This is a genomic window from Flavobacterium sp. HNIBRBA15423, assembly GCF_052655965.1.
In genome coordinates this window covers 2,249,188-2,364,530 of the sequence record NZ_CP199751.1, presented here as the reverse complement: position 1 = coordinate 2,364,530, position 115,343 = coordinate 2,249,188, and the positions used below count along the sequence as shown (strand labels likewise).

General features: G+C 30.5%; 91 protein-coding genes (2 of these 91 only partly in view). 44 read left to right on the top strand and 47 right to left on the bottom strand.

All coding sequences use genetic code 11. The annotated features are described in order from the left end of the window. From ACULEV_RS10615 to ACULEV_RS10575, 9 genes are all read left to right on the top strand, one after another. Positions 1-1,294, top strand: partial view of a TonB-dependent receptor gene (locus ACULEV_RS10615; RefSeq protein ID WP_445455030.1) — the end only. Its footprint begins 1,568 nt before the window's first position; 1,294 of the gene's 2,862 nt are visible here — the last part of the coding sequence; the start codon falls outside the window, past its left edge; it ends in the stop codon at positions 1,292-1,294. Between the two features lie 173 nt (positions 1,295-1,467). Next, complete coding sequence (locus ACULEV_RS10610; protein ID WP_445455029.1) at positions 1,468-2,505, top strand: phytase; 1,038 nt, start codon at positions 1,468-1,470, stop codon at positions 2,503-2,505. 397 nt (positions 2,506-2,902) lie between these two features. After that, positions 2,903-4,516, top strand: a complete 1,614-nt coding sequence (locus ACULEV_RS10605) for a hypothetical protein (protein ID WP_445455028.1) — start codon at positions 2,903-2,905, stop codon at positions 4,514-4,516. 20 nt (positions 4,517-4,536) lie between these two features. Beyond that, positions 4,537-5,190, top strand: a complete 654-nt coding sequence (locus ACULEV_RS10600) for a DUF6705 family protein (protein ID WP_445455027.1) — start codon at positions 4,537-4,539, stop codon at positions 5,188-5,190. A gap of 180 nt (positions 5,191-5,370) precedes the next feature. Further along, the gene (locus ACULEV_RS10595; RefSeq protein WP_445455026.1) at positions 5,371-6,024 is read left to right on the top strand and encodes a DUF6705 family protein; all 654 of its coding nucleotides are present in this window, start codon (positions 5,371-5,373) and stop codon (positions 6,022-6,024) included. 392 nt (positions 6,025-6,416) lie between these two features. Beyond that, positions 6,417-6,980: a Crp/Fnr family transcriptional regulator gene (locus ACULEV_RS10590; protein WP_445455025.1), complete on the top strand. Its 564-nt coding sequence runs from the start codon at positions 6,417-6,419 to the stop codon at positions 6,978-6,980. An 87-nt stretch (positions 6,981-7,067) separates the two neighbouring features. Then, positions 7,068-7,508, top strand: coding sequence for a carboxymuconolactone decarboxylase family protein (locus ACULEV_RS10585; RefSeq protein ID WP_445455024.1), 441 nt, complete (start codon positions 7,068-7,070; stop codon positions 7,506-7,508). Between the two features lie 241 nt (positions 7,509-7,749). Next, complete coding sequence (locus tag ACULEV_RS10580) at positions 7,750-8,745, top strand: hypothetical protein (RefSeq protein ID WP_445455023.1); 996 nt, start codon at positions 7,750-7,752, stop codon at positions 8,743-8,745. A 260-nt stretch (positions 8,746-9,005) separates the two neighbouring features. Continuing rightward, entirely contained in the window at positions 9,006-9,722 is a 717-nt protein-coding gene (locus ACULEV_RS10575; RefSeq protein ID WP_445455022.1) for a DsbA family oxidoreductase, read from the top strand. Between the two features lie 264 nt (positions 9,723-9,986). Here ACULEV_RS10575 and prfB read toward each other — a convergent pair. After that, positions 9,987-11,085 (bottom strand): peptide chain release factor 2 gene (gene prfB, locus ACULEV_RS10570; RefSeq protein WP_445455021.1). Its coding sequence is split into 2 segments (ribosomal slippage): positions 9,987-11,021 and positions 11,023-11,085, totalling 1,098 coding nucleotides; the frame shifts between segments, so codons are not numbered across the junction. A 48-nt stretch (positions 11,086-11,133) separates the two neighbouring features. On the opposite strand from prfB, the gene ACULEV_RS10565 reads away from it, so the two are divergent. Both ACULEV_RS10565 and ACULEV_RS10560 read left to right on the top strand, forming a co-directional pair. Next, on the top strand, positions 11,134-12,159 hold the full coding sequence (locus ACULEV_RS10565; RefSeq protein WP_445455020.1) for a threonine aldolase family protein: 1,026 nt from the start codon (positions 11,134-11,136) through the stop codon (positions 12,157-12,159). Between the two features lie 162 nt (positions 12,160-12,321). Next, a complete protein-coding gene (locus tag ACULEV_RS10560) occupies positions 12,322-12,525 on the top strand; it encodes a hypothetical protein (RefSeq protein WP_140964022.1) in 204 nt (67 codons plus the stop codon). Positions 12,526-12,651: 126 nt separating this feature from the next. On the opposite strand, the gene lgt is transcribed toward ACULEV_RS10560, so the two are convergent. Next, the gene (gene lgt / locus ACULEV_RS10555) at positions 12,652-13,599 is read right to left on the bottom strand and encodes a prolipoprotein diacylglyceryl transferase (RefSeq protein WP_445455019.1); all 948 of its coding nucleotides are present in this window, start codon (positions 13,597-13,599) and stop codon (positions 12,652-12,654) included. A 232-nt stretch (positions 13,600-13,831) separates the two neighbouring features. Continuing rightward, complete coding sequence (gene yidD, locus ACULEV_RS10550) at positions 13,832-14,089, bottom strand: membrane protein insertion efficiency factor YidD (RefSeq protein ID WP_445455018.1); 258 nt, start codon at positions 14,087-14,089, stop codon at positions 13,832-13,834. A 152-nt stretch (positions 14,090-14,241) separates the two neighbouring features. Between yidD and ACULEV_RS10545 the strand changes: the two genes are divergently transcribed. Beyond that, on the top strand, positions 14,242-14,847 hold the full coding sequence (locus ACULEV_RS10545) for a hypothetical protein (protein WP_445455017.1): 606 nt from the start codon (positions 14,242-14,244) through the stop codon (positions 14,845-14,847). A gap of 137 nt (positions 14,848-14,984) precedes the next feature. On the opposite strand, the gene cysS is transcribed toward ACULEV_RS10545, so the two are convergent. Continuing rightward, entirely contained in the window at positions 14,985-16,469 is a 1,485-nt protein-coding gene (gene cysS / locus ACULEV_RS10540; RefSeq protein WP_445455016.1) for a cysteine--tRNA ligase, read from the bottom strand. Positions 16,470-16,754: 285 nt separating this feature from the next. Then, the gene (gene folE, locus ACULEV_RS10535) at positions 16,755-17,426 is read right to left on the bottom strand and encodes a GTP cyclohydrolase I FolE (RefSeq protein ID WP_445455015.1); all 672 of its coding nucleotides are present in this window, start codon (positions 17,424-17,426) and stop codon (positions 16,755-16,757) included. Between the two features lie 165 nt (positions 17,427-17,591). Here folE and ACULEV_RS10530 point away from each other — a divergent pair, with 165 nt between their 5' ends. Further along, positions 17,592-24,419 (top strand): T9SS type B sorting domain-containing protein, encoded by a 6,828-nt coding sequence (locus ACULEV_RS10530; RefSeq protein ID WP_445455014.1) that lies wholly within the window; start codon positions 17,592-17,594, stop codon positions 24,417-24,419. A 79-nt stretch (positions 24,420-24,498) separates the two neighbouring features. On the opposite strand, the gene ACULEV_RS10525 is transcribed toward ACULEV_RS10530, so the two are convergent. Continuing rightward, positions 24,499-25,689: a pyridoxal phosphate-dependent aminotransferase gene (locus ACULEV_RS10525; RefSeq protein WP_445455013.1), complete on the bottom strand. Its 1,191-nt coding sequence runs from the start codon at positions 25,687-25,689 to the stop codon at positions 24,499-24,501. A 126-nt stretch (positions 25,690-25,815) separates the two neighbouring features. On the opposite strand from ACULEV_RS10525, the gene ACULEV_RS10520 reads away from it, so the two are divergent. Next, positions 25,816-27,156, top strand: a complete 1,341-nt coding sequence (locus tag ACULEV_RS10520) for a PDZ domain-containing protein (protein ID WP_445455012.1) — start codon at positions 25,816-25,818, stop codon at positions 27,154-27,156. 45 nt (positions 27,157-27,201) lie between these two features. On the opposite strand, the gene ACULEV_RS10515 is transcribed toward ACULEV_RS10520, so the two are convergent. Then, positions 27,202-27,585 (bottom strand): DUF1573 domain-containing protein, encoded by a 384-nt coding sequence (locus ACULEV_RS10515; protein WP_445458539.1) that lies wholly within the window; start codon positions 27,583-27,585, stop codon positions 27,202-27,204. Between the two features lie 288 nt (positions 27,586-27,873). Between ACULEV_RS10515 and ACULEV_RS10510 the strand changes: the two genes are divergently transcribed. From ACULEV_RS10510 to ACULEV_RS10495, 4 genes are all read left to right on the top strand, one after another. Next, on the top strand, positions 27,874-30,504 hold the full coding sequence (locus ACULEV_RS10510; protein WP_445455011.1) for a valine--tRNA ligase: 2,631 nt from the start codon (positions 27,874-27,876) through the stop codon (positions 30,502-30,504). A gap of 158 nt (positions 30,505-30,662) precedes the next feature. Continuing rightward, positions 30,663-34,559 (top strand): fibronectin type III domain-containing protein, encoded by a 3,897-nt coding sequence (locus ACULEV_RS10505; protein WP_445455010.1) that lies wholly within the window; start codon positions 30,663-30,665, stop codon positions 34,557-34,559. A 113-nt stretch (positions 34,560-34,672) separates the two neighbouring features. Continuing rightward, a complete protein-coding gene (locus ACULEV_RS10500) occupies positions 34,673-36,160 on the top strand; it encodes an aminotransferase class V-fold PLP-dependent enzyme (RefSeq protein WP_445455009.1) in 1,488 nt (495 codons plus the stop codon). A gap of 249 nt (positions 36,161-36,409) precedes the next feature. Beyond that, on the top strand, positions 36,410-37,669 hold the full coding sequence (locus ACULEV_RS10495; RefSeq protein ID WP_445458538.1) for an aminotransferase class I/II-fold pyridoxal phosphate-dependent enzyme: 1,260 nt from the start codon (positions 36,410-36,412) through the stop codon (positions 37,667-37,669). Between the two features lie 65 nt (positions 37,670-37,734). Here the strand turns inward: ACULEV_RS10495 and ACULEV_RS10490 are convergent, their stop codons facing one another. Both ACULEV_RS10490 and ACULEV_RS10485 read right to left on the bottom strand, forming a co-directional pair. After that, positions 37,735-38,145: a hypothetical protein gene (locus tag ACULEV_RS10490; protein WP_445455008.1), complete on the bottom strand. Its 411-nt coding sequence runs from the start codon at positions 38,143-38,145 to the stop codon at positions 37,735-37,737. Between the two features lie 427 nt (positions 38,146-38,572). Then, a complete protein-coding gene (locus ACULEV_RS10485; protein ID WP_445455007.1) occupies positions 38,573-38,983 on the bottom strand; it encodes a hypothetical protein in 411 nt (136 codons plus the stop codon). A gap of 335 nt (positions 38,984-39,318) precedes the next feature. On the opposite strand from ACULEV_RS10485, the gene ACULEV_RS10480 reads away from it, so the two are divergent. Next, the gene (locus ACULEV_RS10480) at positions 39,319-40,440 is read left to right on the top strand and encodes a cysteine desulfurase family protein (RefSeq protein ID WP_445455006.1); all 1,122 of its coding nucleotides are present in this window, start codon (positions 39,319-39,321) and stop codon (positions 40,438-40,440) included. A 56-nt stretch (positions 40,441-40,496) separates the two neighbouring features. On the opposite strand, the gene ACULEV_RS10475 is transcribed toward ACULEV_RS10480, so the two are convergent. Together ACULEV_RS10475 and ACULEV_RS10470 are read right to left on the bottom strand one after the other, a co-directional pair. Next, a complete protein-coding gene (locus tag ACULEV_RS10475; RefSeq protein ID WP_445455005.1) occupies positions 40,497-42,902 on the bottom strand; it encodes an alpha-ketoacid dehydrogenase subunit alpha/beta in 2,406 nt (801 codons plus the stop codon). A 177-nt stretch (positions 42,903-43,079) separates the two neighbouring features. Further along, positions 43,080-45,944 carry an aminopeptidase gene (locus tag ACULEV_RS10470; RefSeq protein ID WP_445455004.1) on the bottom strand — a complete coding sequence of 955 codons (2,865 nt, stop codon included), beginning with the start codon at positions 45,942-45,944 and terminating at the stop codon, positions 43,080-43,082. Positions 45,945-46,075: 131 nt separating this feature from the next. Here ACULEV_RS10470 and ACULEV_RS10465 point away from each other — a divergent pair, with 131 nt between their 5' ends. The 9 genes from ACULEV_RS10465 to ACULEV_RS10425 all read left to right on the top strand — a co-directional run bounded on the left by ACULEV_RS10465 (position 46,076) and on the right by ACULEV_RS10425 (position 56,457). Further along, positions 46,076-48,061, top strand: coding sequence for an endonuclease (locus ACULEV_RS10465; protein WP_445455003.1), 1,986 nt, complete (start codon positions 46,076-46,078; stop codon positions 48,059-48,061). Between the two features lie 111 nt (positions 48,062-48,172). Continuing rightward, complete coding sequence (locus ACULEV_RS10460) at positions 48,173-48,604, top strand: DUF4252 domain-containing protein (RefSeq protein ID WP_445455002.1); 432 nt, start codon at positions 48,173-48,175, stop codon at positions 48,602-48,604. Positions 48,605-48,765: 161 nt separating this feature from the next. Next, complete coding sequence (locus ACULEV_RS10455; RefSeq protein ID WP_445455001.1) at positions 48,766-50,328, top strand: hypothetical protein; 1,563 nt, start codon at positions 48,766-48,768, stop codon at positions 50,326-50,328. Positions 50,329-50,465: 137 nt separating this feature from the next. Then, positions 50,466-51,068: a Crp/Fnr family transcriptional regulator gene (locus ACULEV_RS10450; RefSeq protein WP_445455000.1), complete on the top strand. Its 603-nt coding sequence runs from the start codon at positions 50,466-50,468 to the stop codon at positions 51,066-51,068. After that, on the top strand, positions 51,068-52,276 hold the full coding sequence (locus tag ACULEV_RS10445) for a hypothetical protein (RefSeq protein WP_445454999.1): 1,209 nt from the start codon (positions 51,068-51,070) through the stop codon (positions 52,274-52,276). The genes ACULEV_RS10450 and ACULEV_RS10445 overlap by 1 nt, the downstream gene beginning before the upstream one ends. 84 nt (positions 52,277-52,360) lie before the next feature. Then, positions 52,361-52,918, top strand: a complete 558-nt coding sequence (locus ACULEV_RS10440) for a fasciclin domain-containing protein (protein ID WP_445454998.1) — start codon at positions 52,361-52,363, stop codon at positions 52,916-52,918. A gap of 162 nt (positions 52,919-53,080) precedes the next feature. Then, on the top strand, positions 53,081-53,515 hold the full coding sequence (locus ACULEV_RS10435; RefSeq protein ID WP_445454997.1) for an OsmC family protein: 435 nt from the start codon (positions 53,081-53,083) through the stop codon (positions 53,513-53,515). A gap of 95 nt (positions 53,516-53,610) precedes the next feature. Continuing rightward, a complete protein-coding gene (locus ACULEV_RS10430) occupies positions 53,611-55,437 on the top strand; it encodes a hypothetical protein (RefSeq protein ID WP_445454996.1) in 1,827 nt (608 codons plus the stop codon). A 60-nt stretch (positions 55,438-55,497) separates the two neighbouring features. Beyond that, positions 55,498-56,457: a sterol desaturase family protein gene (locus ACULEV_RS10425; protein WP_445454995.1), complete on the top strand. Its 960-nt coding sequence runs from the start codon at positions 55,498-55,500 to the stop codon at positions 56,455-56,457. A 433-nt stretch (positions 56,458-56,890) separates the two neighbouring features. Here the strand turns inward: ACULEV_RS10425 and ACULEV_RS10420 are convergent, their stop codons facing one another. The 6 genes from ACULEV_RS10420 to ACULEV_RS10395 form a co-directional block, all read right to left on the bottom strand. Continuing rightward, positions 56,891-58,879: a VPS10 domain-containing protein gene (locus ACULEV_RS10420; RefSeq protein ID WP_445454994.1), complete on the bottom strand. Its 1,989-nt coding sequence runs from the start codon at positions 58,877-58,879 to the stop codon at positions 56,891-56,893. Between the two features lie 133 nt (positions 58,880-59,012). Next, positions 59,013-59,483, bottom strand: coding sequence for a DUF7674 family protein (locus tag ACULEV_RS10415; protein ID WP_445454993.1), 471 nt, complete (start codon positions 59,481-59,483; stop codon positions 59,013-59,015). Between the two features lie 156 nt (positions 59,484-59,639). Then, positions 59,640-60,080, bottom strand: coding sequence for a hypothetical protein (locus ACULEV_RS10410; RefSeq protein ID WP_445454992.1), 441 nt, complete (start codon positions 60,078-60,080; stop codon positions 59,640-59,642). A gap of 184 nt (positions 60,081-60,264) precedes the next feature. Continuing rightward, positions 60,265-60,699 (bottom strand): hypothetical protein, encoded by a 435-nt coding sequence (locus ACULEV_RS10405; RefSeq protein ID WP_445454991.1) that lies wholly within the window; start codon positions 60,697-60,699, stop codon positions 60,265-60,267. A 323-nt stretch (positions 60,700-61,022) separates the two neighbouring features. Then, positions 61,023-61,952: a hypothetical protein gene (locus ACULEV_RS10400; protein WP_445454990.1), complete on the bottom strand. Its 930-nt coding sequence runs from the start codon at positions 61,950-61,952 to the stop codon at positions 61,023-61,025. Further along, a complete protein-coding gene (locus tag ACULEV_RS10395; protein WP_445454989.1) occupies positions 61,945-63,846 on the bottom strand; it encodes a hypothetical protein in 1,902 nt (633 codons plus the stop codon). The genes ACULEV_RS10400 and ACULEV_RS10395 overlap by 8 nt, the downstream gene beginning before the upstream one ends. Before the next feature lie 691 nt (positions 63,847-64,537). Between ACULEV_RS10395 and ACULEV_RS10390 the strand changes: the two genes are divergently transcribed. Next, a complete protein-coding gene (locus ACULEV_RS10390; protein WP_445454988.1) occupies positions 64,538-65,542 on the top strand; it encodes an IS110 family transposase in 1,005 nt (334 codons plus the stop codon). A gap of 249 nt (positions 65,543-65,791) precedes the next feature. On the opposite strand, the gene ACULEV_RS10385 is transcribed toward ACULEV_RS10390, so the two are convergent. From ACULEV_RS10385 to ric, 5 genes are all read right to left on the bottom strand, one after another. Further along, entirely contained in the window at positions 65,792-68,785 is a 2,994-nt protein-coding gene (locus ACULEV_RS10385) for a DEAD/DEAH box helicase (RefSeq protein WP_445454987.1), read from the bottom strand. 536 nt (positions 68,786-69,321) lie between these two features. Next, positions 69,322-69,999, bottom strand: a complete 678-nt coding sequence (locus tag ACULEV_RS10380) for an anaerobic ribonucleoside-triphosphate reductase activating protein (protein ID WP_445454986.1) — start codon at positions 69,997-69,999, stop codon at positions 69,322-69,324. Further along, positions 69,993-70,157 carry an anaerobic ribonucleoside-triphosphate reductase gene (gene nrdD / locus ACULEV_RS10375; protein ID WP_445454985.1) on the bottom strand — a complete coding sequence of 55 codons (165 nt, stop codon included), beginning with the start codon at positions 70,155-70,157 and terminating at the stop codon, positions 69,993-69,995. The genes ACULEV_RS10380 and nrdD overlap by 7 nt, the downstream gene beginning before the upstream one ends. Then, on the bottom strand, positions 70,141-72,255 hold the full coding sequence (locus ACULEV_RS10370; RefSeq protein ID WP_445454984.1) for a ribonucleoside triphosphate reductase: 2,115 nt from the start codon (positions 72,253-72,255) through the stop codon (positions 70,141-70,143). Before ACULEV_RS10370 ends, nrdD begins: the two co-directional genes overlap by 17 nt. 38 nt (positions 72,256-72,293) lie before the next feature. Continuing rightward, positions 72,294-73,019: an iron-sulfur cluster repair di-iron protein gene (gene ric, locus ACULEV_RS10365; RefSeq protein WP_445454983.1), complete on the bottom strand. Its 726-nt coding sequence runs from the start codon at positions 73,017-73,019 to the stop codon at positions 72,294-72,296. 326 nt (positions 73,020-73,345) lie between these two features. Here ric and nadA point away from each other — a divergent pair, with 326 nt between their 5' ends. Beyond that, positions 73,346-74,272 carry a quinolinate synthase NadA gene (gene nadA, locus ACULEV_RS10360; RefSeq protein WP_445454982.1) on the top strand — a complete coding sequence of 309 codons (927 nt, stop codon included), beginning with the start codon at positions 73,346-73,348 and terminating at the stop codon, positions 74,270-74,272. Between the two features lies 1 nt (position 74,273). Then, the gene (gene nadB, locus ACULEV_RS10355; RefSeq protein ID WP_445454981.1) at positions 74,274-75,788 is read left to right on the top strand and encodes an L-aspartate oxidase; all 1,515 of its coding nucleotides are present in this window, start codon (positions 74,274-74,276) and stop codon (positions 75,786-75,788) included. On the opposite strand, the gene ACULEV_RS10350 is transcribed toward nadB, so the two are convergent. The 11 genes from ACULEV_RS10350 to ACULEV_RS10300 form a co-directional block, all read right to left on the bottom strand. Continuing rightward, positions 75,785-76,156 carry a group III truncated hemoglobin gene (locus ACULEV_RS10350; RefSeq protein ID WP_445454980.1) on the bottom strand — a complete coding sequence of 124 codons (372 nt, stop codon included), beginning with the start codon at positions 76,154-76,156 and terminating at the stop codon, positions 75,785-75,787. The two genes, nadB and ACULEV_RS10350, sit on opposite strands and share 4 nt — an antisense overlap. An 11-nt stretch (positions 76,157-76,167) precedes the next feature. Continuing rightward, on the bottom strand, positions 76,168-76,935 hold the full coding sequence (locus ACULEV_RS10345) for an ABC transporter permease subunit (RefSeq protein ID WP_445454979.1): 768 nt from the start codon (positions 76,933-76,935) through the stop codon (positions 76,168-76,170). 87 nt (positions 76,936-77,022) lie between these two features. Next, positions 77,023-77,730: an ABC transporter ATP-binding protein gene (locus ACULEV_RS10340; protein WP_445454978.1), complete on the bottom strand. Its 708-nt coding sequence runs from the start codon at positions 77,728-77,730 to the stop codon at positions 77,023-77,025. A 116-nt stretch (positions 77,731-77,846) separates the two neighbouring features. Beyond that, the gene (locus ACULEV_RS10335; RefSeq protein ID WP_445454977.1) at positions 77,847-78,239 is read right to left on the bottom strand and encodes a four helix bundle protein; all 393 of its coding nucleotides are present in this window, start codon (positions 78,237-78,239) and stop codon (positions 77,847-77,849) included. A 141-nt stretch (positions 78,240-78,380) separates the two neighbouring features. Continuing rightward, a complete protein-coding gene (locus tag ACULEV_RS10330) occupies positions 78,381-79,616 on the bottom strand; it encodes a nitrous oxide reductase family maturation protein NosD (RefSeq protein ID WP_445454976.1) in 1,236 nt (411 codons plus the stop codon). A 2-nt stretch (positions 79,617-79,618) separates the two neighbouring features. Beyond that, positions 79,619-80,635 carry a nitrous oxide reductase accessory protein NosL gene (locus tag ACULEV_RS10325; protein WP_445454975.1) on the bottom strand — a complete coding sequence of 339 codons (1,017 nt, stop codon included), beginning with the start codon at positions 80,633-80,635 and terminating at the stop codon, positions 79,619-79,621. A gap of 57 nt (positions 80,636-80,692) precedes the next feature. Beyond that, complete coding sequence (gene nosZ / locus ACULEV_RS10320) at positions 80,693-82,669, bottom strand: Sec-dependent nitrous-oxide reductase (RefSeq protein ID WP_445454974.1); 1,977 nt, start codon at positions 82,667-82,669, stop codon at positions 80,693-80,695. 23 nt (positions 82,670-82,692) lie between these two features. After that, positions 82,693-83,175, bottom strand: coding sequence for a c-type cytochrome (locus ACULEV_RS10315; RefSeq protein ID WP_445454973.1), 483 nt, complete (start codon positions 83,173-83,175; stop codon positions 82,693-82,695). Positions 83,176-83,637: 462 nt separating this feature from the next. Continuing rightward, positions 83,638-85,629: a heavy metal translocating P-type ATPase gene (locus tag ACULEV_RS10310; RefSeq protein WP_445454972.1), complete on the bottom strand. Its 1,992-nt coding sequence runs from the start codon at positions 85,627-85,629 to the stop codon at positions 83,638-83,640. 11 nt (positions 85,630-85,640) lie between these two features. Then, positions 85,641-86,006, bottom strand: coding sequence for a DUF3703 domain-containing protein (locus tag ACULEV_RS10305; RefSeq protein WP_445454971.1), 366 nt, complete (start codon positions 86,004-86,006; stop codon positions 85,641-85,643). Positions 86,007-86,008: 2 nt separating this feature from the next. Continuing rightward, positions 86,009-86,365: a cation transporter gene (locus tag ACULEV_RS10300; RefSeq protein WP_445454970.1), complete on the bottom strand. Its 357-nt coding sequence runs from the start codon at positions 86,363-86,365 to the stop codon at positions 86,009-86,011. A gap of 594 nt (positions 86,366-86,959) precedes the next feature. Here ACULEV_RS10300 and ACULEV_RS10295 point away from each other — a divergent pair. From ACULEV_RS10295 to ACULEV_RS10275, 5 genes are all read left to right on the top strand, one after another. Continuing rightward, positions 86,960-87,298, top strand: coding sequence for a helix-turn-helix domain-containing protein (locus tag ACULEV_RS10295; protein ID WP_445454969.1), 339 nt, complete (start codon positions 86,960-86,962; stop codon positions 87,296-87,298). Further along, a complete protein-coding gene (locus tag ACULEV_RS10290; RefSeq protein ID WP_445454968.1) occupies positions 87,288-88,031 on the top strand; it encodes an ImmA/IrrE family metallo-endopeptidase in 744 nt (247 codons plus the stop codon). Before ACULEV_RS10295 ends, ACULEV_RS10290 begins: the two co-directional genes overlap by 11 nt. Further along, on the top strand, positions 88,015-88,548 hold the full coding sequence (locus tag ACULEV_RS10285; protein WP_445454967.1) for a hypothetical protein: 534 nt from the start codon (positions 88,015-88,017) through the stop codon (positions 88,546-88,548). Before ACULEV_RS10290 ends, ACULEV_RS10285 begins: the two co-directional genes overlap by 17 nt. A 167-nt stretch (positions 88,549-88,715) precedes the next feature. After that, complete coding sequence (locus ACULEV_RS10280) at positions 88,716-88,889, top strand: hypothetical protein (RefSeq protein ID WP_445454966.1); 174 nt, start codon at positions 88,716-88,718, stop codon at positions 88,887-88,889. Positions 88,890-88,966: 77 nt separating this feature from the next. Beyond that, positions 88,967-89,425: a hypothetical protein gene (locus tag ACULEV_RS10275; RefSeq protein WP_445454965.1), complete on the top strand. Its 459-nt coding sequence runs from the start codon at positions 88,967-88,969 to the stop codon at positions 89,423-89,425. A gap of 238 nt (positions 89,426-89,663) precedes the next feature. Here the strand turns inward: ACULEV_RS10275 and ACULEV_RS10270 are convergent, their stop codons facing one another. From ACULEV_RS10270 to ACULEV_RS10215, 12 genes are all read right to left on the bottom strand, one after another. Further along, on the bottom strand, positions 89,664-90,200 hold the full coding sequence (locus ACULEV_RS10270) for a hypothetical protein (protein ID WP_445454964.1): 537 nt from the start codon (positions 90,198-90,200) through the stop codon (positions 89,664-89,666). 3 nt (positions 90,201-90,203) lie between these two features. Then, complete coding sequence (locus tag ACULEV_RS10265) at positions 90,204-91,271, bottom strand: hypothetical protein (protein WP_445454963.1); 1,068 nt, start codon at positions 91,269-91,271, stop codon at positions 90,204-90,206. Then, positions 91,271-92,917, bottom strand: coding sequence for a restriction system-associated AAA family ATPase (locus ACULEV_RS10260; RefSeq protein WP_445454962.1), 1,647 nt, complete (start codon positions 92,915-92,917; stop codon positions 91,271-91,273). Before ACULEV_RS10260 ends, ACULEV_RS10265 begins: the two co-directional genes overlap by 1 nt. Continuing rightward, on the bottom strand, positions 92,914-94,767 hold the full coding sequence (locus ACULEV_RS10255; protein ID WP_445454961.1) for a restriction endonuclease subunit S: 1,854 nt from the start codon (positions 94,765-94,767) through the stop codon (positions 92,914-92,916). Before ACULEV_RS10255 ends, ACULEV_RS10260 begins: the two co-directional genes overlap by 4 nt. Then, on the bottom strand, positions 94,767-96,344 hold the full coding sequence (locus ACULEV_RS10250) for a type I restriction-modification system subunit M (protein WP_445454960.1): 1,578 nt from the start codon (positions 96,342-96,344) through the stop codon (positions 94,767-94,769). The genes ACULEV_RS10255 and ACULEV_RS10250 overlap by 1 nt, the downstream gene beginning before the upstream one ends. 5 nt (positions 96,345-96,349) lie before the next feature. Next, entirely contained in the window at positions 96,350-96,724 is a 375-nt protein-coding gene (locus ACULEV_RS10245) for a hypothetical protein (RefSeq protein ID WP_445454959.1), read from the bottom strand. Further along, positions 96,724-99,516: a type I restriction endonuclease subunit R gene (locus tag ACULEV_RS10240; protein ID WP_445454958.1), complete on the bottom strand. Its 2,793-nt coding sequence runs from the start codon at positions 99,514-99,516 to the stop codon at positions 96,724-96,726. Before ACULEV_RS10240 ends, ACULEV_RS10245 begins: the two co-directional genes overlap by 1 nt. A gap of 1,350 nt (positions 99,517-100,866) precedes the next feature. Continuing rightward, a complete protein-coding gene (locus ACULEV_RS10235; RefSeq protein WP_445454957.1) occupies positions 100,867-101,796 on the bottom strand; it encodes a 1-phosphofructokinase family hexose kinase in 930 nt (309 codons plus the stop codon). Positions 101,797-101,840: 44 nt separating this feature from the next. Continuing rightward, on the bottom strand, positions 101,841-102,980 hold the full coding sequence (locus tag ACULEV_RS10230; RefSeq protein ID WP_445454956.1) for a saccharopine dehydrogenase family protein: 1,140 nt from the start codon (positions 102,978-102,980) through the stop codon (positions 101,841-101,843). A gap of 209 nt (positions 102,981-103,189) precedes the next feature. Further along, positions 103,190-103,810, bottom strand: a complete 621-nt coding sequence (locus tag ACULEV_RS10225) for a class I SAM-dependent methyltransferase (protein WP_445454955.1) — start codon at positions 103,808-103,810, stop codon at positions 103,190-103,192. Then, positions 103,782-104,066, bottom strand: a complete 285-nt coding sequence (locus ACULEV_RS10220) for a hypothetical protein (protein ID WP_445454954.1) — start codon at positions 104,064-104,066, stop codon at positions 103,782-103,784. The genes ACULEV_RS10225 and ACULEV_RS10220 overlap by 29 nt, the downstream gene beginning before the upstream one ends. Positions 104,067-104,070: 4 nt before the next feature. Next, positions 104,071-104,979: an NAD(P)/FAD-dependent oxidoreductase gene (locus ACULEV_RS10215; RefSeq protein ID WP_445454953.1), complete on the bottom strand. Its 909-nt coding sequence runs from the start codon at positions 104,977-104,979 to the stop codon at positions 104,071-104,073. Between the two features lie 205 nt (positions 104,980-105,184). On the opposite strand from ACULEV_RS10215, the gene ACULEV_RS10210 reads away from it, so the two are divergent. Continuing rightward, the gene (locus tag ACULEV_RS10210; RefSeq protein WP_445454952.1) at positions 105,185-105,559 is read left to right on the top strand and encodes a Fur family transcriptional regulator; all 375 of its coding nucleotides are present in this window, start codon (positions 105,185-105,187) and stop codon (positions 105,557-105,559) included. A 208-nt stretch (positions 105,560-105,767) separates the two neighbouring features. Here the strand turns inward: ACULEV_RS10210 and ACULEV_RS10205 are convergent, their stop codons facing one another. Next, positions 105,768-106,001 (bottom strand): hypothetical protein, encoded by a 234-nt coding sequence (locus ACULEV_RS10205; protein ID WP_445454951.1) that lies wholly within the window; start codon positions 105,999-106,001, stop codon positions 105,768-105,770. Between the two features lie 28 nt (positions 106,002-106,029). Next, entirely contained in the window at positions 106,030-106,296 is a 267-nt protein-coding gene (locus tag ACULEV_RS10200) for a hypothetical protein (RefSeq protein WP_445454950.1), read from the bottom strand. A gap of 769 nt (positions 106,297-107,065) precedes the next feature. Between ACULEV_RS10200 and ACULEV_RS10195 the strand changes: the two genes are divergently transcribed. The 7 genes from ACULEV_RS10195 to sbnA form a co-directional block, all read left to right on the top strand. Then, on the top strand, positions 107,066-108,379 hold the full coding sequence (locus ACULEV_RS10195) for an alpha/beta fold hydrolase (RefSeq protein ID WP_445454949.1): 1,314 nt from the start codon (positions 107,066-107,068) through the stop codon (positions 108,377-108,379). A gap of 880 nt (positions 108,380-109,259) precedes the next feature. Continuing rightward, positions 109,260-109,982 carry a LytR/AlgR family response regulator transcription factor gene (locus ACULEV_RS10190; protein ID WP_445454948.1) on the top strand — a complete coding sequence of 241 codons (723 nt, stop codon included), beginning with the start codon at positions 109,260-109,262 and terminating at the stop codon, positions 109,980-109,982. Between the two features lie 459 nt (positions 109,983-110,441). Then, complete coding sequence (locus tag ACULEV_RS10185) at positions 110,442-112,484, top strand: tetratricopeptide repeat-containing sensor histidine kinase (protein WP_445454947.1); 2,043 nt, start codon at positions 110,442-110,444, stop codon at positions 112,482-112,484. Positions 112,485-112,495: 11 nt separating this feature from the next. Continuing rightward, positions 112,496-113,179: a response regulator gene (locus tag ACULEV_RS10180; protein ID WP_445454946.1), complete on the top strand. Its 684-nt coding sequence runs from the start codon at positions 112,496-112,498 to the stop codon at positions 113,177-113,179. A gap of 178 nt (positions 113,180-113,357) precedes the next feature. Then, the gene (locus ACULEV_RS10175) at positions 113,358-113,876 is read left to right on the top strand and encodes a UpxY family transcription antiterminator (RefSeq protein ID WP_445454945.1); all 519 of its coding nucleotides are present in this window, start codon (positions 113,358-113,360) and stop codon (positions 113,874-113,876) included. Between the two features lie 391 nt (positions 113,877-114,267). Then, a complete protein-coding gene (locus ACULEV_RS10170) occupies positions 114,268-114,963 on the top strand; it encodes a 4'-phosphopantetheinyl transferase family protein (protein ID WP_445454944.1) in 696 nt (231 codons plus the stop codon). Between the two features lie 224 nt (positions 114,964-115,187). Then, positions 115,188-115,343, top strand: the 5' portion of a protein-coding gene (gene sbnA / locus ACULEV_RS10165; protein ID WP_445454943.1) for a 2,3-diaminopropionate biosynthesis protein SbnA. Its footprint extends 813 nt past the window's final position; 156 of the gene's 969 nt are visible here — the first part of the coding sequence; the start codon lies at positions 115,188-115,190; its stop codon lies beyond the right edge, outside the window.

Here is a 115,343-nt window from a genome sequence, read left to right as displayed (position 1 = left end):
TCACTTTGAAATACCAGTTGATTTTTTTGGAAATGGAAATGGGAAAATTAAATTTGGAGCAAGAGGAAGGTTTAAAAGTAAAAGTAGAGACAATAATTTTTTCGAATACGATTTAGAAGATGCATATCCTACCATGAATCTTACTGGAATAAAAGATTTTTCAAATGATGATTTTTTAGTAGGAAATCAATATCATTTAGGTAGTTATGTAGATGCAAATTGGCTTGGAGCATTAAACTTAGTTAATGGAGAATCGATACCGTCAGAGTTTTTAAGAGCTAATTTTGATGTAAAAGAGGATGTTTGGGCAGGTTATGTTATGACAAATCAAAAATTAACTGAAAATATTGATGCTTTAGTCGGAGTTAGGGTAGAAACAACTTCTTTAGAAGCTACCGGAAATGAAATTGACAACGAAGATGATTTAGTAGGGAAAATAACCGAGAAAAATAATTATACAAATGTATTACCTGGTATTCATTTTAAATATACACCAGCAAAAAATACAGTCCTTAGATTAGCTTGGACAAATACTATTTCCAGACCTAATTATGTAGATTTAATTCCTACTTTAGATGTAGTTACTAGCGATGAGGAGATTTTTATTGGAAATCCAAATTTAAAGCCTACTACTTCCATGAATTTTGATCTTTTAGGAGAATATTACTTTAAAAATGTCGGAATTCTTTCTGGAGGTATTTTTTATAAAGAAATAGATAATTTTATTTATCAATTTCAAACAGATGTTGATTCAGATGTTTATGGTGTAGGCACAACGGGTTTTAGAGTTTACCAACCTTTAAATGGAGAAAATGCTAGTATTTTTGGTGCTGAGTTGGCTTTTCAAAGACAACTGGATTTTTTACCAGGATTTGCTAAAAACTTTAGTATATATTTGAATTATACTTATTTAAAATCAAAAGCAGACGGTATTAGAAATGAGGATGGAGAAGAGCGTAAAGATTTGGATTTACCAAATACATCTCCTAACATGGTAAATGCCTCTTTAGGGTATGCTAATAAATTATTTACTGCTCGTTTCTCAGTCAATTTCTCTGATGCATATATTGACGAAATAGGAGGGAATGCGTTTGAAGATAGATATTATGACCAACAATTATTTTTAGATTTTAATATAGGTGTTACATTAACAAAAAGCTTAAGATTGTATGCAGATGTAAAAAACATATCAAATCAACCTTTACGTTATTATCAATCAATAAAATCTCGCACTCAACAAGCAGAATATTATGGTCAACGATTAACATTCGGATTAAAATATGACTTGTATTAACTGGATTAAAATATAAAAATATATTAAAGGTCTGTTAAATAGAAGTACCTAATTTGGAACACTCAGACCAACTATTTTTTTATACCTGACACCCATTATACTAATAAAGAGAATTAAAACTAAGTAATTAAAAGGGAAATCAAATTCAAAAGATTTTCAATAATTGAAGAAATATGAAAAAAATAATATACATAGCGACTTTAATCGCGTTATACAGTTGCGAAGAAAAATTAAATCTAACACCCATTTTACCAGATGTAATTACAGAAACTACTATAAATGATACAGACGATCCAGCAATTTGGGTAAACCCTATAGATGCTTCAAAAAGTATCATTTTTGGAACTGATAAAGAAACCAATGGAGCTATTTATGCCTTTGATTTAGATGGAAAAATAATAGAAGAAAAAACCATTAGAAATATAGAAAGGCCTAATAATGTTGATTTAACTTATGGTTTCACCATTAACGATTCTACAAAAGTTGACATCATTGCTTTTACCGAAAGAGAGAAAAATCAGGTGCGTGTATTTTCTGTTCCCGATATGAAACCATTAGACAATGGTGGTTTTAAAGTTTTTGAAGAAGAAACAAATCTCGAGTTTAAAGCTCCTATGGGAATAGCCATTTATCATTCACCAGTAAATCAAAAAGTATATTTTATTGTAGGAAGAAAAACAGGACCAAAAGAAAATTATTTATACCAGTATGAACTACAAGCTACTTCAGAAGGTGTGAAAATGAAGTTGGCTAGAAAATTTGGAAACTTTAGTGGTAAAAAAGAAATTGAAGCCATAGCAGTAGATAATGAAATGGGTTATATTTATTATTCAGATGAGCAACACGGTATTAGAAAATACTATGCAGAGCCAGAAAAAGGAAATCAAGAAGTAGCCATTTTTGGAATGGATAAATTTGCTAGTGATATAGAAGGAATTGCCATAGCAAAAACAGCAAGTAAGAAAGGCTACATCATTGTTTCTGATCAACAAAGAGGACAATTTAACGTTTTTGATCGCGAAACGAATGCTTTTATTAAAGCTGTTAATTTAACTACAACTGGAACAGATGGTTGTGATGTAGTAACTTCTCCATTAGGCAGCAAATATCCAAAAGGACTTTTTGTAGCTATGAATGATGCTAAGAACTTTTATTTCTATGATTTTGGAAAAATAGAAAAAGAGATTAAAACACTTAAGACAACAAACTAAATTACTTGTGTTCTTTTTTTTTAAAACTGTCTAATCAATTGGACAGTTTTTTTGTTTATTTAAATCCTAAACAAAAAAACACTCTTTACGGAAACCTGTAAAATAAACCCAAAAAAGCATTCTATTTTTACAAAAAGAAAGCAAACAAAATACACCTTGTAAAACACTTTTTTTGAACCCTATTTTACCTTAAGTAAGTATAAATACGGATAAAAAAGCATGAAAAATACGTGTAAATACGTATTGTGGGTGTAAAAAAGATAGTTTAGGTTTGTAGGAATAAAATTAAATAAATATTTACATCATAATTGTAGGTGTATTTATACTTATGAGCAGTAATTTTTTTGAAAATTAAACACAAATATTAAGTTAAATTAGAATGTCCATGACAAAAAAAATGAGGAAACATTCGCTCTTTGTATTTATAGGGGTGCTTTTATTCACTTTTACAAATTGTGAATATGAAGAAAAAATTTCTGATTACCAATCGAACCATAATTCAGAGCAACAACTAAAAGTATCTAAAGTAAATTTTAATCAATTCAAGAAAAATAAAAATTTAATGGAGAAGTTAGGTAAATTTACCAATACTTCACAACAAACATTAGAAAAACTTGTATATTCAAACGATAATAGTTTTTATGTTGACACCGATTTTGCTTATTTTATCGAAAACGAAAACGGGAAACACTCCTATACTTTTCAAATAATAAGACAAAATTCACAATATCTTTTAGAAAATCTTATTATTAATCAAAATGATAGTTTAGGATATAATTTATTTATTGCTCAATATAATATAAATGAACTAGAACTAGATCAATTATCTAATGGAGAAAATCCAAATATTATTGACAAGTTAAACATAATACCTCTATCAAACAATATTATAAATACAAGTTCATTATTAAGTAGAGGAAGTGTGGAAGGAATGTGTTTAACTGAAACAATAATACCAGGAAATACTTGCCCAGGAACAGAACATCATAATTTAGATGACGTTTTAGGTGGAGCTTTTTGTCCTTACTTTGCAAATGGTAGCTTTACACTTTATAAAGAACAAATTATTTACTCTTGGGGTCCATGTGGACAAGATACTTCTGGAGGTGGTAATTATGGAGATGACCTTACAAATCCAGGTGGTGGTTTTCCAACTGGTAGCGGAGATGGTAATCCTACAGGAGGTTCTTCTGGTACAGGAAACTCTACAGGTTCTCCCGACAATACTAATCCTAACCCTGATAACAGTTTTGAAGACACTCAAGATCCTGTACTTACAACTCCAACAATTGCTACTAATGTAAGAAATAATCCTTGTAATGAAATAAGTAAAGTAATTGAAAAACCGCAATTTTCTACTAATATGCAAACGCTTAAAAGCAATATTAGTGGTACAAAAGAAAAAGGTTTTATAATAAGAGATAAATATGGAGCGGATGCTTTTTCAGAAATTGTTGAAGGTGATGATGATGGTAATGTAACTTATCCTTATGCAGACACAACAATAGCAGACCTCGATAACCTATTTAAATCAATTGGAACAGCTCATAACCATATTGCAACAATTAATACACAGATTGGTATTTTTACTCCTGAAGATTTAGCTAATTTGATGCTTAATGGATTATTAGAAACACATCTTCAAAATCCGAATAGAAGCGAAACTCCAAAAAAATCTATTATATTTGTTATTACAGATAAAGGACTATTTTCGCTTAAAATTAACAATTTAACTAAATTGCAAGCCTTTTGTGTGGATTATGGAAGCTGGACTAAACAAGAAGCAGAAAAATATATGAATGATATTTTTCAAGACCCTGAAGGATATAATATTTTACCTACTTCTACTCATGATGAACAAGTTACAGGTTTTCTTCGCTTTATGCAAGATCAAGATATAGGTGTAGATTTATATGAAGGAAATGCCGATACTTTTGGTGAATGGAAAAAATTAAACTTAACAGAAAATAATGGAGTTTTTAGTTTTACGGAAACCCCTTGTAATAACTAAAATAATTAAAGAATTCTAATATGAAAAATACAATTTTTAAACTCAATATTTTATTACTTTTCATGCTCTTTTCATGTAAAAGTGTAAGTCAAATTCCTATAGTTTGGGGAGCGGATAATGGAATTTTACCTAATAATTATAAAAGTTCTGGAAATTATTATTACAAAGACATCCCTAATTATTTAGATAATTTTGTAGGTACTTGGGAATATGTGAATGGAAATGAAAAATTTCAAATCATATTAACTAAAGTAGTAATGTATCATCAAATAGACACGAAATTCAATTTAAACTATTATGAAGATGGTATAGTTTTACAGTATAAAAAATTTGTCAATAATAGTTTAATTTTTGAATCTCCAATATATCAAGATCCTAATTTCAGATCAAAAGATGGTATAATCCTTGATGGGAATATTACCGATTATGGCAGAGTAACAAAAACAGTTTATGATCTTCAAATTTTTGGTGGTGGTGTTAAAAAGCAAGGTGGAGAATACTTTTACCCAGATTGTATAATAAAAAAATTACCATCAGTATCTGGGCAACCTGATAAAATTAAATTTAATCTTTATATGAGACAATCAATGTATGGAGAAACCAATAATGAAGCCTATGATGGTTTACCTAAATATAGTATTCCAAATGATATTGAAATGGTTAAGATAAATTAAAATTACTTGTACAGTGATATGTTTTAATAACAGTTTTTGAGTTAAAACCAAAAGCCATTTTGTATTTGTAAAATTTAAAAATCAATCTAGAGCTTGAGTATGTTTTTTTGTTACAAAAATAGAGGCTTAACCGTTATGATATTGCGGTCTGTTGATAACAATTAATGGTTTAAATGTTTTATGAAAAAAAGAATTTTAAAATTTAATATATTATTACTTTTCATGTTATTTTCGTGTAAATGCATAAGTCAAATACCTATAGTTTGGGGTGCTGATAATGGAACTTTACCTAATGATTATAAAAGTTCTGGAAATTATTATTATAAAGACATCCCTAATTATTTAGATAGTTTTGTAGGTACTTGGGAATATGTGAATGGAAATGAAAAATTTCAAATCATATTAACTAAAGTAGTAAGGTATCATTACATAAATACTAATCTAAATTTCAATTTCTATGAAGATGGTATCGTTTTACAGTATAAAAAATTCTTAAATGATAATTTGACTTTTACATCCCCTTGGTATCAAGATCCTAATTTTAGTACTATGGATGGTATAATCCTTGATGGGAATATTACCGATTATGGCAGAGTAACTAAAACAGTTTATGATCTTCAAATTTTTGGTGGTGGTGTTAAAAAGCAAGGTGGAGAATACTTTTACCCAGATTGTATAATAAAAAAATTACCATCAGTATCTGGGCAACCTGATAAAATTAAATTTAATCTTTATATGAGACAATCAATGTATGGAGAAACCAATAATGAAGCCTATCATGGGTTACCTAAATATAGTATTCCAAATGATATTGAAATGGTTAAAGTAAATTAAAGCTATTCCCGCTTAGTGAAGTTTCCTAACTCCACCACAACGTAATCTCTCACTCAAAGAAACAAATAACAAAAACACACACCACAAAAAAAACACCCTTTACGACAACCCGTAAAACAAACTCAAAAAAGCATTCTATTTTTACAAAAAGTAAACAAACAAAACACACCTTGTAAAACATTTTTGCCCCCTATTTTACCTTCTGTAAGTATTTATACTGATAAAAAAGCATGAAAAATATGTATAAATACGTATTGTGGGTGTAAAAAAGATAGTTTAGGTTTGTAGGAATAAAATTAAATAAATATCGCATGGTCATACAAATGGTTGTATATGCGCTATAAAGTAGCGGATATATACTAGTTAGCGGTCATTGTAGAGCGACACGAAATATGAAAGAAATTTTAGAATATATAAGCAAAATCACACTACTTGACACGACAGCAAGAGAAGATTTTTTAGATGCATTTGAACTTAAAAATTTCAAAAAAGGAGATTTCATTTTGAAGGCAGATCAAGTATGTAAACATTACTATTTCATAAAATCAGGACTTACAAAATCTCATTTTGACAAAGAAGACAAGGAGTTTATTATGACTTTTTTTAAAGAGAATATGATGTTTACAGAAATTAGCAGCTATCTAACTGAACGTCCTTCAAAATACATGATTATGGCTTTAGAGGATACAACTGTATATTCAATAAACAAAATAAAAATAATATCATTGTGCAAAAAGCATCATTCTATTGAATCATTATTTAGTAAATTATTTTCATTTGCTACATTAGGAATGATGAAACGGATTAGTGAAATGCTTGAAGAGGATGCCACCAAACGTTATAAAAATTTTATCAGTGAGAACAATGAATTACTTCAACGTATCAGTCTAGGTGACCTGTCTAATTATTTGGGTATAACTCAAGTTTCATTAAGTAGAATTAGGGCCAAAAAATAATTATTTATCATTTGTTAAAAGAAATCTTTCATTTCCAAAATATCTTTGTGGCTTAAACAAATAAAAAATAGAATTATGGAGTCAAGAATGAAAAATCCAGCCTTAGTATTAGGCGTAAATCCAGCCATACAAACAATGATGGGCCCAATATACCAAAGTGGTATATCTAACGAATTACTCGAATATGTTGGTTTAAGAGTAGGACAAATTACAAACTGCGAATTATGTATCGGTGAGGCAATAGTTAAAGCCAAAGACAATCCAGTATCAAGAGAGCGAATAGAACACGTATTGTCTTGGAGGGATTCAAAAATGTTCGATGAATCAGAGCAGGTAGCACTCGAACTTACTGAAGCTATTACCAAGTTAGAGCATAAATACGAATCAGTTTCAGATGAACTTTGGCACAAGGTTGAAAAGTGTTTTACAGAAAAGGAAAAATCAGCTTTGGTGCTTTTCATTTCTGTAATGAATATGTTTACACGTATCAATGTAGCAACGAGACAGCTAACAGCAGAATGGGCGTAGTAATAAAGTTTGATTAGATAAAAAAGGTTAAAAATTTTAATACAATTATAACCCAAAAACAACGAACCGCTAACAAGAGCTTTACATTATTGTGGCTGAAGTGCAAACTTCAGCTTTTTTTATTAATTTAGCTTTGGTGCAAAACTGAACATTTGTGCTTCAATTGCCCCAACAACACAAAGCCCAAAACGTTAGCGGTAATTTTTAAAACCCGTACCACAATTAAAAATATCGAAGCTGAATGACTGAAATTTATAGCATTAATGACTTAAAGGAACTTAAACATTTTTTAGAAAATTTAAACAATAAGGATAGACTTCGGGAAAACCTTTTTTCAGAATTTTTGCGATACTCAGACTACAAAAATGTATCTGAATGGAATAAAGCAGTAAAACTTTGTGAAAGTCTTGCAATTATAGGTTGGGGCGAATACGAACCACTTGAAGCATTAAGAGGAATGTATTTTAACGGAAATCCAATGACTTTTTTCCTAAACAAATTTGGGGAATGCAGATTTGTAGATGCTATTTGGTCGAAAAGAACGACAGGCTTTACGATGGAGCAAGGAAGAACTTCTTATCATTTTAGCCCAAATCAAACCGACAAAAAGCAAACAAATCTTTGGAATTATGAAACAAAAGTAGATATACAAGATATAAAGATTGAAAGCCAAAGGAATTGGACACCTAAAAACCCTGTTTGGTTTGAAAGAGGAATAAGCAACTGTTACGAAAAATCGAAATCTTTCCTAGAAAGCGTTGATAAAGAATTACAACCTCTTTTAAAAGAAAAAATGCAGCCTGAAAAATATGGAAATGTAATAAACAGAATAATTATAAATCATTCTCACAGTTATTATGACAACGCTCATTGTAAAACTAATTATATAATTTCAGAAAGCGACAGAAAACTGACTAACCAAAAAGCATGGGAAGAATTACACAAAATGTATTCCAAAAAAGAAATTGAAGAGAATGGATACTATTTAAGAAACAGATTTATATATGGACCTTTTAGAACAGACACAGGAAAAGTAAACATTGATATTCATTTTGAAAAATCGTTTAGCGAATTAAGCTATCATGGACAAAAAGAACAATTTACTGAATACGCTTTAACAGCATTAAATATAATTACAGACAAACTGAAAAAAAAGAAGCTTGATTACAATTTTGACCTAATGCTTGATGACTTTACCAGACTAATCAACGAATGGAAAAATAAAAACTACTGCTAACAAGATATTGCCACAAGCGGGATTGAAGGAATTCTATTGAACTTTTTGCTATACTTGAACTATGTATTTCTATTGAAATTTGGTGCTAAAAATCCCCGTCTTCGGCAATACCCGAACCGTTTTTTTATCCTTATTCCACACCACACAACCCTCTTAATTGCACCACTTTTTCCATTAGTGGATAAGTTAATAAACTCATAAACCCTTTTCATTTCTATTTTGTTACTTGTAAATTTGTATATACAAATAAAAAAAAGATAATGGAAAACACACTTAAAGTTCAAATTTGGTCCGATGTTATGTGTCCGTTTTGTTATATTGGTAAAAGAAGGATAGAAGGAGCATTAGCGCAATTTGAACATAAAGATGCAGTAGAAATTGAATGGAAGAGTTTTCAGTTAGATGCTAGTTTTAAAGCTTCACCAGATGACAATATCATAGATCACTTAGCTGCAAAATATGGTAAAGACAAAACTTGGGCACAGGAAATGATTGCCAATATGACACAAAATGCTAAAAAATCTGGATTGGATTTTCATTTTGAAAAAGCTATTTTGGCTAATTCACATAATGCACATCGCTTATTGCATTTAGCAAAGAAATATAGTTTAGGTAACGAACTAAAAGAACAATTACTAAAAGCCTATTTGACAGATGGGAAAGATGTTAATAATTTAGAAACCTTAAGTTCTTTAGGGCAACAAGTAGGTTTAGAAAAAACAATCGTTGAAGAAGTATTACATTCAGATGCCTATTCAGAAGAGGTAAAAAAGGATATTGCCATGGCCCAACAACTAGGAATACAAGGTGTCCCGTTTTTTGTATTTGATAATAAATATGCCATTTCAGGAGCACAACCAGAAGAAGTATTCTTGCAAACATTGGAAACAACTTGGAAAGAAGGTAATTTTACTCCTAAAGTAACTTTAATTAATACAACAGAAGGAGACAGTTGTGGCATTGAGGGTTGTGATTAAATTTTTTTTTTTGGAATTTATTTAGAACAGCAAAATGGGATTGTTTAGCCCCGATAGTAGTGGCATCCTTTTCTTTTTTCTTTAAAAAAGAAAAGATATAGCGAATAGCGGGACAATTTTTATACCGAAGACTATTTTTGGTGCTCCCAAAACTGTAAAGTAATTTTAAATTATTTAAGAAATATTATTAAATTAAAAAAATCCAAATTCCATTCTATAAAGTAGGGGAATTTGGATTTTTTATTTTTTGAGAATTTAGATTTCTTATTCTTCCTCTTTTTGTCCCATCATCATTAGATAGGCTTTCAGGAATTTATCAATATCACCATTCATAACGGCATCTACATCACTTGTTTCTGCTCCAGTACGAACGTCTTTGACTAATTTATAAGGTTGCATTACATAATTGCGTATTTGTGAACCCCATTCAATTTTCATTTTACCTGCTTCAATATCGGCACGCTGTGCTAATTGTTTTTTCAATTCAATTTCATACAACTGAGACTTTAACATTTGCATCGCTCGCTGACGGTTGTCATGTTGGGATCGAGTTTCTGAACATTGAATTTGAATACCTGTTGGTTTGTGAACCAGTTGTACTTTGGTTTCCACTTTATTTACATTTTGACCACCAGCACCACTTGAGCGAGCTGTTGTAATCTCAATGTCAGCAGGATTAATTTCAATTTCAATTGTATCATCTACTAATGGGTAAACATATACCGAAGCAAAAGAAGTATGACGTTTTGCATTACTATCAAAAGGAGAGATACGCACTAATCGATGTACTCCATTTTCACCTTTTAAATAGCCAAAAGCAAAATCACCTTCAAATTCGAGTGTTACGGTTTTAATTCCAGCAACATCTCCTTCTTGAAAGTTTAATTCTTTTATTTTGTAACCCTGTTTTTCGCCCCACATTAAATACATTCGCATTAACATAGAAGCCCAGTCACAGCTTTCTGTTCCACCAGCACCAGCCGTAATTTGCAAAACAGCACTCATACTATCTCCTTCATCAGAGAGCATGTTTCTAAACTCAATATCTTCAATATGAGCTATGGTTTTGGAATACAATTCATCGGCTTCTTCTTCAGTAATATCTCCATCTTTTAGGAAATCTAACATAATCTGAAGCTCTTCTGACATTTCAATTGCTTTATTGTAATCGTCCACCCATTTTTTCTTAGAACGGATGTCTCTTACAACAATTTCGGCCTCTTTGGCATTGTTCCAAAAGTCAGGAGCAAACGTTTTCTCTTCTTCGTTTGTTATTTCAATCTGTTTTCTATCGATGTCAAAGATACCTCCTTAACGCACCAAGGCGATCAATAATATCTTTTACTTGTTCTGTATTAAGCATAAATATTGTAGTTTTACGTCACAAAAATAGAACATTCCTTTTGATTTTATGGAAATAAATTTAATTAGTGATACAGTAACAAAACCAACACCAGCTATGTTGGACGCAATGTTTAGAGCTGAAGTAGGTGATGATGTATTCAAACAGGACCCAACTGTCAATGAACTAGAGCGTTACACAGCTGAACTTTTTGGTAAAGAAGCAGCTTTGTTTTTTCCAAGCGGTACAATGGCAAATCAAACAGCAATAAAATTACATACTCAACCAGCTGATGAGGTTATTTGTGACAAATGGTCACACATTTTCTTATACGAAGGTGGAGGAGTTGCTGCTAATAGTGGTGTTTCTTGTCATTTAGTGGATGGTGATAGAGGTAAAATAACGGCAGAACAAGTTCGAAAAGTAATCAATGATCCAGAATTTTATCACGCACCGACCACTCGATTAGTTAGCATCGAAAACACAACTAATAAAGGAGGAGGAGCTTGCTATGAATTAGAAGAATTGCAAAAAATAAAGCAAGTTTGTGTAGCACATAATTTGAAATATCATTTAGATGGTGCCCGATTATGGAATGCTTTAGTAGCTAAAAATCAACAACCAAAAGATTTTGGTAATCTCTTCGATACTATTTCGGTATGTTTATCTAAAGGATTAGGGGCACCAGTAGGTTCAGTTTTAGTTGGTTCTTCGGCAGAAATAAAAAAAGCCCTTCGTATTCGTAAATTATTTGGTGGTAATATGCGTCAATCGGGTTATTTGGCTGCTGCCGGATTATATGCTTTACAAAATAATATAGAACGTTTAGCTCAAGATCATCAAAGAGCAAAAGAATTAGGTCAAGTGCTAACATCTACATCTTGGGTAAAAGAAGTTGCACCAGTGGAAACTAATATTGTGATTTTTACTTTACAACCTAGTATAGATGAAAAAGTAGTTATAGATAAATTAAAACAAAAGAGTATTTTAATAACTTCTATGGGGCAAGGAAAATTACGAATGGTAACTCACATGGATTATAGAAGTGTCATGCATGATTATGTTTTGGATGTTTTGAATAGAATTGAATTTTAAAAAAACAGCCTTTCCAAAAAGAATCTTCTTACAAAATGCATTTAATCGATAAAAAATATCGTTTTGTCGGTAATTTTAACATTTTTATTATGGTTATTCAATTTTTTTGATTTACATTTATACTGAGTTTCAATCTAAATATTAATTTTAACCTACTAAATTATGCCTAGAATGATATACGATTATACTAAGAGTGTACTTGAAAAAGTGAGTTTTGATCTTGATCTTTTTATAAAAGAATTGAAAAAGGCTATTAAAAAATTGTTGCCATATGAAGTCGAACATTTACGTAATTGGTTAGTTTATTTTACTGCTCAAAATCCCCAATTAAAACCTTGTTTAGAATTAGTTACAGAAGATGAATAATCTTATTTTTTGTTTTGCTATTGATTTTTTACTTAATTTATAAATGCGTTATAATTAGGTCTCAAAGCGAAGAACCATAACAGTAGAAGTTATGGTTCTTTGTTTTTGTATATATTTTATTTTTGATTAAGCAACTTTCTTAGGTCTAAAAATAAAATACAATCCAGCTATAATAAAAGGAATACTCAACCATTGTCCCGTTGAAAGAGAGGAGAATATTGGATAATTTTCAAAACCTCCTTGGCTTTCTTTTACATATTCTACAAGGAAACGAACTAGCCATAATAGTAATAAAAACATTCCAAAAAGCAATCCTTGTTTGTTTCTAGCATCTGTTTTCCAATACATATAGAATAAGATAGCAAAAACAACCACATATCCCATAGCTTCATAAAGTTGGGCTGGATAACGATAAGGAATTTGTTCTAAAATATCATTAAATTTGGGGTCATGTGCTATTGCATTAAAAGCTTCATTAGAATTGCTTATTTGCGTTTTTGCTTTGATAGCTCGCTCTCCTAATGGTCCATTGTATTCCTCTCCTCTAATAAATTTCATTGCCATAAAACTATCTTCTGAAGTAGGTTTGCCAATGATCTCTGAATTGAAGAAATTTCCTAAACGAACAAAAATGGCACCACTAGAAACTGGAATTACAATACGATCCAAAATCCAAAGAATGGGTTTTTGAATTACTTTTTTACTATAATAAAACATCACAATGATTATCGCTATTGCTGCACCATGACTGGCTAAACCAGCAAAACCTGTAAAATGAAGTGTAGGTTTTGTGCTTATAGGTAAGAGAATACTCAATGGGTCATCATGAAATAATTCCGATTGGTAAAAGATTACATGTCCTAGTCTTGCTCCAAGTAAGGTAGCTACAACTGTATAAATAAAAAGTTTATCTAGTTTTTCTATAGAAATGCTTTCACGGTTGTAAATGTTTTTCATGATGTACCAACCTAAGCCAAAAGCAACGACAAACATTAAACTGTAATAGCGAACCATAAAAAATCCTAAATCTATTCCTTCTGATGGATTCCAAACCATATTTAATGTGTAATTCATATGTAGATAATTATTTGTTTTTATTGGTAATGGGATATCACATTTTCTTTATTGGAGTTTGCTTACACAAACTTGTTGTTAAAGGCGATTTCCTAATTGAACTTTGTTTTTTTGATGGGTAAAAATAAGATTATTATTGGTAAAAGAAGTTAAAATATAATAAAATTATTGATAGTTATTGGAAAACAACAGTAAAGAAACTGAAATGGAATGAATAAGATGAAAATCATGATTAAGGAACAGGATCATAGCCACTTTTTCCCCAAGGATGACAACTTAAAATGCGTTTAATCGCTAACCAACCTCCTTTAAAAAGACCATGTTTTTTAAGTGCTTCCACGGTATAATGGGAGCAGGTGGGTTCAAATCTACAAGTAGCTGGAGTATAAGGAGAAATGGCACCTTGGTAAAAACGAACCAACATGATAAATGGGAAGATTAATATATTTTTTAATCCATTAGTTTTTAAGGGATTATGGTTGTTACACATATAATGTTTTATTAAGTTGTAAAAGTACTATTTTATATTTTTTGAAGTCTAAATTTTACAACGAAAATAAAATTCAAACTATGATTAATATCAGTTTTTTTAATAATTGTTGACAATAAATTTGTCTCATAATTTTTAAACTAAAAAATAAAATGAAAAAATTATTATTAGCAGGTATCGTATTATTAGGTTTGAATGCAAATGCTCAAGAAGAGAATAAAGGTTTAGAAGGAACTTGGTGGGTTGCTGGTCAAGTAGCCTTTTCTTCAACAGATAATGGTGCAAGTGAAACTAAATCAAACACGATTGTTCCTATAGCAGGTTATTTTATTGCTCCAACTACAACAGTAGGTTTAGGAATTGGTGTGATTAACTCAACTACAGATGCAGGCTCAGTTACTGTTGCTGAGTCAAACACTTTTATTGTTCAGCCTTTAGTTAGAAAATACTGGGGATTAGGAGGTAAATTCTTCATGTATGGTCAAGCATCTCTACCAATGACATTTGGAAAAGACAAAATTACTGATGACAAAACTACTTCAATAGGTGTAGATATTGCTCCAGGTTTTGACTTTTTAGTTAATAGTTGGATGACAGTTGAAACTTCATTTTCATTATTAAACATTACTTCATCAACATTAAAACCAAGTTCTGGTGATAGCACAAACAGCTTTAGTTTTAATGCAAATCCATTTGATTTAAATCCAGGAAGTAGAAGTATTGGAGGACTAAGAGTAGGAGTAAAATTCTTATTCTAATATTTTAGTTAATAGGTGGTTAGTTTGAATAGAAAGTAGAGTTATTTTAGTAAAATAACTCTACTTTTTTAATTAAAATAAGCACAATAGTAATTACTATTGTGCTTATTTATTATAAGTATAGGATAAAGAAAAAACTATAACAAAAATGTAGTTCCTTCTTTTCCGTCTTTTAATTGAATTCCAGTAGCTAATAAGCGATCACGAATTTCGTCTGATAGAGCCCAATTTTTATTGGCTCTAGCTTCATTTCTCATCTCAATAAGCATGTTTACAACATTTTCCAGTTTATTGGTATTGGCACTATCATTGGAAACATCCAAATTAATTCCTAATACATCCGCTAAGAAAATATGTAATGTTTCATTTAATAGTTGTAAATCAACTTCTGTCAAGCTGGCTTTTTTATCATTTATTAAGTTAACAAAGCGAACTCCTTCAAATAACTGTGCTATTAATATAGGTGTATTAAAATCGTCATTCATTGCATCATAGCAACTTTGTTTCCAAGCTGAAATATCTAGGGTAGAAGTGTTACTAGCTGAAAGATTCTTGCTTAATTTATAAGCTTCAATTAATCGACTATATCCTTTTTCACTTGCTATCATAGCATCATTAGAAATATCCAAAACACTTCTGTAATGAGCTTGTAGAAAACAAAAACGAACAATATTAGGTTCAAATTTCTTTTCAAAAAAAGTATTATTTCCTTCCACTAAATCCATTGGTAAAACATAATTACCAGTTGATTTACTCATTCGTAAGCCATTCATTGTAAGCATATTGGTATGCATCCAGTAATTAACAGGAGAATGACCATTGCAAGCTTTTCCTTGAGCAACTTCACATTCATGATGCGGAAATTTCAAATCCATTCCACCTCCATGTATATCAAATGTTTCTCCTAAATATTTAGTACTCATAGCTGTACATTCAAGATGCCAACCAGGAAAACCTTCACCCCAAGGAGAATTCCATCTCATAATATGTGCTGGTGAAGCGTTTTTCCATAACGCAAAATCTTGTGGATTTTTCTTTTCACTTTGGCCATCAAGATCTCTAGTGTTTGCAAAAAGTTCATCAATATTTCGGTTACTCAATTCACCATAATTCATTCCTTTTTTATTGTATGCTTGTACATCAAAATAAACAGAACCATTACTTTCATAGGCAAAACCTAGTTCAATTAGTTTTTGAGTCAGTTCAATTTGTTCTAAAATATGACCTGTGGCAGTAGGCTCAATTGTAGGAGGAAGAAAATTAAAAGTATCTAAAACTTTGTGAAAATCAACAGTATATTTCTGTACAATTTCCATAGGCTCTAATTTCTCCAGTCTAGATTGCTTCACAAAACGATCGTTTTCCACATCACCATCATCTGTTAAATGACCAGCATCAGTAATGTTTCTTACATAGCGTACTTTATAATCTAAATGACGTAAATATCTAAAAATAACATCAAAACTCATAAAAGTACGCACATTTCCTAAGTGAACATTACTGTAAACTGTTGGTCCACAAACATACATTCCAATATTTCCTTCATGAATAGGTTTGAAAATTTCTTTCTCGCCAGTAAGTGTATTGTATATTTTTAGAGTTTGACTTTTATATAATTCCATACTATTTTTAGTTCCTTTTATATTTCTTGTTTTGTTTTTATAATTTGAAGCTATTCCTGCTATTCATTTCAAGTTTTTGTAAATCATTCTTTTTTTGTAAGCTCTAAAAAGAGCTTCTATGGTCGCTTTTTTAGAACAACAAAAAATAGTATTCATTCACAAAAAGCTTTTCATTACTATCAGGGCTAATTTTTAGTACTCAGTGTTCAGCTCTTAGTGATAGTGTCTTGCAAAAAAACTTGTTTCGGCATCAAATTCTCTAACCGTTCCTATTCTCACTTCTAATTAAAACTGAGTATCCAGTTTAATATAGTCTAGAAATTCTCTTCTTGTTTTTTCTTCTTTAAATTTACCACCAAATTCGGCAGTAACAGTGCTACTTTCAATATCTCTTATTCCTCTTGAATTTACACATAAATGTTTTGCATCTATTACACAAGCTACATCTTCCGTTCCTAATACTTTTTGTAATTCTTGAACAATTTGAATATTTAAACGCTCCTGTACCTGAGGTCTTTTAGCAAAATAATCCACTATTCGATTCATTTTAGAAAGCCCTACAACAGTTCCATTTGAAATATAAGCTACATGAGCTCTACCCACAATAGGTAATAAATGATGTTCACAGGTAGAATAAACCACTATGTTTTTTTCAACAAGCATTTCCTTATATTTATACTTGTTTTCAAAAGTAGACGAACTAGGTTTTTTATTTGGATTTAATCCACCAAAAATTTCTTTTACAAACATTTTAGCCACTCGATTAGGAGTACCTTTTAAACTATCGTCTGTTAAATCCATTCCTAAAGTGGTCAAAATATTTTCAACATCTTTTTTAATATGTTCAATTTTTTCATCATCAGACATATCAAAAGCATCTTTTCTTAATGGGGTTACAGCACTAGTTGCAATATGATTATTACCTATTTCTTCTTGAAAATCCTCGTTTTGAATCATTACTATTGTAAATTATATAATATATTTTTGAGAAGAGCAAAGATAAATTAATTATCATAAATAAAAGACTTGAATGTTAATTATTAAAGAAAATATTAGCATAGAATTAATATTTTGTTAAATTTGTCACTACAACAATAATTAGCCTTATAAATTGCTATAACAATGAAAAAAATACTACACTTTTTTATTTTAATCACAATTTTAACTTTTAATAAATTTTATTCTCAATCTTCTACTTGTGATACAGCTTCAGCTATTTGTTCAGGTAGTGTAGCCCCATTCCCTAATACAACTGGAGTGCCTAGTTTTGGAGATCCAGGATGTTTAGGTTCAGCACCTAATCCTGCTTGGTTTTATTTTCAAATTGGAACTTCAGGGAATTTAGATTTTAGCTTACATCAAGGGAGTAATGCACCCAATTATGATAATCAAGATGTTGATTTTATTGTTTGGGGACCATTTAGTGCACCAAACTGTACAGATTTATTTGATTATAGTCCAGGTGCAACTGTCGATAATATTGTGGCATGTAGTTACTCAGCATCAGCGGTAGAGAATTTTTCTATGAATGGAGTAGTTGCTGGACAATATTATATGTTATTGGTAACTAATTTTTCTAATAATGCGGGCTTTATAGAATTAGAACTTTTAAATAGTTCCACGGCAACGACAGATTGTGACATAGTTTGCGGTGTTGATTTAGGTCCAGATGAGTTGTATTGTTCAACCACTACAACTTGTACAACACTAACAGCTACATTTAATCAAGCACCTACTTCACCTGGTACACCTACTTATGAGTGGTACTTAGGAACAGTTTTACAAACAACGACAACAACAAATACTTTAAATGTATGTCAAAATGGGACTTGGGAAGTTAGAGTGACTCGTCCAGGATGTTCCGATTTAGCAATAGATCAAATAGAAATTGCCTTTTCGAGTCCACCTAATTTAAATACACCACCAGATCTTGTAGGTCCTAATAATGATTGCGCACCAGTTTTTGATTTAACATCTATAATAGCTGGTATGGTTAGCCCAGCTAGTCCAACTGATTATAATGTATATTTTTATTTAGATTTATTTGATTCTTTTTCAGGTGGTACAACTGCTAGTAGTTATATTTCTAATCCTACAGCTTTTACTCCTAACCCCGCTGTTGATACTTATATATATGTTCGTGTAGAAGATATAAATAATTCTACTTGTGCAGAGTTTACAGAATTTCAAGTCCTTGTAAATTGTGGCGTTACTATAGTCCAACCTTCAGATTTAATAGTTTGTGATGATAGTAGTAATGATGGTTTTGAAATTTTCGATCTAACGACTCAGAGTGCTACAGTATTAGGAACAAATAACCCAGCGGACTATACAGTTACTTACCATACCACACAAGCAGGAGCAGATGATATTTCTGGGACTGTAGATTTAGCTAGTCCAGATACTGCTTTTAATGGTACCAATCAAGTAATTTATGTAAGGGTTGAGGATAACACAGATCCAACTGTTTATGCTACCACCACTTTTAATCTAATAGTGAACCCAACCCCAGTAGCAGATGCACCAGCAGATGTAACGGTTTGTGATAGTTATGTATTACCAGGATTAACAGTTGGTAATTACTATACAGGAGCGGGCGGAACAGGTTCAATGTTAAATGCAGGCGATCTTATCACTACAACCCAAACATTGTATGTATATGCAGAGACAGGAACCATACCAAATTGTACCGATGAGAATAATTTTACCATTACCATTGTACCTGGAGTTACAGTAGATTCTCCAGCCGATGTAACAGCGTGTGATAATTATGTATTACCAGCACTTACAAGCGGAGATTACTATACAGGAGCAGGAGGAACAGGTAGTATGTTACCGGTAGGAACAATCATTACCACCACTCAATTGATTTATGTATATGCAGAAACAGGAACCATACCAAATTGTACGGATGAGAATAGTTTTACAGTAACAATAAATACCACCCCAGTAGCCGATGCCCCAGCAGATGTTACTATGTGTGATAGCTATGTATTACCAGCACTTACCGTTGGAAATTACTACACAGGAGCAGGAGGAACAGGAACGATGTTAAACGCAGGAGATCTTATCACCACGACTCAATTAATTTATGTTTATGCAGAAACAGGAACTACACCAAACTGTACTGATGAAAATAGCTTTACCGTAACAATCAATCCAACTCCAGTAGCAGATGCCCCAGCCGATGTAACAGCATGTGATAGTTATGTATTACCAGCACTTACCGTTGGAAATTACTACACAGGAGCGGGAGGAACAGGTTCGATGTTAAATGCAACAGATATCATAACGACAAGCCAAACGTTGTATGTATATGCAGAAACAGGAACCACACCAAATTGTACAGACGAGAATAGTTTTACCATAACGATAAATACCACCCCAGTAGCCGATGCCCCAACAGATGTTACTATGTGTGATAGTTATGTATTACCAGCACTTACCGTTGGAAATTACTACACAGGAGCAGGCGGAACAGGAACGATGTTAAACGCAGGAGATGTAATTATTACAACTCAATTAATTTATGTTTATGCAGAAACAGGAACTACTCCAAATTGTAGTGATGAGAATAGTTTTACAGTAACAATAAATCCTACTCCAGTAGCCGATGCACCAGCGGATGTAACCGTTTGTGATAGCTATTTATTACCAACCTTAACAGTTGGAAATTACTACACAGGAGCAGGAGGAACAGGAACGATGTTACCAGCAGGAACAGCAATTACTACAACCCAATTGATTTATGTTTATGCCGAAACAGGAACCACACCAAACTGTACCGATGAGAATAGTTTTACAGTAACGATAAATACCACCCCAGTAGCAGATGCTCCAATAGATGTAACAGCATGTGACAGTTATATATTACCAGGATTAACAGTTGGGAATTACTATACAGGATTAGGCGGAACAGGAACGATGTTAAATGCAGGAGATCTTATCACCACCACTCAATTAATTTATGTGTATGCAGCTTCAGGGACAACTCCAAATTGTATAGATGAGAATAGTTTTACCGTAACAATAAACCCAACCCCAGTAGCAGATTCACCAGCAGATGTAACTGTTTGTGATAGTTATGTATTACCAGGATTAACAGTTGGTAATTACTATACAGGAGCGGGCGGAACAGGTTCAATGTTAAATGCAGCTGATGTGATTACCACTACTCAAACATTGTATGTATATGCAGAGACAGGAACTACACCCAATTGTACCGATGAGAATAATTTTACCATTACCATTGTACCTGGAGTTACAGTAGATTCTCCAGCCGATGTAACAGCGTGTGATAATTATGTATTACCAGCACTTACAAGCGGAGATTACTATACAGGAGCAGGAGGAACAGGTAGTATGTTACCGGTAGGAACAATCATTACCACCACTCAATTGATTTATGTATATGCAGAAACAGGAACCATACCAAATTGTACGGATGAGAATAGTTTTACAGTAACAATAAATACCACCCCAGTAGCCGATGCCCCAGCAGATGTTACTATGTGTGATAGCTATGTATTACCAGCACTTACCGTTGGAAATTATTATACAGGAGCAGGAGGAACAGGAACGATGTTAAATGCAGGAGATCTTATCACCACGACTCAATTAATTTATGTTTATGCAGAAACAGGAACTACACCAAACTGTACTGATGAAAATAGCTTTACCGTAACAATCAATCCAACTCCAGTAGCAGATGCCCCAGCCGATGTAACAGCGTGTGATAATTATGTATTACCAGCACTTACCGTTGGAAATTACTACACAGGAGCGGGAGGAACAGGTTCGATGTTAAATGCAACAGATATCATAACGACAACCCAAACGTTGTATGTATATGCAGAAACAGGAACCACACCAAATTGTACAGACGAGAATAGTTTTACCATAACGATAAATACCACCCCAGTAGCCGATGCCCCAACAGATGTTACTATGTGTGATAGTTATGTATTACCAGCACTTACCGTTGGAAATTACTACACAGGAGCAGGCGGAACAGGTACGATGTTGCCCGTAGGAACAACAATTACTACAACTCAATTGATTTATGTTTATGCAGAAACAGGGACTACACCAAACTGTACTGATGAGAATAGTTTTACAGTAACAATAAATCCAACTCCAGTAGCCGATGCACCAGCGGATGTAACCGTTTGTGATAGCTATTTATTACCAACCTTAACAGTTGGAAATTACTATACAGGATCAGGCGGAACAGGAACGATGTTACCAGCAGGAACAGCAATTACTACAACCCAATTGATTTATGTTTATGCCGAAACAGGAACCACCCCAAACTGTACAGATGAGAATAGTTTTACAGTAACGATAAATACCACCCCAGTAGCAGATGCTCCAATAGATGTAACAGCATGTGACAGTTATATATTACCAGGATTAACAGTTGGGAATTACTACACAGGAGCAGGCGGAACAGGAACCATGTTAAATGCAGGAGATCTTATCACCACCACTCAATTAATTTATGTGTATGCAGCTTCAGGAACAACTCCAAATTGTATAGACGAGAATAGTTTTACAGTAACCATAAACCCAACCCCAGTGGCAGATTCACCAGCAGATGTAACTGTTTGTGATAGTTATGTATTACCAGGATTAACAGTTGGTAATTACTATACAGGAGCGGGCGGAACAGGAACGATGTTGCTAGCAGGAACAGCAATTACTACAACTCAAATGATTTATGTATATGCAGAGACAGCCACTACACCAAATTGTACCGATGAGAATAGTTTTACAGTAACAGTTAATCAAACTCCTCAATTAATATCTTTGGTTGCTAATGGACCTATTTGTGCAGGACAAGATGCTGTCTTTACAATAACAGGTACAGCAGGAGCACAAGTTAGTTATATGTTAAATACAGTCTCACAAAACATTGTGATTCCAGCTTCAGGGATAGCAACTATTGTTGTAACAGGAGCAACAACAAATCAGACGATAGTGTTATCTCAAATACAAAATACCACTACATTATGTAGTGCAGCTTTAACCAATACAGCGACTGTGTCTGTCATTGCGTTACCAACAGCAAGTATCGATGCACAAAGTAATGCAGTTTGTTACAATACAAGTACAGGATTAACTTTTACAGGTACACCAAATGCAACAGTAACTTTTACTAATGGAACCTCGACTTATACAGTTACATTAAATGCTTCGGGTACCGCAAATTACTCAACACCAAATTTAACAGTAGATACAACTTATAGTATAACAAGCGTATCTACAGGTACTACACCATCTTGTTCTCAAGTAGTAACAGATAGTGAAACGATAAGCATTACTCCAACGCCTACTATTGCTAGTGTAAGTTATACAAGTTCTATTTGTTCAGGAACACCAACCGATTTTGTAGTAAATCTAAGTAATACGACTACTTATGTTTGGAATGCTACTATAACAAATATAGACAACACGACTTATAATCAATCTGGAGATGAGACCAATATTAATCAAATTGTAACCTTACAAAATGGATTAAATGTAGGGTATATTAATATGCAAATCACTCCTACATTAACAGGAAGTAGTTGTAATGCAGTTCCAGAATTATATATTGTTACTGTAACACCAGTACCAAACATAACAGATATTGCAATAGATAGCTTATCCGTTTGTTCACAGGAATCAGTTCATGTAGAGATATCAGGAAACTTAGGTAATATAACTTACAATTGGTCTGCTATTTTAAATGGAGTAGTTATTACTTCGGGCACTAGTTCAGGAGCAACTACGAGGGATATAGATATTACAGTAGCGGTGTCAAACATTACCCAACCAGGAGATTTATATTTTGAAATTACCCCAGTATTAGGGAATTGTACTGGACAAATGGAAACTAGTGCTGTTATCACGGTTAATCCAATACCAGGAGCAGTAGTTTCTTCAGTAGCAGCAAATATGTGTAGTGGGGAAGTAGTGTCAGATGTTATAGATATCCAACTTGGAAGTCCAGTTTTAACTGGAACCACAGTAGAATGGATTGTACAAAGTTCAACAGGTGTATCAGGAGCTACAAATGGCACGGCAAGCACCTCACCTTATGAAATACCAGATATATTAACAACTACAGAAAATGCACAAGGAGTAGTAGTGTATCGAGTTTGGACAGTCTCTTCAACTGGATGTAGAGGAGCCTATACAGATTTTACCATTTATGTTAATCCGTTACCTCAACCTGTTTTAGAAGATGGATCGATATGTGTGGAATTAGCTACTGGATTAGTCTTCCAAAGTCATTTGTTAGATTCAGGTGTTCCAAATACCTCAGATTACCAATTTACTTGGTATTATAATGGAGCAGTAATTTCAGGAGCTACTCAGAATATGTATGAAGCAGAAGAAGCAGGAGATTACTATGTTTTAGTTCAAAACACGGTAACAAATTGTGAGAACATCTCTAATATAGTAAGTGTCACAGAAATAAATAGTGCAACCGATTTTACTTACACAGTAACTAATGCCTTTACAGATAATGCGACAGTAACAATTAACGTTATAGATGGAAATGGAAGTTTCTTATATCAATTAGATGATCAGGATTTACAAGGTTCTAGTGTATTTACAGGAGTAAGTTCAGGAACCCACCAGTTAACGGTAGTAGATCAAAAAGGCTGTACTTACTTAACAAAAGAAATATTAATAATCGATTATCCAAAATTCTTTACTCCTAATGGAGACGGGCATAATGATTATTGGAATATTTTTACCTTGAGAGACCAACCTAACACAAAAATTTATATCTTTGACCGATATGGTAAATTGATAAAGGAAATCAGTCCATTAGGAATAGGATGGGACGGAACCTTCAATTCAGAAGAGCTACCATCCACAGATTACTGGTTTACTGTAGAATATCAAGAAAACCAACAAACGAAAGTATTTAAAGCACATTTTTCATTAAAACGATAAAATAAAAATTAGAGACATAAAAAAATTGCCTTACAAGTAAGTTGTAAGGCAATTTTTTTATGTTTTTATTAATAAATTTTTAGTCCTTATAAACTGATAACGCTTCTTTAAGAATTTGTACAGATTTAATTAAATCTTCTTTTTTCAGAACATAAGCAATTCTAACTTCGTCTAAACCTACATTTGGTGATGAATAAAAACCAGCTGCAGGAGCAACCATAACTGTCTCACCGTTAAAATCATAGGTTTCTAGTAGCCATTGTGCAAAATCGTTAGCATTACTGATAGGAAGTTTTACAATACAGTAAAATGCACCTTTTGGGATGGCAACTTTAACACCTTCAATTTTATTTAATTCATTTACTAAGATATCTCTTCTTTCTTTATATTCAGTTATTACCTCATCAAAGTAACTTTGAGGTGTGTCAAGAGCAGCCTCACTTGCAATTTGAGCATAAGTAGGAGGACTTAATCTAGCTTGAGCAAATTTCATAGCAGTTGCCATGACTTCTTTATTTTTAGAAACAATACATCCGATTCTTGCTCCACACATACTAAAACGCTTTGAAACAGAATCAATCATTATTGCATTTTCTTCTAAACCAGATACATTCATTATGGAATTATGTTTGTACCCATCGTATGTGAACTCCCTATAAACTTCATCAGCTATTAAAAACAAATCATGTTTTTTTACAATTGCTGCTAATTGTTTAATTTCTTCTTCAGAATATAAATATCCTGTTGGATTTCCAGGATTACAAATTAAAATAGCTTTTGTATTTGAAGTAATCAATTTCTCAAATTCTTCAATTGGGGGTAAGGCAAAACCAGTTTCGATACTTGAAATTACTGGAATAACTTTAACACCAGAAGCTACTGCAAAACCATTATAATTTGCATAAAAAGGTTCAGGAATAATTACTTCATCATTAGTGTCCATTGTGCTTCCTAGTGCAAAAAGTAAAGCCTCAGAACCGCCAGTAGTTATAATTATATCTTGTTTTTCAATTGGCAAATTTTGTTTTTTATAGTAATTAGAAAGTTTTTCTCTATAACTATCAAAACCTGCAGAATGACTATATTCTAAAACTTCAATATTGGCATTTTTTACTGCATCAAGTGCAACTTTAGGAGTTTTAATATCAGGTTGTCCAATATTTAAATGATATACTTTATGCCCTTTTTTCTTTGCAATTTCAGCATAAGGAACTAGTTTACGAATAGGAGATTCAGGCATTTGTAAGCCTTTTTGTGATATTTTTGGCATGATTTTTAATTTTAATTTGCAAAATTGCATTTTTTTTATGGAATTTTACTACTCTTTTATTTTTTAAAATGTTAAATATTGCCATTGTATAAAATAATTTCCTACATTTATTTAAAACGTTTTTCTATGTATATAAAATTACTTAACCTATTATTTATATTTTTAATTTCTATTAGTTCACATTGTCAATCTAAGTGGAAATCTGAAAAAGATAAAATTGTTATTCCATTTGAGTTAACTCATAATTTAATTATTGTAGAAGCCGAAGTTAACAATGTAAAATTGAATATGCTTTTGGATACAGGATCTGATAAAAGTATTTTATTTAGTTTTCCAGAAAATGATAGTATCCTATTTTATGAAACAAAAAAAGTTAAGATAAACGGTTTAGGAAATGGAGAATATTTAGAGGCTTATGTTTCAAATAATAATATGTTAAGAGTTAAAGAATACAATGATGAAAATTTTCAAATTTTACTTATTACTGATCAAAATATTAATTTAGTTAATAAATTAGGTATACCAATTAATGGAATTATTGGAGCGAGTTTTTTTAAGGATTTTTTAGTTGAAATTAATTATCAAAAGAAGAAAATTTTTATGCATAAATATGCTGAAAAAATTCTTTTGAAAAAGAAAAAAAAGTATATATCAAAGAACATTGAAATCATTGGTGATAAACCATATTTGCATGTTTTATCGAATTTAAATGGAGATGCTAACATGAATTTTAAATTACTTGTTGATACAGGACTTGGTGATGGTTTGTGGCTTTTTGAAAACGATAGTATAAATTGCAAACAAAAATATATTAAAGATATTTTAGGGAGAGGTTTGGGAGGAGATATAGAAGGGAAAAAATCTAGAGTTGAACTTTTAGATTTAAATGGTTTTATTTTAAACGATGCTTTAGTTTCTTATCCGGATAGTTTGTCTTTTAATCAGTTAGATATAACTAAAGGAAGGAATGGCTCTTTAGGAGGTGAGATAATGAAACGATTTAATTGGTTTTTAGACTATAATAATAAAAAGTTTTATTTTAAAAAGAATAAATATTTTAATGAGCCATTTAATTATAATATGTCAGGTATAGAAGTTCAACACATTGGTTTGACTTGGATTTCTGAAAAAGTAGGCTTTTCTCAAATACAACCGGGATATAATACAAATTCAAATATAACTAGCAGTAATAGATTTGTTTTTGATAGCTCAGCCGAGTTTAAATATAAGTTTGAATTAAAGCCTGTTTTTGAAATTTATGCAGTAAGAAATGATTCTCCAGCCTATTATGCGGGGTTAAAAATTGGAGATAAAATCATAAAAATAAATGGTAAAAAAGCTTTTGATTATTCCATTCAAAAAATAACAAATCTATTTCAATCTGAAGAGGGAAAAACTATTAAAATAGAGATAGAAAGAAATGGTGTGAAAATGGATTTTAAGTTTAAACTTCAAAAAATTCTTTAAAAAAGAAAAAATCCTAATTTTATTAAATTAGGATTTTTATTAATATTATTTCACAATAACTGTTCCTTTTATTCTAAGCGGAACAACCCCATTTAATTTATTCACAGCATTACTTTCCACAGTAATAGTTTTACTAATTGGACCTGGATTCATATTATATTTCACTATAATTTTATCTGATTTTCCTGGCATAATAGGTTCAGTAGGTTTAGTAGGAACCGTACATCCACAACTCGATTTAACATCTTTAATAATTAGAGGAGCGTTACCAGTGTTTGTAAATTCAAAAACCCGAATACCATCATCTACTCCTTTAACAACTTCACCATAATTAATAGTTTCTTGCTTAAATTCAATTTTTGGACCATCTTGACCATAAGAGAACAAACTAATTAATAGAAACGTTAAAAATCCAAATAATTTTTTCATCATATTTAATATTAATGATTTATGTAAAAATAAATGTTTTATTGCAAAGAACAAATTAAAATACCTTTTTTTATTTTAGGTTATATCGTTACTTTTGCAAACTGTTAATTACAAAAACAATACCAAACTATAATTTTAATTTATTTGAAGCGAAAGATTTGGGTGTTTTTGGAATCCATAATCCTGCTATTCGCGCTACAAGGTAGCTGCTACTATCAGGGCTATAGAGGTTTCAGTTTGTTGTTTTTGTAAATTAAAAAATATAAACGAATTAAATAGATACAATAAATGGCAATTCCAGCACAATTTAACCCAAAAGACGTAGAAAAAAAATGGTACGATTACTGGATGAAAAATAAATATTTTCATTCCACTCCAGATAATCGCACCCCATATACAATTGTAATTCCACCACCAAATGTGACTGGAGTCTTACACATGGGACACATGTTGAATAATACCATTCAAGATGTATTAATTCGTCATGCACGTTTAAAAGGATTCAATGCTTGTTGGGTGCCAGGAACAGATCACGCTTCCATTGCAACAGAAGCTAAAGTTGTAGCCAAACTAAAATCAGAAGGAATTAACAAAAGCGATTTAAGTCGAGAGGAATTCTTAAAGCACGCTTACGATTGGACGGATAAATATGGAGGAACCATCTTAGAACAATTAAAACAATTGGGTTGTTCTTGTGATTGGGATAGGACAAAGTTTACTATGGATAAGGATATGTCTGCTTCTGTAATTAAATCATTTGTTGATTTATACAACAAAGGGATGATTTACCGTGGTTTTCGTATGGTAAATTGGGATCCAGAAGCAAAAACTACTTTGTCTGATGAAGAAGTAATTCATGAAGAACGTCAAGGAAAACTTTACTATATCAATTATAAGATTGAAGGAAGCGATGATACGTTAACTATTGCAACAACACGACCAGAGACAATTTTTGGTGATACAGCTATTTGTATTAATCCTAATGATAATCGCTTTTCACATTTAAAAGGTAAAAAAGCCATTGTTCCAATTTGTAATAGAGTAATTCCAATTATAGAAGATGAATATGTAGATGTAGAATTTGGTACAGGATGTTTAAAAGTAACACCAGCACATGATGTTAATGATAAAGAATTAGGTAACAAACATAATTTAGAAATCATCGATATTTTTAATGAAGATGCTTCGTTGAATAGTTTTGGATTGCATTTTGAAGGGAAAGATCGTTTTATAGCTCGTGAAGAAGTAGCAAAAGAGTTAGAATCAAATGGAGCTTTGGTAAAAACCGAAATCCATATGAATAAAGTGGGAACATCAGAAAGAACTAAAGCGGTTATTGAGCCTCGTTTGTCTGATCAATGGTTCTTAAAAATGGAAGATTTGGTTAAACCAGCCATTAAAGCCGTTTTAGAGACTGAAGAAGTAAAATTATATCCAAGTAAATTCAACAATACTTATCGTCATTGGATGGAAAACATTCGCGACTGGAATATTTCTCGTCAATTGTGGTGGGGACAACAAATTCCAGCTTATTATTACGGTGAAGGAAAAGAAGATTATGTAGTTGCAAATGATAAATATGAAGCTGTTGCAATTTTAGAAGAAACTAAAGGTATAATAATCACAGACTTTAATGAGCTTCGTCAAGATGAAGACGCTTTAGATACCTGGTTCTCCTCATGGTTATGGCCAATGGCTGTTTTTGGAGGAATTTTAGATCCAGAAAATGAAGATTTCAAATATTATTATCCTACAAATGATTTAGTAACTGGTCCAGATATTTTGTTTTTTTGGGTAGCTCGTATGATTATGGCAGGTTATGAGTACACAGGTAAAAAACCATTTAACAATGTATATTTAACTGGTTTAGTTCGTGATAAACAACGTCGCAAGATGTCAAAATCATTAGGTAATTCTCCAGATCCATTAGATTTGATTGAAAAATTTGGAGCTGATGGTGTTCGTGTTGGATTACTTTTAAGTGCTTCTGCTGGAAACGACATCATGTTCGACGAAGAATTATGCAATAATGGTAAAGCTTTCGCTAATAAAATATGGAATGCATTTAGATTAATTAAAGGTTGGGAAGTAGCTGATATTGCTCAGCCAGAAGCATCTAAAATAGCTATTGATTGGTACGAAGCTAAACTGCAACAAACTCTTGCTGAAATTGAAGATAATTTTGAAAAATACAGATTATCAGATGCTTTAATGGGGATTTATAAGTTAGTTTGGGACGATTTCTGTTCATGGTTCTTAGAAATTATTAAACCAGCTTATCAACAACCTATTGATAGAGTAACTTTTGATAAGGCAATTGAATTGTTAGAAGCTAACTTGAAGTTGTTACATCCATTTATGCCTTTCTTAACTGAAGAAATTTGGCAGTACATTGCAGAAAGAACACCAAAACAAGCTTTGATTATTTCAGAATGGCCAACAATGAAAAATACAAATCCTGATTTAATTGCAGAATTTGATTTTGTGACAGAAGTTGTTGCTGGTATTCGAACCATTCGTAAGCAAAAAAACATTGCTAATAAAGATAGTATTGATTTAAAAATAATTAATAATGAAAAAAATGCTACTATTTTTGATGCTGTAATCATAAAACTAGGAAATGTTGAAAACCTAGACTATGTAACAGAAGCAGTAAACGGAGCATTAACCTATCGTGTAAAATCAAACGAATACTTTATTCCAATTGCTGGTAATATTGATGTCGCAGCTGAAATAGAAAAATTAGAAGAAGAATTAAAATACATTCAAGGCTTTTTGAAATCAGTTCAGGTGAAGCTATCAAATGAGAAATTTGTTGCCAATGCAAAACCTGAAATTATTGCAAACGAAAGAAACAAAGAAGCTGATGCTTTAGCCAAAATCGCAACAATTGAGCAAAGCTTAGCTAGTTTGAAGTAATTTTATCTTAATTATTAATTTAACCAGTTATTTGTGATGAATAGCTGGTTTTCTTTTTATCTGTGTTTTTTGCTTTTTGTCGATATTTTTTCAACACCCATTAAAGTTATTAATATTTTAGTTATATTAGCAATAACTTAACAAATTATTAATATCTTATGAAAAAAATTACGCTAAGCCTTTTTTTATTACTATTTTCCTTAATTAGTTTTAGTCAAGTACCTATAGGAAATGGTAATAATGAGGCGCAAGAACTGCCTTTTGATCCATATTATGGATATACGTATTCTCAGAGTATTTATTTGTCTTCAGAAATAAATACTTCAGGTAATATAACTGGTTTACAATGGTATTATAGTGGAACTTCTTTATTACCAAATAATCAAAATATAACTATTTATTTAGGACATTCTACTAAAACTGCATTTGCTACTACTACCGATTGGGAGCCTCTAGCTTCTCTAACGGCAGTTTATACAGGAGGTGTTCCTGTTAGTGGTGCAGGATGGGTAAGTATTACTTTTGATACTCCTTTTGCTTATAATGGAACAGATAATTTAATAGTTGCTGTTGATGAAAATTTTGCAAGTTATGATACTAGTAATGATGATTTTTATAATACAGCTTCAACAGTAGGAAGAAGTATATGGTATAAAAGCGATTCAACAAATCCTGATCCAGCAGCTCCACCTACAGGAACTCGCGCTTCATTTTACCCAAATGTTATTTTTAATGGAATTGTTCAAGCATGTCCACAGCCCACTTTATTAGTTGCTTCAAGTGTTACTTCGTCTTCAGTAGATGTTGGTTGGAATGCTGGTAGTTCAGAAACTGAGTGGGAATATGTTATCCAACCTCAAGGTACTGGAATTCCAACTGGTTCGGGAACGAATATAACAGTTAATCCTTTAACAATTTCTGCTTTATTGCCAGATACAGTTTATGAAGTTTGGATAAGAGCATATTGTAGTGTTACAGAGCAAAGTTCTTGGTCTGGTCCTTTAAATTTTAGAACTTTATGTAACACATATACAGCTCCGTGGAGTTATGATGTCGAAACAGCTGGGGTAACAACTAATTCAACAATATTAGATTGTTGGTCTTCTATTCCAACAAATACAACTGCAGCATATAGATGGAATGTAGATGGAGCAGGAGGAACTCCTACTAGTCCTAATACAGGTCCAACTGGAGCTAATGGTGGTGTGAAATATTACTATGTTGAAGCAAGTAGTGGAGCAGCTGGAGCTGTTGCTGAATTATATACCCCTTTAATAGATATTTCAGTTTTAACAGATCCTTCTTTGCAATTTTACTACCATATGTTTGGAAATACAATGGGAGATTTACATATTGATATATTTGATGGTTCTGTTTGGGTAAATGATGTAGATGTAATAACTGGTCAACAACAAACGGCTAATAGTGATCCATGGCTCCAAAGAATTGTTAGTCTTTCTGCTTTTTCAGGAACTATTCAGGCAAGATTTAGAGCTATTCGAGGAAGTGGAGTAAATGGAGATATTTCTTTAGATGATATTTCTTTTGATGAGGCACCTGCTTGTTTACCACCAACTAATTTAATGGTGTATAATATTACTGATACAACTATAGATTTTGATTGGACTGAAAATGGTACTGCTTTTGATTGGGAATATGTTATACAAGCTGTTGGTGCAGGTACTCCTACGGGTTCTGGTGTAGCTATTGATGCTCAACCATGGGAAGGTATTATATCTGGGTTAACTCCTAATACAGATTATGAAATTTACATAAGATCATTTTGTAGTGCTTCAAGTCAAAGTACTTGGTTTGGTCCCGTAGTTTTTACGACTGAGTGTGCCACATATACTGTACCTGCTTTAGAGAACTTTACAACATATGTTCCTTCATGTTGGGAAGAAGCAGATAATGGAGATTTAACAGCTGGTCCATCAACTTTTGGCTCAAGTAATTGGTTAGAAGATGGTTTTGGTAATGTTGGTGCTACAGGAGCAGTTAGATATAATATTTTTACTACAGGTGCTAACGATTGGATCTTGTCTCCTTTATATGCAATTCCAGCTACTGGATATGAATTAAAATTTGATGCAGCTGCTACTCAATATGCTTCAACTAATGCTCCTACAACAGCATGGGAATCTGATGATTTTGTAGAAGTTTTAGTGTCAACTGGCACAACAAATTGGACAGTTTTATATACATATAATAATACAAATGTACCTTCTAATACGGGTACTACAAATATTATTGATTTAGATACTTATGCTGGTCAAAATGTACGTTTTGCATTTAGAGCAGTTGAAGGAGCAACAAATGGATCTGCGGATATTGATTTCTCAATTGATAATTTTGAAATTAGACTGACTCCATCTGCACCACCATCTTGCTCAACAAATGTAGTTGCTACACCTGATGTTTCATGTGGAAACTTTGCAAATGCATTATCATGGGATTCAGTTTCTGGTGCTGATGGTTATAAAATTACATTGGCAACAACTTCTGGAGGTAATGATATTTTAGATAATGTAGATTTAGGAACAGCTTTAACTTATAATTATTCAGGTTCTATAAATACTACTTATTATTTTGTAATTACTCCTTATAATGGAAGTGGTGATGCAACTGGTTGTACAGAAGTTTCTTTTACAACTAATGCTAATGGATGCTACTGTACTTCAAACCCAACTAGTAATGATGGGGCAGGTATTACTAATGTAGATATTGTTGCTACTAGTTTTCCAACAACAGATGTTACCTATTTTGATCATACTGCAACAACTGTTGATATGTCTCAAGGAATTTCAAATAATGTTCAAATTTCTTTTGCTACAGGTTATACCTACAATACCTATATTCTAATTGATTTTAACGATGATTTTGATTTTAATGATGCAGGTGAATTAGTATTTACTGGAGAGTCTTCTTCAACAAATCCTACTACATACAATGCTTCGTTTATTATGCCTGCTACAGCGCCTCTTGGAGTTCATAGAATGAGAATTGTAACAGCAGATGCTATGACTACTGTTAACCCTTGTTATGGTGGCTCATATGGAGTTACTTTGGATTTTAATATAAACATTATTGCGGCTAGCTGTACTCCTCCAAATGTTACTTCTATAGCTGTTAGTCATGATTGTATTAATTCAGAATTTAGTTTAGATGCTAATGTTACTGATTTAGGAAATGGTACTCCTTCTATTACAGATGGAGTTACTACTTGGCCAATAACTGCAACAGGGATTACTCAAGTTGGTCCATTCGCATATGGTTCTTCAGTTACTTTAACATTGTTACACGGAAGTGATAGTGCATGTGATTTATCTTTAGGAACATTTACGTATGCTGCTTGTCCTCCTGTTAATGATGATTTATGTAATGCTACACCGCTTACATTAGGAGCAGCTACAACTGGTAATGATTACACTTTAATAGCAGCTACGTCTGAAGCTAATGAACCAATAGGAAGTTGTTTTAATGGAGGTATTGCTGGATCTGTTTGGTTTAGTTTTGTTGCTCCTGCATCTGGTTCAGTTGAAATTACTACAGATTTTGCTGGTGGAACATTACAAAATGGTGATACAGAAATTGCTGTTTATGAAGGTACAGGTGTTACTTGCTCAGATTTATCAACTTTACCAGCTGAAGTAGATTGTGATCAAGATAGTGGCAATAATAATACAACATATGGTTCATTTTTATCATTAACTGGTTTAACTTCTGGAACAACTTATTATATTCAAGTGGATAGCTATAGTGGAGTAACTTTAGGAACATTTGGAATTCAAGTAAATGATGTTTTAAGTTCTTCTGCTTTTGATTTAACTAATTTTAGAGCTTATCCAAACCCTGTTAAAGACATACTTAATTTAGAGTATACTTCAGCTATAACTTCTATTAGTGTTTTTAATTTATTAGGACAAGAAGTATTATCTAATAAAGTGAATGCAACATCAGCAAAAATAGATATGTCACAATTAAATAGTGGTGCTTATATTGTTAATATTACTATTGACGGAGCCGAACAAGTAATTAAAGTGATTAAAGAATAATAAAAGTTTTATACTTATTTTTTTAAAGCTCCGAGATTTCTCGGAGCTTTTTATTTTATTAACTATATTAAGTAATATTTTAAAAATGTATCTTTGTGGTAAAATGAGATGTTATGATAAGTACTCAATCTGCTACAGTATTAGAATTATATTTTAAAAAATTTAGAGATAACATTATTGGTATTAATCAAACTTTTTCTTCACCATATGGAGAAAAAAAGATTATTTATACAGATTGGACAGCAAGTGGACGTTTGTATAGACCTATTGAAGATAAACTAATTAATAAGTTTGGCCCTTTTGTAGCTAATACACATACAGAAACTACAATTTCTGGAACAGCTATGACAATGGCATATCATAAAGCAAGACATATTATAAAGCATCATGTAAATGCCAATGCTAATGATATTTTAATAACTGATGGAACCGGAATGACAGGTGTTGTGAATAAATTGCAACGAATTCTTGGTTTTAGAATAGCTGAAAATCTAAAAAACTATACTCAATTTCCAAAAGAATTAAAGCCTATTGTTTTTATTTCTCATATGGAGCATCATTCTAATCAAACGTCTTGGCTAGAAACCATTGCTGATGTAGTAGTGGTACCTGCAGATGAAGAAGGGTTATTTAGTTTGGATAATTTAAAATCGTTGCTTGAAAAATATAAAGATAGAAGTTTTAAAATTGCTTCTATTACTTCTTGTTCAAATGTAACTGGAATTAAAACTCCTTATCACGAAGTTGCTAAATTAATGCATCAAAATAATGGTGTTTGTTTTGTTGACTTTGCTTGTTCTGGTCCTTATGTTGAAATTGATATGCATCCAGAAAATGATAAAGAAGCCTATTTAGATGCTATTTTCTTCTCTCCACATAAATTTTTAGGTGGTCCAGGTACTTGTGGAGTTATGGTCTTTAATAAAAATTTATATAAAAATAATGTCCCAGATTGCCCAGGTGGTGGAACAGTTAGATGGACAAATCCATGGGGAGATCATCAGTATATTGATAATATTGAGGATAGAGAAGATGGTGGAACTCCTGGTTTTCTACAAGTTATTAAAGCAGCATTGGCAATTCAATTGAAAGAAGAGATGGGAATTCAGAATATGTTAGACAGAGAGCATGAATTAACAGAAATAATTTTTAAATCGTTAGGTGAAATAGATAATATTAATATTTTGGCACCTCAGCATCAAGAGCGATTAGGTGTGATTTCATTTTATATTAATGATTTACATTACAATTTAGGAGTGAAATTGTTAAATGATAAATTTGGTATACAAACTAGAGGAGGTTGTAGCTGTGCTGGTACATATGGACATTATTTACTTCATGTGGACCAAGAAACATCTAATTCTATAGTTTGTCAAATTTCTGCGGGTGATTTAGAAAAAAAACCAGGTTGGATAAGAATGTCAATTCATCCTACTACTACTAATGAAGAAATAGAATATGTGTGCAATAGCATTAAGGAACTAGCATTACATCATGAGGAATGGAAAAAAGATTATTTGTATCATTCAAATAGTAATGAATTCACACATAAAAATGATTCAAAATTAGAAGTAAAAATGGTTGAATCGTGGTTTAATTAGTTTTAAGAACCTTTATAAAGTATAAAAGCCGACCTGGAGCGATCGACTTTTATGTTGAACGTGTAACCACATTTCTGTGCGTTCGGGTGCAAATGTAATTTAAATTTTTAGATTTCAAACTTATTTTTTTAGGAATCTTCAAATTTTAATAAAAACATAGAAAAAAAAGATTTTTAATATTACTTAAATTATACTAAAAAAACTCATTTTAATTCTTATTTTTGCCAAGTTTTCAAAATGAAAAATATTATGGTAAAAGATTTATTTGAAAGAATCCAAAATAATAAAGGACCTTTAGGGAAATGGGCTTCACAAGCAGAAGGATATTATGTTTTTCCTAAATTAGAAGGAGAATTAGGACCAAGAATGAAATTTCATGGAAAAGAAATTTTAAATTGGAGTTTAAATGATTATTTAGGTTTAGCAAACCATCCAGAAGTAAGAAAAGTTGATGCAGAAGCTGCTGCTCAATATGGCGCTGCGTATCCAATGGGAGCTAGAATGATGAGCGGTCATACAGATGTTCACGAACAATTAGAAAGAGAATTAGCTACTTTCGTTAAAAAAGAAGCTGCTTATTTATTAAATTTTGGATACCAAGGAATTATGTCTGCTATTGATGCATTGGTAACTAAAAATGATATTATTGTATATGATGTAGATGCCCATGCATGTATTATTGATGGTGTTCGTTTGCACATGGGTAAACGTTTCACTTACAAGCATAATGATTTAGAAAGCATGGAGAAAAATCTTCAACGTGCAACAAAAATGGCTACAGAAACTGGTGGTGGAATATTATTTATTACTGAGGGCGTTTTTGGAATGAGAGGACAACAAGGTAAATTGAAAGAAATTGTTGCTATGAAGCAAAAATACAATTTCCGTTTATTAGTTGATGATGCGCATGGTTTTGGTACTTTAGGTAAGACTGGTGCTGGTGCTGGTGAAGAACAAGACTGTCAAGATGGTATTGATGTGTATTTTTCTACTTTTGCTAAGTCTATGGCAAGTATTGGTGCATTTTTAGCTGGAGATAAAGATATAATTGATTATTTAAAATATAATTTACGTTCTCAAATGTTTGCTAAATCGTTGCCAATGATTCAAACTGTTGGAGCATTAAAACGTTTACAATTATTAAGAGATAATCCAGGTTTAAAGGATAAACTTTGGGAGAATGTAAATGCATTACAAAATGGTTTAAAAGATAAAGGATTTAATATTGGAGATACTAATACTTGTGTTACTCCTGTTTATCTTGAAGGTTCTATTCCTGAAGCAATGGTAATGGTTAATGATTTAAGAGAAAATTATAATATTTTTCTTTCAATAGTAGTTTATCCAGTTATACCTAAAGGGATTATTTTATTAAGAATGATTCCAACTGCTTCCCATTTATTATCTGATATAGAAGAGACTTTAGCTGCATTTGAGGCTATTAGAGAAAAATTAGTTAATGGAACTTATAAGAAAATTGCTGAAGCTACAACTATAGATGTATCATAGTAGTAGTTTTACTAAATATTTAAAAAAATAGAGCTTATTAAGCTCTATTTTTTTTATGGTAAGTTTTATTTTTGTTTTTTGGATTCATCTAATGAAGTAATACTGTTTTCGGTTGTTATTACCGTTGGATTTACCACATTTCCTATAAAGCTAGCTGTATGATACCCGTTTTTGTCTGTATATATTACTTGAACTGAAAAAACACCTAATGATGTTGGCTCAATAGTTAAAATTTTCTCTTTACTATTTCCAATTATATTTAGTTCACCAAGATTTTTTTTACTTTTATTATTTGTTAAATTATTATTAACTTGCCATTCACACGAATCTATCTCTTCATAACTATTTATCGAAAAGGTAGAGGTCTGTCCTAATATAAGAGTAAAATACCCTGCTATTTTTCCATTATTTGATTGAGAAAAGCCAAAAAGGCAATAACCAATTGCTAAAACTAAGGATAAAGTGATTTTTTTCATTTTGTTAGGGCTTAGTTGTTCCATTTGGTCTTGAACGTTACTGCGACCTCATACTAATTTAATGTGATAGTATAAATACACTTTTTAATAAATTTTTTCTTGAATTTTAATAAAGATAATGATATATTTTCAATTAAAATGTTAATAATAAAGATTAAGTGTATTTTTTTATCGACAAAATGTTGTTTATAAGTTTTTTGTAATTTATTTTTTAAGTGATTTTTGCAATGATTTCTTAGAATTACTGTAAGATGGATGCTATTTATTACAGTAAAATAAGGTTAACTGGTAAGATTTAATTTCTCATGTAATGTTCTAATAATTATAGTTTGATAAAATAGTAGTTAAAAAAAAATAACGACTCCTAATTTTTGATTAGTGAGTCGTTATTAACAAGAAAATTTATTTATAGTTGTTTATTTGTTTGCTATCTTTTTTTGTTGTCTTTTACATAGGTTATAGTATTCCTTTTTGAAGTAATCTCGTTTGGACTTACTACATTTCCCATAAAACTAGCAGTATGATATCCTTTTTCATCCATATAAGATAAATGAATAGAAAACGTGCCAACAGCTGTTGGTTCAATGAGTAATGTTCTTTCAGTATCTGTTCCTACAATCTTTAATGTTCCTATTGTCTGATTGTCTGAAGAAGCATAATGGTTATTAATATCCCAATCGTAACAATTATCGCATTGGGCATTTTGAGCGGTAGTGAAACTAGCAGTCTGTCCTAAAATTACAGTGAAATAACCGACAATCGTGCCATCATTGCATTGTGAGTAACTAGTTATGCAAAATCCAAGTGCTAAAACTAATGATAGAGTAAAGTTTTTCATTTTTTTGGGCTTTTTTTGTTCTATTAGGTCTTGAACGTTAGTACTTTATAGTTTTCTTTTTCTATACTTTAAAGAACACTATGTAAAAATATGCTATGTATTCATAATAAATTTACAATTTTTTTGCCGAAATTGTTAAAGTTTTATAATGTGTTACTTTTTATCTATTAAATGGCTGATAATGTCTTTTTAAAGGTTAAATAATTGTTAAAATTAACATAAAAATATTTTTAAAATGTAATTATTTTAGAATGACAATAAACTAATAGTTTAAACTTATTATATCTTAGATAAATCTCTTTTGAGTTTGTTATCTTTGTAATAAGATTTTTTTTATGAGAAAAATATATTTAGATAATGCTGCAACTACTCCTTTGAGGGAAGAAGTTGTGTCAACAATGTCTTCAGTTTTAATGGAGAATTTTGGTAATCCTTCATCTTCACATAGTTTTGGTAGAAATTCAAAAAATATTTTAGAATCATCTAGAAAGAGCATTGCAAAAGAAATCAATGCAATGGCATCAGAAATTATTTTTACTTCTAGTGCAACTGAAGCTACGAATTGGATTTTGAGGAGTGCTGTAAAAGACTTAGGTGTTAAGAGAATTATTACATCAAAAATAGAGCATCATGCTACATTATATACTGTATTGGTTTTAGAGCGTGAATATGGAATTAAAGTAGATTATTTACCAGTATTGGATAATGGAGTTTTGGATATTTCAGTATTAGATGAACTGTTGAATGATTCTGTTTTGTCATTAGTTTCTTTAATGCATGTTAATAATGAATCTGGTGAAATTTTGGATATTGATAGTGTAGGTAAGTTGTGTTTGGAAAAAAGAGCTTATTTTCATTGTGATGCCGTTCAAACTATTGGTAAGCAAGCTTTTGATTTGAAACAATTAGCTGTTGATTTTATGGTAGGAACTGCTCATAAATTTCACGGACCAAAGGGTGTTGGTTTTGCTTATATTAAAAAGGGTGCTGTATTGCAACCGTTACTTTATGGAGGTGAACAAGAAAAAGGATTTAGAGCTGGAACGGAAGCAGTTCATCAAATTGCTGGTATGGCAAAAGCTTTGGAATTGTCTTACGCTAATTTAGATAAAGAAAAAGCATATATAGCCGATTTAAAAGAATATTGTACTAATGGTTTAATGAAGGCTTTTCCGAATGTAAAAATCATTGGCAAACAAACTTTCTATAATATAATGAATGTGATTTTACCTTTTGATTCTAGTAAGACTACAATGTTGTTGTTTACTTTAGATATGAAAGGGATTGCTGTTTCAAGAGGAAGTGCTTGTCAAAGTGGAAGCAGTAAACCGTCTCATGTATTAGCTGAATTTTTGACTTTAGAAGATCAGCAAAAGCCTAATATAAGAATTTCATTAAGTCATTTAAATACAAAAGATGAAATTGATTATTTGATTGAAACTTTAAAGTTTATTTAGATATTAATCATAAAAAAAGGAGATTCGTTTGATTAAATCTCCATTTTTATATTTTTTTAGTATAAACTAGGATATTTTGTAGGATTAACTTCATTCATAATACCATATATTTTTTCATATATGTCTTCTGCACTTGGTTTTGAAAAGTAATCTCCATCAGTGCCATAAGCAGGTCTATGAGCATTTGCAGTTAACGTTTGTGGCTCGCTATCTAAATGATAAAATCCTTTTTGAGTTTCAAGTATTTCTTGTAAAATATATGCACTTGCTCCACCAGGAACATCTTCGTCGATAACTAATAAGCGATTTGTTTTTGCTAAACTTTTAACAATGTCATGATTAACATCGAAAGGTAATAACGATTGGATATCTATAATTTCTATATCAATACCTATTTCTAATAGTTCTTTAGCAGCTTGCTCGACTAGGCGTAGAGTAGAACCATAAGATACGACAGTCATATCTGAACCCTCTTTTATTGTTTCAACAACTCCAATTGGTGTTTTAAATTCTCCAATATTAGTTGGTTTTTTTTCTTTTAAACGATATCCATTTAAACATTCAATTAATAAAGCAGGTTCATCTGTTTCTAATAAAGTATTATAAAAGCCAGCTGCTTTTGTCATATTTCTAGGCACTAATACATGAATTCCTCTTATGGCATTAATAATCATTCCCATTGGTGAACCTGCATGCCAAATTCCTTCTAAACGATGACCACGTGTTCTAATAATTAAGGGTGCTTTTTGTTTTCCGTGTGTTCTATATTGTAAGGTTGCTAAATCGTCACTCATAATTTGAATAGCATATAGCAAGTAGTCTAGATATTGAATTTCCGCAATAGGTCTTAATCCTCTCATTGCCATTCCTATTCCTTGTCCAAGAATTGTAGCTTCACGAATTCCGGTATCTGCTACACGAAGTTCACCATATTTTTCTTGCATACCTTCTAATCCTTGATTTACATCACCTATATTCCCAGTGTCTTCACCAAAAATTATAGTTTCAGGATATTTAGAAAAAATGTAATCAAAATTGTCTCTTAAAATTAAACGAGCATCTACTTCTTCATTAGAATCATCATAAGTTGGCTTTACCTCTTTAACTGAAAAAACATTCTTATTTGATTGAGAATATAAATGTGAACTGAATTTAGGTTGAATTTTTTCAATATATGTAGTAATCCAATTTGCTAAAATTGGTCTTTCTTCTTCTTTTATAATTAAACGTAATACTTTACGAGCTGTTGTAAGTATATCTTTTCGTATAGGCTCTTTAATTGAAGCTAAATCATTAGCATGTTTTTCAATAAAAACTTTATTTTGGCTAGATTTAGAAATATTTTGTAAAACGCTTACAAGATCTTTAACTTCTTTTATAATTGGATTATTATATGCAGCCCAAGCAGCTTTCTTACCTTCAAGAACTTCTCTTTTTGAAATTGTATTTATTTCATTAATTTCTTCTTCAGTAGCAATGTTGTTGCTAATCATCCAAAGCTTCATTTGCTCTATACAATCAAACTCTTTTTCCCATTCTAGACGTTCTTTACTTTTGTAACGTTCATGGCTTCCAGAAGTAGAATGACCTTGAGGTTGTGTTAATTCGTCCACATGAATTAAAACTGGAACATGCTCTTCACGGGCAATTTGTGAAGCTTTTTCATATGTATCAACTAAAGTAGGGTAGTCCCAACCTTTAACACGAAGTATTTCATAACCATTATCATCTTCATCTCTTTGAAGTCCTTTTAATATTTCGGAGATATTTTCTTTAGTAGTTTGGTATTTTGCATGTACAGAAATTCCATATTCATCATCCCATACACTCATAATCATAGGAACTTGTAATACACCAGCAGCGTTTATAGTTTCAAAAAACAATCCTTCTGAAGTAGATGCGTTTCCAATGGTACCCCATGCTACTTCATTTCCATTTATTGAAAATTGAGAATGATTTTCTAATCCTTTAACATTTCTGAATATTTTTGATGCTTGTGCTAAACCTAATAATCGAGGCATTTGCCCAGCAGTTGGAGAAATATCAGCACTTGAGTTTTTTTGTTGTGTTAAGTTTTTCCATTCTCCATTTTCATCTAAGCTATGAGTAGCAAAATGTCCACCCATTTGACGACCGGCACTCATAGGGTCAAAATCTATATCTGTATGACCATAAAGACCTGCAAAAAATTGTTCTATTGTTAACTCATTAATAGCCATCATGAAGGTTTGGTCTCTGTAATAACCAGATCTAAAATCTCCATTTTTAAATGCTTTAGCCATAGCAAGCTGAGGAACTTCTTTTCCATCACCAAAAATACCAAACTTTGCTTTACCAGTAAGAACTTCTCTTCTTCCTAATAGACTACATTCTCTACTAACTATGGCAGTTTTATAGTCTTTTAGGACTTCAGTTTTAAAATCTTGAAAAGATAAAGTTTCTTTTGTTACAGGATTACTCATATTGCTAATTTTGAAGTTGCTACAAATATAGTTAAATGGTAGTAAAAAAGCAAGAATGCTGTTGTTGAAATATTAATAATTATTACTAATACATTGTGTTTAATATAAATACTGTATTTATTAAGGTTTTTAAGGTGGTTTTGTTGATAATTATTCAAAAAAATGATTAATAATTATTTAAAACCATTTTCTAGTAAATAATGAAATTAAAGTTTTCGGACTTATAGTTATTATAAATCTTATTTTTTCAGTATAATTTCTATCATTTAATTCAAAACCATTTGAAGATTGAACAGGTAAAAATAATTCAAAATAATCTGGTACTAAGTTTAAATGTATGCCTGAATCATATAAGAATTTAGTTGACTCATGATTATTTTTTAATAAACCTATATCTCCATAAACTTGAACCCAATTCCAAATGTTAAATGACCCATTGATTGTAGTCATCCAATTATTTGCATATCGAGTATCTAATTTTGATTTGAAACCACCTTCTGAATAAACAAATTGTTGACTAAATAGCCCTGTTGATTCACTTCTTCCTAATAAATTTGTTTGAAAAGTTAAATCTACTGGTTTTTCTAATCCAAAACGATATAAATCATTATTGCTATCTGAATAAATAAATTTTCCTGCAAAAAATCGTAGACTAAGTTGTCTGTTATTTTCGAATAATTTTCTATAATTAATCACAGTGGTTATATTTCCAAAAGCATTTGATATTTGAACTTGATTAGAAATATTGAACACCTTAGTAATTTCTGATTGCGAATTTGTATAAGAAGCACTAAATACAGAAAGTTTAGATTTATCTTTATTTATAGATGAACTTGTTATGCTTTCTTTGTCAATGAAAAACTCTCTAATTTGAATATATTCTGTTTTATTAGTTCTTAAATTTCTATCTCTAAAAACAAATTGTACTGAGGGTATAATTCTAGTATATTTAGCATTTGGAGCATAATGCAATTGATTAGCACTTAATCCATAAATAATTCGATATAATTTGCTGTCATCTCTAATATAATCATCTACAGAAGTTGAAAAACCACCAATTATTTTTCCTGTATTTGTTGAATATAAAGGTGAAACACTAAAATTAAATGGTTTATTTAGCATTGATCTGTTATTCAATTTAATACCAAAAGCAATACCATCATAAAGGTTATATTCAAATTCAGGAGAATAGAATATTTGATTATAATTTGGCTCTTCTAAATCTTTATAAAAATTCAATTTTAACGGTCTATGATTAAAGAAAAAGCCTTTTAATGATTTCCAGTTGTTTCTTAAATTATATTCCGGAACCTCATTATTGTAATTTAAAACAAATTTTGTTGCTTCATTCTTTGGGAAAACTAAAGTTGTATCTGTTTTTATATTTTCAATCCATTCTTTAAAAATAATACTATCTTTTTTTAATTGGTAAACAGAAATAGGAACGTTTGTTTTTGTTTTGTTTTTTATGGTTATACTAACTTCGTCTTCTGTTTTTGAAACCTTAGAAATTTTAAAATCAATTAAATCTCTACTATGTATAATTGTTTTAAAAAACCAATCGATATTTTTTGAAGTTTTACTTTTTAAAATCATTTCAAAATCGATATGATTTGTTTGATAATTTTGATTTAAAACGATAAATTCTTGAATGGCATCTTCAACACTATTATTTTCTAGATAACTATCTAGGTATTTCAAACTAAGTCCAGCTTTGTATTTGTTGGCTATTTGTTCATTAAATTTGATTAATTTATTTTTTGGTGTACTTAATGGTTGATCAAGATTTTTTCTTGCCATCAACATATATAAATAATTGTATTGTTGGTTAAAATCAAGATTGATAAAATGATATGACTTTAAAATTTTAAGTTTTGCTAAGTTACCCGTCATTCTCATTTCAGGATGAAATTCATCTATATATTGCATCATTACAAAAACCTGAATAGCATCTTGTATCCATTGATCTTTTCTAGGATTTAATTGTAATGCGTTTTTTAAATAATTATTAGTATATGTTTTTAAAAACATTAATTCAAACATGAATTCATCTGAAAAAGGGCTTAAAAATGAAGGTAGTTGATTTAGCCCATAAAAGGGTTGACGAGCATAGTCTTCTTGAGATACTATTATTTTTTCAGTTTTATTAGCACCTATTTTTTCATGTATAAAATGAGTTATTTTATCAATAAGAATTGCTTTATCAATATCTTCTAATTTTGTTTCTAAATTAGTACTTACTTCAATTATTTCATTTTTATAATTAGTAAACTCTTTTTTTGGAGACATGCATAAGGTTATATCAAGTCTGCTTTTACCTGTAAAAATATAAGAATCAAAATTTGGGTTTGTAGTATTGGAATTATCCAAATTTAAATCTGAAACAATATGATTACCTTTTGGAATTTCAATATTAACTTTATAATCTGAAGGAGCGTTTGTGATATCATCTAAATTTTCATTACTATATACAACAAATTGTTTATTTTCAAATCTTGCAGGTGACAAGAACCAATTCTTTAAATAAATTATTCCATCGTCATTAAAACCATATTTAGTAAATCGATTATTAGGAATTTTTACAGTATAAAATAATGATATTTTTGTGCTTGTATTTGGGTAGAGCGGTTGGGCTAACTTCAAAATGACAATATCAATGTGATCTTCATCTCTTTTCCATTCTAAATTTTTAAAATTTCCATCAGTTACACTTTTAATTTCTGTATGACCTCTATCTTGTTCTTTAGCAAGATGAAAGGCTCTTACATATTCATCTGAAAATCTTTTAGCTAAATAGGAGTCTTTCGACGAAAAAGCATTATTCCAGTCATTTAAAACTATGGAATTGATAGTAGTATTGCTTGAATTTATATAACTCAACTCATGTTGAATCAAAAGGGTTTTCTCCACTTGATTTACTCGAACAGTAATAGTTGAATTATGTTGAGAAAAACAGAGGCATGAAAATAATAATAAAACTAAACCTTTAATTTTCAAAGCATTTTTTAATAAGATTACAATTTTACTAAAAAGTTGCGTCATTTATGATTTTTTCATAAGAAAATGTCAATATATTTTTACAAATCTTTTTTTATTGATGCTAATGTTAATAAAATCAATTATTTAAAGGAATGTAAGTAAATGTTATTAATTACCTTTGTAAAAATGATATTATGATGCTCCAAAAATTACTTTTACTAATTACCCTTTTTTTTATATCTATTTGTTCTTCACAAATTGTGATAAATGAAATAGATGCTGACAATGCTGGTTCTGACCAATTAGAGTTTGTAGAATTAAAATCTGCTAACCCGAATTTTCCTTTAGATGGCTATGTTTTAGTCTTTTTTAATGGAGGTAGCACATCTCCTTATTCGGGTACATCTTGTTATTTTGCTTATGATTTGGATGGTTACACTACAGATGTTAATGGAATTGCTCATTTTGGTAATAGTTCAGTGAATCCATCTCCAACAGGAACATTTCCTAATAATTTAATTCAAAACGGACCAGATGTAGTGGCTTTATACCTTGGAAATGCTTCAGATTTTCAATATGCTGTTCAACCAGGAACACCTGCATCTGCTACAAATTTAATTGATGCTGTTGCTTATTCTAATAACAATAATCAACCTACAAATATGATGTCTGTTTTAGGGATTACATTTTGTACAAATGAAAACATAAATGGGTTAAAAGATACAGAATCTGTACAAAGAAAAAATGATGGAACTTATGAAGTTAAAGCAGCTACACCTGGAGCAAATAATGATGGTACTGGTGTAGTAACTAATTATGTAACTGTTTCTACTTCTCAAACTTCCTACACCGAAGGAGATAGTTTTAATATTGTTTTTACCACCGATACACCTGTAACAAATGAGACATTAATTGTTAATTTTACTACAGCTAATGGTAATTTTATGGCTAACGATATTACTGGAGGTTTTACTGTTTCTATTCCTGTAGGACAAACTACTGGCCAAACATTTGTAACAATTACAGATGATACTGCTGACGAAGGAGATGAAGAGATGCTTATAGATGTTCAGTCATTACCTTTTGGTTATGCTTCTGCAAATGATAATGTAATTATAAGAATTTATGACAATGATTATGTTGTTCAAACTTTTGGTACACCTTTAAATCCTACATATGGAATAGTTACACCTACAACACCTGTTGGTTATTATGATTCATTAGAAGGACTTTCTGGTGCAGCTTTAAAGCAAGCGTTGCAAGATATAATTGCAGATCCAAATACAGTTCATGCACATAATTATGGAGATATTGAATACATTTTAAAAGAATCTGATAAAAATCCTCAAAATTCAAATCAAGTTTGGCAAATGTATGTAGAAACTCCGAGAGCAATTTTAGATTATCAAACTGGTTCGAGTAATATAGGAGTGTGGAATAGAGAACATATTTTTCCACAATCGAGAGGTGGTTTCTCTGATGGAACTTCTTCTTCAGCGGATGGTATAAATGTTTGGTTGCCCACAAATGCTAATGATATTCTTGCTGGACATGCGGATGCACATCATTTAAGAGCAGAAGATGGAGCCGAGAATTCTACTAGAAGTAACAGAGATTATGGAGTGGATTATAACGGTCCAATAGGAAGCCAGGGAAGTTGGCATGGTGATGTTGCAAGAGCTTTGTTTTATATGGCAGTTAGATATAATGGATTAGATTTAGTAAACGGAGATCCATCAGATGCAATTGTGGGACAAATGGGAGATTTAGCTTCCTTACTAACTTGGAATACACAAGATCCATCTGATGATTTTGAAATGAATCGTAATAATTATATTTATACTTGGCAAGTAAACAGAAATCCTTTTATAGATTATCCTTTATTAGCAGATTATATATTTGGATCTAATTTTGGTCAACCTTGGTCTTTTTCTTTGTCAAATGAAATTTTCACCAATAATAGTATAAAAGTATATCCAAACCCTACAACAGATTATTTAATTTTTTCTGGTATTGAAGGAAATGCAAAAGCAGAAATTTATACCCTATCTGGTCAACTTCTAGTTGTACATGATTTTGTGAACGAAACTCGTCTAGAAATCAATTTATCTTCGGGGATGTATCTTGTAAAAGTTTCTAATAGAAATCAATCAATACATAAAAAAATAGTAGTTAAATAGTATTAGATAATTAATTAAAGAATTATAAAAAACGACTTTTTGGTCGTTTTTTTGTTACATAATGTTTTGTTAATCGTCTTTAAAATAATAGCAACAATAAAAACGATAATTATGAAAAATTTTTTCTACACAATGGTGCTCCTATTTAGTACGACTATTATTTTTTCTCAATCTTTTAGTAAGTTTGAAAATAACAAAGATGTATCTTCTCTTGTCATAAATAAGGATTTGTTTTCAGATATTGAAATAAGTAAAAAAGGAAGTAATAAGGAAGAAGAGAAAATAGTTAATTTCTTAAAAAAGATAGAATTTGTAAAGATTTTTTCAACATCTAATGAATCACTTAGAAGCGAAATGAAATCGGTAGCAAGAAAATATAAAAAAAATAAAAGCCTAGAACAATTAATGAAGTTTTCAGATAATGGTGAAGAAGCAAGTTTTTTAATGAAAACAAATAAAAAAGAAGAGCTAGAAGAATTAATGATTTTTGTAGAAGGTTCTGGTGAAAATGAAAGTGTTTTAATCCTTTTTTCTCTGAGTTAGATTTTTATATAAGTGTTTATTAAACCTGTAAAATAATACTTTACAGGTTTTTTTATGAAGATATATTTGGTTATAGCCATAGCCTTCATGGTATTTAGATTTATTAAAATAGGATTGCTCCATCTAAAATGTTTACTTTAGTATGATAGTAAAACAATTGTATGGTTCGCACAAAAAAAATAATAGTACTAATTCTCGGTTTTTTCATTTTTTTAGGTATTCTAAATATAGGAACTAACCTTTGGTTAAAATTAAAATTACCCGAAATAATAAATAAAAAAAATGATTCTGATTATATAATTTCTTATAAAGACATTGATTTATCTTTATGGAGCTCAAAAATAGTAATTCACGAAATTTCACTTGTACCTAAGAATAATCTTGAAAAAACTAAAAAGAAAATTGGTATATATGCTACAGTATCAAAAATTCAGATAGATGATTTTAAAATCTTGAGTATTCTATTTGGTAAAAAAATAAAAGCAAAAAAATTAACAATTTCAACACCAAATATAGTTTTATATAAAAACTCTCAAAATGTAATTAATAATGCTAAAAATATTACTTCTAAAGTAATTAAACCTTTTGAGAAAGTAATAATTGTATCCGATATATTTCTTAATGATGGAAAGCTTAAAATCGTTAATAATGAAACGAACCAAAATCTTGCAAGTGTAAAGAATGTTAATTTAAATATCGAAGGTATTGTCCTTAATGAGGAAACATTAGCTCAAAAAATTCCTATTAGTTATAAGAACTACATTTTAATTTGTGATAGTATATTTTATCAAATAAATGAGTTTTATACTATTAAAATGCAAAAAATTGTTGCTACAGATAGTACTTTTAATTTAGAAAAATTTGAATTACTTCCGAAATATACTCGCAAACAATTTGTTCAAAAAATCCCAAAAGAGAAAGATTTGTTTACAATAAAGGCAAATGAAATAATTAGTAAGAAAATACAATGGGGATTTTTAAAAGATGATTTTTATTTTAAAACGGGTACAATTCAAATTGATGCATTAGACGCAAACATTTATAGAGGTAAAATGCCTGAAGATGATTTATCTAAGAAAAAATTATATAATCGTTTGCTAAGAGAATTACAATTTGATTTAAAAGTTGATAGCCTTCAAATTAAAAATTCTAAATTGGTTTATGAAGAAGAAAAAACATTTGAAGAAGGACCAGGTAAATTAGTGTTTAGTGACTTTAACGTGAATGTATTGAATATTCAGAGTGGCTTTAAAAAAACTAAATTATCAGATACAAAAATAGATATTAAATGTAATTTTATGAATGAATCTATTTTAGATGTAAATTGGAAATTTAATGTTTTAGACAAATCTGATGGATTTACCATTAAAGGAAAAATTTTAAATTTCAACACAGAACAGTTAGCTTATTTTACAAAACCATATATTAATGTAGTTATAAAAGGAACATTAGACAAAGTATATTTTAATTTTTCGGGTAATGATATTTCTAGCAAAGGTGATTTTGCTTTAAAGTATGATGATTTAAAAGTTGAAATTTTTCAAAATGAGAAACGCCATAAAATAAATAAATTCTTGTCAGCTATTGGTAATTTTTTCATCAGAGATGATTCTGGTGAAACTTTGAAAACTACTGAGATTGAAGTGAAACGCACTCAAGAAAAATCTTTTTATAATTTTCTTTGGATTAGTATTGCCGAAGGACTTAAGAAAATTTTAATTTAACTTTTTTGAAGGCACTAAGCCTATGCTTAGAAAAATTGGACTAGTTCTAAAATAAATAGACGATTTATAATTAACTATATGACAAATATCATATTTTAAATAAAGTTTATTTTTAATCTTTATAGTCTTAATTAGGTATGATTATGCAAATAGATGTAGATATATTATTTACTTGGGGTGCTGTGTCCAAAAAATATCAGAAAGATGAAATTATCTTTTATGAGGATGAAAGTGCTTTATTTTATTATCAAATAGTAGAAGGTACTGTTAAGATGTTTTGTTCCAATGAAGACGGGAAAGAACTTACACAAGGTGTTTTTACTACAGGTTGCAGTTTTGGAGAACCTCCATTGTTTATAGATGAAATTTATCCTTGTACCGCTATTGCAACAGAAGATAGTGTAGTAATTAAGATATCTAAGGATAAATTTTTGACTATTATTGAAAATTATCCAGAAATTAACAAGCGTTTTATGCAGCTTTTAGCATTGCGAGTTTATAGAAAAGCGTTGGCTAATAAACATATCATCAATCAAAAACCTGAATTTAGAATCAATGCTTTTTTAAAGGATTACAAACAAAAAAATGCAATTTCTGATTTCGAGAAACTTCAAATTCCTTATACAAGACAAGAAATTGCTGACTTTACAGGATTGCGTGTTGAAACTGTAATTAGAACTTTAACACAAATGAAAAAAAGTAACAAGGTAGAAATTAGCAATCATAAATTATTTTATTAATGAAATTAAATTTTTCATACTGGATTAAATTTTCATTATTTAATTTATTGCTTGTTGCCACTTTAGGGCTTTTAATGCGATATAAAATTGCTTTTGAATTGCCTTTTATTCATCAAAAAAACATACAACATTCTCATTCCCATTTTGCATTCGCTGGTTGGGTTTCTCAAACTTTAATTGTTTTAATGGTTCATTTTTTATCTAAGCAAAATAGCGCTATAAATCTTGAAAAGTACAAAAAGGTTTTTATTTCTAATCTAGTGTGTGCTTACATCATGCTTTTTAGTTTTATATTTCAGGGTTATGGATTACTATCTATATTATTTTCAACATTATCAATATTTGTTTCTTTTTGGTTTGCATTTTTATTTTTTAAAGATTTAAGATTGGTTTCTAATGAAGCAATAGCGAAAAATTGGTTTAAAGCAGCTTTGTTTTTTAATGTAATTTCATCCTTTGGAACTTTTGCTTTAGCTTTTATGATGGCAACAAAAAATGTTCCTCAAGATTTTTATTTGTCTTCTATTTATTATTATTTGCATTTTCAATATAATGGTTGGTTTTGGTTTGCTTGTATGGGTTTGTTTCTTAGTCAACTCACATTAAATTTAAGTATTGTAAAAGCAAATAAAGCAATATTCAATTGGTTTTTTATCAGTTGTATTCCTGCTTATTTGTTATCCATTTTATGGATTAAATTGCCCATTTGGATTTATAGTATAGCAGTGATAAGTGCAGTTCTTCAGGTATTAGTTTGGATAAAATTCCTTAAAATTATTATTCCAAATTTCATCAAAAACTTTTCTGTAGCACCTTTTTATAAATGGATTTATAGTAGCTTAATTGTATGTATTTCTATTAAATTTTTATTACAACTAGGATCAACTATACCAGTAGTAGGAAAATTAGCCTTTGGATTTAGACCAATTGTTATTGCTTATTTACATTTGGTTTTATTAGCCATTATTTCTGGGTTTATACTGGTTTATTTATTTACAAAACGATTTGTGTTTCAAACTAATGCCATTAAAAAGGCATTAGCATTATTTATTATTGGTATTTTTTTAAATGAATTGGTTTTAGCTATTCAAGGAATTACTTCTTTTAGCTATATTTTGATTCCATTTGTAAACGAAATGCTTTTTGGAATAGCTATTATTCTTTTTTTTGGTGCATTCAAAATGTTTTATTTGAACCAAAAAAAGTAAAAAAACTTGGTTTTATGATTTGACTCATAAAAATAATCGTAGTAATGTAGGTACTTTGTAGTATAATATAAATGTACAATCATTATGAAAAAAACAATCTCATTTTTAACCATTTTAGCTTTATTTTTTTTAGGAAGTTGCAATGAAAATAAAGAAACATCACAAGAAGTTACTACTTCAGAAAATTCAGTCGATTTAAGTGTTGGACAAGAAGGTGTTCAAGATGAAGTTTCCAATCCAAACATTGTTCAAGTTGCTTCAGGAAGTAAAGACCATACTACTTTAGTAACAGCCGTAAAAGCTGCTGGTTTAGTAACTTCATTAAGTAATGCTGGTCCATTTACTGTTTTTGCACCAACTAATTCTGCTTTTGATAAATTACCTACAGGAACTGTTGATGGACTTTTGAAACCAGAAAAAAAAGGTGATTTAGAGAATATTTTAGGATATCATACTTATGTTGGCATTCTAAAAACAGAATATATGCAAGATGGTCAAGAGTTTGACATGGTTTTTGGAGGAAAAGTAAAAATTACCAAAGAAGGTGAAAAAACTTATGTAAATGGGTCAGAAATAGTAGTTTCCATAACAACTTCTAATGGAATCATTCATGTTATAGGTGATGTATTATTACCAAAATAAAAGATAATTATTAGTTCAAAATTATTCCTTTTTTAATGAGAAAAGCATAGGTTATAATATCCTATGCTTTTTTTTTACCAAAAAATATACTTATATGATTAAAGTCATAAAAATAATTATAAATAATCACTCCATTTGTACTTTATTAAAAATCTAATTTAAATGGAAAATCACGTTTATAATGTAAATTTAAGATGGAATAATGACAGAAAAGGAACTCTATCATCTCCAGAATTACCAATAAGTATTGAAGTAGCTACACCACCAGAATTTGACAAAGGAATGCCTAATATTTGGTCACCAGAACATTTATTTACAGCATCAGTTGTAAGTTGCTTTATGACTACTTTTTTAGCGATAGCAGAATATTCAAAATTTGATTTTATTTCGTTTAAATGTGATTCCGAAGGAATTTTGGAAAAAATTGAAGGTAAATACTTAATGACTAAGATTATTTTAAAGCCAGAAATAGTCATTTCTAATCAAGGAAAAATAGAAAATGCACAACGAATTTTAGAAAAATCTGAAAAAGCTTGCTTGATTTCAAATTCTATTAAAACAGAAGTTTTCGTACATCCAACATTTATTTTTCAATAATTACGATCCTTTTAATTTATTTAACTCATGATAATTATCATGGTTTTATCTATTGATTTTCACAACTTTCGTAGTTTATTTCTAAAAACAAACCCATGCAAACTAATATTCATACTTTTCATATTCCTGTAATGGGATTGGCTTTTACAATTGATAGTCCCATTCGAGTGGCTCAATATGGAATTACTTCCACTATTTCAATCACAGATGACGATTTAATCGAAAAAATGAGAGCTTTTTACAGTGAAAAATTTAGTATTCCTTATCAAGAAATTTCAAAAAAAATACATGATTATCGTGCAGAGAGAATAACTCATTATTTAAATTTAATGGATACTATTGTAAACAATAAATTTGAAAAATTTAAAACAGAATTAGTAGAAAGCAAATCAGCTTTAGAAAAATACATTTCCTTACTTCCAAATAAGTCTAATTTAAAGAAAAACTTACAAGAGTTTATAAAAGAAGGAATTTTAATTAAAGATAATTTGGTTCATTTTATTGAAAAAAATATTCCTTTGGGCGAAATTGATGTTAATATAATGACTAAAGTTGACAAAGATAACTTTGATGGAAAAGAACAGTTGCCAATTGAATTTAATGATGCTCATGCTTCTTTAAGAGGTTTTGCTAACAGTAATCTTAATTCTTCTGTGGTATTATCTGCTGGAATGAATCCGAGATTATATAGCTATTTTGAAAATTTTTCTGATTTTTTTCCAAATGAGAATGCAGTCTTAAAAAAGAAAATAATTTTAAAAGTAAGCGATTATCGTTCGGCTTTAATACAAGGAAGTTTTTTAGCAAAAAAAGGAATTTGGGTTTCCGAATATAGGATAGAATCTGGACTAAATTGTGGTGGACATGCATTTGCGACTGAAGGGTTTTTATTAGGTCCAATTTTACAGGAATTCAAAGAAAAAAGACAAGATCTACTTCAAACTACACATGATTTACTGATAAAAGCACTGACTTTAAAAGAAATGCCTTTACCAGAAAACATTTTACCTGTGAGATTCACCGTGCAAGGAGGAGTAGGAACTGCTGAAGAACATGAGTTTTTATTAGAAAATTATAATTTAGAATCTGTTGGTTGGGGTTCTCCTTTTCTTTTGGTTCCAGAAGCTACTTCAGTAGATATTGAAACGCGAAAATTGCTAGCAAAAGCAAAAGAAGAAGATTTTTATTTGAGCAATATTTCGCCACTTGGTGTACCTTTTAATTCAGTTAAAGGTGTTTCAAATGATTTTTGGAAACAAAAAAGAATTGATGATAATAAAGCAGGAAGTTCTTGTCCAAAAAAGTTTTTGGCACTAAATAAATCGTATGACAAAGAAGGAATTTGCACTGCTTCTAAAAAATACCAAGATTTAGAATTAGAAAAATTAAACCAACAGAAAGGTGAAATGTCATTAGTAGAGTTTGAATTAAAACAGCAAAAGATAACTGAAAAAGCATGTCTTTGTGTTGGTTTGGCAAATGCTTCCTACCTAGAAAACGACATAGAAATTAAAGGACAACAGCAAGGAGTTGTTATTTGTCCAGGTCCTAATTTAGCTTATTTTAATAAAGAAGTTTCTTTATTAGAAATGGTCCAACATATTTATGGGAATACAACTATTTTAAAAGGAATTAAGCGTCCAAATGTGTTTATAAAAGAGCTTAAAATGTATATTGATTATTTTATAAAAGAAATTAATATTCATACAATTGAAAGCACTACTACTCAATTAAAAAAAGTGAATACTTTTAGAAATAATTTAATGGAAGGAATAGAGTATTATAAACACACATTTTCAAATACAAATTTTTTTAAGAAAGAAAAAGAAATTGTTTTAAAAGAACTTGAAAATTATAAAAACCTACTAATGAAGAGCGAGGAAACTAGTACTAAATGCCATATTGAGTTTTTTAATAATTAATTCTAGAATTTTTACATCCTAAAATTCGGTATTGATACACAGAAATAAAAGAAAAGCGGAATGAATGACGTATTACAAACAATACATGAGGTTTGTAGGGTAATAATAGAAAATATTACTAACCCAGAAAAACGGCTTTATTTTGGATATTTAATTTCTTCCACTGCACTTGCTTATTATGTGTATTATAAAACGAAATCTAAAAAAACATTTTGGAGTTATATTTTTAATAAAAAAACATGGCTTAGCCAATCTGCTAAAGTGGATTATTTGCTGTTAATTTTTAACAGTTTTGTAAAAGTAATTTTAATAGGTCCTTATTTATTTTTTGGTCTATATATAGCGTTTTATACAGATGATTTTTTAGCAAAAACTTTTGGTTATGAGTCTATAAAACTAAGCGTTACCCAAACTTTAATTTTGTATACTGTTTCGCTCACTTTATTGAGTGATTTTACTACATATATACTACATTACATGATGCATCGTTTTAAATTCCTGTGGGAATTTCATAAAATTCATCATGCAGCAACAACATTAAACCCAATTACCCAATATCGCATACATCCTATAGAGCTTATTTTGGTAAACTGTAAAGAGACTATTGTTTTTGGTCTTGTTATGGGACTTTTTGATTATCTTTCTGTTCATCAAATAGAAAAAATAACATTTTTAGGAATCAATATTTTTTCCTTTATTTTTTTGTTTTTTGGTGCTAATTTACGTCACTCTAGTGTTAAACTTAAATATTTTAATTTTTTAGAATATTTTTTCCTAAGTCCATATCAACATCAAATTCATCATAGTAACCTTCCTGAACATTTTGATCAAAACTTAGGATCAAAACTTGCCATTTGGGATTGGATGTTTGGCACTTTACTTTGTTCTAATCAAGTAAAGAAAATTACCTTTGGCATTAGTAAAGAAGAGGATAAACAGCATAAATACAATTCTTTTGTAAATAATCTTTATTTACCTTTTAAAAATATTTATAAAGCAATTTCAAATAAAATGAAGTAAATCATTATTAGTATATCTAAATAATTAGTTTCTATTTAATTATTTCTGTCTTTTTATCTAATTATAATTTTTGAATTTTGAAAAGAACTTAATTCTTATTTTTTTTAAACTCTAAAGACTCCGCAATCCCGAAAGCTTTCGGGACCTGACTTTGAGCTAAACTCTAAAAAACAATTGAATTATGTATTTAATAAATTGTGACTTACTTGTAATAACAAATTAACTACAGTTATATTAATTATACCTCAAAGTCAGGAGACTTTGTAGAGCTGGGATTTTAAGACAACAAAATTTTTACATTTATAAACTCATCTAAAAATAAACCTCCTTTAAATCACTTTAAAAGAGGTTGGGTTTTTATGATTTTGATTCTGAAACTTCGGGATGTTTTAAAAAATGGTAGTTGTGCAACAGTTACCGCTGTTACCTGCAGTTATTTTTCATTTAATTTCTTTCTGTACATATAGTCAGCAATTTTGAAGATTGCATAATTCTTATCTCGTGCAATTTCCTTAAAAAAATGGCCGTTTGTTATTTCATCTATTTGTTGTCCAAAGAGTATAGAGTTAGTTCGTAATTTTAATCCTTCAAAGTCAACTATCCAAGGAGTATATAGATAATTTGGTTTGTCGTCAGAGTTTTCAATTATTAATTTTTCCCCGTTTTGAAATACAAAAATAATTCTTCTCCAATTTGTCGTAGTACTCCAATTTCCATAAGCTTGCCAAAAGGCATTATTGATTTCTTCTTCGCTTAAAGTGAATAATGAGTCGGCAATTGACTTGTAAAAATTGAAATCGGTGTTTTCTCCTGGAAATGAATACAAATTATCAAAGTCAAAACGGTCTATACCTGATTTCTTTATACGTTGTTCTTCCTTGTCAATAAACTTCTTGAATTCTTTTATTTCGTTATCTGTAATTTTCAAATCTACCAATGAAACCTTTTCAAATCTTGATTTATCAATTATCTCAATAATCTGTTCTATTTTGTCTGCGTTTATTTCGCTAATTGCACGGGAAAGATATTTTGAAGATTTTGTTTTTTTATCAACTACAAATTTGTCGCCTTTTTTAATGTAAGACCTTAATGAACTATTAGAATGAAAACAACCTTGACTGCCATTTTCAAAATGTAATTCCTTAACTACGAGATTAGAAAAAAGACTTTCAGGCAAACTATATTTATTAACTGACTTTTCTTTTGGGTCAAAAGTGTATTGATTATTTAAACTTCGGTCTGCCAATACAATTTTGCTATCAAATAAGGAAGCATTAGCGATTGAAAAGTCCACGTTCATAAAACGATACCACGCTTTTTTCTTTTTATCAAAGTGCAATATATCTTTGTTCTCAAATCCATATTCTTCGCCTTCAAATTGAAGCTTCAAATAGGGTTCTTGAATGGGAATTTCATTTGTAAATAATTGAGAAACTATAAAGTCAACACTATTAATCTTATAAATACTTTCAAACGTTAAAACGAAAAGGTTGTTGTTTCTTACTCCAATTGCTCTTGGATTATTTTCGACAGTTTTCTCAGACTGCCAAGTTTTATAAAAGTCAATATTATATAAACTTATGCTCAAATCCTGATTAATTGTGTAAAGGTTTTCATTTTCGGTAATTTCAAAATCAGCTACATTTGGCAAGTACAACCAATCAATAGAATTTGATTTGGTTATAAACACTCTACCTTGTTGATTAATAATATAGTAATTTCCAAAAACTCTTATTTTCCTTATATCTGGTCGGTCTTCTTTTGAAAGTCTTTCATACTTTCCTTGACTTAAAGGTGTGGGTAGTTTTTCCCATCTTTGGCAATTATCAGTCGTTTTGTAGAGTACGTTCCAAAAAGAGCCAAACAACCCTGTTTTTTCATCTTTAGCAAAGTGAATTGTCGAAAATCTTAATGAATTTTCGTTTCCTGCCTTATCAAAGCTTTTCCAAGTTTCGCCGTAATTTTCACTATAGTAAATAAGTTGAGAATTTCCACTCATCCAAGCTTTTCCATTATCGTTAATGTAAGCAGCATCAATCCAACTACTTTTCCCGAATATTACTTTTTCCCAAGTTTTTCCGTGATTCCCTGACCAAAAAACAAAGTCTTGCTTTCCGCTTTCTTGAATAAACCCTGAAATCATCATAGTATCTTCAGAGAAAAAGTTTAATCTCTCAAATGTCTTTCCTGAACTAAAATTGTAAGGGTCAAGCGAACCAAAAGGTCCAATATGCCATAGTTTGCCAATTTGCTTGGTGTAATAAATATTTCCCGCTTTTGTTGCTACCCAAATTTCTTCTGATGGTGAAATTCCAAGTTCTGATACTCCGCCTGAAATTGATAATCTTGATAAATATTCTTCTTGTCCTAAAACGGTAAATGGAATAAGTATGATTGTCAATATGTGCAGTATCTTCTTCATAATTGTGGGTAACGTGTTCGTGTATGGAAAGTTGCGTGTTTGTGGGCGGGGATTTTCCGAAGGAAAATCGGAAGCCAGCAAACAAGCAACCAACTTTGTGTTAGCTAAAACTAGCAATTTTTTATACACGGTGTTAGGCACTGTTTTTATTTTTTTTATTCAGTATCTTTTCGCTTTCAGCAGTTTTTCTCCAATCATCTTTTTCCCAAAAATCAATTAATTCTCTCCACGCTTTGAGAGAATTCGGTTTCAGCCATTTGTCAAATGAACGATAATAATCTATTTCCGTACCACCAACATTTTGTATTCCCTCAAAAAGTCCGATTACAATAAGTTCTTGAACATAATGTTCTCCGTAAATCATTATTTCTTCCACATTGTTGAAGAAAATTTCGAAATTCTCTGTTTGTTCGGCTTTTTTCTTTTCAACTATAAATCTTGAAATATCTCCAATATCAACGTAAGCCAATCGGTCATTTGGGTCTTCATAATCAAATTTCACTTCTGCGTTATAGAAATCAATGAGTTCATTCCAATTCAAAATCAGTTTTTGGAAGACTTTCTCAATGTCGGATTGGTGATATTTAGTTTCTGGTTTATTCATTCCTCAAATTACTGGCAACGTTCTGTGGCTTGCTCTCAGTGGCGTTGAACCAACACCAAGCCATTACAAATATAACAAAACATTCCATTCAGCAGCGGATTTTCCGTAGGAAAATCCGGAAGTAGCCATTGAAGCAAACCGCTGTTAGCAGAAGTTTTACTTATCCTCAATAATTTTATACCTTTTATCTTCAATAAATAATTCTTTAGGAGTGGCTTTGTCAGGAAACTCAAATAATACTATTCGATCGATTTCTTTTTTGGGCTTTATTTTCGTTTTCGTGCTTGTAAAATATGCTTGAAGTTTTAAAAATCTATATAAACTGTCTTGTTCAGTTGAAATGTATACATCTTCAAAATCAAAAATGCAATCTTTTTCACCTTGGTTCTTCAAAGTAAGTTTCAATTTGACAAATTTCATTCCTTCTTCCGCTTCAATTAGCATTGAACCCATAGGTCCATTTGGTGGACCAGGTCTCATATAATCTTCAGAAATTTTCCTAAATTTAATAGTCAAACCTTCTACATTATTATCAACTTTAAATCCTGTGACAATAAGTAAAACTATTGTTAGTATTATTATTTTAATTTTTCCCATTTTTTTATTTGGTTTTTTGGCACTAATTTCTGCTAACGTCTTGGCACTACAGCGGGTTTGGGATTAAATTAAGCCCTATTTTCGGATTTGCCAATCATCCTAAATACAAAACCATCTTACCATTAAGCCTAATGCCCAAATCCGTTGTAGTGGCTGTTACTGGCAGTATTTTTTATTACTAATTCTACTTTTCTATTGATTCTGGTTGGGTCATTTCAGGTGTCATTTTTAAAGGATAATCTTTGTGAGATTCAGAGAATGGCACATCCTTACTCATTTCCTTCAGAGTTTCTTTTTTGCCATCCTCACATTGGTATTTCATTATCTCTCTCAAAATTCTATTTCTAATTCTTTTTTGTTCATCATTTCCCAGAAACGGGTCTAATCCCGTTAAGGTTTGGTCAGCAATTTTTTCATTATAAACCACCCTAATGGAATACCAATCGCATCCTATTATTTCTTCTGGTCCATCTTTAAAATAAAGTATGTAATCAGGTTTAATAAAATGATTTTTTACATCTTCCAATTTGGAAAGTAATTTTGGATCTTTTATACTATCAATAGAATATTCTTGACAAATTTTCTTCCAAGCTAAACTATCTAAGCAGGTTGGACTCATACTACCAATCTCCGAAGTTTCTGAATTAGCAAATTGACAACTATTAAGAACTAACGTTGTCAATATTATTAGGAGTGTCGTAATTTTAAATATCTTTTTATTCATTAAAACTAATTTGCTATTTAAAGAAGGAGTTCTGTCTTTAGTTAATATTGCCAGTAACGTTTGGCCGCTTTGCGAAGGCGGGGATTTTCAGCACAAAACTTCATTAGAAGCACAAAGTTTGATTTAACCACTGAACCGCCACTTTTGGGTAGCTGCTGTTATCGGTTCGGGCTTTTATTTTTGTGTTTTCTGCCTGTTTGGTCATTTTTTGCAGTTGTTTATACGTCTGTTTTAAAAACACTGAGCATTTCTTCCTTTTTCAAAATGTCCTTTTTTAATTTTGAAAATGGGTGCTCGCATAATTCATCGTCCTTGTAATTTACACCAAACCCAATTCTATATGCTTCTTCAGGTGTCCAATTAATGTTATCATAAGTTTTTTGCGTTAATATTTCTAGATAGTCGTCATTTAGAGAGTTTTTTAATTGCAAAATCTGGTCAACTATAAATTTATGTCCATTGTATGTTTCTTCTATGCGAAACATTTCAAATGTCTTTTTGATTCGGTCTTTTGTTGTAGGTTCTTTAAATTTAACAGAAATGCTTTCACATTTGTAAAGTCCTTTTGATGAAAGCTTGTAGTCAAATGAAAAATCGTTTATTATGTTGTCACTGTAAGGGTGAATGTGTTGTTTAATATCTGTTTCTTTATAGCCTTTAAATGTACTGTTACAAATTTTGCAACTTGGTATGAGGTTGTAAAAGGAAAGTGAAAGTAATGGATATTTGCTCTTTGGGAAATAGTGGTCGAAATCAGGTCTTGTCAGCTGACCTTCAACTTTTTTAGAACTAATAGTAATCGTGTATTGTCTATTGCAGTTTGGACAAGTATTTATTTGCAAATTATCGGCTAAAGAATAACCGTTATATTCTTGCTTTTTGTTGGTAAATGAATTGTAGTCAAATATTTCTCTGATTTTCGGATTGATTTTTTTGACACTCCCCTTATTCGTTGAATAAAACTCTTTATTTATTTCTAAAAGTTTGTCGGGCTTTTCAATCAAGATTTGAGTTAGATTTTTGTCTATAAATTCCTTTAGGTATTTAGGAAGGGAAGAACTATTAAGTTTTGCTCGAGTTTTTCTTAGCAATCCTTTTTCGTGTTCTGCTTTAGCGTTTTCAGTGTGTTTAGTAACAATATTAATCATTGCCTTTCAACTTTTTAATGCGATTTTCTATTTCTTCTTTTTGTTGCTCAAGTCTTTTAATTTCATATTCATTTGAATTATCAAATTTACTAAGCATTGATTGCAACTTTATTTTCAAAACAGGCTCGTCAATAATTTGAATTACTGCTTTGACCTTTTCTATTTCTTCTTGTGTTGGTTTTTCTAAATTAAGGATTGCGACTATTTCATTAATCTTTTTTATGGCAAAACTTCCTACTAAGCCGTTTCTTAAGAAAAACGAATCTGACATTAAAGAATGGACGTTTGCACCAAAAGATTTTCGTGGTTTTTCTTCGTTAGTTAAAACATACGCTTTTTTGTCTTGGCTTTTAATATAAGAAATATGAGTATTCGGAATGTCCGAAAGAGTTAACGTAGAGTGTGTAGTAAAAATAATTTGAATTTTAGGATAAAGTTTCCCGTTTTCTGTATCAAATACTAATGTTTTAGGAAGATATTCTATAATGTTGTAAACGTATTCTTTTTGCCATTGAAGATGAAAACCTAATTCTGCTTCATCAATTAAGATGTAAAGCATATTTGGTATCTTTTTCTTAGAAAACCTTTCTTCGTTTACTTTTTCAATGATTTGTGATTTTGCGAAAAAGAATCTGCTATACAAATTCATCATAGCTTTTTCGCCTGTGCTTAATCCTGTCAAAGAATAGCCAATAAAAGAACGTGGAACGCTATAATCTGAAAATTTGGAGAGTTGTTCGAGATATTTGTCTTTTAAGGACAAAAAATCTTTGAGGCTTTCTTTAGGTGAAATCCACGAAATTTCTCCATAATTTGAAAATTCAACTCTAGCATTTAAGATTAGATTCTCTGTATATTTTACAAAATTGATTATTGTTTCAGTGTCGTCAATCAAATCAATATTTTTTATAAATGCATAAACAGCTTCTTCATATCCAAGTTTCTTTAAGTCGTCAAGGCTTATGTTAATTTTTCCTTTATCTAAATAGTGATTTGTTCTCTCAAAATGATAGAACAAATTTTTTAATAAATGGTCAAGAAAAGTTGCGAAGCATTTTTTTCTAGTGAAAGGGTTGATTTCATCTGGTATTTTCCTTTCTACTTGTATTTTATGTTCTTCTGTAGCATATTGATTTACTATTATTCCCATATCATTAAATAGGTCGTAGTAATTTCGGTAGTTATATGGTACGTTCCGTACACTTGATTTTATCCCGTCTATTTTAGAGGGGAAATCACCCGCAACTGAAACAATCCTAATTTCAGTAGGCATATTAATTTTATTATTAAGAAAATCGGCAAAGTCAGAATTAATTGACAACTTTAGCTGTCGTTCAATTTCTTCTGCATTAAAAAGTTCAATTTGTGATAAATTAGGCTTAGTGCCTTTTTGTTCTTCTAAATCCTTAAAAATTAACCAATCTGTTGAAATGTCAACCCAAGCATTGTTGTCGTGTGTTAATGGATAAATTTTGTTGTCTAATGAAGGACTGTAATAAATTACTTCTGTGAATGCTGGTGTACCGCCACTGTGCTCAAAATCGTATTCTACGCTAAAGTGTTCACTATTGTCGCAATGAACATTACCGTTAGCGTCTTTATACACAAGTAAGTAATGGAACCAATCTCTATCTTGGGTTAATGCTGATTTTAATGCGTCAATAAAATTGCTTTTACCTGCTCCGTTTTCGCCTACGAATGCTGAAATGTTAATTATTGAATTGCTGTTGTCTGTCTGAAAGAAGTTAGGAATGTAAAAGTCGTTTTTTCTCCTTTTGACTATAATTTTCGTGTCAATATTTTCAGTGTAGTATTCATACTCTGAGCCAAAATTGAAACCTTGATTGTGTAAGTTTCTAAAGTCGGCAATATAGAAGTAAACTATTTCTCTCATTAATTATTTATTTGTGCGGTTTTGCTTGTCAAATTTGTCGTGTCGTTGTCTTGGTGCTGTGTCGTCTTAGCCTGACCGATAACTTATTTATATGTATGACATAATCATACATAGCTAACCTATATAAGTTGTATATGTATGATTATAATATTGTTTACTTACAAATCTAATTTTTACTTTTTAGACTTGCAATAGGTATTTTTACCTGTTTTATGTTTTTGTAAAAATAGTATTAAAGTTTTAGTGTAATTTACGGGAAAGCGTATAAATGAAAAGTATTTTATTGCTTTTTTGATTGCTATTGAAATGGTGTTTAAAATTCTAAACGTTTTTTATAGCCCTTGCTGCGCAAAGTCTCCTGACTTTGAGCTAAACTATAAAAAATAATTAAATTATGTATTTAATAAATTATGACTTACTTGTAATAATAAATTAACTGCAGTTATATTAATTATACCTCAAAGTCAGGAGACTTTGCCTTTACTTTGGATTAGATAAAAAATGATTAAATTTATTCAAAGGAAAGCAGAGGTGAACTTTAGACTTTGCTAGTATAAGAACTATGCTCCGCAGTAGTCCTCTGCCTTCTCCTTGAACCCAGTTGAATTGCTTCAAATAGAATGATAGACATAGCGGTCTAATAAAGGCTCTAAAGAAGTTCAACATTTTTGTTTATCCTAATCTCAAAGTTATGAAAAATTATTTATTTCACTCAGGAATTGACATTTCAAAATTAAAGTTAGATGTAAACCTATTAAATTCTCAAACATTACAGTCAGAACATTTTGTGATTAATAATAATCCAAAATCAATAAAGGAATTTGTAAAACTATTGACTAAACGAAAAATTGATGTAAAAGACATTTTGTTTTGTTGTGAAAATACAGGTGTTTACACCAATCATTTAAGTTATATTTTATTAGGTTTGAAATTAGATTTATGGATTGTTCCAGCTATTGAAATCAAACGTTCAAAAGGAATATCAAGAGGTAAAAATGACAAAACAGATGCTAAAGATATTTCATATTATAGTTTTAGAAATATTGATAAATTAAGATTAAACGAGTTGGTAGAAATTGATATACAAAAATTAAAAATGCTTTATACAGAAAGAGAAAAAGCACTTAAATCCTTATTGCTTCTGGAAACAACCAAGGAAAATAGCGAGTTTGTTATTAAAGAGGTTTATAAAGAAGTTTTACCAATCAACCAATCTTTGATAAATAGTATCAAAAAAAGTATCTGTAAAATTGAGAAGAGAATTAAAGAAATAATCAAATCCAATGAAAAATTAAACAATCAATATAAATTAATAAAATCAGTTCCTGGTATTGGTGAGCAAACAAGTCTTTATTTTATTATAGCGACAAAAGCATTTTCCTCTTTTAAAAACTGGAGACAATTTGCTTGTTATTCTGGAGTTGCCCCATTTGAATATAGTTCTGGAACAAGTATAAAAGGAAGAACTAAAGTAAATCATATGGCTGATAAAAAAATGAAGTCATTATTGCAAATGTGTGCCATGACCACATTAAAATATGATCCACAATTGAAGGAGTACTATTCAAAGAAGAAAGAAGAAGGTAAAAACTCAATGCTTGTATTAAACAATATTAGATGCAAACTTATAAGTAGAGTCTTTGCTGTTGTAAACAGAGAAACTCCATATATCAATACTTATAAATTTGCATCATAAAATTTAATCTTTTTTAGTTGTTTTTTATCATAGAATGCGGAGCTGGGGCAGTATTTTTTTCAATACTTAAATCAACAATTGCAAAATATGGTTTTCCATTTTGTATTTTCAACCATTTATATGTTGTATTTTCTATTTTAGCAGATAGTTGATTTAAGGTTACAGCTAACGTTTTGCAGCTATGAAAGGTAGGGCTTTTTCTTGAGCGTGTACGTAGCCCTATCTTTTATAGGTGTTGTTATCTGTACTTTATTCACTGCAAAATACTTTTAATTTACACCCTAAAGCACCAACATTGGCTAGGGTTCCATTAAGCAAAACTAAAGCCTGAAGTGCAACACTATTTCCCGAATCCTGACCTAATTTTTTGATGAATTCTTTTTTGGAGAGTATACCACCCAAGAAGAGCCATACTTCTTTATCGATTGAGGGATCAGATATCTTTAAATTTATATGCTTCCAAGTATCATCAGGGTTTGAGAATGTGCCATATCGTAACCGGTCTTTAACTTGACCAGATACTCCTCGGGCGGTCCATGGATTCCCCCATTTTGAATTAACGCCTGATGGTTTTTTGGAATTAAACATGGACAAATATTCGATGTTTTTAGTTGCTTGACCACAAACGTCCATTAGGTTAGATGCAGATACCTTTGAAGCACTTTTTGAACCAACTCCTTTGACATGGATAAAAGCAACTTTACCTTTAGTACAAAGTATAAAATCGGCAACTTCCTCACCCATATCATCACAAATTAAAAGCTCCAAATCATCGAATTCTTTTTCAATTATTGTTCTCTTGCATTTCTCATCTATGAAATTGAACATTGAATTTATATCCCATTTCTTTTCGTCTGAAGAACATGCACTGCCTTTTTCATTTTTGATAGTCGCTAATTCTTTAACAGGGACCAATACATTTCTTAGTTGAAATTCGGATTTATTAAAAAGTTTAGATCCAAACTTAATATTGGGATTATAAAATCTACCAAACGCATAGAATACGTTCTTCTTATTTGTAATAATTCTGAAACTTTGTTTAGAATTTAATAAATAAACCAAGTCAATTTTATCTTCATTCCAGTAGGATTCAGAAATTGACTCAGACTCAATGTAAAATGATTTCTTTTTAGGGTCATAAACTATTTCTGCGTCATATTCTTCATTATTAAGTGTAACCTTAAATTCAAATTTATTTTTGTTCTTAACGATTTCCGAGGCAACCTCAAAAGACTCTAGATCAGTTTCATCAATTTTATATTGTATTTGTTTTATTTCAGAGAAATCTAGTAGAATATGTTTTGGCTCGATTACTTCATTGACCTCAATTTCCTTTGCATATCTGCTGAATACAGAAATTGACTGGGTCGAAGAGTCCAAAATCTTAATAAGATGGTCTAACCATAATAGATAGTCTTTAAGTACAAATTTCAAGTTGGATTGAGTTATTCTCCCGTTTGAGAAACCAAGATACCGCCGGTAATTTTCAGGATTACTTCCTCCTTGTATTGCTTGTTCAAGACTATAACCAATTGCTGAAGAAATAACTTGGCCGTGATCATCAAGAAACGGCGCTATATCAGCGATAGATCCTGCACTAAATGAATGTGAGGAGATAGAAGAATTTCCAAGATTTGAATTTTTTAATGATACACTTGTTAATCTTGAATCTGACCTGTTAGAAATTAATTTCTTCAGTTTAGAAGTACTAATTGGTGATATTTCTTTTGGTGCAAGAATTGAATTAAGACCATTGCCTTGGGTGTTGTAAAATGCGATGTATTTATCAAATACTTTGTAAAAACTAATTTGAAGATTGACGTTGAAAAAATATGTATCGACTAAATGAGAGGAATTTGAGTATGAAATATGTATAAATAAACCACTCTCATTTGATACTTTGAAAAAAGTACTTCGATGGTCATTTTCATCTAAATAGGTTTTAATTTCAGATTTAATAAGATCACTTGTCCAAAATGATTTTTCATAAATGTTGCAGCTTAGTGGAAGGGCAATTTCCTCTTCAACATACTTTATTTCACTATCTAAATAATTTGATCTGAAAGTTCTATCTATATACTCAATATTGGGAAGTTCTTTCAGTACTTCGAGCAGAGAATCACCATAAGTTGAGCCAACAGAATTTTTGAATTGTTCATCATATTTTATATAATTATTCCAAATCGTTTGATGAGATTTTGTTTCATCGTCTAGAACGTATGCCAAGTTATCTGTTTCCTTCTCGGGATTTCTAAGGATTCTGCCGATTTGTTGAATGAGTTGACGCGAATTACGCATTGGCTTATATGTAGCAAGCATTCTGAATCTTGGATCATCAAATCCCTCTATTAATTTAAACTGATGGATCCAAATAGTAGCGTCTGTGTCTTTAGAAGGAACTTTTTTGTGTTGCCAAGGTTGTTTAGGATTATTAAATCTCTCATGGATTCCAACAAATTTGATTTTCTTATCATTTAGCACTTTTGCGATCTTAAGAATCTCTTTATGGTCTTCGCATCGAATCATAAGGCGCGCATCTTTATGCTTCGCACAATTCTTTGTAAACTCGAGAAGAACTTTATCGACGAAGTCTTTCGGATTTGACTTAAATTTGATTGGAATAAATTCTGGAGTTCTCAGTATGTTTAGTTTCTCGGCTTCACTCTGAGTTATCGAATAAACATACTCAAAACTAAAATTAAACTTCTTCAGGTCATTCCTGAATGGAGTTGCAGTAAAGATAATTTTAGGAGAAAGAATTGTTCTTATTGTCTCGCTCCAATTTTTTGCAGGCTCATAATGACCTTCATCAAAAATTACTAAATCAAATTTTTCACAAACCTCTTTGAATAATGTGGGGTTTCTTTTGTAAGTAGAATTTAACTTCTGAATTGTGGTAACTACTATTTTCTCATGATGTTCCTTTTGAAATTGTTTATCCGATGTCAATTTCACAACTCCTTTTGGTGAAGCTGGTTTGTATTTAATTTTACTGAAGAATTCAGAATTTATTTCTTCATAAAGTTGAGTTCTTAGAACATCTCGAGGAGCAACAACCAAAACACCTTTGACGTTTGGGTTTAAGTGTGAAATACAAGTAATAACTCCAGTTTTGCCTGAACCAGTTGGCATCTTAATAAGGCAAGAAGCTTTAGTTGAACCTTTTTGAAAGTCTGCAATATATGATTCGATCTTTGAAATTGCTTTTTCTTGTGGAGCCCACAGGTTACTTGGCTTTGTCATAGTGGTTCTTTATAACAGATAACTTATTTATATGTATGACATAATCATACATAGCTAGCCTATATAAGTTGTATATGTATGATTATAATATTGTTTACTTACAAATCTAATTTTTACTTTTTAGACTTGCAATAGGTATTTTTACCTGTTTTATGTTTTTGTAAAAATAGTATTAAAGTTTTAGTGTAGTTTACGGGAAAGCGTATAAATGAAAAGTATTTTATTGCTATTGAAATGGTGTTTAAAATTCTAAACGTTTTTTATAGCCCTGATAGTAGTGGAAATCCTGTTATTGCGTAAGCTGTTTTTGTGATTAGATTGTTTTGTTCCTCGCAATGACAGATTGTAACGAATAGCGGGACTGCTTTTCTACTGAAATTTTGCTATTGTGCTTCTTGGAAATGAGGAATATAGTAGTAGATTCTGATTCGCTTTGGCAACGGAATGATATAAAGATTCTGATTCGACTAGGCGAATCAGAATGACAAAAAGTTCAGAATGACAAGGTTGTGGACTTTTTGGACAGTCTCTTTTTTTTATCTAATTACGATTGTTGGTTTTTTTAATGCGTTTAATTCTTCATATTTCAAGCTTGTTGCTCTTGATAATGGAGCTAAAGTTTTACTTCCATTAATGAAATTTTGGACATAAAAATTACCTGAATATCCGTTCTCATCAAGATAATTTTGCATTTCAATTAAATCATCAATTGTACAAAGTTCAGAATGGTATGTTGTTCTTATTTCGTAGGCTATTTTCGAAGTCTTTAAAAGCTCAAAAGAGGCTTCAAATTCATAAAACAAATTGGATTTTGTAATTGCTTCAAATTTATTGGGTAACGCTTTAAAGTCTAATGCTACATAATCCACTAAATTGCCATTAATTAATTCTTTTAAAACAGTTGGACTACTTCCATTAGTGTCAATTTTAACAAGGAATCCCATTTCTTTTACAGCTTTAATATGATTCAATATGTTTCTATGGATGAGACATTCTCCACCACTAAAAACTACTGCATTAAGCAATCCAATTCTGGTTTTTAAAAACAGAAGTACTTCTGAAAAAGAAATAGTTCCTTTACCTAAAACAATTTCAGGATTATAGCAATATAAACAACGCATATTGCAACCAGCATACCATAAAATACAAGAAGATTTATCGGGATAATCTAAAAGTGTAAATGGTGTTATATTAGAAATTATTTTTGCTAACACACATCTTCTTTGAAATGAACTCGTTGTTTGTGTTCGCCTTTTTTACCAATATTGAAACTTTCTACTGGTCTGTGATAACCCATTACTCTGGTGTAAACCAAACATTTCGTTCTTAAATGTTGATTTTGTTCTACTACTTCGTTAGTTTTTGTGCTCATAAGTTGTGTTATTAAGGTTTTCAATTAAAATTTCATCGCATTTCGGACAATACTCGTGTTCTCCATTTAGATAGCCGTGAATTGGACAAACACTAAAAACTGGAGTGACTGTTATATAAGGTAATTTGAAATTTGAAAGTACTGTTTTTACAAAGTTTTTACAAGCTTCAGGGGAACTAATTCGCTCATTCATATACAAATGCAATACAGTTCCACCCGTATATTTACATTGTAATTCATCTTGCATTAGTAACGCTTCAAATGGATCTTGGGTAAAATCGACAGGTATTTGTGAGCTATTGGTATAATAAATATTTTCTTCCATGCCAGCTTGTAAAATTCCTGGGAAACGTTTTTTGTCTTCTTTAGCAAAACGGTAGGTAGTTCCTTCTGCAGGAGTAGCTTCAAGATTATATAGATTACCTGTTTCTTCTTGATATTCTTTCATTCGATTTCGGATATAATCCAAAACTTCCAAGCAAAATTCATTACCATAGTTAGAAGTTAAATCGTGTAAATCATCTGTAAAATTGCGAACCATTTCGTTCATTCCGTTTACACCTATAGTTGAAAAATGATTTCTAAAATGAGACAAATACCTTTTGGTATAAGGAAACAATCCTCTATCATACATTTCTTGGATAAAGATTCTTTTCTTTTCTAAAGTAGATTTTGCAATAGCTAATAATTTATCTAATTGTTTATATAAACCTACTTTATTATTTTTATATAAGTAGCCAAGTCTAGCCATATTTATTGTAACTACTCCGATGCTTCCTGTCATTTCTGCACTTCCAAAAAGTCCGTTACCTCGTTTTAATAATTCACGTAAATCGAGTTGTAAACGGCAACACATGCTACGCACAGCATTTGGTTTATATGCATTTGGGTTTTCAATTTGGTTTCCATTTTCATCTAAAATATATTGACTTCCTATAAAATTTTGGAAGTAAGACGAACCAATTTTTGCTGTATTTTCGAAAAGAATTTCAGTATTTTCTCCATCCCAATCAAAATCTTCTGTAATATTTACTGTTGGAATTGGAAAAGTAAAGGGCTGACCATTTGCATCACCTTCAGTCATTACTTTATAATAAGCTTTATTAATAAGGTTCATTTCTTTTTGAAAATGTTCGTACCTCATTTCTTCTAAGTTTACAACTCCTCTTTCTTTCGCTTTTTGTACTAGAATTTCTTTTTCAATTCCTCTAAACAAATGAATGTCATTTTTGGTTGGAACCTGTTCTTTCAAATCAGAAGGAACAACCCAATCTAAAGTAATATTTGTAAAAGGTGATTGGCCCCAACGAGCTGGAACATTTAAATTGTAAACAAAGCTTCTTATGGCTTTTAAAACTTCGTCAAAAGATAAATTATCTTTAAAAACATAAGGTGCTAAATAAGTGTCAAATGAACTAAAAGCTTGCGCTCCAGCCCATTCACTTTGAAGAATTCCTAAAAAATTTGCCATTTGACCTAGTGCTTCTCTAAAGTGAGATGGAGCCCTACTTTCTACACGTCCTCGAACACCATTAAAACCTTCGTTTAACAAAACTCTTAAACTCCAACCGGCACAATAACCCGTTAAACAATCTAAATCATGAATATGAATATCACCATTTCTGTGAGAATAGCCTTCTTCTTTAGTGTATACTTTATCCAACCAATAGTTTGCAATTATTTTACCAGCAGTGTTGTTTACTAAACCTGCATTTGAATAAGAGGTATTTGCATTAGCATTTATTCGCCAATCGGTTTGTAAAATATATTCTTCAATAGTTTGAGTGCTGTCTACATAAGTGGTGTCATCATTTAAACCTTCAATATGCTCTCTCTGTAATTTTCTTGTGTGACGAAATAACATGAAAGAACGCATCACAGTGAAATAACCTTTCTCAAAGAGAGTTCTCTCTATACTGTCTTGAATGTCTTCAACTGACCAAACTTCTTTACTCTTTAATGCATTTGTTACTGTTTTAAAAATGCTATCATCATAGGGTATGGAAACACTCTTAAAGCTCTTTTCAATGGCATCTTTTATTTTATAACTTTCATAAAGTTTATAATCTCCATTTCTTTTAATTACATATAATTCCATTGCCGAATAAATTTAGATTAATAGTTGTTCTATCTTTATTAAGAAAACATTTTTTCTTCCATTTCAAGAGCTTTAATGAATAAAATATTGTTCTCTAAGTGAATGTGCTTATGTAAGTCTTGTTCAAATTCTTGTAACATGGAGAAGGTAACTGTATAGGTATTACAAGCATCAGAAGGAGGTGTATAGTTATTGGTTAAATCTGCAATTTTTACAAATCGTTCTCCTTCATTTTCGTGTTCATGTTTCATCATTGCAATAGGATTTTCAACAGTTCCAAAGTGAGGTTGTTCTAAAGCTTGATTTGTACGAATTGCATTTGCCATTTGTTTGATAAATGGAAATAAAATCAATTCTTCTTTTTTCATGTGTTTGGCTAACTCACCAGCACAACCTATGAACAGTTCATTAATTAAAAATAATTCAGGATGTGCATTACCATGAACTTTGCAAAGTTTGTCTAAAAAGGCTAATAAAATAGGCGTTTTTTCCTCTACATAGCGATGATGTGTTTTTTCAATATAATCCACTAATAAATCACTTGGCCATGATTTAAAATCAATAGAATTTTCAGATTTTGTTTCTAATAATTGGTTAACTTTTGTTTCAATTTCTTTAAAATCCAATCCTTTTTTACTACAAGCTTCTTCAATAGTTCTATTGCCTTTGCAACAAAAATCGATTCCATATCTTGAAAAAATAGCAGCTGTTCTAAAATCTTTTGCTACATATTCACCAATTGTTTGTTTTTCTATAGTATTCATAATTATTTTGATTTATCATAGAAAGTAACTTGATTTTCAAATTACAATTGGAACAAAATTACGTCTAAAAACACCTTTCATTTTATGATTAAAGTCATATCACAGCTTAATTTTTTGCTTTTATTTTGTGTTTTTAAATAATTTAAATGCTATTAAAATGGAAGAGGTTAATAGCGACTGTTTTACATAGGGTATTTTGATATTAAAGACAAGAATAAAACATGCAAAGATGTAATTGAAACATCGCTAGATATTACCAATACAAAAGAATTAAAGGTGAACAACAACTATTAGATTGGAATTAAATTTTTCACACAAGAATTAAAATGAAAACATTAAAAGAAAAGATTCTTCAATTAAAAAAGGAGAAAAATGCTGTTATTTTAGCCCACTATTATCAAGAAGAAGCCATACAAGAAATTGCTGATTATGTGGGTGATAGTTTAGGTCTTTCACAAGAAGCAGTAAACGTTGATGCTGCAATTATTTTATTTGCTGGAGTACATTTTATGGCAGAAACTGCAAAAATTTTAAACCCAAATAAAAAAGTTATTTTGCCCGATTTAAAAGCGGGTTGTTCCTTAGCAGATTCTTGTCCACCAGATTTATTCAAGGCATTTAAAGAACAACATCCTAATCATATTGTTATAACTTATGTTAATTGTTCGGCTGAAATTAAAGCCCTTTCAGATATTGTTTGTACTTCATCAAATGCCTTAAAAATTGTTAATTCTATTCCAAAAGAAACCCCTATTATTTTTGCACCAGATAAGAATTTAGGCAAATATATTATGGAGCAAACAGGAAGAGAAATGGTACTTTGGGACGGTTCGTGTATTGTACACGAAGCGTTCTCACTTGAAAAATTAATTGATTTATACAAACAACATCCAGATGCTGTAATTATTGCGCATCCAGAATCGGAAACTCATATTTTAAAAACAGCTAAATATATTGGTTCCACAGCTGGAATGATAAATTATGTAAAAGAATCTTCTTCTAATAAATTTATAGTGGCCACTGAAGCAGGAATTTTATACAAAATGCAACAAGAAGTACCTCAAAAAACACTAATTCCAGCTCCTTCTCACGAAGATAATACTTGTGCTTGTAGTGAATGTGCCTTCATGAAAATAAACACACTACAAAAAGTATATGATTGTTTGCTAAATGAAACTCCAGAAATTCAAGTTCCATTGTCTATTCAAGAAAAAGCATTAGTGCCTATTAATCGAATGCTAGCCTTATCTTAAAATGAAACAAACCCATTATTTAGTTATAGGTTCAGGTATTGCGGGATTAACTTTTGCAATTAAAACAGCTTCTCATTTTCCTGATAAAAAAGTTACAATCATTACCAAGTCTAATGCATCAGAATCGAACACAAAGTATGCTCAAGGTGGTATTGCAGTAGTGATGAACCAAATTGAAGATAATTTTCAAAAGCACATTGAAGATACTTTAATTTGTGGAGATGGTTTATGCGATAAAGAAGTTGTAAAAATGGTGGTTACTGAAGGACCAAAAAGAGTACAAGAATTAATAGATTGGGGAACACACTTTGATAAAAATAAGGAAGGAAGTTTAGATTTAGGAAAAGAAGGTGGTCATTCTGAAAATCGTGTGGTTCATCATAAGGATCAAACAGGTTATGAAATTGAAAGAGCCATTTTAAGAAAAGCCCATTTACAAAAAAACATAGAAATTCTAGATTTTCATTTTGCAATAGATTTAATTACTAAAGATAATTGCTGTTTAGGCATTTATGCATTAAATGAAATAACAAATGAGATTCTCACTTTTCAAGCTGATTATACTTTATTAGCAACAGGAGGAATTGGACAAGTATACGGACATACAACTAATCCAGAAATTGCAACTGGAGACGGAATTGCCATGGCAAAAAGAGCAAATGCAACTCTTAAAAATATGGAGTTTATTCAATTTCATCCAACAGCTTTATTTAGTAAAGATTTAACGTCTACCTTTTTAATTTCGGAAGCTGTAAGAGGGTTTGGAGCTTATTTACGCAATAAAGAAGGGAATCGTTTTATGTTAAACTATGATAAACGTGGTGAATTAGCTTCTCGAGATATTGTTTCGCAGTGCATTGAAAAAGAATTGAAAAACTCTGGAAATGAATGTGTGTATTTAGATTGTACCCATTTGGATATAATTAGTTTTAAAAATCATTTTCCAATGATTTATGAACGTTGTTATGATATAGGAATTGTAATTGAGAAAGATTGGATTCCTGTTGTTCCTGCTCAACATTATGTATGTGGTGGAATTGAAGTAGATTGTAACGGGAAAACGTCTATTAAAAACTTATTTGCCTGTGGAGAATGCTCTCATACTGGCTTACATGGAGCAAATAGATTAGCTTCCAATTCTTTATTAGAAGCTCTAGTATATTCAGATAGAATTTTTAATTATTTGAAAGTGCATACTAAAACAAATTTAACAATAAACATCCCAAATCTTAGGACACAAAACAATCAAAAATTAGATGCTAATTGGGTTATTTCAACAAGGAAAAAACTACAAATACTTATGCAAAAAAATGTTGGTATTGTTAGAAACAATCAAAGTCTAGAACTAACAAAAAGCCAACTAAATTCTTGGAAAACTGAAATAGAAAGTTTAAAATCGAATGTGCTATTAACTAAGGAAATGTGCGAACTTGAAAACATGATAGACACTTCACTTTTAATAGTGAAGCATTCTTTAAAACGTACAGAAAACAAGGGTGGATTTGTAAAAAACTAATCCAGTGCTTTATCCATCATTGCTTTGGAAATATTCATCGCTCTGTTTTTTATTTCTTTGGCTTTTTCTCCTATAAATAATTGATCAACGGTTTGATTAAAAATGGTATTCCAACGATTAAAGTGGGTAAACCCAATAGGTGATTTTTGATTTAATGATTTGTGTGTCATCATGGGATTTCCATCAAAATTTCCTGTAGAAAAAAGAATGTTTTCCCAAAAATCATACATTCTAGGTAAATGCAATTCCCAATTCGTATGAGCCACGTCTGTAAAAATATAACCAATGATTTCGTCCGTTTTAACTCTATCATAAAAAGTATTCACTAATTTGATAATGTCTTCTCTATTTTGAATGTCTTTTTTCATAATATATTAAATTACAAATCTTTGTTTTTAAATTTAAACAAGGAAACAAAAAAGGGAACAATTGCCCACAAACACAACAACATAAAAGAGATAATCAATCCTATTGTTGTTCCAAAAAAATCTTTAAAAATAGCTCCTGTATAACCCATCATTGCAGAAACATCTAATTGTAATAATATTTGAATTCGAGCTAAGTCAATAGGGTTAAAAGCCGAAATACCAACCATTGCTTTTTCAATAGGATATTCTGATAATTGAAACAATAAAAACAAAACCATTCCATCAAATAATAAGGCAAAAAATAACCAGGTCATTATTGCAATTCCTATTCCTTTTGCTTTATCTCTTGTTAAAATGGAACTCAAAAAAGCCAGTGCTACAAACACAATTGAAATAATACAGCCTATTATAATCATCATCATTCCAACTGTATTTGGAGCATATATTAGTAATGGAATTCCAGCTCCAATAAAAAAGGCTACAGCCATTGAAGAAGATAATCCTAAAAACAAACTCATCCAAATTTTAACTCTTTTGATGGGTTGGCTTAATAAAAGCTCAATAAATTCGGAACTATTGTATAAATAAATAGTGGCAAAAAGGATAGAAACTAAAGGAACTGTAAATAAAATTACATTTAAAATAGTTAGTAATCCTTTAGAGGAATTGTCTTCCAAAGTAAACGAACTCCAAGACAAAATTGCTAAAATTAGCGTGTAAACTAATACAATTTTGTTCTTTAAAATATCGGATAATATGATTTTTATTATTCTATTCATTTTTATTTTATTTGTATATTGTATTGTTGTATACTGTATATTGCAAAATGTAAATCAACAATACATTATACAATTTTACAGCATACATTATACAGTTTTCTTCAACACTGAAGCTATTGCCTTTGAAATTTTAGATTCATTCGTTTCTTTTAGAAGAGCAGCTACTTTTTTATGAAAAAGAACTTCTCCATCTTGCATAAACACTATTTCGGTTATTAAATCATCTAACTCGCTTAACAAATGGGAAGTAATTAAAATGAGTTTTCCTTTTTCTTTTTCCTTGATAATTTTTTCTTTTAATAATTCTGAAGCCAATGGATCTAAACCAGCTGTAGGTTCGTCTAATATCAAAACATCTGGATTAAATAAGAACGCTAGTGTTGCACTCACTTTTTGTGTAGTTCCTCCAGAAAGGGTTCGCATTTGCTTATCAAACATTTTTTCTAATTCAAAAGCTCTTATCAAGTCTTCATCTAAATTTTCATTAGAATTTCTAATGGTTTTAATCATTTCAATAATTTGACCAATTGTCATTGTATCTGGATAACGACCAATTTGTGGCATATATCCAATATTTTTGCGGTACAAATATTCTTTAGCAATGGGTTTTGCATTAAAAGTAATAGTTCCTTTATCGGGTAAAACCATTCCTAAAACAGCTTTAATTAATGTTGTTTTTCCGCACCCATTTGGACCAATTAGCGCTATACACTCTCCTTTATTACAGCTGAGATTTACGTTTTTTAGCACTTCTAATTTGCCAAACTTTTTATCTATATTTTTTATTTCTATCATTATTCTTGTTTCGGGTTAAAGGTTACGGGTCACGGGTTGTGAGTTTCGAGTTGTGGGTTTCGAGTTGTGGGTTTCGAGTTGTGGGTTTTGGGTTAAACTTGTAACTTTTAACAATTTTATTTATCAAATTTACTTCCTTTGTTATCCGATTTTACTAAATAAGACATGAATGCTCCTATTTTTTTACTTTCTGTAATTGTTTTGTTTTTTAAAAATTCAAATTCTTCTTTACTAATGTGATTTCTATCCAATGCTCTATATAATTGAGATCTTAATTCACCACAAGAACCTTTTGAATAACTTAAGAAATTTATAAATTCTCTTCTGCCATTTCTTTCAAATCCTTCTGCTATATTATCCATTATAGACCCTGAAGATCTATTCATTTGATTTCTTAATTCAAAATCTTTTCCAAGAGTTGTTTTTTCAAATAAGTCCCAAACATCTTGACCTATTTCTCTACTTAATTGCCAAATATCTAACTCTTCAAAAGTGTTTATTGTTGCCATAATTTATTAGTTTTATTAGTTGCGGATTGCGAGTTACAGAACGTAAAATAAAAACAAATCCCTTACATTTTAAAATCAATAAATAGTAACCATTAGTTTACAACTTTCAACGCATAACCCGCAACTCGCAACTCGAAACCTTTAACCCGAAATCATTTTCATCAAAGGCTTGTTGTCTATAAAATTATCAGGTGTTATACTAGGTAAAATTTTTTCAGATTTATCTAAAAGCGTTATCATAAAACTACGATACAACAGCATAGTAGAAGGATTACTTTCGGCTAAAACAGCAAATAAACTGAGTGGGTGATAGGGTACATCTCCAAAACCATTTTTATCTAAATCGTAGCCTTCATATTTATCCCAATAATTAGAATCAAATTTGTTTAGTACTAAACTTCCATTGGTTCCCATATCAAAAGTGTTTCCTATAAAATTATTACCTACGATTTCATTATCATCACAACTGGCTTGAACGACCATTGCCCAACCATTTTCTTGAAATAAATTGTTTTCAAATTTCATTCGATTTGAGCCTTCCATGTAAACAGCTGCTGTATTTTTAATGAATTTATTGCCTAATATATAACCATCATTCAATTCTTTTAACAATAATCCGTAGGCAGATTGTCCCCAGTTTTCATCAAATTTATTGTTCATCATTTTTACTTCTTTGCTATACATTACAGCCACTCCAGCTCCATTGTTTCTAAAAGTATTAGTAATGTAAGAATCGTTGTGTGAAAACATAAAATGCAAGCCATAACGGATGTTATTTTGGCAAATGTTTCTCCAAATAACCGAATCATAAACAAATTCAAAATAAATACCATCACGATGTCCTTGAATGTGGTTGGCAATAATTTGAATATTATGACTTTTCCAGCAATGAATGCCATTTCCTAGTTTTTGTTCTTCTTTTCCGTAGGCTCTAATCTTGTTGTTTTTGATGATACAATGGGCTCCATTTTGAATGTAGATTCCAAAAAAATTATCCTCTAAAATATTGTTTTCAATGTGAATATAATTGTGACTATATACTTTTATTGCTGCAGGATCTTCCATTGAAGCATAAGAAGAACGAACAAACTTTAATCCTTTTACTACAATGCTATCTGCTTTTAAGGATAGAATTTCAAACTTTTTTTGTCCGTCTAAAACCGGGTAATCTTTGCCTAAAAGAACAATTTTTTTATCAATCGTAATATTTCCTTCTTTGTATGTTCCTTTATGAACTACAATAGTATCTCCAGCTTTTGCTAAAGTGATGGCTTCTTTGATAGATTTGATGTTTTCAGTAGGACCAACGTCTATTTTTTGTCCGTTCATTACGAATGAAATAATGCCTAAAAAAAATATGTAAGTAGCCTTTTTCATTACTATTGTTGAATAATGATGTTTGCCCAAGTAATTTCTCTAGCTTCTAATTTTTCTTTGAAAGAAATAGCTTCTTCTTGGCTTGAAAAAGCAGCCATATTGCCTCGCATTGGACTAGAAATGATGCCTCCTTTTAAATAAAATGCCGTTTCTGCGGGAATTAATACGTTCTCGGCATTATAGTGATGCACAAAATAAGATTTTACTTTTGTTTTATTTTCTTCTACATAAGCAGCCAAACAACTTAAATCGTCAAACTTATAAACTCGTCCTTTAGTGGTGATAATTTCCGAACCAAATTTTCCATCAGCAATACTCATTTTACAAAAAGCACATTGGTCCACATTTAATTTTAGTGGTTCTACAGTTTTGCTTTGGCAAGAAATGAGTAGGGTACTGGTAAACACTATTAAAACAGCTACATTCCCTTTTTTTTGAAATTTACTTATGAAATTATATTCTTTAAAAAGAACTACAACTAGTAAAAGTCCTGCTAAAATAAGCATCCAACCTCCTATGTCAGGAATAGAGTAGGCTCCAAAGTTTAACAATTGTTTGTATCCAATTAATGGTGGTTGATATGCCATTCCTGGAACTTTAATCGCTGCATTTGGATCTAAATTATGTCCATATTCATAGTTCCATTTGTAAAAATCGATAGCTGCTAACACTACAAATAATACAAATGTTCCAAAGAGTGTTATAATCCCTTTTCTATTGTTAATGAGCACCACAACTATTGAAAGTAAACCAAAAAAGAGCATTATGTAAGGTAAGATTTTAAACTCGATAAAATTTTCTGTGTGTAATGTTGCCATACCGATGTAATGATTTAAGCCATTGATAATTTCAACATCACCACCAATTTTATTGGCATGTAACTTTAACACTAAACCTTCTGGATATTGAGGTGCTTCTAATTCAATTTGCCACATTGGATATAATAAGGAAACAAAGAATAGAATGCTTACTATTGTTAATATAATTTTAGAAAGATTTGATATTTTTGAAGTATACATAACTTTTGAGTTTAAAAAGGGAATAGCATTGTTACTATTCCCTTCAATAATTTTTATTTATTTTGCTTTAGGAATGTTGGTTCCAACACTAAAAGAAATAGGAGTAGGGCTTCCTTTAGGCGAGACTCTTATATAGCCTTGCATTTCTTGGTGTAAGGCACTACAAAAATCGGTACAATAAAAAGGAACCGTACCTGCCTTTTCAGGAATCCATTTTAAGGTACTTGTTTCACCAGGCATGATTAATAATTCAGCAGTTTTAGCACCTTTTACAGAAAATCCGTGAGGTACATCCCAATCTTGTTCTAAATTAGTTATATGGAAATATACTTCATCGCCCACATTAATCCCTTCTATATTATCAGGAGCAAAGTGAGAACGTGTTGAGGTCATGTATACATGAACTGTATTTCCTTCTCTTACTACTTTAGACTCTTTCTCCCCTTTGGTTACATAAGGGTGATGGTTTTCTTCAATTTTATAGAATTTCAATTGCCCATTATTTCGGATTAAATCAGCTGGTGCAGCTTGTGCATAATGAGGTTCTCCAATAGTAGGAAAATCTAACAGCAGTTGCATTTTATCACCTGAAATATCATATAATTGGGCAGATTGGGTTAATTCTGGACCTGTTGGTAAATATCTATCTTTTGTAATTTTGTTGTAAGCCACCATATATTTACCAAAAGGTTTTTTACTATCACCACCAGGAATCATTAAGTGCCCTACAGAATAATAAGTAGGAACTCTATCTAATACTTTAAGCGTTTTAATATCCCATTTTACAATTTCTGAAGAAACAAACATGGTAGAATAAGCATTTCCTTTTTCGTCAAATTCTGTATGTAATGGACCTAAACCAGGTTTTTGTACTTCACCGTGAAGAACGGCATCATATTTAAGTACTGGAATTCCGTTATAATCACCTTCATAAGTTTTTTTACTAATGGCATCTAACATTTTTGTATAGCTAAATACAGGAATTAAAGCGGCTAATTTACCTGAACCTACAATATATTCTCCAGATGGATCCACATCACAACCGTGAGGCGATTTTGGACAAGGAATCATATAGCAAATATCTTTTAATTCCATTGCATCTAAAACTAAAACATCTTCTTTTATTTCAGAAACTGCTGAATGTGTTTTTTCATCCCAATAATTATGAGCATACTTGGCTTTTTCTCTTTTTCCTTTACCAGCTTTGATATATTCTTCTGCTTTTTTCCAATTAACAGCCATGATAAAATCTTTATCTTTTTGAGAAGCATTTACTTCTAAAAGCGTATTCGCTTGTTCGGAATTATAACAAGAGAAGAAGAACCATCCATGCGATTTTCCCTTACCTGCATGACTTAAATCGAAGTTTACTGCTGGTAAACGTAATTGAAAGGCAATATCCATTTCCCCTTCTTTTCCTACTTTTACAAAACTAATATGAGCTTTGTAATTTTCTTTATACGTATTAATGGGCACATCACCTTCTTCATAATCACCCGGTACTCCAAAACGTGTTCCAGCCACTACATATTCTGTATTTTCAGTAATAAATGGTGAGGAGTGATTTCCTGCACTGTTTGGCAATTCGATAATTTCTGCTGTTTTAAAGCGTTTTAAATCGATACGAGCAATACGAGGCGTGTTGTTTCCGTTAATAAAAACCCATCGTCCATCTACTTCACCATTTGTTTGAGACATCTCTGGGTGATGGGCATCATCCCATGGAATAAATCCGTGAGAAGTATTTAACATGGGTTTCGTTTCTTCACTAAAACCCCAACCGCTTTCTGGATCCACTGAAAAAACAGGAATTACTTTTAGCATTCTACCACTTGGCAAACCATAAACACTCATTTGTCCACTAAATCCACCTGAAATGAAATTATAGAACTCGTCATATTTACCTGGTGCAACATATACTTTTGATGCTGCGTCACCACTTACTGCATTACTTGAATTCTTGGGTTTACAGGAAGCAAAAAATGCTCCCATTAAAACGATAGCAAAAAATGCTTTTAAAAATCTATTTTTCATATACTTTCGATTTTAATTACTAATTATTTTACACCATCGTTTTTTCGCATGTATTCCAAAATGTCACGAGCTTCTGGGTCGCTTAAAGATTGGTTAGGCATACGCACTAAACACAATTCGAGTTGAGCTTGTAGTTCTGGATCTTTGTCAATCATTGGATCTGGATTAGTAATGAAGTTCATAATCCATTCTGGTTTTCTGCGTTCTGTAACGCCTTTCCAACCTGGTCCTACTAAACGTTCGTCTGTCATTTTATGACAAGAGGTACATTTTACATTGGCCTCTTTTTCACCATTTGCAGCCATGGCTTGGTCTAAAGAAGCTCCTAATTCAACGTTGCTGTGTTTTCCTTCACCTCTATTTGGATCATAAGAGGATGCATCTGTTGTTGCAGATTCTTCAGAAGTTGTAGGTGCTGAAAAATCTTCTCCTGGTTCTGATTTACTTTTTCCACATGAAAGGAATAAAGCAAATACAACTACTAACAATAAAGATAATTTGTTCATTTCTTATTATTTAAATTTATGATACAAATTTCAGGGTTTATTGCCTGTTTGTTTATGATTTAAATCATAAGGAATAAAATAACTTTATCTTTTATTTTGTTTGTTTTCTGCTCTTCTTTATTTTACAATAGCTAATTTTCTTACTATTATTGGGGAATATTATGAGAAAAGTTACACTATTTAACAACTTTATAATTCGCAGGTAGCTTGTTTATATAGTACTCCTTGCCGAAATGAAGTAAACAAAGAATTTGTGCATAGAACACTTAGACTAGAAGTGATTTTTGAGTCTTTGAATGAGAATGAATTGTAAAAAATGTGGTTGTTTGAAAAGTCAGGAAACTTGTCATGCTGTTCGCCTAGGCGAATCAGAATCTTATATAATTGATTTTCAAATATGATTTAGAAGCTGATTCGCCTAGGCGAACAGCTTGACAGAAATATCAAAAGAGATAAGTAATTTTAAAACTTCATTCGCTGAATTCTCACCGCATTTAGAATAGCTAATAATGCAACCCCTACATCGGCAAAAACGGCTTCCCACATGGTAGCTAAACCACCAGCACCTAAGATTAAAACAATTGCTTTTACTGTAAATGCTAAACTAATATTTTGCCAAACTATTTTCTTGGTTTGTTTGCCAATATTTATGGCCATGGGTATTTTGCTTGGTTTGTCGTCTTGTATTACAACATCTGCAGTTTCTATTGTGGCATCACTACCTAAACCGCCCATTGCAATACCTACGTTACTTAATGCTACAACTGGTGCATCATTTACACCATCGCCCACAAAAGCAACCGTTTCTTTTTTAGCAATAATTTCTTTGACTTTATTTACTTTGTCTTCTGGAAGTAAATCTCCAAAAGCATTTTTAATGCCAAGTTTTTGAGCTACAAATTGTACTACTGAATTTTTATCACCACTTAGCATCGTTGTTTTTACATTCAGCGCTTTTAATTTGTCAATTGTAATTTGTGCATCTTCCTTTATACTGTCTGCAATAGTTAAATAGCCCACAAACTTTTTATCATAAGCGACCGCAATTAAAGTGTCAACAATACTTTTAGGATTCATATCATAAGCAATAGAAAATTTATCCATTAGTTTGAAATTTCCTACTATTACTTCTTTATCATTTATAGTTGCTTTTAATCCATGTCCTGCTATTTCTTCGACCTTTTTAAGTGCTAGGGTAGTATCTATTTCTCCAACATATTGATGAATGGCAGTTGCTACTGGATGTGTACTTTGACTTTCTATAGCATTTACCATTTGAAGTATATCCTCTTTATTAAAATCAGAATTAAAAACTACTTCTTGTACTTTAAAAACCCCTTCAGTCATTGTTCCCGTTTTATCCATTACCACATTTTGAATGCTAGCCATCACATCAAGGAAATTACTTCCTTTAAATAAAATTCCGTTCTTACTTGCTGCTCCAATTCCTCCAAAATAGCCCAAAGGAATACTAATTACTAAAGCACAAGGACAAGAAATAACCAAAAAGATTAAAGCACGATACAACCCATCTTTAAAGTGATAATCCGCTACAAAAAACAGAGGAACAAGACAAATTAAGACCGCCAAAATCACTACAATTGGGGTGTAAACCTTGGCAAATTTTCTGATGAATAATTCTGTTGGTGCTTTTTTAGCGGTTGCTTCTTGCACCATTTCAAGAATTTTCGATAGTTTGCTATCTGTATAAGCCGTGGTTACTTTTACTTGGCAAACCGAATTTAAGTTTATCATTCCCGCTAAAACGGTTTCCCCTTTTGTTTTTGTATCTGGTTTACTTTCTCCTGTGAGTGCTGCTGTATTGAATGAAGCTGTGTCTGAAAGTAATTCCCCATCAAGCCCTAGTTTTTCACCTGCTTTTAGTTGGATAATAGCTCCAATTTGAGCTTTTGAAGCTTTTATAGTTTTTGCTACTTTATTTTCTAAAATAGTAACTTCATCTGGTCGTTGGTCGAGTAATGTTTTAATATTGGCTTTTGCTCTTTGAACTGCTAATGTTTGGAATATTTCTCCAATAGCATAAAACAACATTACAGCTACACCTTCAGGGAATTCAGCTATCGCAAAGGCTCCAATAGTGGCAATTGCCATTAATAGAAATTCTGAAAAAACATCGCCTTTTTTAATGCTTACAAAAGCTTCTTTTATAACTGGAACTCCAACAGGAATATAAGCTACAACATACCAAGCTACTCGTACCCAAGCTGTGAACCAAGATTGGATAAAATAATTATCGAAACCCATGGCAACCACTAATAGGACAAAACTTATAATGGCAGGTACAAACATTTGCAAAGTAGCTTTTTCTGAACTGGAATGATGGTGGCCGTGTCCGTCATCCTCAGCATGCTGTGCTGTGTTTAGATTTATCTTTTCGTCTATTGCGCAACAACCTTGTTCTTCCTGTTTGTCCTTTTTGAGTTGATTTTCCATAGTATACTTGTTTAGGAATTCGCCTGTAAGATCTCTTTAAGATCTTTTGGTATTTCCATTGTTTTTAAAGGCGGAACATTTGCACCACCTGTATTGCCTACAGGAATATGACCCACGAATGATTTTACACCACCTACCAATAATCTGGGTATTTGACCCATAACTTCTTTTGCACTTTTTATTTTAATACCAAATTGTACCATTTTCCAGAGTACAAAAGTGTGCTCGTAAGGATATTTTTGTGCTATAATATGTGCTCGTTCCAAATGATACCAAGCATTTTGTAACTTATTTTGTTCTAAATTATCTTTAACCGCTTCCAACTCATTTTGATAAAAAGGAATTAGCTTATTTGGCATTTTAGTAGTAAACTTCATAACTATGCTTTGCAACAGCCGTCCAAACTTTCATAAGCCTCTGCGTTAGCTTTTACTTCATCTGCATCATACCCTAGTTTAGAAATACCTTGTTTAATTGCTTGTAAGTTAGTCTTTTTTGCATTGTAATATATAGTGAAAGTCATTGCTTTTTCATCTAACTCATACATTTTTATTCCTTTTATTTTAAGCATTTCTGTTTTGAATTTCTGGCCACAAGTTTCACATTCCTTGCAATGATCACAATGTAAAAATGTTTTTATTACTACTTTTTGAGTCGCTTTTTGTGCTGCAACAAAATTGGAAAAGAAAAATAAGGAAACTACTAGTAACATTGCTTTTAAAATGGGATTTTTCATATCTTGAAATTTATGGTTTCTATGTAATTGGTTCGTTTTTAATATAAGTTGGCAGTAAGAATTTATTCCTACGAAAACAAATTTAAGATAAATCAGGAAAACTACACCAAATAGTTTAATGAAGTAGGGGAATACTTATTGGAATAGTGTTTTAAAAGAGTTAGGAATTGTGGTTTGCTAGACTAAATAGAAACATTTTATTCCTCATACTTTTGTTTCACACGATTTACTATGGAATTTAATTCTTAGGGATAAAGACTTTAATTCTTTCAAAAGTGATAAATTACCATTACTAGAAGCTATTTTGAACCCTTTTTTATCTTCAAAAACTGCTTTTGAAATTGTTTCTAAAGTAACCCCAAAGAATAAATTGATAGAAGACTATCTTACTATTTTTCCAAAACTAACAACAGATGTTGATTTTTGATTATTTGAGAGATAAAGAGCCTATACATATTGCTTATTTAAATGCTAATTAAACATTTTTGGTATAAATATATTTGTACATATTTCTTTAATTTAAAAAAAATGATTACTTTTGTAACATAAAATAAACTAGAAAATAAATATACTTTAATCAAAACTGAACTAATTATGGAAGCTACTACTGGATTGGTAATAAAAGGATTACGAGAGAGATATGGTTATACGCAAGAGAAATTAGCAAGTTTTTTAGATATAAAAAGAGAAATGGTTAGTTTTTATGAAAATAATGAAAGAGAGGTTTCTTTAGAGATTTTAGAAAAGTTATCTGATTTATTTGGTGTTGAATTAGATATTTTTTTTAGTGAAACAGCTGAAGATGCAATGGCTGAAGTTGTTTTTGCATTTAGAAAAGATTCTGTTACTGAAAATGATATGAAGAAGTTAGCTGAATTTGGAAAGATTGTGAAAAATTATATTAAGATAAATCGTTTGTATAATGGCATTTAATGAGAAAATATTAGAAGCAAAGGCCAATAAATTCAGAAGAGAATTAGGATTAGGTACCGAAACATCAATAGATTTAGAAAAACTTTTGTTGACTTTGGGTGTTCTTACTGTATTTAAACCTTTGGAGAGTGAATTTTCTGGAATGGCTTTAAAGACTAATGAAAATTTATTTATGCTTATCAACTCAGCTCTACCAGTAGGAAGACAGAATTTCACTATTGGACATGAAATATATCATTTATTCATACAGAGTGATTTTAATTTTCAAATGTGTAATGCAGGTAAATTTGATAAAAAAGATAGGGAAGAATATAATGCAGATATTTTTAGTTCTTATTTTTTAATGCCTGAAGCTGCTTTAATTAAACAAATACCAGAGAAAGAATTAGGGTGGGGTGAGACAATTTCATTAGCAACATTAATTAAGATGGAGCAATATTTTGGAGTTTCTAGAGCCGCACTATTGGTTCGAATGAGTAAATCAAAATATATTCATTATGAAGATTACAAACACTATTTAAAAGGTGTAATTAAAAGTGCTGTTGAACATGGTTATTCTGCTGAACTATACCAAAGAAATGATGAGGAAAAAGTTGTAGGAGATTATGGTACAAAAGTAAAGGCTCTTTTTGATATTGGTAAAATTTCTGAAAGTCATTACCATTCTTTAATGTTAGATATAGGTTTAGATATTGATGATCCAAAATTTAACGACTATGGGAAAGAAAATTAGTAATGAACCTAGAATATTATTAGACTGTGATGTAATTATACACTTTACAAAAGGTGGGCAACAATTGCTTTTACCAAAAATATTTCCAAATCGTTTTGTTATTTTGGATAAAGTAAAAGAGGAATTGAATAAGCGTAAAAAAAGTATTGTTGCTTTAGAAAATTTTATTGAATGGACAAAAATTGAAGTAATTCCTTTTCCAAAAGATGTTTCTATAATTAAAGAATATGCTAAATTAAAATACAATATGGGTGATGGTGAAGCAGCTTGTATGGCAGTAGCGAAATATACAAAAGATTATATTGCAAGTAGTAATTTAAAGGATATTAAAGACTATTGTGATTATAATGGTATTGTTTATTTAACCACTATGGATATTCTTTTAGAAGCATATCAAAAAGCTATTTTGACTGAAATACAATGTAATATGTTTATTCAGGAGGTGAAATCAAAAGATAGTAAATTGATAGATGGTATAGATACTATAAAGCAATATGAAGAAAAAGTAAAAAAATAACCGAAGTAAATGGAATAATGCTTCGGTCATTAGAAATTTAAAAGTTGGTCGCTTGTTTATTTCTTCTGCAAAAGTAATAGATTTTTATTTATTACCTAATTATTCCTTGGGTTTTTAATCAAACACCTCAGTATTAAATTGTTTGATTGGTCAAAAACTTTATTGTTATGGCAAGAAATGGTAAATCAGGAGATGGACATCGTAATGGTGCCGTAAAAGGTAGAAGTCAGACTTATAATCCTACAACTGGACAGTATGTTAAACGTGATACGCGTACTGGCCGTTTTATGGATGTTAAGCAAGATGGAACGCCTTTTAAAGGAGTAAGAAAAGAGAAGTAATTTTCTTTTTAGAGTAGTTAGAAAAAGCACTTCAGCGAATGAGGTGCTTTCTATTGTTTTATTTTAATTTAAAAAATATGAATTTAAGTCATTTAAGGACAGGTGATTTGATTGTACGAGCCAAAGGTATTTTTAGTACTCATTATATGGTGTATATTGGCATTCAAAATGGCCAAATTATTGTTGCAGAAAATCAAAATGGTTTTGGTGTACGTTATGTAATTTTAGCAGAAGCATTAAAAGGTAATATGATTTTACGTACTGAAAAATTTGGAGGTACTGAATTTGACAGGCAATATGTTGTAGGTAACATAAATCGTATACTTGGTAAAGCCTATGATTTAATTGCCTTTAATTGTGAGCATTTTGCTAGAATGATTTCACAAGGGATGCCTAAAAGTAAGCAGGTGGATACAACTAGTAATATTGCAATTTTAAGTGGATTAGGAATGATGAGCAGTAAAAATAAAACTACTCAAAATCTTGGATTGACATCGCTTATTTTAGGAATTATTGGAAAAATTGCTCAACCCTAGGATGTTATTTTGTTATTACAGTTTAACAGGTTTGAATCTTAAAAGGATTCAAACCTTTGTTATAATTAATTGGTTTTCAGTATAAAAAAATAGTTATTGGGAAGCTTACGTGTTAAATACGTGTCAAAAAAAGTTTTTTTTTAAAGTAAAAACAAAGACGTATCATTTTTGGCAGCTACTAAAATTGCTATGATACTTTCTAAATTTAGAATGTAAATTTAAACAAAATTAATTACATCTAACAGGACTTGTTTTTTTGTTTATCATTTCCCCAGTGGCATAAAAAATTTTCGATTTCGTAAGGTTCTAGAACTTGAAATTCTATTGGAAACATATCTTTCTCAACAAATCTATTTTTAGGATTTTGATTGAAGATTTTTTTATATCCTTTTTTAACACCTGCTTGCAAATAAACATTTTTAGGATATACTTTCTTTTGAAAACCAATTCGTAACGCAGTATCATAGCTCCATAATAGACCAAGCCTGTCAACTTGAATCATAACTTCATCCGTTATAACCATAATATCCTCAAAAGTTTGGCATTTTGCTATTGCCGCTTCTTTGAGCTTTAATAACCCATAACCTTCCTTAGCTGTCTCCTTTCCAACTCGTCTTTGATGACTAAACATTTTGTTATTATTAGTTGGGTCAATAGACTTTGCCGCTTTTTCAATAGTTTCTTTTAAATTGAATTTTTCAAAAGCTGTTTTTACATTTTGTAAATGTTTTCCATGACTGATTTGATAATCCTCTATGTCTTTTCTCTTTATCATGCCTTAAACGATTAAAATCCCTGTCAAATTAGCTTGACAATTTGGATCGTTGATTACAAAATCATTAAATGACTTCATCAAAATTCCATTAGAAATATTTAAATAATCATTAAAGTCATCTAAAATATCTTCTTCAAATTCTGCATAACTTCTTCCATTTTTTTTACAAATGTTATGATGTTTTGAAAATATTCTTTCTTTCCAAAATTTAGAATGCTTTGAAATTGTTGCTTTATATCTAGTTTCAATATTAAATACATCTTTCCATGTTTCTTTGCAATCTTCGTAAGCTAGGTTTGTTGTATTTACTTCTAGTTGCCATTGTGTTGGGTCTTTTAAATCATTGTTGGGAGAAACTATGTTAAGATTAATTTCATGATTAGCTTCTTTAGAATAAGGATAATAAAAACGTCGTTGTGGAGCCGCTACATTTTCATAAACCAAATCTTTTTGATTTTTATTTTTAGAGTTACACCTATGACACATTGGAAATAGATTATTAAAATTTATTGATATAAAAGGATATTGTGATTTTAATAAATAATGATCATAATCATCCCTACCGTCATCATGTTCGCATAACAGTGATTCTAATCCACAAAATGGGCAAACTAAAAACTCATTAACTTCCCTAAATCTATTAAAATGTTGCTTAACAGTACCACATGAATTTACCACTGTTGCATAACCTAAAATTTTACTGTCTCCCCAAAGTTCATCGTAGAAGCTTTTTATTTGAGTTGAAATTCCAGCAGGCAATTGTGAATATTTTATAGGTGTATTTGTTGCGTCTGAAAGTGATACTATATCATTATTTATAAAATAGGCATCTTTTACAATCTGTTTCTCTTGTGGTGTTGCCAAACCAATATATGCATTAAAAAGTGCTTTTAATCTTTCATCAATTTGTTCTTTATATGTGTCTATAATTCCTTGAAAATTTGGATGAATTAAATAAGCATGTGAATAAACAGTTTGAGTGTCATCAAACATTCTTGTGAAGAAAAAATCTAAATAGTTATGTAGATTTTCTATAGGATGTGGTGATATGGATTTGTAGAAGTATAGCATTATTTACCACTTTTTTCAAGTTGTTCTTTTATATTTCTTAATTTACTGAATAAATCAAACTTTTCTACAGAATCACCAAAATCTCTATTTAATCGTTCCACAACATTTCTCAATTCATCTGTAGTTGTAATTTTATCGACCATATCTCTCAATTCTTTTTTAGCCATTTCAGATATACCTTCCGATTTTTCAAAAATTTCATCTAGAATAATAGAAACTGAAGAACCATAAACTTGAAATTCAGGATTTGAATAATCAATTAAACCTTTTTCCTTTTCAAATTTATATACATCTTGACTAAATGAATCCGAAATAACAAATGGAGAGTGGGTTGTGAGTATCAATTCTTGATTCCTAACTTTAGTAATATTACCTTCACTATCATAAGATTTTGCAGCTGCAAGATTTAACGTTTTTATAAATTTAGCTCTCCATTTTGGATTAAAATGTGTATCAGGTTCATCCATTAAAAATAAACAGCCTTCATCTTGCATCATCATGACTGTTCCTACAACCTCATTAAATTGATGTTCACCATCTGATAATGATTTATAATAAATGTCTTTTTCTAATTTATTTTCTTCAATAATTTTACTGATAACTATTTTTTCAATCCTAAAAACTAATCTTGATGGATTTGGTTTAGGCATTTCATCAGAAATATTGAGTGTTTTATTAGCGTTTAGTATTTGTCTTCTAGTAATTGAATTTACTAGATAAAGATTAAAAATTTCTAATTCGTAAAATACTTTAAATAAATTATGAGCTGAAGTAAAATGTTTTTTGAATGCAGATTGTATAGCACTATCAACTTTAAAATCTAGAATTAATAATTTATTTTTATCTACTTCTTTTTCAATCCAAGTTGTTGCGCATTGTTTCAACTTTAAAATATTCTCAGCAATTAAATCACTTACTGGAATTACTTTTTTATATAAATCCTCAGTATTTAGAGTAATTCTAAAAGATTTTAGACTTTCAATCTGTAATGTTGTCTTAAGTAACTCAATTTTTTTACTTTCTCCTAAAAGCATGTTGGCAACAAAAATTGAATAATTTGCATTGTAATCAATAAAAAACAACCTATGATTTTCTGAAACTTCTTCACCTTCTTCTAGTTTGTCTTTATCCTCAAAAGTTTTAAAATAATGGTATTTTAACTTGTAATAAGAATTACTCAATAATTCGTTTTGACCAGAAGTGTATGCAATAACTCTTGCAGGTAATAATGTTTCTGTTCCTTCATCTAATCTTATAAATTCCCTTTTACCTAATGGAATGTATAAAAACTCAGGAGGTAGCCCCAAAGGTTTTATAATTTTGATTTGCATATCAAAATCAATTGCATTTTCAAAATCAACTATACTTTTGGCTGGTTTTACCATTGGGAGAAAATATTCAATTTCAAAACCAAAGTTTTTGCTTTTTTTTTCTTCTTCACCAACAGTTTCTAAATGATAGATTTCTAAATAGTAGAAAATTTCTGAGAAAAGCTCTAAAAAATTAGATTTACCACTACCATTTAATCCAGCAAAAACTTTTGTAGATAGACGATCTTCTCTAAATGAAACATTAAATTCATAGAGTTTATTTGCTTCAAGACTTCTAAAATTGTCTCCAAGAATTTTTACACTTTTTATTTTCATTCTACTACTTTAAAATAGATTCCTGAACGTAGTCCTTTTTCTTTATCCTTTATCTGTTCATAATCTTCTTCCCGAAGTTTTAAAGGAACATTTTCTTTGATAGCATCATAAAAGAACTGTTCTAATTTTATAAATTGATTTTCGTTATTTAGAGCTGAAAATATAAATGATTTTAAATCATCTGATTCTACTAATTTTGGATTGGTTTTTAATTCTTCTGAAGAATAATAATTTGGAAAGGTAACGTGTTCATCTACAAGGAAATTAAATAACATTTCAATATTAAAATTATACTCTTTATAGGTACTATTAATCCATTGTGCTACTTGTGAAAAATTGACTTCTTCCCAAGTTAATTTATTTGGTTTTTTAGATTCTTTATTTAATTGACTTGCAATTGATTTTAATTCATTTGCTCTTTTTATAGATTGAATTACGCTTTCTGGTAAATCAGGAATACCTTTGAACGGATTCATCATTTCATCTATCTTTGATACTTGAAGAGCAATTTCAGCATATTTTTGAGTAGCAAGAATTGAATCCAAATTTTTAGGTAAAATTTTACTTATATTTTCAGTTTGCTTAATTAATTGCTGCATTGGTTTAGTAAGTTTTGATTGCAAACTAATATCTAAATTATTTTCTGCTTCAATTTTCTTTTCTATTTCTCTTATTTGAGCACTAACATCTAATTTGCTTAAATCTAACTCTCCTTTAAACGCTTTTTGACTAAGTGAGCCAAACAAGTTTTCAAGTTCTTTTAAACTCTCTTTATATTGTTCTTTTACTTTTTCTGCTTTTTCTACTATTGAAGCAAATTTGTTTTGGAGTTTGATTGGTGGAATACTAATTTTTATTTCTTTAACTATACCAACATTTATTATATCCATTGTTCCACCACGAGATAGTTTTGACAGTTGTCTTAATAAGTATTCACTTTTAAAGAAGAATTTGAAATAAACAGGATTAATAACTTTTTTATCAAAACTAATTTTCATCAAACGAGGATTAATAATACCTTGTTGAAATTCTTTTGGAACAACTATAATTTTTCCATAAGTGCCAACTAAACTTATTAATACGTCTCCTTCTTTAATTTTGCAACTTTCAAGTTTTTTGTATAGTTTTTCATTTATGTAATAATTCCCATAATTTAAATCATCCTTGATTACTTGTTCTTGTCCATAAATTTTATAACCTTTCTCAACATAAAATTCTTTTTTTAACGAAGATCCAAATGGACCTGCTTTAATAGCATTTTTGAATTTTTCTACAGTATTTTTTACTTCAGTAAAAGTCCATTTTTTTATTTCGGGGTTATAAATAAACATATCCAAAAAAGTACTTCTAAGAAAATCATCTAATAAGTCAATACTTTTTTTTCTTTGTTTTATTAAAGTTTCAGTCTTCATTAAAACTTCTGCAATACGGATTTGGTCAGCAAGGTTTTCTGGCAAAGGAATTTTAATATTCTCTAAAGCACTTTTAGTTAATTTCCCTCTAGTAGTCCCTGTAATATGTTTATTTAAATTTGCTTCGTTTAAATAGAATTTTATGTAATCTAGATTTGCTTTGCCATTTTCAACAAGAACATGTGCATGATTATTGACCCACGTTTTGCCTTCATAAATTACCGCACAATTCTCTTGATATCCCCAACTTCCTCCATCTTCAGCTACACATAAAATTTTTTCATCAAAAATATACTCGTTTATATAACCAACTATATTATTTGCACCAATATAAGGATATACGCCATCTATGCTTTTTAAATGCCTCTCTTCAGAATTTAAAGGTTTTCTTCTATTATCTAGATTCTTTGTAATATTGCCTAACTTTTCAAACTTCATTATAGAATGTTATTTAATTCTTCAATCTCATTTTTAATTATTTCTTCTAGCTTTGATAACTTATCTAAAATAATTTTAGGCTTTTCATATTCTATTTCTTCGTAAATTTCCTCTTGATATTTACTTAAACTCAAATCATAATTATTATCTACAATTTCTTGTTTGGGTATAAAGAAATGTTGCTGTTTTCTATCTGTTTCTTTTTTAGCATTTCTTTTTTTATATTTATCAATAATGACATGTAAATCTTCAAAATCACGGTTACCATTTGGCAATACTTTAGGATTACGTTTGTCGTCTAAGCTCCAACCATCGCCTTGCATTTCATAAAACCAAACATCTTTTGTTTCGCCTCCTTTTGTAAACAACAAAATTGCAGAAGCTACACCTGCATAAGGTTTAAAAACACCACTTGGCATTGCTATTACTGCTTTTAGTTCACATTTATCAAGTAGTAATTTTCTAACTGTAATAAATGCATTACTACTACCAAACAAAACACCTTGTGGTATTACTACACCAGCTGTACCACCCATGCGTAACATTTTATATATTCTTTCTAAAAATAGCAATTCACTTTTAGTAGAAGAAACGGTAAAGCTTGGGTTTAAATCTCCTTTGTCCATACTGCCTGCAAATGGAGGATTTGCCATTACGATATCGTAAAAATTATCTTCATTATAATTTTTACTCAAAGTGTCTTTGTAATCTATTTTAGGTTGGGTAATACCGTGCATCATTAGGTTCATTAGCCCAATTCGAATCATGGTTGGGTCAATATCAAAGCCATAAAAAGTTTCTTCGTTTAGCATTTTTTTAGCTTGTTCATCAACCAACTTATCTGCTAGTGTTCCTCTAACAAATCCATTATCGTCTTCATGTTTATAATTATCACTTGTAAATTCAGTAATGATGTATTTGTATGCAGCTAACAGGAAACCTGCTGTACCACTTGCCGGGTCAGCTATTTTGTGACCTAATTTTGGTTCAACTAATTCGGTTATTAATTCAATAATATGAGTTGGTGTTCTAAATTGTCCGTTTTTACCTGAACTGCGTAATGAGTCCAAAAGATATTCATAGAAATCTCCCTGAGCGTCAATAAAACGATTTTCTTTTTCTAATTCCTTGTAAATTTCATCAATAGTTTTAACAGCTTCTGTTAACATTCTTCCACTAGGAATCAAAAAGGCAGCATTAGCCATGTGTTTTGTGAAAAACGAATTGGCATCGTCTAATTGCTTTATAAAAGGAAATACTCTGCTTTGAATGTGTAGTAACATATCATCACTAGGCATATTTTTAAAAAAACTCCAACGAAGTGTTTCTTTTTCTACCGCATTTTTTTCGTCTTTTTCATCTACACCTGGAGGGAAATATTTTCCAGAAAAAATAGACTTAAACTCTTCCCCTAAAAAATCGGCATTGCTTATTTTTCGCTTATCAGTTTCGTCTAATTGCTTCATGAATAGCAAATAGGTGATTTGTTCTATAGCGTTTAATGGATTTGAAATACCACCGCTCCAAAATTTATCCCACAGCGTTGCAACTTTACTCTTTAATATTGGTGTTAACATTTGTATTAATCGTTTTTGTAATTTTTATAATTTGTTGGATTGGTCCAAAACTCAAAGCATTTTGCAATTTGGTTGTTTTCCCATTCTTTGTCTGCTTTTAATTCTTGCCAAGGAATGCCTAATAAATCTTCACAGAGTTTATAAAAGCCGTCTCCTTGTTCTCGCATTTTATCTTTACGGGTTACCAAGCTACTTAATAAAGGTCTTCCTTTTTCGTATTCGTGAATAGAAATTTCTCCAAGCCAATCACCAATTAAACTTCTGTCTGATTGATCAGAAAAATTAAGGTGTAACTGTAATTGTTCATTTAGTTGTGAGTAGGTGCAAGTGGTTTTAAGACGAGCAAACTCAATTAATTTTGATCTGATTTCTTTATCCATTATGCTGCTAATTTTTCTATGAATACTATTATTTCGTTTATTTCTGCATTTGAAAAAACACCTCTAATACCATCTGGATGGATTCTAGTGAATGGAGCATTTATTAAATCTCGTTTTTCCACTTCTCCTTTTTCAATTAGAAATGATTTTAAAAGATTTAAAAATTCTAATTGACGGCTGTTTAAATAACTGTGTTGTTCTATAAATAAATCGAAAGATTTTGAAACTGTATCTGGAAATGCTTCTAAAAGTTCTATGCCTAAAATGTGTTTCATGAATTGTACCAATTGTGCTTTTCTATGATTGTACACTCTTCGCAACAAATCTACAGTAATAAAAGGTTTTTCGTTGTGTAAATCTTCTGCTAATTGTTTGGCTTCTTCCTCAGTAATCTCAACACCTGACTTTAGCTTTTGTAATAGAGGATTTGCTTTGACTAATTCATTTACTTTTTGCTCCACCATTTCACGGTATTTTGCAATACTTAATGACTCATGCTCTGGACCAAACTCAATGTATTCTTTACTATGCAATACATCTTTAAAATTATATTTAGCTGTTCCTAATGGCACAACCAAGCTTTCTCTGAAATACATTAGTGGACATAACTTTTCAATTAATTCGTCAAAATCTGTTTCTTTAATTTTTGACCAATAATGATTGGTTTGTGCTTGTCGAATTATTTTTTCTTCTTTAGCTACTGTGTTTACTGTTAAAGGCAACTCAGATATTTCTTCCATAATGCTGTCTTTTAAAGCTTCAAACTTGTCTTTTTCATCGGCTAGATGAGATAATGAAACCTCAACGATATCTTTTTCAAAACGCATTGCTTTGAAATCAACATTTGAAATTGTTCTTAAAAGCGGTTTTACTACATTTCTTAAAAAATCAATTTTATCTTGAGTCAAGAAATTCCAGAAATTATCATCTTCTACTCTCTGAAGTTCGTGTTTGGCATCTAAAATTACTACTGAATTTTTTGGTAAATTTTCAATTTGTTTGCGAAGTTTTATGCTTTCATTTTTAGAAATTTCATTTTCATTTAGTTCAATAGCTTTTTCAATTTTATCTAAACGAATACCAAATAATCGAACAGGTAAAGGAATTTGACTTTTTAACTCTTTTCCTTTTGGATTCAATTTGAAGTAATCAAAATTATCCCAACAATCTAGAATTAAAAAGTTACTCTTTTCTGTACACCACGGTTTCATTTTACTTGGTTCAAGTAAACGAGTACCACGTCCAATCATTTGCCAAAATTTAGTGTATGAATAAACCGGTTTTGCAAATACTAAATTTACCAATTCACGGACATCAATACCAGTATCAAGCATATCAACACTAATAGCAATTCTTGGCATATCTTGATGGGTAAATTGGTCAAGTAATCCTCCTTTGCCATAAACTCTAGGGTCATCACTAACTAGAACTTTTGCTAATTCTCCATTGTATTCAGGATATAAAGCATCAAATATTTCTTCAATCCTTCTTGCATGAGCTTTTGTCATACAGAAAAAAATAGTTTTACCAGGTAAAACGCCATTCGCATCCTTGATTGATTCTTCCATAAACTCGCGAACAATCAATGTATTAGTACCTTTATTCGAAACCTTTTTTTCTAAATCAGTTCCCTCAAAATTAATTTCTTCAATTTCTTTACCTTCTAAAATTAATTTCTTTTGGTCTTCTAATGAAACTGTTCTTTTGCTAATTCCATCTTCTTGAAATTTTGTTTTAATTTTCATAACCTGAAAATTGCTCAGGTAAGGTGGAATATTGTTTACCGCTTCCTCATAAGTGTAGGCAAAGGTTGGTAATCCGTCTTCACATTCAAAAAGCTGAAACGTATTATGATCGACAACATCTGTAGGAGTTGCGGTCAATCCTAAAGTAATCGTATTGAAGTAATCTAAAATTTCTTGATACGTGTTGTAAATACTTCTATGACTTTCATCTATTATAATCAAATCAAAAAAGTGAGGAGATAATGATTTTTCTTCACTTCTAATGATATTTAGCATCGTTGGATAAGTAGAAATATATATCCTTCTATCGGCTGAAATTTCTTTTTCTCCTTGATTAGGCCATCTTGGTTCGTTTGGCAAATGCTCTTTGAATGCCTCTAATGTTTGATCTCTTAGTGCAATTCTATCTACTAAAAATAAAACTCGTTCCGCCCAACCCGATTTCATAAGCGTTTCAACTAAAGCTATACAAGTTCTCGTTTTTCCTGTTCCAGTAGCCATGATTAGTAAAAACTTGCGTCTTCTTTTTTCAATGGCTTCCATAACAGCTCTGATTGCTGCTATTTGATAATCTCTTCCAGCAATTTTTGTATTAATCAATTCACCAACTAGAGATTTACGAGCTTTTTTGATATACAAAAAACGTTCTAAATCATCACGTGTTGGAAAACCGTGTATTTTTTTAGGAGGATAGTTTTCTAAATCCCAATAATAAATGTCATGACCATTAGTATAAAAACAAAATGGAAGTTGACCTGATTGTTTTTGAATGTTGTAACAATATTGTTTGGCTTGTTCTCGTCCTATTGCAGCATCAACAGCCGACTTTTTTGCTTCAACAACAGCTAATGGTTTACCATCTTTACCCAATAAAACATAATCACTAAATTGATGACCTGCGTAAGGAGTTGGAGCTTCTCTTACTAGATTTTCATCAATAATGATATCGAACTCTTCCACTACTTGAGTTCTATCATTGATATTCCAACCCGCTTGTTTTAGGCGGATATCAATAATTTCTTTGCGAGTATGTTTTTCGTTTTTCAAATAAAGTAATTTATTTCCTCAAACCTACCAAAAATAAACCATTTCGGCAATAGGAGTATAGGTATTTCTACCTGTTTTTTGTAAAAGTAACACAATAATTTTGTACAGTTTTACAGGAAATCATATTTGAAGAATGATAGTTAAAAGCTAAAAACTAAAAATGATTTGTATAGTATAAAAATAACTTGCTAATTTTTTGTTTATCATTTTTAATTAAAAAACACTCTTTTTTTGAGTTTGGTAGCGGTTTCGTTCGGGTTTTGTTCGGGAATAGGTGCTAAAAAGTTCCATTTTACTAGTGTTACCTCGAAGCGTTCTCGAACAAACCCCGAGCAAACCTCGAACAAAACCCCGAACAAAACCCCTTTAAATAGGTCAAAACCGTTCAGGGTGGTTTTTTTTGGAGTTTGGTAAGGTTTTTGGAATGGGTATTTAGTAATTAGTGGTTAGTAGGATTGACAACATTTCCCTTTGTATGGGAATAAAAAAGTAAAAATTATGAAAAAAATAATAAAGAGAGCTGCTGCTGCCACACCTAAGTTTTTTAAACGGTATAGTTATTTTAGGACGGGTCAAGGACGGGTCAAAATAAAGTTTATAATATATATATATAGCGTATATATAGCGTCTTTATAAGGTATATATAGTATATATTATAACAGTCATAGGTTATAAATAATAATAACAATCCAATCTTTTTATAGAATAAGGAGCAAGTAATAAATAAGGTTTAGTAGCAGTCAAGTAGCAGTTTCGTTCGGAGATTGTTGCGAAAAAGTGCGTGTTTGGTACGGCTTTACCGCAGCTTTTCGCAACAAGCTCCGAACAAAGGCCTTATTTAACCCCTTGAAAGCAGTCAAAAACAGTCAAATGCGGTCAAAACCAATCAAAACCGTTCACGAGGCTTTATTTTAGTGGTTTTGGCAAGGTTGTTGGGTGTGGATTTAGTAAAGAAAGTGGTCAGTTTTCAGTCGCAGTTTTCAGTCGCAGTTTTCAGTCCTAGTTTGTGGAGTTGTTTGTGGGTTCAGTCTCAGTGGGCGGTTACGGGTTGCGAGTTACGGGTTATGAGAGGGTTAGAAAAGTGGTCAGTTTTCAGTCGCAGTTTTCAGTCCTAGTTTGTGGAGTTGTTTGTGGGTTCAGTCTCAGTCTCAGTGGGCGGTTTTGGGTTACAGGTTGCGAGTTACAGGTTGCGAGTTACAGGTTATGAGAAGGTTAGAAAAGTGGTCAGTTTTCAGTCGCAGTTTTCAGTCCTAGTTTGTGGAGATGCTGATTCATCTAGGCGAATAGCATGACAGTAGGGGATTGGGGTTAGAAAAGTAGTCTGGATTTATTGGTCTGTTTAGGTTAAAGTTACTGAATCATTTTTAACACCTGGTCTATATTTGATTTACTGCCAAGATTGGTTCCTTCGTTCATGGTGGTGGCTACTCCACAGGCAACGCCCCATTTTAAAATGTCTTGTACTGGAAAATCATTTTTAATCGCATAGATTAATCCTGCTACCATACTATCTCCTGCACCAATGGTACTTTTTACCGATATGGAAGGCGTGGATTGATAAACAACACCTTCTTTGGATGCCATAAAGGCTCCTCTTGCTCCTAAAGAAACAACGACATACTGCGCTTTACTCGATTTTACTATTTCTAAAGCAAAGGCTTCTTGTTCTGTGCTTGATAAAAATTCCTTGCCTGCTAATTGTGCCAATTCTCTTTGATTGGGTTTTATTAAAAAAACCTTCTCTTTAAGAGCCTCAGTGAGTGCTGAACCAGAAGTATCAATAACAATTTTTATGTTTTTTGGAGACAACTGTTTGATTAGTGTTGCATAAAAATCGGTTGCTACTTTTTCAGGAAGGCTTCCGCTTATTACAAGGATATCATTATTTTTGAGACATTTATCCAATGTTGATTTTATTTCAGTAAGTTCCTCATCTTGTAATCCGTTACTTGGCATTCCAAAACGATATTGCAAATTGGTTTGCGTATCCACTATAGATAAGTTTTCTCTAGTCCATGATTTTACTGCAACACTTTCTGGGGTAATGCCTTCATTTAAAAGTAATTCGTGAAGATTTTTACCTGTATCGCCACCAGAAGTGAATATACAATGTGTTTTTTCTTCCAATCTATTGAGCATTCTAGAGACATTGATGCCACCACCTCCAGGTTGATATACTAGGGAATGGCATTTGAGTTTCTGGGTGGGTACAAGACCATCTACTTTGGCACTTTTATCCAAAGCAGGATTTAGGGTAAGTGTTATAATATTCAAAGTCATAATTTTTAAGATTAAGAATGTTTTAAAATACTTCCAGGTCTTTTTTATATTTTTCCATAAACGGAAACGATAAAACTTCCATTTAAAAAAGATTTGGTGTCAATTTGGCTTTGTAATAGAACCCCTTTTAATTGGGATTCCAGTACTAATTGAGCAGATTGAATTAAAGGAACGGCAGTTGTGGTTTGAATGGCTCGTAATTGATACTTGCCAATTTTTTGTGGAAGAATTTGCTTTGTTATTTCTCGTCTTCGCAATATGCCTTTGGTATCTTTACCTTGTACGGCTACATATAGTATGATTTGGTCCTCTTCGATATGTGGAATTTGCTCTTCCATAATGAGTTGTAAAGCCTCAATAGGTTGATCCGAATCGGGTATCTTTTTAATTTGTTCTTCTACCCATGCATAATGACCTGGAAATCTTATGGTCTTATAGTCCATTGTACCTACTTTTCCTGCTAAGGCATCGGGTAAATCGGCAGCACCTCCTGAGGTTAGGTCAGCTTCATAAGTTGTTCCGTTGATTATTAGGGAAGTTCGTTCTGATAGGGAAGGGCGCTTTGTTTTTTCGTAATTCCGAATTACTTCCGCTTCTTTACAATATTCTGTAGCAACACCTACAGGACTCCATGTGAAGCCGTAGTAATGAGGTGCAACGGCATTTTTAGAAAGTGCACCTACTTTAAATTCTAAAGTATCTACTTTGTTTACTTGAAACTCATTGCAAAACTCTTTGAATAGATGATTTGCTAATACGTCTATATAACCTGGAGCAAGACCCGTTTGTAAAATAAAACCTGTGGTTGCTCCTTTTGCCAATTCTTTTATTTTATCGGTTTCTGCTACATATTCGGTTAGGTTGGCATAATGCAACTTAAAATCCTTTGCAAAGCCTGCCATTTTGGGTGCTTGGTCTCCAGGTAAGCAATCGAGAATAATATCCCCTTGATTAAATAGGTCTTTCATTTCCTCAGAAACCTCTTCGGAAAGATGAAAGGCTTTTAAAGTACAGGCTCGGGTAGTACCTTCTTCAATCCATTTTACCAAATTTTGCGCTTTGGAAAGCGTTCTATTGCCAATAAAAATAGTAGGAGTGACTGTACTCCATTCGACAAGTATAAGCGCAACCGCTTGAGCAATGCCTCCTGCACCTGCAATAATGATAGTATGGTGCTTGTTCATAATTTAAGTTTTACTTGGTTTGAGTACTATTCCTTAAGATATAATAGTATATTTTACACTACTAAGATAATGATTATTTTTTTTGTAGGAAAAAGAAGTAGGATGCTCTATTTTTATCTGCCATAGCTTTTATGCTATTTTGATAAATGAAGGTAATAATTGCTTTTTAGGTAATGTATATAGGGATTTCTTTTTTAACGAGTTTGTGACTAAAAAGATTTTGAGTAGGTAGTTTTTTTACATAAGATGTAATAAAAAGGATAGTTCTCAGTAACCTCTGTAATTTCTAAAAGTCCAAATTTTCCAAATTCCTGTTCTATGGTTTCTTTATTATAAAAGAATATAGTTACTCCTCCAAATTGTTCAAAGCGATCTTTACTTACCAAGTTTCCTTGTCCATACGTTGAAGCTTGTTTTGTAATTGCCGTAAAAATCATATAACCCTTTTCTGAAAGTTGGTTATAGCAATCAAAAATCAGTTTTGCTCGTTTCTCTTTGCTTAATAAATGAATTAAACCATAGCAAAAAACACCCTCATATTTTATATCGTCAAATGGCATTTCGGTGACAGAACCATAATAGATTTTTAAGTCAGAGCCATACTGTTTACTTGCTAAATCTATGGCTGATTGTGAAATTTCAATGCCAGTTACATTTATACCAGCATCTAAAAAACACTTCGCATTTCTTCCATAACCAATACCTGGGATTAGTATGTTTTTTAAGCCTTTCTCCACAAAAAAATCTTTTGCCAATACACTAGATTTTGCAGGTTCAAAACCCCACATTTCTTGCTTGTCTTTAAAAGCTTCTTCCCAAAATTCTGTCATAGTTTTGCTTATTAATACAAATTTTGTCTTCTAAAATTTCACACTTAAAACCTTGATTGTTTATAATAGTAATTATGCTTTCAGGAATAATTATTCTGCCTTCTACTCGCATTATACTATGTCCGCAAGGATAAGTATTATTACTATTTTCTAAGTCAAAATTGATTTTCAACTCCATAAAGCTATTTTTAAGAATTCTCTGAATAGCTTTAGCTTGTGCCTTGTCTTGAATATTTGTTGTGAAAATTTCAATCATTTTTTTAAAATTTATCATTGCATAATTCGCTATTTACTATAGCACCCGTACTAGTTCCAGTATAAACAGCTGTGGCTAGAGACCTCATCATACTGGAATTATCACCACAAGCATACAAATTTTGAATAGATGTTTTTTGAAATAAATCTACTTTTATATATCCTAAATCTGTCATTTCACAACCTAATGAAAGTGGAATATCAGAATTTTGTGTAAATGGAAGCGAAGTATATAATGCCTCTAAAGCCATGTGACTTCCGTTATTGAAAATTACATTTTTAATCTGTCCCTTTTTGTGTTCTATTTCTGCGATTTCCGTTTCTACAATTTTTATATTGTGCTTGCGGAGTTTTGCTATTTGTTCGTCTTTGAATTCAGCTTTACCAGATGTCAAAATTGTAAGGTTGGCTGTAAGATTATTGACTAATGATGCCAAATGAAAAGCCCTTTCACCATTTGCTAAAATAGCTGTTTTTTTATTTCGTAATTCATAGCCGTGACAATAGGGACAATGCACTATAGATATGCCCCAACTTTCAGAAAACCCTTTTATATTGGGTATTATATCCTTTATTCCAGTAGCCAAAATGAGTTTTTTTGCAGTAAATTCTTCTTTTGAATTCGTTGTAATGCTAAAACCATTTGAAGTCTCCTTAGCGCTAACCGCTAATCCGTTAAGAATTTTAACTGTTTTATATTTCAAAACTTGTGCTTTTGCATTTTCTAAAATTACACTCGGTTTTTCTCCATCTTGTGTAATAAAGTTGTGTGAATGTGGGGTTTGTCGATTGCACGGTTGTCCACTATCAATAATTAAAACATTTCGTAATGAACGACCTAATGCCATTGCTGCAGAAAGTCCTGCGTAACTTCCTCCAATGATAATTACCTCAAAATTTTTGCTCTTTGTCATAGGATTATGTTTTGTAAAAGTTTTTAGTTCAGAAAGTTAAGTCAATGCAACAAGAGCAAGAGCACCTTGTTTTATTATTTCTTCACTTGTCCTTATTTTCTAATCTTTTGACAAAGATATACTTTATTTTATTTAATGCAACAAAGTCGCATTAAATTATTGCAAATTTGTCGCAATAATAATTTTATATATCTTTGCTTCTAAGATGAAAAGAAGGAATACCACAACAAAAGAAGCAGTACTAGCTGTATTGACAAATTCAAAAAAAGCAATGAGTCAGGATGCAATAGTTAAAAAATTAACTGTAGATGCTGATAGAGCTACAGTTTACAGAATACTTAATAGATTTTGTGAAGATGAAATTGTACATAAAGTAGTGGCAGATGATGGTAAACAATATTTTGCTATTTGTGTTAAATGTGAAGAAAAAAAAATTCCTGACAATCATTTTCATTTTCATTGCACAAAGTGCGAAACTATAGCATGTATGCCAACAATGGTTCATTTTTCTACTCCAGAAGGTTATAATGTGGAAAGAATAAATTGTGTGCTTATTGGGATTTGTAAAGATTGTTCCTAATTTAGACTTCACTTGTTTCAAATTCTAAACGACATTGAAATTCAATTATATAAGATTCTGATTCGCCTAGGCGAATCAGAATGACAGGTTTCCTAACTTTTCGGACAGCCTCTTGAGTTTTTCAGCAAGCTCAGAGGTTTTTCCAATTATATAAAGCGCATAATACAATTAAAAATGAAGCTTTGCAATTAACTTTTTATTCCTAATTTTATATGTCAAGAAGTTTTTTCATAAAAATCCATTTGATCTGAATTTTATTTCCTGTCTGACTTTCATAATTATTAATTCTTGGAGAAAGAATTACGGCTAAGGCTGCAGTAATCGCTCCCACATATATATTGCTTAAATCTTTAAAAGCGAAATGCAGGATTGCCCAAATAATAGCATAAATTATAAGAAAAGTTAAAGCAACAAGAATTTTAATTTTTGTTTTTCTGTTCATGTTTTTTGTTTTTATTTTAATAAATGGATTACAAAGTATTAAGTGGAATTTGTCTATCGTGAAGCACTTTTTTAATAGCTTTAATTTCTACTTCTTTTAAATTTCCACTATTGATTTTTACAATTAAATCTTCCGTATTAAAAGCAGAATAGTGTAGGATAAATAAATGTACTTCTTCATCCACTTGGTTTAACTCCTCGATATTAGAAATTTCTTTATTTAAATATTTTTTTATATTATCTCTTTTGATATAGATTACTAATGCAATAATTGTTATGAATACTATATAAATCATCCTATTGATTTTGTTTAAGATTAATTTTTATTCTTATTCTTATTCATTCATAAGAGATTAGTCTTATTTTGCTCTATTCCGTTACATAATTCTTTGTGTAAAAGAGGGATTTTATTAATAAAAATAAGTTTAGCCTTAGTTGTTTCCGATAGTTATCGGGATTTGGGTTAAACAGAATGAGCCCGATACAATATCGAGCTCACTATTATCAAAATTAATTATAAATTTGTTTAAACTTTTGGGTTAAGTCTAAAGCACGAAAAAACTCTTGAGACACTATTTGATTTTTTTGGGTGTTAGGAAGTATTCAGTAAACAGTTGTTAGTGTTCTAAAAGCCCAAATTTTCCAAATTCCTGTTCTATGGTTTCTTGATTATTGTTAACTATCCATTTTTCTATTTCTATAAATCTTGAATTGCTTACTTCTATACGAGTATCATTAGTTGGTATTCTCTTACAGCTAGGCTATTACATTTATGGAAAGAATTAATTTGTAAAAAGCTTTCCAAAGTGATAAAATACTGGTTTTTAGTATTTTATCTCTTGATGTCTACTTCTTGTCTACTTTTTTTGTTCCCATTTTATGCTGAGTTGACCTAATGTATACGTAATTTATATTGGGACTATCTGTGTCTATTTTATTTTTACCATTCAATAATAGTATATGAAAAATAATAGGAATAGTATGTTTATTGAAGACAAATTACCTTTCCTTATTTTTTATATAAAAATATTTTCAAAAGAATCTTTCAACTAAAAAATAAAAATTATGAAGCCTGAAACTAAATACACTAAAAGTGGAGAAATTAATATTGCTTATCAAGTTTTTGGTTCAGGGACTATTGATTTGGTCTATATTCCAGGATGGGTTTCCAATATTGATTTAATGTGGGCTTGTCCAGAATTGGTTGATTTTTTAGTGGAATTAGGAAAAATGGCCAGAGTTATTCTGTTTGATAAGCGCGGAACAGGTCTTTCAGATCGTGTAGTTGATTTTTCTACTTTAGATGAACGTATGGATGATATTAGAGCTGTTATGGATACCGTAAATTCTAAAAAAGCAGTTTTATTTGGTCATTCTGAAGGCGGTTCTGTATCTGCTTTGTTTGCTGCCACTTATCCCAATCGAACCATCTCTTTGATTACTTTTGGAATATTTGCTAAACGCATGCGTGCTCCTAATTACCCTTGGGCACCCTCTACTGAAGAAAGACAATTCGAATTAGTCGCTTATGAGGAGTTAAAAGAATTGAAGAAACAACAACATAAACCTTATGAAGCCTTAGCTTTTTATGAAAAATATGAGTCTTTAAAAGACTCCCTCTTTGCGTTAGAAAAATCAAAACAAATTGCTTATATAGAATTTGAGAACGAATTAGAGAAAAAAAACAATGAACTTTCAAAGCTTGAGGCGCATGAAAAAGCAAGTAAAATTATTAACCTCATATTAATTCTAGGTATTGTAATTTTATCTGTTGCAGGCTATATTATTTATTCTGTATCCAAACAACGTTTAAAAAAGAGTAAACAATTAGCCTTAAAAACCAAGGAGTACTTAGAATCTGAACAAGCGCTTATTCAAAAAGAGTTAGAGAATTCAGAGTTAAAACGACAAGAATTAAGACAGCAATTGGATTTTAAGAATAGAGAACTTACCTCTTATGCTTTAAATTTCATAAAGAAAAATGAAGTCGTACAAGAATTACAACTTATAATAAATAAGCTTAAAGAATCGTCTGTTATCAACAAGGATAAGTTAATAACTGATTTAAAAAAAATCATTAAAAAAAATTTAAGTATCGATAGAGACTGGGATGATTTTAGTAGATTTTTTGATGATGTACATCAAGGATTTTATTCCAATTTAAAATTGAATCACAATTCTTTAACTGTAAACGATCTTAAATTATGCTCACTGATTAGGTTAAATCTTAATACCAAAGAAACAGCTAGTATTTTAGGAATATCTCCTGAAAGCGCAAAAACGGCACGTTATCGTCTTCGTCAAAAATTAGGGATAGATGCTAAACAAGATATAGCTAACTATTTGGTCAATCTTGAATTTGAACCTAATAGTAAATGACTTAGAAGTCTTTTTTTTGTAAGAAAATAGTATTTTAAGAAATAAAATAAATCTATACATCCATTAAGAGATAATATTTTATGATTAAAGAATAATAAATGAGTATGTCTAAAAAATATTTTATTTTAGAGTACTCTTTTTTTATTAGTATTCAAAAACAGTAATTAAATTACCATCTTTAAATAAAAAAACCTGTAAAATGATACTTTACAGGGTTTTTAGTGGAGTCGGAGAGAATCGAACTATGTTTAAAAATCCTTTTATTTACAAGGAGTTCATAACTTAAGTTTATAATTGGTCACCGAATTAGTCCCTTTACGTTTGACTTAAAATGTATCAAAATCGTATAGTCAAATTTACTAAATTTCTTCCTAATTAAACAACAAAAGAGGTTCAAAAAACAAACTAGTAATCAGACTATATGCGGTTCGACATGTTCTACTTTTAAACCAGTATACTCGCAGAATTCTATAACGCTAATAAGGCTATTTTTAGGCTTATTAAAGTCTTTTCTTAGATTGCCTAGCAATCTAGCTTTGTCGGTAGCTCTTCCCTGTAATGCGCTGTATATCCTTTGGATAAATGCATATTCTTTTTACTTCCATTTTCATACTCTATCTATACTTTTGACTAGGCTTTGCCATAGTTCATTTATATAGCTAAAAATACTATTGATGAAAAACATCTTTATTTCTGAGCTCATTTAAAATACTTGAAATAATAAGATAAATTTCAAATTGTGATTTTGAGTATTTTTAAGAATTCTTAGTTTATAATTAAATTACTAATTTAAAAAAAAGTAAGTATGAACCTTATTTATTGTAACCCAAGTCCGTAATTACAATTAATTTTATAACACTACATTTATAAAAAAGGAATAATGGCAAGTTGTTTAATAATAGAAGCTGATATAGACATTGTTAAGTTAATAAAAACAGTGGGTAGTGAATTTTTTGAAATCTCTTTTTTCAATGTAAATGAGAATCAAGAAGATGCTTTAGACTTAATATTAAGAGAGACTCCAGAGCTTATTATTTTAAATTTTGACTCTCAAAGGATAAATTTTGCTGAATTTTTGCTCAAACTTCATCAGATAGTTACAAATTATCCATATATCATTGCTTTGTCATTTGATCAAGGAAAAGCTTTTGAGGCATATAATTATGGATTTTCAGATTTTTTGAATAGCCCTTTAACAGAATTTTCAATTAGGATTTGTCTTTCTCGATATAAAAAAAAACACCCGATCAAACCGATTGAGACTATCTGCTTAAAAACGTATAAGGAATATCAGTATTTAAACATTGATGATATTCTTTATTTGAAGGCCGATAATAATACAACAGATTTTTATATGCTAAATGGTAGCGTCATAGGTGCTTATAAAACGTTAAAGGTTTTTGAGGATTTTTTGCCCCAAACTTTTTTAAGAATTCATAAAAGTTTTATAATTAATAAGAAGTATATTTCTAGAATTCATTACGGAAAATCTATTTGTATTATTAGGAACGAGTTTAAAATTCCTTTTACTAAGACTTATATTGCTAATATAGATCTGGTTAATCAGTCGCTTTCGAAAAATACGATGCTAACATTAAATTAATTTCCCTATTAAAAAGGTCTATTTCCCTAACAGACTGATAGGTTTCACTAAAACAAAGTGTTTTTTATTGTTTGTAATTAAATAGCAATGTATTTTAGCTAAAGAATATTCGTTGTGTTTTAAAAAACACATTTTAATTGTGCACAATTTTAAATTGCCATAGTCGTAAAAATTACGACATGGAAGATTATTGTTAAACATTTAAATTAAACATGTATGAAAATCTTAAAAATCTTTTTTGCACTTTTTGTTCTATCAATCATTATGGCTTCTTGTACAGCGGAAGCACTAGAAGATAATCAAACTACTTCTGCAGACCAAGTCCAAGCTACAGGAGAGGAAGATGACTATATTAGTAACGGTAGTAAAGGCAATAATTAGCTGAATAATTATAGTTACTAAATATATTTTAGCCTCTAATGATTTCATTAGGGGCTTTTTCATAAATTTGTTTAAAACATGAATTATTTGAAGTTTCAACGTATATATTTTAAAATATTTATAGTATTGATTATAAGTGCTTTTATGCAAGCTTGTTTTGAAAAAGATAGAGCAAGTGTTAAGACATCCAATAGTATAAATGACAGCATTACAAATTGGATAAAAGCATCCAGAAATCAGTCCTATGCTGCAAAAGAAAGAAGAAATTATTTAGCAAAAGCCTATGAATCTAATTTATCTTTAAAATTAGATTCTTTACACGTTAGGAATTTAAGTGCAATTTCTTATCAATGTTTAGCGCTTAGAGATACATTATTATTTAAAAAGTATAATGAAGCAACGTTATCTATCGCAAAAAAAGTAAAAGATACATTTACAATGGGAGATGCACATTGGAATTTTGCTAGCTATTATAATGATAAACAAGTATATGATAGCGCTTATTTTCATTTTAATAAGGCTTATAGTTTTTTCAATAAAATTGGTTACGTTAGTGAATCTTCAAATACACTTTTTGGAATGGCATTTATAAAAGGGCGATTTAAAGATTATGCAGGAAGTGAAGCTTTAACGTTTAAAGCTATTCAGAAGTTTAAAAAAAATGAAGATTATAAGTTCCTTTTCACATGTTATAATCATTTAGGACAATTGCAAAAAGATATAAATGAATTTGATAGAGCCTTGTTTTATTATGAAAAGGCTTCGAGTTATATTAAAATGATTGAAGATGAAGATGCATTAAATGAAGTTATTCTCAATAATACTGCTAATATTTATATTAAGAAAAAGGAATATAGTAAGGCTTTAGAGTATTATAATAAGATACTAATTAGTAATGATTTTAAAAAACAGAGTATAGTTCGTTATGCTAAAATTATTGACAACATTGCCTATTGTAGATTTTTAATGAGAGATACTGTAAATGTTGAAGCGCAATTAAGAGAAGCTCTCAATATTAGAGATAGTTTAAACAATAAAGAAGGAATAGTTTTAAGTAAAATACGTTTAGCCCGTTATTATGCTTTTAAAAAAGATACTATAAGTGCTTTTCGTTTTGCAAATGAAGCCAATAGTTTAGCAAAAGATATTAAAAATAGTAGGGACTATATGGAGAGTTTATATTTATTATCTACTCTAAACAAAAAACAGTCATCAGAATATTTAAAAAAGCATATTCATTTTAATGATAGTTTACAAATTGTAGAGCGCAAAACACAAAATAAGTTTGCTAGAATAGATTTTGAAACCGATGAATTCATAGAGGAAACTAAGCGTTTGTCTCAGCAAAAGATATTTATTCTAGTAATGGGATCTGCATTAATTTTAATTATTGGGTTATTATATTTTTTGAGCATACAAAAATCTAGAACTGAAAAGTTACGATTAGAAAATGAACAGCAAAGAGTACAAGAACAAGTTTATTTATTAACTTTGAAAGAACAAGAAAAATTAGAAAGAGAAAAAATAAACGAACGGAATAGAATTGCAGAAGAGTTGCACGATGGAATTTTAGGTAAATTATTTGGTATTAGAGTTGGGCTTGGTTTTTTAGATATTGTTGCAAATGAAAACATAAAGGAAAAACACCAGTTCTATTTAGAAGAGTTACAGACCATTGAAAAAGAAATACGTGAAGTATCTCATAAACTAAGTGATAATTTTGATAATCCTCAAGTTGGTTTTCTAGACATTATTAGTCAGCTGTTAGAATTTAAAAGTAAAATTGGAAAATTTGATTATTCACTAGAGGTAGATGAAAATATTAATTGGTGGAGTATAAGCGAAAAAATAAAAGAAAATTTAAATAGAGTGTTACTAGAGGCTTTGCAAAACATTATTAAATATGCATTTGCAAAAAAAGTTGAAATTAATTTTTTTCTCAAGAATGAACATTTAGTTCTTGTTTTAAAAGATGATGGTGTTGGGTTTGATGTTAACAAAAAGGAAAAGGGTATTGGTTTAAAAAATATGAAGTCTAGAATAAAAAAATTAAAGGGTGAATTTAATTTATACTCTAAACTAAATGAGGGTACAACTATTAAAATACAAATTCCTATTTAAATAATTCAGATATGGAAAAAAAAATATATTCGGTTCTTATTATAGATGATCATCCATTAATTGTTAGTGCCTATGAAACTGCGTTCAATTATTATAGAGAACAAAACGAGTCTGTTTTGTTCAACATTCAAACTGCTCAGGATTGTGATAGTGGTTTAGAGTTGATTAATGAGTTTTATAAAAATGGTAAACATTTAGATATTGTTTTTTTAGATATTAGGTTACCTACATCTAAGGATGATAAAATGCTATCCGGAGAAGATTTAGGATTAAAAATAAAAAAATTATTACCAGATACTAAAATTATAGTTTCTACCACGTTTAATAATAACTATCGTATTCATAGTATTTTTAAAAGTTTAAACCCTGATGGGTTTTTAATAAAAAATGATATTACTCCGAAAGAGCTTATTGAATCTATTCACACAGTACTAAGCGATCCACCTTATTACAGCAAGACAGTCGTGAAACTTTTGCGCAAACAAGTAGCAAACGAATTTTTATTAGACAACATTGACAGGAAGATTCTGTACGAATTGTCAATTGGAACAAGAATGAAAGACCTTCCAGATATACTCCCGCTTTCAATTGCAGGAATTGAAAAAAGAAAGCGCCAACTTAAGCAGATTTTTAATATAAAAAGCCCTGACGACAAAGAGTTACTCCATGTGGCTAAAGAGCAAGGTTTTATATAAGTTAGTGATACAACTAGAAAAGAAATAGGGGCTGCCCTTACTTTTTGTACACCACAGACCTCCATAATTATAAAAAGAACATACTACATTTAAACTGTCCTAAATGGACTAGTTCGTAAGTACTTCATGTGGGTGAGGGAAGCGAAGCTGTATTTTAAATTTAAATCAATTTACTACTATGAATTTTAATAATGCTTGGTATGTCTTATATGTCAAATCACGTTGGGAGAAAAAAGTTTATGAATCGTTAAAAGACATTTCAATAGAAGCTTTTCTTCCACAAGTTAAAGCAATTCATCAGTGGAGTGATAGAAAAAAAACAATTTTTAAGGCACTTTTTCCCTCTTATGTTTTTTTAACTGTTAATTCTTCTTTAGAATTTCACAAAGCATTATCTGTAAATGGGGTGTGTGCCTATGTTCGTTTTGGAAAGGATTATGCACGTGTAACGGAAAAAGAAATTAATCAAATAAAGTTACTAGTTGAGGATAAAAATTTAACAGATATTGAAATTAATGTGGAGCTTCCTAAAATTGGAGAAGTAAAAAAAATTAATTATGGACCTCTTAATGGTTTGGATTGTGAAGTTATTGAAGCGAAGAACCATAATAAAATCATTGTCAGAATTAATTCTTTGCAGCAGAATATTATGGCGACAATTCCCTTTCACGTTTTATCAGAATCATCTATTACATGAGTTAGAATATAATTTCTTGTCTTAAAAATGTTTTTGTTTGATTAAAAAGTAAATAATCAATCTTTAAATCCAAAATACGCATTAGACTTTGTCTTAGAGAAACTGGGTGCAAAACAATTGCGAAGAACGGAAATTTTGACCGACAAATGTAGCATAACGATCTATTCATTCTATTATATAAATTAATGATAAAAAATGTACAAAATTCACTTACCTGTCATCTATGGTAATTAAATAAAAAATAAATAGTAGAAACTTCTGTAATAGCTTAGAACATGAAGGAAATAAAATTAAATGTTTCTATATCTTGTTGTAAAACACTCTTAAATTGAATGTATAAAATTGAAAGGGAGATTGAAGTTATTACAGAGGGAATCACTTGTGCCTCTTTATGAAAAGTATACTTCTTCTTTATTCTAAAATACAAGAAAAACAACAGACTCCTTTACTTCAAAATTGCTTAGGTTTATTTTCTGTAGAAATTCAGGAAAAAATTCTACAATACAGAAGATGGCAAGATATTCAATTAACACTTTTAGGAAAGTTATTGTTATTGGAAGGAATGTCGAGATTAAATGAATTGAGCTTTGGCCCATTGTATTTTACAGAATGTAATAAACCTTATTTTCAAGATAGTAATGTTGAGTTTAATATTTCTCATTCTGGAAATATTGTAGTGTGTGTTCTTACAAAAAAACATAATACTATCGGAGTTGATATTGAAAGAGTTCAACCAATAAAAATTGAAGATTATACGAGTCATTTAACAGAATATGAGGATGATATTATATCTAGTTCTGAAATGCCATCAAAAGCTTTTTTAAAATATTGGACTCAAAAAGAAGCCGTTTTAAAGGCTCATGGTTCTGGTTTGATAATTCCATTACAGTCTTTCGAAATTAGAAATGATAGCGCTCAGATAGATGACAAAATTTTTTATGTTATTGAAATACTTTTAAATAATGATTACAGTTGTCATGTTGCTTCAACACACAAATTAAGTTCAAATGATATTGAAGTAGATTATGTAGATATTAGTAGATTGATTAACTATAATAATGAATCTCTATTAGATAGTAAATTATAAATTTTTCGGGTATGAATTTAATAAAGAAAATCCCTGTTTAGTTTAGGAACCTATTATATCATTTATTTTCAATTTTTAGCTTTAAAGGAATAAAAGGATAGTTGTTTTATTACTCTTTATTGAACGCTATATCTTTTTTTTATTCTCAAAATAAGAAACTTATTGAGACAAAGCATTAAATAACAATTCAAATTCATTAATCAATCCCCTTAAATAAATTAGCTATGATAAATAATATCTTAGAGAAAATTGGCAATACGCCATTAATTGCACTTATAAACAATGAAGAACCAAATTTAAATGTTTTTGCAAAACTAGAATTTTATAATCCCACAGGAAGTGTTAAAGATCGAGCGGCTTCATACATCATTAATAGTTTG

Bases quoted from the DNA above. Each gene is read 5' to 3' on its own strand.
- ACULEV_RS10610 (WP_445455029.1), top strand. From the start codon at position 1,468: ATGAAAAAAATAATATACATAGCGACTTTAATCGCGTTATACAGTTGC.
- ACULEV_RS10390 (WP_445454988.1), top strand. From the start codon at position 64,538: ATGAAAAATTATTTATTTCACTCAGGAATTGACATTTCAAAATTAAAG.
- ACULEV_RS10520 (WP_445455012.1), top strand. From the start codon at position 25,816: ATGTATATAAAATTACTTAACCTATTATTTATATTTTTAATTTCTATT.
- ACULEV_RS10450 (WP_445455000.1), top strand. From the start codon at position 50,466: ATGATTATGCAAATAGATGTAGATATATTATTTACTTGGGGTGCTGTG.
- ACULEV_RS10335 (WP_445454977.1), bottom strand. From the start codon at position 78,239: ATGGCAACAATAAACACTTTTGAAGAGTTAGATATTTGGCAATTAAGT.
- ACULEV_RS10200 (WP_445454950.1), bottom strand. From the start codon at position 106,296: ATGATTTATATAGTATTCATAACAATTATTGCATTAGTAATCTATATC.
- ACULEV_RS10590 (WP_445455025.1), top strand. From the start codon at position 6,417: ATGAAAGAAATTTTAGAATATATAAGCAAAATCACACTACTTGACACG.
- ACULEV_RS10255 (WP_445454961.1), bottom strand. From the start codon at position 94,767: ATGAAGTTTGAAAAGTTAGGCAATATTACAAAGAATCTAGATAATAGA.
- ACULEV_RS10600 (WP_445455027.1), top strand. From the start codon at position 4,537: ATGAAAAATACAATTTTTAAACTCAATATTTTATTACTTTTCATGCTC.
- ACULEV_RS10175 (WP_445454945.1), top strand. From the start codon at position 113,358: ATGAATTTTAATAATGCTTGGTATGTCTTATATGTCAAATCACGTTGG.
- ACULEV_RS10265 (WP_445454963.1), bottom strand. From the start codon at position 91,271: ATGCTATACTTCTACAAATCCATATCACCACATCCTATAGAAAATCTA.
- ACULEV_RS10565 (WP_445455020.1), top strand. From the start codon at position 11,134: ATGGAAATAAATTTAATTAGTGATACAGTAACAAAACCAACACCAGCT.
- ACULEV_RS10495 (WP_445458538.1), top strand. From the start codon at position 36,410: ATGGTAAAAGATTTATTTGAAAGAATCCAAAATAATAAAGGACCTTTA.
- ACULEV_RS10300 (WP_445454970.1), bottom strand. From the start codon at position 86,365: ATGAAAAATCCCATTTTAAAAGCAATGTTACTAGTAGTTTCCTTATTT.
- ACULEV_RS10215 (WP_445454953.1), bottom strand. From the start codon at position 104,979: ATGACAAAGAGCAAAAATTTTGAGGTAATTATCATTGGAGGAAGTTAC.
- ACULEV_RS10395 (WP_445454989.1), bottom strand. From the start codon at position 63,846: ATGAGAGAAATAGTTTACTTCTATATTGCCGACTTTAGAAACTTACAC.
- nosZ (WP_445454974.1), bottom strand. From the start codon at position 82,669: ATGAAAAATAGATTTTTAAAAGCATTTTTTGCTATCGTTTTAATGGGA.
- ACULEV_RS10370 (WP_445454984.1), bottom strand. From the start codon at position 72,255: ATGGAATTATATGTAATTAAAAGAAATGGAGATTATAAACTTTATGAA.
- nadB (WP_445454981.1), top strand. From the start codon at position 74,274: ATGAAACAAACCCATTATTTAGTTATAGGTTCAGGTATTGCGGGATTA.
- ACULEV_RS10575 (WP_445455022.1), top strand. From the start codon at position 9,006: ATGGAAAACACACTTAAAGTTCAAATTTGGTCCGATGTTATGTGTCCG.
- ACULEV_RS10445 (WP_445454999.1), top strand. From the start codon at position 51,068: ATGAAATTAAATTTTTCATACTGGATTAAATTTTCATTATTTAATTTA.
- ACULEV_RS10475 (WP_445455005.1), bottom strand. From the start codon at position 42,902: ATGAGTAATCCTGTAACAAAAGAAACTTTATCTTTTCAAGATTTTAAA.
- ACULEV_RS10430 (WP_445454996.1), top strand. From the start codon at position 53,611: ATGCAAACTAATATTCATACTTTTCATATTCCTGTAATGGGATTGGCT.
- folE (WP_445455015.1), bottom strand. From the start codon at position 17,426: ATGATTCAAAACGAGGATTTTCAAGAAGAAATAGGTAATAATCATATT.
- ACULEV_RS10245 (WP_445454959.1), bottom strand. From the start codon at position 96,724: ATGGATAAAGAAATCAGATCAAAATTAATTGAGTTTGCTCGTCTTAAA.
- ACULEV_RS10480 (WP_445455006.1), top strand. From the start codon at position 39,319: ATGAGAAAAATATATTTAGATAATGCTGCAACTACTCCTTTGAGGGAA.
- ACULEV_RS10185 (WP_445454947.1), top strand. From the start codon at position 110,442: ATGAATTATTTGAAGTTTCAACGTATATATTTTAAAATATTTATAGTA.
- ACULEV_RS10280 (WP_445454966.1), top strand. From the start codon at position 88,716: ATGGCAAGAAATGGTAAATCAGGAGATGGACATCGTAATGGTGCCGTA.
- ACULEV_RS10210 (WP_445454952.1), top strand. From the start codon at position 105,185: ATGAAAAGAAGGAATACCACAACAAAAGAAGCAGTACTAGCTGTATTG.
- ACULEV_RS10500 (WP_445455009.1), top strand. From the start codon at position 34,673: ATGATAAGTACTCAATCTGCTACAGTATTAGAATTATATTTTAAAAAA.
- ACULEV_RS10340 (WP_445454978.1), bottom strand. From the start codon at position 77,730: ATGATAGAAATAAAAAATATAGATAAAAAGTTTGGCAAATTAGAAGTG.
- ACULEV_RS10230 (WP_445454956.1), bottom strand. From the start codon at position 102,980: ATGAACAAGCACCATACTATCATTATTGCAGGTGCAGGAGGCATTGCT.
- lgt (WP_445455019.1), bottom strand. From the start codon at position 13,599: ATGAATTACACATTAAATATGGTTTGGAATCCATCAGAAGGAATAGAT.
- ACULEV_RS10235 (WP_445454957.1), bottom strand. From the start codon at position 101,796: ATGACTTTGAATATTATAACACTTACCCTAAATCCTGCTTTGGATAAA.
- ric (WP_445454983.1), bottom strand. From the start codon at position 73,019: ATGAATACTATAGAAAAACAAACAATTGGTGAATATGTAGCAAAAGAT.
- ACULEV_RS10180 (WP_445454946.1), top strand. From the start codon at position 112,496: ATGGAAAAAAAAATATATTCGGTTCTTATTATAGATGATCATCCATTA.
- ACULEV_RS10225 (WP_445454955.1), bottom strand. From the start codon at position 103,810: ATGACAGAATTTTGGGAAGAAGCTTTTAAAGACAAGCAAGAAATGTGG.
- ACULEV_RS10295 (WP_445454969.1), top strand. From the start codon at position 86,960: ATGGAAGCTACTACTGGATTGGTAATAAAAGGATTACGAGAGAGATAT.
- ACULEV_RS10490 (WP_445455008.1), bottom strand. From the start codon at position 38,145: ATGAAAAAAATCACTTTATCCTTAGTTTTAGCAATTGGTTATTGCCTT.
- ACULEV_RS10400 (WP_445454990.1), bottom strand. From the start codon at position 61,952: ATGATTAATATTGTTACTAAACACACTGAAAACGCTAAAGCAGAACAC.
- ACULEV_RS10415 (WP_445454993.1), bottom strand. From the start codon at position 59,483: ATGAATAAACCAGAAACTAAATATCACCAATCCGACATTGAGAAAGTC.
- ACULEV_RS10345 (WP_445454979.1), bottom strand. From the start codon at position 76,935: ATGAATAGAATAATAAAAATCATATTATCCGATATTTTAAAGAACAAA.
- ACULEV_RS10595 (WP_445455026.1), top strand. From the start codon at position 5,371: ATGAAAAAAAGAATTTTAAAATTTAATATATTATTACTTTTCATGTTA.
- ACULEV_RS10270 (WP_445454964.1), bottom strand. From the start codon at position 90,200: ATGATAAAGAGAAAAGACATAGAGGATTATCAAATCAGTCATGGAAAA.
- nadA (WP_445454982.1), top strand. From the start codon at position 73,346: ATGAAAACATTAAAAGAAAAGATTCTTCAATTAAAAAAGGAGAAAAAT.
- ACULEV_RS10195 (WP_445454949.1), top strand. From the start codon at position 107,066: ATGAAGCCTGAAACTAAATACACTAAAAGTGGAGAAATTAATATTGCT.
- ACULEV_RS10510 (WP_445455011.1), top strand. From the start codon at position 27,874: ATGGCAATTCCAGCACAATTTAACCCAAAAGACGTAGAAAAAAAATGG.
- ACULEV_RS10290 (WP_445454968.1), top strand. From the start codon at position 87,288: ATGGCATTTAATGAGAAAATATTAGAAGCAAAGGCCAATAAATTCAGA.
- ACULEV_RS10525 (WP_445455013.1), bottom strand. From the start codon at position 25,689: ATGCCAAAAATATCACAAAAAGGCTTACAAATGCCTGAATCTCCTATT.
- ACULEV_RS10485 (WP_445455007.1), bottom strand. From the start codon at position 38,983: ATGAAAAACTTTACTCTATCATTAGTTTTAGCACTTGGATTTTGCATA.
- ACULEV_RS10170 (WP_445454944.1), top strand. From the start codon at position 114,268: ATGAAAAGTATACTTCTTCTTTATTCTAAAATACAAGAAAAACAACAG.
- ACULEV_RS10560 (WP_140964022.1), top strand. From the start codon at position 12,322: ATGCCTAGAATGATATACGATTATACTAAGAGTGTACTTGAAAAAGTG.
- ACULEV_RS10545 (WP_445455017.1), top strand. From the start codon at position 14,242: ATGAAAAAATTATTATTAGCAGGTATCGTATTATTAGGTTTGAATGCA.
- ACULEV_RS10310 (WP_445454972.1), bottom strand. From the start codon at position 85,629: ATGGAAAATCAACTCAAAAAGGACAAACAGGAAGAACAAGGTTGTTGC.
- ACULEV_RS10350 (WP_445454980.1), bottom strand. From the start codon at position 76,156: ATGAAAAAAGACATTCAAAATAGAGAAGACATTATCAAATTAGTGAAT.
- ACULEV_RS10425 (WP_445454995.1), top strand. From the start codon at position 55,498: ATGAATGACGTATTACAAACAATACATGAGGTTTGTAGGGTAATAATA.
- ACULEV_RS10420 (WP_445454994.1), bottom strand. From the start codon at position 58,879: ATGAAGAAGATACTGCACATATTGACAATCATACTTATTCCATTTACC.
- ACULEV_RS10325 (WP_445454975.1), bottom strand. From the start codon at position 80,635: ATGTATACTTCAAAAATATCAAATCTTTCTAAAATTATATTAACAATA.
- ACULEV_RS10435 (WP_445454997.1), top strand. From the start codon at position 53,081: ATGGAAAATCACGTTTATAATGTAAATTTAAGATGGAATAATGACAGA.
- ACULEV_RS10585 (WP_445455024.1), top strand. From the start codon at position 7,068: ATGAAAAATCCAGCCTTAGTATTAGGCGTAAATCCAGCCATACAAACA.
- ACULEV_RS10260 (WP_445454962.1), bottom strand. From the start codon at position 92,917: ATGAAAATAAAAAGTGTAAAAATTCTTGGAGACAATTTTAGAAGTCTT.
- ACULEV_RS10410 (WP_445454992.1), bottom strand. From the start codon at position 60,080: ATGGGAAAAATTAAAATAATAATACTAACAATAGTTTTACTTATTGTC.
- ACULEV_RS10465 (WP_445455003.1), top strand. From the start codon at position 46,076: ATGATGCTCCAAAAATTACTTTTACTAATTACCCTTTTTTTTATATCT.
- ACULEV_RS10440 (WP_445454998.1), top strand. From the start codon at position 52,361: ATGAAAAAAACAATCTCATTTTTAACCATTTTAGCTTTATTTTTTTTA.
- nrdD (WP_445454985.1), bottom strand. From the start codon at position 70,157: ATGAGCACAAAAACTAACGAAGTAGTAGAACAAAATCAACATTTAAGA.
- ACULEV_RS10470 (WP_445455004.1), bottom strand. From the start codon at position 45,944: ATGACGCAACTTTTTAGTAAAATTGTAATCTTATTAAAAAATGCTTTG.
- ACULEV_RS10385 (WP_445454987.1), bottom strand. From the start codon at position 68,785: ATGACAAAGCCAAGTAACCTGTGGGCTCCACAAGAAAAAGCAATTTCA.
- ACULEV_RS10405 (WP_445454991.1), bottom strand. From the start codon at position 60,699: ATGAGTCCAACCTGCTTAGATAGTTTAGCTTGGAAGAAAATTTGTCAA.
- ACULEV_RS10190 (WP_445454948.1), top strand. From the start codon at position 109,260: ATGGCAAGTTGTTTAATAATAGAAGCTGATATAGACATTGTTAAGTTA.
- ACULEV_RS10530 (WP_445455014.1), top strand. From the start codon at position 17,592: ATGAAAAAAATACTACACTTTTTTATTTTAATCACAATTTTAACTTTT.
- ACULEV_RS10205 (WP_445454951.1), bottom strand. From the start codon at position 106,001: ATGAACAGAAAAACAAAAATTAAAATTCTTGTTGCTTTAACTTTTCTT.
- ACULEV_RS10580 (WP_445455023.1), top strand. From the start codon at position 7,750: ATGACTGAAATTTATAGCATTAATGACTTAAAGGAACTTAAACATTTT.
- ACULEV_RS10305 (WP_445454971.1), bottom strand. From the start codon at position 86,006: ATGAAGTTTACTACTAAAATGCCAAATAAGCTAATTCCTTTTTATCAA.
- ACULEV_RS10455 (WP_445455001.1), top strand. From the start codon at position 48,766: ATGGTTCGCACAAAAAAAATAATAGTACTAATTCTCGGTTTTTTCATT.
- ACULEV_RS10275 (WP_445454965.1), top strand. From the start codon at position 88,967: ATGAATTTAAGTCATTTAAGGACAGGTGATTTGATTGTACGAGCCAAA.
- ACULEV_RS10505 (WP_445455010.1), top strand. From the start codon at position 30,663: ATGAAAAAAATTACGCTAAGCCTTTTTTTATTACTATTTTCCTTAATT.
- ACULEV_RS10250 (WP_445454960.1), bottom strand. From the start codon at position 96,344: ATGTTAACACCAATATTAAAGAGTAAAGTTGCAACGCTGTGGGATAAA.
- ACULEV_RS10220 (WP_445454954.1), bottom strand. From the start codon at position 104,066: ATGATTGAAATTTTCACAACAAATATTCAAGACAAGGCACAAGCTAAA.
- ACULEV_RS10515 (WP_445458539.1), bottom strand. From the start codon at position 27,585: ATGAAAAAATTATTTGGATTTTTAACGTTTCTATTAATTAGTTTGTTC.
- ACULEV_RS10285 (WP_445454967.1), top strand. From the start codon at position 88,015: ATGGGAAAGAAAATTAGTAATGAACCTAGAATATTATTAGACTGTGAT.
- ACULEV_RS10605 (WP_445455028.1), top strand. From the start codon at position 2,903: ATGAGGAAACATTCGCTCTTTGTATTTATAGGGGTGCTTTTATTCACT.
- yidD (WP_445455018.1), bottom strand. From the start codon at position 14,089: ATGTGTAACAACCATAATCCCTTAAAAACTAATGGATTAAAAAATATA.
- ACULEV_RS10315 (WP_445454973.1), bottom strand. From the start codon at position 83,175: ATGAACAAATTATCTTTATTGTTAGTAGTTGTATTTGCTTTATTCCTT.
- ACULEV_RS10460 (WP_445455002.1), top strand. From the start codon at position 48,173: ATGAAAAATTTTTTCTACACAATGGTGCTCCTATTTAGTACGACTATT.
- cysS (WP_445455016.1), bottom strand. From the start codon at position 16,469: ATGGAATTATATAAAAGTCAAACTCTAAAAATATACAATACACTTACT.
- ACULEV_RS10330 (WP_445454976.1), bottom strand. From the start codon at position 79,616: ATGAAAAAGGCTACTTACATATTTTTTTTAGGCATTATTTCATTCGTA.